The following is a 107,918-nucleotide window of genomic DNA, read 5'->3' as shown; positions in this document are numbered from 1 at the left end:
GGGGGGCGCGGCGGGCCCGGCCCCCGCGCCGGTCGTCGCGCGTGTGGGGGTTGTCGCCGCGGCGCCCGCGCGCCCTTCCGAGGCCGTCCACCGGGGGGGCCCCTCCTTTCACTTCAGGTGCGGTTGACGAGCTTGAGGAAGGCGGCGGGGTGGACGACGGGGATGCCGTACTTCCGGGCCTGCCGGGCCTTGCCGGAGAGGCTGTCCGGATCGGCGGCCACCAGCAGGGCGGTCTTCTTCGTCACCGACCGTCCGACCTGGTAACCGGCGCCGAACGCGCGTGCCTCCCAGACCTCACGGGCCTCGTCCATCTGACCGGTGAAGACCACGAGGTCACCGGCGGCGAGCGCGAAGCGTTGCGGTACGGGGGCCACCGCAGGTGCACCGGGTCCGGTGGAGAGCGCTTCGGCGATCGCCCCGTCGACCTCGTCGGAGGCCAGGTCGAGCAGGGATGCGACCTCGTGCAGGTCGCCCAGTTCCTCCGTGGTGACGATGCCGTCGTCGGCCGCCTCCGCCGCCAACGCGCGTAGGTACTGCCGGTGTAGGAGAACGACCTCACGGCGGGTGAGTTTCAGCGCGTTCGCGGTTTCGACCAGGGCGTCGGTCTCGGCCGCGGAGAGGTAGCGGTCGAGCAGCGCTTGGTCGAGCAGGGCAAGGTACGCGTCCGCCTGCGGCGGTTCGGGTACGCGCGGCAGCCGGTCGACGAGCCGGGCCAGGAAGTGGACCTGTCGGGCGGCGGCGGCACCGCGGGTGATCGCCGTCGCGGCAGTGGTGGGGGCAAACTCGGGCCACGCCTGTTTGCCCGCCAGCCGGATCGCGTCCTCCCAGGGTGGGGGCTGTCCCGCCGCGACGAGGTAGTACGCGAGTAGGCGGGCTGCCGCCAGCGCGTCGTCCAGGGCAGAGTGGGCTTGTTGCTGGGGGATCGCGGCGGCGAGACAGCAGTCGGCGAGGCTGCGGCTGGCCAGCGGGAGGAAGCGTGGCGCCAGCCGCATGGTGCAGAGCCCGTCCGTGTGGTGGATCGGCACCGTGGCGCCGAGGCGGGCGTACTCGGCGGTGACGAACCGGGCGTCGAAGGCGAGGTTGTGTGCGACCACGAGACGGTGCCGGAGGCGTTGCGCGATCTCCCCGGCGAGCTGCCGGAAGGTGGGTGCGTGTCGTACGTCGGCGGCCCGGATGGCGTGTATCCGCTGTGGACCAAGATCCCGCTCGGGGTTGACCAGGCTCGACCACTGGTCGGTGACTCGACCTCGTTCGTCCACATGCACCACGGCGATCTCACAGACCCGGTCGTGCATGGCCGGGTTGAGACCGGTGGTCTCCACGTCGATGACGGCGTACACCTGGCGCCACCTTCTCTGCTGTCGGGGCACAGGCAAGCCACACTATTGACGACAATCGGCGATCAGTACGGCCGAAGGTACCGCCCTGCCCGCTACGTGCAGTCGGCCGGTCGGGGCTGGAGCGGACCTACCGTCGGGGGCGGGATCTACAGTCGGCTGGCGAGCCAGGAGCTCCACTCCTGCATGACCCGCTGGGACTCGACGCCGAACCGGAGTACGGCGTAGGCGCCGAACTTGGGATGGGTGGTGTTGTCGTAGCCCTCGGCCCGCATCCAGTCGAGTTCCTCCTCGAAGGCGGCGAGCGTGGCGGCGGCCTGTTCGGCGAGGCCCTGGTAGAGGGCCGCCATCTGTTGTGGATCGGCGCTGTTCACCGCGTACGCCTTGAGCGCGACCTCGCTGCGGGGCGCGATGGTCGGTGGCTGGCGCCGTCCCGGCCGATGTCGCTGCTCACCTTTCAGGGGGGCGACCGGCTCAGCCGAGCCTGGAGCGGTACCAACGCCTCCTGGGACCGGGCGCTCGGCTGCGCCGACGAGCGGGTCAGGACCATCACCATGGAGGGCGGACCCACCCACGTTTACACCACCACCTGCCCCGGCGGCACCGAGCACGTCGTCTACGCGGTGGCCCGGATGGCGCACAGTTGGCCCGCTGACGCGAGCCAACTGATGTGGGAGTTCTTCAGCCGACACCCACTGCCGTGACGCCCGTTCAGTCCTTCATCTTCACGGTGACCGTGGCGGTGTCGGCAGGGACGGGTGCTACGACCTGTCCCGACGGGGCCGATAATGTGCCGGGAACCGTCGGTCGGAGAGTGGGGCGACGCATGGTCACGGGCTTGACGCTGCCGCCGTCGGTCGAGGCGGGGCGGGTGGTCGACGCGGTCCTCGCGGACCTGCGCGACGGGGCGCACCGAGGCGTGGTGGTCGACTCGCCGCCGGGTGCCGGCAAGTCGACCCTGGTGGTGCGGGCCGCCGTGGAACTCGCGTCGGCCGGCGCGCCGCTGATCGTCATTGCCCAGACCAACGAGCAGGTCGACGACCTGATCGACCGGCTGGCGGTGGCCGCGCCCGTGCTGCGGATCGGCCGGCTCTCGGCCACCGACTACGTGCCTTCGGAGCGGGTCTCGCGGCACGACAGCGTCCGGGTCGCGGCCAAGGTCGCGGAGCTGGGTGGTCCGGCCGTGATCATCGGTACGGCGGCCAAGTGGGCCATGGTCTCCGAAGGTTCCTGGCCCTGGGCGATCGTGGACGAGGCGTACCAGATGCGCTCCGACGCCCTGCTCCGGGTGGCTGCCCGGTTCGAGCGGGCGCTCTTTGTCGGCGACCCCGGTCAGCTCGACCCGTTCTCGACCGTGGACACGGTCCGCTGGACGGGTCTGACCTGGGATCCGATGCAGAGCGCCGTCGCGGTGCTGCTTCGGCACAATCCGGAGCTGCCGGTACACCGGCTGCCGGTCTCCTGGCGGTTGCCGGCCTCCGCGGCACCGGTGGTGGCGCAGGCGTTCTACCCGTTCACCGGTTTCCGGGCCGGTACGTCGGCCGGGGACCGGACGCTCGCGCTGACCGTGCCCGGACCGGGTGACCCGGTCGACGCGGCGTTGGAGTTGGCCGCCGCCAGCGGTTGGGCGCTGTACGAGCTACCCGCCCGGCACACCCCGCGCACGGACACCGAGGCTGCGGCGGCCTGTGCCGCGTTGGCCCGGCGGGTGCTCGAACGCGGGGCGGTGGCGGTTTCGGAGCGTTCCCCTGAGGGGGCGCCGGTCGACGCGTCCCGGATCGCGATCGGCGCCGCCCACCGGGACCAGGTCGCGGTGATCCGGTCGTTGCTCGGCCCGGCGGGGGAAGGGGTCACGGTGGACACCGCGAACCGGCTCCAGGGCCGCGAGTACGACCTGACCGTGGTGTTGCACCCGCTCTCCGGGCGGCGTGACGCGACCGCGTTCCACCTGGAGTCGGGGCGGCTCTGTGTGCTGACCTCCCGGCACCGGCACGCCTGCGTGGTGGTGGCCCGCGCCGGCATCGCCGACCTGCTCGACGCCCACCCCTCGACCGAGCCGGTGCACCTGAACGTGCCGGTGAAGTTTCCCGACGGCTGGGAGGCGAACCAGTCGATGATGTCGGTGCTGGAGGGTTCCCGCGCGTTGCGTCAGTAGCCGTTGACGACCTGGTTGAGCAGCGGTTCGCCGGCGACGTGCCGGCGCAGTTGGTCCCCGGCCAGCCGGTAGACGCGGGCCATCAGGCCGTGCACCATCGCGCCGACGTGTGGCGTGATCAGTACGTTCGGCAGCCCCCAGAGCGGGTCGTCGGCGGGGAGCGGTTCCGGTTCGGTGACGTCGAGTGCCGCCTGGATCCGGCCGGTGGCGAGTTCGGCGTAGAGCGCCTCCGGGTCGGCGACCGGGCCACGGGAGGCGTTGACGAGCAGGGCGCCGTCCGGCATCGCTGCCAGGAAACGGGCGTCGATCAGGCCCCGGGTCTGCTCGGTGAGCGGCACCAGCAGGATCACGATGTCCGCCTCGGGCAGCAGTCGCGGCAGTTCGGTGACCGCGTGGACGTTCTCCTCGGGGCGGGCGGTGCGGGCGGCCAGGGTCAGGGTCACGCCGAACGGGGCGAGCCGGGCGGCGACGGCGGTGCCGATCGAGCCGGCGCCGACGATCAGTACGCGCTTGCCGTACAGCTCGTCGGTCGGTGCGACCTCCCGGTGCGCCCACTCGTGCCGCTGCTGGGCGCGGACGAGGGCGGGGAACCGGCGAAGCTGGGCCAGGATCGCGCCGACCACCCATTCCGCCGTCGACGAGTCGTGCACGCTGCGTGCGTCGCAGAGGGTGACGGTCGGAGGCAGCACCCTGATCCACGCGTCCGCTCCCGCACTGGGTAGCTGGATCACCCGCAGGTCGTGCAGGCGGGGAAGGAGTGCGGCGTTGGATGGTTGGCCGATGAACGTCGGCAGCCAGAACTCGACCCCGCTCGGGTCGGACGGAAGTTGGGCCGCGTCGTCCGCGACCTCGACGGTGACGCTGGGCGGCAACTCGCCGAGCAGCGGTATGCCGGACTTATGAGGAATCCACGCCTTCACGTATTAAAACGATAGCTTTTCATGATTCCTCGATGGCTGTCGGACCCGGAAATCCGCAGGTCGGAAGCGTTTCGTCGATGGGGGGCCGGAGGGCGGCGATCATCGTCGTGACTGTTGTGCGGTGAATCATAAGCAACTTCTATAAGCCGATGATATATAACTGGGTCGTGGCGAACGGATCTTCGGACAGCGACCCCGACCTGCTCCGTACGGTGACCAGCTTCGACCGGGTGTTACGACTGCTGCGGCGGCTCACCACGCCGGACGGGCTCAGCCTCACCGCCGCCTCCACCCTCTACCGGCTGGACGAGTTCGGTGCGCACCGCCTCTCCGACCTGGCCGTGGCGGAAGGTGTCACCCAGCCCGGCATGACCCAACTCGTCTCCCGACTGCAACGCGACGGGCTCGCCGTACGCGGAGGAGACCCCGCCGACGGCCGGGTGGTCGTCGTCGAGATCACCGAGGCCGGCCGGGAACTGGTACGCGACCGACGCGCCGCCCGCGCCCGGATGCTCGCCGCACTCCTCGCCGACCTGTCGGCACCGGAGCGGGAAGCCGTGGTGACCTCGCTGCGGGTGCTCGACCGGCTCGCCGAACGAACAGCCGCACACTGAACGACGATCTCGACAAGGACATGTGATCCGATGGTTCTGAACGGGCGCGACAGCACCAGCCCCGGCATCGACCGGCGCGGTCCGGCCGGCGGCGCCGACAGCCCCCGCTACAAGTGGATCGCGCTGTCGAACACCACCCTCGGCATGCTGCTCGCCACGATCAACTCGTCGATCGTGCTGATCTCGCTACCGGCGATCTTCAACGGCGTGCACCTCAACCCGCTGGAGCCGGGGAACGTCAGCTACCTGCTCTGGATGCTGATGGGCTACATGCTGGTCACCGCCGTCCTGGTGGTGACCCTCGGCCGGCTCGGCGACATGTACGGGCGGGTCCGCATCTACAACGCCGGCTTCGCCATCTTCACCGTCACCTCGATCGTGCTCTCCCTCGACCCGCTCGACGGCGGGGGAGGAGCACTCTGGCTGATCGGCTGGCGGGTGCTCCAGGCCGTCGGCGGCTCGATGCTGATGGCGAACGCCGCCGCGATCGTCACCGACGTCTTCCCCGCGCGGCAACGCGGCACCGCGCTCGGCATCAACATCGTCGCCGGCATCGCCGGCTCGTTCATCGGACTGGTCCTCGGTGGACTGCTCTCCGAGTGGAACTGGCGCTCGGTGTTCTGGGTCAACGTACCGATCGGCCTGCTCGGCACCATCTGGGCGTACCGCTCGCTGCACGACACCGGCGTACGGGTCAGGGCAAGGATCGACTGGTGGGGCAACCTCACCTTCGCCGTCGGGCTGACCGCGCTGCTCGCCGGCATCACGTACGGCATCCAGCCCTACGGCGGACACACCATGGGCTGGACCAACCCGTGGGTGCTGACCGGACTGATCGGCGGCGCCGCCGTACTCGTGCTCTTCTGTGTGATCGAGTCCCGGGTGGCCGAGCCGATGTTCCCGCTGAAGCTGTTCCGGATCGCCGCCTTCGCCAGCGGCAACGCCGCCAGCCTGCTCGGTTCGATCGCCCGTGGCGGACTCCAGTTCATGCTGATCATCTGGTTGCAGGGCATCTGGCTACCGCTGCACGGCTACAACTACGAGCAGACCCCGCTCTGGGCCGGCATCTACCTGCTCCCACTCACCATCGGGTTCCTCGCCGCCGGGCCGCTCGCCGGCGCCCTCTCCGACCGGTACGGCGCCCGGCTCTTCGCCGCCGGCGGACTGGTCGTGATGGCCGCCTCCTTCGCCGGGTTGCTGCTCATCCCGAGCGACTTCAACTACTGGGTCTTCGCCGCGCTGGTCTTCCTCAACGGGCTCGGCGGTGGTCTCTTCGCCGCCCCGAACACCGCGCTGGTCATGTCGAGCGTGCCGGCCCGGCTGCGGGGTGCCGCCTCCGGTATGCGGGCGACCTTCCAGAACGCCGGCATGGTGCTCTCCATCGGTGTCTTCTTCTCGCTGATGGTGGCCGGGCTCGCCGGGTCGCTGCCGGGGACGCTCGACGCCGGGTTGACCGCGCAGGGCGTACCGGCCGCCGCCGCGCACACCGTCGCCGAACTGCCGCCGGTCGGTACGCTCTTCGCCGCGTTCCTGGGCTACAACCCGATCGAGCAACTGCTCGGCCCGCAGGTGCTCGGTGCCCTGCCGGCGGTGAACGCCGAGACGCTGACCGGTCGGGAGTTCTTCCCGCATCTGATCGCGGGACCGTTCCACCATGGACTCGGCGTCGTCTTCTGGCTCGCGATCGTGATGGCGCTGGTCGGTGCGGCGGCGTCGCTGTTCGCGCCGAAGACCCGCCCGTCCGGGCCGGGGGAGGACCTGGTCACCCGGGAGCCGGGCGGAGCCCCGACCGGCGGCCGATCCACGTGACACCGGTCATGATCGGCTCGCGCCGGACGTGGGGGCGGTAAGCTCGCTCCCGTGGCCGCCGTGACACTTACCCGCCCCCTGTGGTGGGTGGCGCGCCGGTCACTGCGGCTGCTCACCGGCCTGATCCTGATGGCCCTCCTGCTCGGCCTGAGCGCCGGCACCGGTGAGGTGGCACCCGCAACGCCATCGCTCGCCGCCGCGTCGGCCGCCGCCGCGACCACGCCGTCCACGGGTGACGCGACAACGACGGACCCGCGCGGGGTGGTCGCCGAACCACCGACAGGCACGAGGCCCGAGGCCGGTGCCGCCGAGACCGAAGTCGGCGAAGGCACCCAGGTCGTCGCGCCGGTGGAGGTCGACGGTGCCGTCGAACCCGCCCCGGTGGCGGCCGAACGGGCGACCCTCACCTCCGTCGAGCCGGACCCACGGTCGATCCGGCGAGTGCCCGCCGCCGCCCACGCGTCGAGCGGCTCCGGGCACGGCCTCCCCACCGGCCAGCGGGCCCCGCCGCTGCGCTGACACCCCGCCGGCGTCACGCCGGTGCGCGGGTGTTCCGTGGCGCACGCACGTTCCGCACCGCACCGCAGCCCCGGCCCGGGGTTCCGGACCGGGACGTCGGACATGCGTCCGCCTCCCCGGTCGGATCCCTGAACGTCATCGTTTATCGCCGAGGTGTGCTGGTTATGGAAAACCTCATGTACTTCTTCCTGCTCGACATCCCACGGGCCGCGATGATCTGGTCCGCCCTGATCGTGGTGGCACTCGCCGCGATGGCGGCCCTGATCGCCCGTCGACCCAGACCTGAAGCCGTCGACGCCGGCGACGTCCTGCGTGGCGCGCAGGGCGGTCGACTCCGGGCGGCGGTTGCCGGCCGGGCGCGGCTCACCGCCGAGGCGGAGGAGTTGGCCCGCTACGCCGAAGAGGTGGGGGTCGCGGCAACGCGGGCAGCCGAGACGGCGCGCCGACGCCGCGAGGAATGGCTCGCCTCGCAGGACGAGGTCGAGGAGGCGTGGAAGGCGTACGAGGCCGCTGACGCCGACGCGAGGCGGGTCGCCGCGACCACGTACCTGCCGGTGCCGCGTACGCCCCGTACCCCGGCCGAGTACGCCGACCGGGAGCGTTACCTGCACCGGGCGGCGTTGAGCGCCTGTGGCCGGCAGGAACTGTCGGTGTGGGAGCTGAGCAACGCGCTCGCGCACCGCAACGGGTGGGACCCGCGCCGGCACCCGGTGGAGCAGGAGGTTGTGCTGCGCCGGGCCGTACGCGATGGCCGACTCGCCGCCCAGCGTCGGGCGGCGGAACGGGAGCGGGCTGCCTGGCACACCGCCGAGGCGGCGGCCGTTGCCGCGCAGAGCCTGCGGGACGAGGCGTTCGCCGCCACCGAGCGGGCCCGTCAGGCGGCGCACCTGCTGCCCCCGGGCGGCGGTACGGGCAACGGACCGACCCGGGACGTGTCCCGCCGACCGCAGCAGGCCGCCCGGTGGCGCGCGGCACGCGCCGGCTGACCCCGGCCGGCTGGTGTGACCGGCCGACCGAACCCGGGACGGTGTCGTACCGCCCCGGGCGCTGATCGGCGTAGCCGGAGGTGGACGGGGTCAGTGCAGACCGAAGCAGGTGCCGCAGCCTCCGCCGGGCTCGCCGAGGTGGGGGTCGTCGGTCAGGATCACCGGCTTGGTCACCAGTGGGTCGTCGACCGGGATCGGCTCGGCGGTCATCTCCAGATCGTCGGTGAAGGTGAGGCGCAGGCAGGCGACCGGCGCGGCGATGTTCCGCATGAGACAGACCCCGAGCTGGCCGGGGATGGCCCGACCGATCGTCGTCGCGGTCACCGGCGTCGGACCGTCCGACCGGTACGGCCGCAGTTGACTGTCGAAGGCGTACGCCTGGTCCTGGTCGGTCCGGAACGAGACGATGGTGAAGCGGAACAGTGCTGAGTCGGGCCCACAGTTGGTGATCTCCGCAGGGACCGTGACCCGGCCGTAGGTGTCCAGCGCGGGCGCGCCGAAGTGCCCGGTGGCGCAGGTCGTGGCGAACCAGACCCGGGGGATGGGCGACCCTGTCGCGGTGGTGACCGGTCCTCCCGTCGTGCGCACCCCGACCGGCGGTTCGGTGGTGGTGGGTCCGGCGACCGCGGTGGTGGTAGCCACGACGACCAGGAGTGCCGTCGTGGCGAGGACTGCCAGCAGTGGGGAGAGGCGGACCGGCGATCGGTTCATGGGTCTCCTTGGACGGGCGCGGTCAGGGCGCCACGGGCGGAGGCGGGATCACGATCGCACCCCGATCCCGGGGATCGACGAAACAGGTGGCGCAGGCGCCGATCGGAGTGCCGAGCAGATGGACGCCGCCTGCCGTGCCGGCGAGCGTCCCCGTCACCTGTGCCTGCTGGGTCGGTGACGGGGAGGCGGTCCCGTCCGCCACCGCCGCCCCGGCGACGGCGGTGGCGGCGAGCAGCCCGGCCACGGCGGTGGCGAGCATGATCGGTGCAGGGCGGGCGGAGCGGTGTCTCATGCGTCTTCCTTCGCGGCTGGGCTGGCCTGGTCGGGTGGGTTCTTCGCAGTGGGAGCGGCGGTGCGGGTGGTCGGGATGGGGGCGGCGCCAGCGGCACCGAGGAGGAGAGCGAGTTGGAACCTGTTCTCCACGCCGAGCCGATCCATCAGCTCCCGCATGGTGTACGCCACCGTCCGTACGCTCAGTTTCAGCTCGTTGGCGGCGGACACGTCGGTGTGTCCGGCGGACAGGAGCGCGACGAGCGCCTGCTCTCGGGGCGTGAGTGTGATGGGCGGAACCCCCTGTCGGTGCGGATCGCGTCCCTGCGCCCACAACCGGTCGAAGAGTCCGCAGAGTGCCTGTACCGCCGGTGCGTCGTCGACCTCGACGACCCCGGCTTCGAAGTTCAGCGGGTCGGCCGGAAAAAGCGCGACGCGTCGGTCGAAGACCATGAGTTTGAGTGGAAGGTCCGGTAACTCCCGGTAGATGCCACTGGCGTTGCCCAACTGGGCCAGGTGGGCGGTCGACCGGTCGCCGTCGCCCGGCGGGCGGCCGACGATCCGCATCTGCACACCCCGTTCGACCAGGGCACGGTCAGTCGGCAACGCGGCAGCGGTCACCTCGGCGGTGAGCACCTCCTCGTTGTTGATGGCGAGATGTTCGTGTCGTTCGGCAGCGGCCAGGTGGACGATCCGGCGACGGGCCAGTGGGCGGCTGCCCCAGATCCGGGTCCGGGACGGCTCCAGCGTCGGCATCCGCAGGCCGTCGATCGCCGCGAAGTGCCGCCGCCAGCGGTCCCGGTCGGTGCTGGGTAGGGCCGGTCGACGTAACCGGCCCAGCACCTGCGGCAGCGGGCAGGGATCCCAGCGCCGGGAGGCCCTGGCCCTGCCTCGTACGGCCGGCGAACCGACCGGTTGGGCTGCCCGGAGCGCGGCCAGCTCGTCCAGGGCGGCGACCACCCGGGCCCGAGCGAGGCCGAGTTCCCGGCTCAGCTCGGTGTCCCTCCGACCGCCGAGCATGGTCAGCGCCCGGTAGACGAGGTCCGCGTCGGGCGACACCCCCCAGCGGGTAAGGCGCGGAATCGTCGCGGTGGCGTCGGACACCAGATCCTCCCGTTGACCTTTCACGAGCGGTGCCCCCCGCTCCCGCCCGTACACAGAACACCATCCGGTCAACCAGAGCGGAAGGGCCAGCAGGGCAGTTGCAGGATCATGCAACGGCCTGATCGGGAATGCTTGCCCAGTCGGCCCGGATTCCCGCATTGTCAGTGTGCCGATACACGGCCGAGAGCTACGGAAAACGGGGGGTAGCTCTCCCGTGACGGCAAGGAGCGGGTTCCCGGAGGACGGGTTGGGGCACACGGGGACGGGGCCCGGTCACGGTCACCGTCGGGTCATCAGCGCCGGGTCAGGCGACTGGTGACCCTACGGTGACCACCAGTCCGCTGCCGACGTACCCACCCCTGGCGCGGCGGCGACACCAGCGTCCTAGGCTGGGGTAATGCCCAGGAGCATCGCCACCAACACCCAGGTCGACCGTGACCGTCTGACCGAGTTCCTCGCCCCACGCCACCGTGCGATCCTGCTCACCAGCCGCGCCGACGGCCGCCCGCAGTCGTCCCCGGTGACCTGTGGTGTCGATCCGGCCGGCCGGATCGTCATCTCGACCTATCCCGAGCGCGCGAAGGTGGCCAACCTCCGCCGCGACCCACGCGTCTCGGTCTGCGTCCTCTCCGACGACTGGAACGGGCCCTGGGTCCAGGTCGACGGTACGGCCGAGGTGCTCGACCTGCCCGAGGCGTTGGAACCACTGGTGGAGTACTTCCGTTGCATCTCGGGGGAGCACCCGAACTGGGACGAGTACCGGCAGGCGATGGTGTCCCAGGGCAAGTCGCTGATCCGGGTGACCATCGAGAGCTGGGGGCCGCTCGCCACCGGTGGTTTTCCGGCCCGGCTCGCCGACGCCTGATCCCACCCCGGGCGGTTTGCCCGTTCCAGCCCGGCCCCGGCCGGGCTGGGGCAGCATACGGAAATGACCCGTATCGAGACCCCGTTCGGCTTCTCCTCCACCGCCGCCGAGGTGGCGGAGGGGATCGACCTGGCCGGTCGCCGGGTGGTCGTCACCGGCGGAGCGTCGGGGATCGGGGTGGAGACCGCCCGGGCGTTGGCGGGGATCGGCGCCGAGGTGACGCTCGCCGTACGCAACACCGACGCCGGGGCGCGTACCGCCATGGACATCACCGGCACCACCGGCAACAAGGAGGTCCACGTCGCCCCGCTGGACCTGGCCGACCGTTCGTCGATCGCCGCCTTCGTCGACAACTGGGCCGGTCCGCTGCACGTGCTGGTCAACAACGCCGGCATCATGGCCTCGCCCGAGCAGCGTACGACCGACGGGTGGGAGATGCAGTTCGCTACCAACCATCTCGGTCACTTCGCGCTCGCCTTGGGCCTCTACGACGCACTGGCGGAGGCCGGGGGCGCCCGGATCGTCGCGCTCAGTTCCAGTGCGCACATGCTCTCGCCGGTGATCTTCGACGACCTCCAGTTCTCCTTCCGTGCCTACGACCCCTGGCTGGCGTACGGGCAGTCCAAGTCCGCGAACATCCTGTTCGCGGTCGGCGTCTTCGCGCGCTGGGGTGACGCGGGCATCACGGCGAACGCGTTGAACCCGGGCGCGATCGAGACCAACCTCCAGCGTCACGTCGGTGGCACGTTGAGTACGCCTCCCGAACTGGTCAAGACGCCCGAGCAGGGGGCCGCGACCTCGGTCCTGCTGGCCACGTCACCGCTGCTCGACGGGATCGGTGGTCGCTACTTCGAGAACTGCCAGGAGGCGTCGGTGATCGAGCGGCGGGGCGACGATTTCAGCGGGGTCGCGCCGTTCGTTCTCGACCGGGCCAACGCCGACCGGCTCTGGGAGATCTCGCTGCGGCTGCTCGGCTGAGCGGGGCGTTCACTCTGGTGGGCCGGCGACGACCTGGAGTTGCAGGGGACGGTAGTCGGTGTGCGGGTCGGCGACGGTGAAGCCGGCCGAGTCGAGGATGGACCAGGCCGCCTGTCGCATGGCCTCGGCGATGGCACCGAAGTGGTGCAGCACCGGGTCGTCGGTTCGCTGTTCGGTGACGCTCTCCGCGACCGCGTTGCCAAGTCGTCGGTGTGGTCGCCAGAGGACGAAGACGCCGCCGGCCTCGTCGTCGCCGGGGTCGACGTCCACCGTCACACCGGCGAAGTAGTCGGGTTCGTTCTCGACCGCGACCGGCAGGCCGGCCTCGGCGAGCGTGTCCCGGACCCGAGCCGCGAGCCGCTTCCAGTCGTCGAGCACCTCGGACGACACGAGCGTGAACACGCCTTGCTCCTCCGGTGTCCGTTGGCGGCCGTACCACCGGCCCGTCCCTGATCAACTGCAACGACCCTAGCAACGCCGGGTGTCCGCGCAACCGTGCCGCCGTCGTGAGCTGCCAGGCTGTACTCATCGGCGGTCAGGACGGCGGTACGGCCGGAGCTTCGTAGCCGCACCGTCTCGCTCTGCCACTCGTCTTCGGGACACCGGCACGAATCCCCCGCACAAGTTGACGATCCTGTTCGGCTGCTCAGTTCCAGCCGCGTCTGATCATCCGCAGGAGTCGCTGCCGGATCGACAGGATCAGGCCCCTTCTGATCGGCCTGTCGTGTTCGCCCCGCGCGATGCGGGCGACAATGGCGTGTTTCCTTGCAACCCTTGCTTGGATAGCCGGATCATGGTGCGACGAAAATGAGTCGGACCGACCTCCGTCGGGTTCATTCCATTCGCGGAGGTCGTCGATCGCCTTGAGGATCTCCTTTCGGGCTTCGATCGAATTGGCCCTGCCGGCTGCACCGTGCAGCGCGGACGCCGCCTCGTCGACCCTTCCGCGAAAGGTGCTGATCACTTCGAGCGCGCCGAGACGCGAATCGTCACTGGACAGGTAGCCCACGTAGAGATCAAGTTCGCTCTCCACGAGATCCTGGCACAGGGTCGTGAGGTCGACCTCTTGTCCGCGCCACTGGATCTTCTCCGGACTTGCCCTCGCCCCGTTGCCAAATATCCCGAGCAACGCAAGCGCGCCCTGCGGGTGTGCGATTTCGTGGCGCGCGAGGCGTTTGACTATCGCGCGAATCGCATAGGGGGTCGCCTCGAATACATTTTCGTTCCAGGCCAGGTCATATGCCAACAACTCGTACGCATCAGAGCTGGCCTCCTCGTCCCCTGACCCGAGATCGTCAAGCAAGGACGGAATGTGGGCGGATCGGCCGATGAAACAGTTCAAATCCGACCAGACGACCTCGTGCATCCTGTACATCCTGCTCGTGGGAGAGGGGTGGAAGACCCTGCCGGCGGGAGAGTTTATGGGGTGTGGGCGGGACGGCTGTGCCGCCGCTGGGTGCGGTGGAGTGGTGGGACGAGCCAGACCGTCCCGGTGGCCCTCGTGTGCTCCAGGGCGACGGGATGATGGACGCGACCATGACCAGCGCCTCGCCCCTGCTCGGCATCATGCCGGCGGTGCGCTTCCTCCTCGTCTTCCAGCGCACCCTGACCCGCGGCGTGAGGGCCGGTGCGGTCAGGTGAAGTCTCGACCGATAGGACCGAGAATGAAGTTCAGTAACGGTTACTGGCGGATGCGCGACGGCGTACACCCGCTCTATCCGATGCAGGTACGCGACGTCGCGGTGGAGCCCACCGCGCTGACCGTGTACGCCCCCACGAAAAAGATCCTCGGCCGGGGCGACACCCTCAACCAGCCACTGATCACCGTACGGTGCAGTTCGCCGGCACCGCACGTGATCGCGGTCAAGGTGGCGCACCTGCTCGGCGAGCGTCCCCGCCGCCCCGAGTTCCGGCTCACCACCGACCCGGCGACCGAGGTGCGGATCGGCGACGACGCCGACCACGCCACCCTCACCTCCGGTGCGCTCACCGCCCGGTTCCACCGGGGCGACGACTGGCGCCTCGAATTCGTCGCCGGTGACCAGGTCCTGACCAGCAGCGGATACAGGAGCATGGCGGCGCTCGACACCGACGACGGCCCGTACGTCCGCGAGCAACTCCTGCTCGGCGTCGGCGAGACGGTGTACGGGCTCGGCGAGCGCTTCGGCCCGGTGGTGAAGAACGGGCAGACCGTCGACATCTGGCAGGAGGACGGCGGCACCAGCAGCGAGCACGCGTACAAGAACGTGCCGTTCTACCTGACCACCGCCGGGTACGGCGTCTTCGTCAACCACCCCGGCAACGTGTCGTTCGAGGTCGGCGCCGAGGCGGTGTCGAAGGTTTCGTTCAGCGTCGCCGGGCAGTCGATGGAGTACCTGGTCATCTACGGTCCCACTCCCCGGGAGATCCTGCGCAGGTACACCGCGCTCACCGGCCGTCCCGCGCTTCCGCCGGCCTGGTCGTTCGGCCTCTGGCTGAGCACCTCCTTCACCACCTCGTACGACGAGGAGACGGTGCACAGGTTCGTCGGCGCGATGGCCGACCGGGATCTGCCGCTGTCGGTCTTCCACTTCGACTGCTTCTGGATGCGCGAGTTCCACTGGTCCGACTTCGAGTGGGACCCGCAGGTCTTTCCGGACCCGGTCGGCATGCTCGGGCGGCTGCGCGAGCGCAACCTGCGGATCTGCGTCTGGATCAACCCGTACATCGCCCAGCGGTCGGCGCTCTTTGCCGAGGGCATGGCGCACGGCTACCTGGTCAGGACGGCGAACGGCGACGTCTGGCAGTGGGACCAGTGGCAGGCCGGGATGGCGCTGGTCGACTTCACCAACCCCGAAGCCCGGACCTGGTACGCCGAGAAGCTGCGCGGTCTGCTGGAGATGGGGGTGGACGCGTTCAAGACCGACTTCGGTGAGCGGATTCCGATCGACGTGGTCTGGCACGACGGCTCGGACCCGGAGCGGATGCACAACTACTACACCCAGATCTACAACCAGCTCGTCTTCGACCTGCTGCGGGAGCACCGGGGCGAGGGGGAGGCGGTGCTCTTCGCCCGTTCGGCGACCGCGGGTGGCCAGCAGTTTCCGGTGCACTGGGGTGGCGACAGCGAGTCCACCTTCGAGTCGATGGCCGAGACGCTGCGCGGCGGGCTCTCGCTGGCCATGTCCGGCTTCGGCTACTGGAGCCATGACATCGGCGGTTTCGAGGGGAAGCCCGATCCCGCCCTGTTCAAGCGTTGGGTGCCGTTCGGACTGCTCTCCACGCACAGCCGACTGCACGGCAGCCAGAGCTACCGGGTGCCGTGGGACTTCGACGAGGAGGCGGTTGACGTACTGCGGACCTTCACCCGGCTCAAGGCGCGGCTGATGCCGTACCTGTTCGGGCAGGCGCTGGTCGCGCACCGGGAGGGAATGCCGGTGCTCCGGCCGCTGGTGGCCGAGTTCCCGGACGACCCGGCGGTGCCGTACCTGGATCGGCAGTATCTGCTCGGCGACAGCCTGCTGGTGGCGCCGGTGTTCAACGCGGAGGGCACGGTGAGCTACTACGTGCCGGAGGGAACCTGGACGGACCTGATCACCGGTACGGAGTTCGCCGGTCCGCGCTGGGTGCGGGAGTCGGTCGGCTTCGATCGGGTGCCGGTGCTGGTCCGCCCCGGTACGGTGCTGCCGCTCGGTGCCGTGCGCGACCGCCCCGACTACCCGTATGCCGACGGGGTGACCCTGGCGGTCTACCAGCTTCGTGACGGCGTCGAGGTGACGGTGAGCGTGCCCGCCACCGACGGCACCGAGGCGGCGCGTTTCTCGGTCGTCCGTTCCGGGTCGACGCTCACCGCCACCCGGCTCTCCGGCGCGCCCGCCGTCTGGGCGGTCCGCCCGACCCCCACGGCCGAGATCCACTCCGTCCCCGCCGGCCAGAGCGCCTGGACCGGGCCCTGCTGACCCTCTCCTGTCGACCATGAAGTTGGCGCGGACGTCGGCTCGCGCAGTCCACGCCAACTTCATGATCAACCCTCGCGGTCAGTCCGGGGGCGGGAGCGCGTCGGAACGTGGCCGGGGGCCGGGCACCCGGCGCCAGTACTGGTGCTTCTTCCGCTCGTCGCGGATCACGTAACCGAGCTGACCCAGCTCCGTACGGATCCGCGACGCGTACCCGGCCTTGTCGTCCTTCAACGCCTTCTGGCGGGCGGCGAGCAGGACGTTCACCGCGTCCGGCAGGTCGCCGACCGGAGCCACCCAGAGCCGGTACTCGGCCCGGTGCGGATCCTCGGCGACCCACCGGAACCCGTGCGCCTCGAACGCCTCCCGCAGCGCCTCGGCGTCCAGATCCGACTTCTCCCGGGCCAGCTCCATGCCGGCCGGATCCAACAGCACCAACTGCTTGCCGTCGAGGAAGACCAGCGCGACGTCGGCCCCGTCGACGCTCCGTACGGTCCCGTCCCCCCGGGACAGGATGACCCGCTCGGGAGCGACGGTCACCGCCAACTGCTCGTGCACCGCCGTGACGGCGACGATCAGCCCGGCGACCAGGCCGATGGCGACCGCCCCGAGTGTCGCGGCCGGCTCGGGCAGGTCGTCCACGAACTTCGCCGGATACTTCACCGGCCCCCACGGCAGCTTCACCAACCAACCGGTGATCGCGTTCAGCCCACCGATGACGCCCGCGCCGAGCAACGGAAAGAGACCCCAGATCAGTGCCCGTACCCAGCCCGGCTCGGCCACCTTCCGTGCCTCCGCCGGCCCGGCCGGTCCGGGACCGGAGGCGGTCACTACGACACCTCGCGCCGAACGATCCGTACCATTCCGGCGGCGAGCGGTAGCAGCACCCAGACCAGCACCGAGACGGCGATCCGGCCCCACTGGCCGGCGGTCACCTCGGACGTGGTCAGCGGCATCATGGTGACGCTGAGGTCGAGCCACTCCGCGACCCGGCGCAGGCCACTGATCATTCCGCCCAGGAGCGACCAGACGATCGGCAGCAGCAGGTAGAGCACGATCGCCAGTGGGGTGTTCAGGAACAGCATGCCGAACGCCACCCCCATCACCACGTTGATGATCTGGAACAGCGCCGCGTACGCGATGATGACCGGCTCGAACGACCACGTGCCGGCCCCACCCGTCGCCGACGCGAGCGCGGTGCCGATCGCGGCGACCGCCAGGCTGGCCAGCACCGACGCGAGCGATGCGATCGTCGCCGCGGCGATCTTCGCGACCAGCACCCGGGACCGCTGCGGCACCAGGGCGAACGTCGTCATCGCGGTGCGTTGCGACCACTCGCCGGTGACCAGCAGGATGCCGAGCACCGGCAGCAGGATGCCGACCGGGAGCAGCGACGGGACGAAGAAGTTGACGAAGGTCTGGTCCTGGTCGGGCATGGCGAAGAGCTGCACGGTGACGATCGCCGCCGCAGCCAGGGCGATCACGATCAGCAGCCAGTAGCCGGCCCGGGTGTCGGTGAGCTTGCGCAGCTCGACCCCGGTGAGCCGGGCCAGCCCGGCACGCCGCAGCGCCGGATGCGACGCCGGCCCGGCCGGCGAGGTGGTCGAGTTGATGGTCGCGGTGGTCATTTGACGGCCTCCAGTACCGAGTCACCGGCGGTCAGAGTGAGGAAGATCTGTTCCAGGCCGTTGCTCTCGGCGGAACGCAGCTCGATCAGGACCGCCCCGGCGTCAGCCGCGACCCGACCGACCGCCACCGGCTCCGCCTGCACCAGCAGACTGCCGTCGGTGCTGGTGGTGGCGGTCAGCCCGGCCCGCTGCAACGCCGTACGCAGCGTCTGCGGGTCGAGCGCCCGGACCACCGTGCCGGTCCCGGCCAGCAACTCGTCCTTGCTGCCCTGGGCGACGACCCGGCCACCCCCGATCACGACCAGCCGGTCCGCCACCGCCTCCACCTCCCGCAGCAGGTGGGAGGAGAGCAGAACGGTGCCGCCCCGGTCCGCGAACTCGCGCAGCAGACCGCGCATCCAGAAGATCCCCTCCGGGTCCAGGCCGTTCGCCGGCTCGTCCAGGATCAACACCCGGGGCTCACCCAGCAGCGCCTGCGCCAGGCCGAGCCGCTGCCGCATGCCGAGGGAGTACTTCCCCACCCGCCGCTTCGCCGCGACCGCGTTCAGGCCGACTCGCTCCAGGGCCTCGCCGACCCGCCGCCGGTCGACCCCCATGGTCAGCGCGGCCAGGGTCAACGCCTCCTGGCCGGTACGCCCGGCGTGCTGGGCGGAGGCGTCCAGCAGGATGCCGATCTCCCGCCCCGGGTTCGGCAGGTCCTGGTACCGAACCCCATTGATCGTCGCGGTGCCGGCGGAGGGCGGGGTCAGCCCGCAGATCATCCGCATGGTGGTGGACTTACCGGCGCCGTTCGGCCCGAGGAATCCGGTCACCGTGCCCGGTTCGCACTGGAACGTGACATCGTTGACGGCCGGATGGGCGCCGTACCGTTTGCTCAGATGGTTGACCGCAATCATGCAACCAGCTTGACCGTCGGCTGCCACCCGCCGCTGCGGCCGTCGGTCGGCTCCCCGCGACCTTGGTCTACGGTCCGGCTTCGACTTTGGTCGCTGTCCGAGGCCGGTGACAGTTCGTAACATAGGGCCGTGACCGGTATCGCGGCTTCGGAGAACGCCTGGCTGCTGCCGTCCGCCCTGACCGCCGAGCGGGACCGGGCCGGACGCCAGCCGCGCCGGACCACCCGCGACTGGATCGTCGACTCGCTGATCTTCCTGATCGCCCTCGGGTTCGCGGTCATGGTCTCCTGGGATCTGCACCAGCGCGATCAACCGACCCCGTGGGGCGGCACCATCCCGGAGTGGCTGCTCACCCTCGACGGCTGGTTCAGCGCGCTGCTCTGCGCCGTGCTCTGGGTACGCCGCCGCTGGCCGGTCCAACTCGCCGTCGCCGCACTGCCGTTGAGCCTGATCTCCGCCCCGTCCGCGATGGTCGTCCTGATCCTGCTCTTCACCGTGGTGGTGCACCGGCCGCTCCGGGTGGCCGGACCGGTGGTCGTCCTGCACCTCCTGGCCGCGCTCGTCTTCTGCTGGATGCGTCCCGACCCGACCGTCAGCCTCCGTGCCACCGTCGCGCTGGCCGTGACCATCACCGCCTCGGTGGTGCTCTGGGGCATGGTGGTCCGGGCCCGGCGCCAACTGGTCGTCTCGTTGCGGGACCGGGCGTACCGGGCCGAAGCCGAGCAGCAGTTGCGCGTCGCCCAGGCCCGGCACCTGGAACGAACCCGGATCGCCCGGGAGATGCACGACGTGCTCGCCCACCGGATCTCACTGCTCAGCCTGCATGCCGGGGCGCTGGAGTTCCGCCCGGACGCGCCGCCGGACGAGGTGGCCCGTGCCGCCGGGGTGATCCGGGACAACGCCCACCAGGCGCTCCAGGACCTGCGCGAGGTGATCGGTGTGCTCCGGGAGGAGGGCGCCGGCGAGGGACCGGAGCGTCCCCAGCCGACCCTGGCCGACCTCGCCATGCTCGCCGAGGAGTCCCGGGTAGCCGGGATGCGGGTCAGCGTACGGGAGCAGGTCGACCACGCGGAGGCGGTGCCGGCCGGAATCGGGCGCAGCGCGTACCGGATCGTGCAGGAAGGGCTGACCAACGCCCGCAAGCACGCGGTCGGCGCCGCGGTCACGGTGACCGTGGCCGGTGGTCCCGGCACCGGGCTGAGCGTCGAGGTCTGCAACCGCTGGCCGGTCGGGCAGCCGCCCGCGCAGCGGATCCCCGGCACCGGCACCGGACTGGTCGGGCTCGCCGAGCGGACCAGCCTGGCCGGCGGGCGGCTGGAGCACGGCCGTACCGAGTCCGGCGACTTTCGGCTGGCAGCCTGGCTGCCGTGGTCGGCGTGAGCGACGGCTCGGCCGCGAGCCCACCCATCCGGGTGCTGCTGGTCGACGACGACGCGCTGGTCCGGGCCGGCCTGTCGATGATCCTCGGCGGCGTGCCGGACCTGCGGGTGGTGGGGGAGGTGGCCGACGGTGCGGAGGTCGCCGCCGCGGTCGCCGCGTACATCCCGGACGTGGTGTTGATGGACATCCGGATGCCCCGGGTCGACGGGCTGGCCGCGACCGAGGCGCTGCGGGCGGCACCCGACCCGCCGGAGGTGCTGGTGCTGACCACCTTCGACGCGGACGAGCACGTGCTTCGGGCGCTGCGGGCGGGTGCGAGCGGCTTCCTGCTCAAGGACACCCCGCCGGCCGAGATCGTGCGCGCGGTCCGTCGGGTCGCGGCCGGGGAGGCCACCCTGTCGCCCGCGGTCACCCGTCGGCTGATCGCGTACGCGACCGGGCCCACCACGGGACCTCGGGTCGGCGCGCTGCCGGCGACAGGTGGGTCCGGTGGTGTCGCCCCACGGCGGGACCGCGCGCTCCGGCAGCTCGCCGGGCTCAGCGAGCGGGAGCGGGAGGTAGCCCTGGCGCTCGGTCGCGGCTGCTCGAACGCGGAGATCTCGGCCGAGCTCTTCATGAGCGTGGCGACGGTCAAGGCGTACGTCTCCCGGTTGCTGGCCAAGCTGGAGCTGAACAATCGGGTACAGGTGGCGCTGCTGGTCCACGACGCCGAACTGGTCTGACCCGCGTTCGTCGGTCAACTCCGGGGCGCGGGGACGGTGACCGGGTCACCCGGGCGGAGCCGGGGCGGCTCCAGCGTTGCCGCCACCTCACCCGCGAGCTGGTCCACGGTCAGCCACACCGTCGGGTCGGACCAGTAACCGGAGTGCCGGCCCGGCACGGGCTCCGGCTGACCGTAGATGTGCCAACTCGTCCTTGGATCCGGCAACTCCACGTCGACCGGCTGCGCCGCCGCCCCTGGACCGGGTGCGAGGACCGCACCACCGATGTAGTCGGTCAGGTAGTAGAAATTGCGCCACTCGTACACTCCCGCCGTACGGTCTGTTCCCGCCGTACCCGCTGACGGCGCTAGCTGGCGCAGCACCCGGTCGTCGAAGTACGCCGGGAAGGCCCAGCCGTAGAGGGTGCGCAGCGGCGACCCGAAGGTCACCAGCGCCACCGTGTCGTCGGCGGGGCGGCTCTGCGCCTGGAGCAGGGCGGCGGCGGCGATGACCGTGCCCTGGCTGTGTGCGGCGAGCACCACCCGGCCGCCCCGGTCGTGGATCCGCCACAGCCGCCGCTGGACCTCCGGCACGGCCCGCTCCGCGTACGACGGTGGGGCGAGCGGGTGGTACGCGCGCGGCCAGAACGTCATCACGTCCCAGACGACGCCGATCCGTCGACGGCTCTCCAGGTTGCGCCACCCCCGACGCAGCAGCGCGATAACCGCGAGCGGGATGCCGGCAGCCAGGTAACTGCCAAGGGTGAACGCCCACTGGGTGCCCCAGGGCAGCTTGCCGTAGACCCAGTAACGCATCTGGATCGCGACCAGCACCACCAGGCCGAGCGCGGCCATCGTGGTGAGCAGCTTGTCCAGGTCGTGCGCCATCCGGGCGACCCGACGGGCCCGTGCCACCCGCGCACCCCAACGCCGGCCCGCCGCCGACGCATCTCGTGTGTCGGGAGTGGACGGCCCGGCCGCGTTGTACTGCCAGCGCTGTTCCTCGGTCGGCTCGTCCAGGTTGCTCAGGTACCAGGCGCGGATCCGGTCGACGGTGGCCCGATCGTTCCCCGACCGCCAGTAGGCGACCAGTTCGTAGAGGACGAAGAGCAGCACCAGGGCCAGTGGCACCAGGGTCAGGTAGTGCAGCAGCTTGCCGACGATCGGGTAGAGGTACACCTCGGACCCGGTCACCGCCGCGTCGGGCAGCCTGCTCCGGGCCGACACCTCGGCCACCAGGTCGGCGAAGCGGGACATCGCGCCGAGCAGCACCACGTTGAGCGCGAACACGCCGAGCACCAGCGCGACGAAGGGGCCGAAGATGACGAACGTACCGCGCCGCCAGCCCCCGCACAGGCACGCCACCAGCACCAGGAGCAGGCTCACGAAGACGCCGCCGAGGGTCAGGTCGGCGACCACCGGGATGCCCGGCAGGTAGCCGAACGGTTGGGCGTACCCGGGTTGGATCGCGGCGAACCAGCCGGCGCCGACCAGGGTGAGCGCGCCCAGCGCGAGCACCGCCGCCGCGCTACCCGGCGGACAGGCGTCGAGGGCGGTGAGTACGAGTACGGCGAGCATCGTTCCCGCGCAGACCAGCAGCACGACCCAGTGCAGCCACCCGGCGGTGACCACCGTCGCGGCCTGTGACGAAGTGGCGTGCACGGTGTGGGCGAGGGTGAGCGCGACGAACCCGAGCCCGGCGCCAAGGTGCAGGTAGCCAAGGTCGAGGGTGCTGCGCCGGCCGGCCCAGAAGGTCGCGTCGGTCAGACCGGTCGCCGGCTGGGCGGCGCTGCGCGCGGACTCCCGTGGCGGCAGCCGCGACGGTGGGCTGACCGCCTCGTAGCGGCCGATCGAACGCAGGGTGAGGATTGCGAGCAGGGCGACCAGCGCGAGCGGGACGAGCGCGCCGAGCAGCAGTCGGCGGGCCGGAAAGTCGGCCAGCAGCGGGTCCCGCAGCGGGCGCAGCAGCCAGCTCTCCCGGGCGCAGCCGGCCCGGCCACCGCACTGGTACGCCAGCAGTTCCAGGGCGGTGATCGCGGTGATGAGCAGCAGGTTGAGGGTGAGGAAGAGGGCGGCCCAGCGGGCTGCCGTGCGGTGCAGTCGGAATCGCCAGGGCGATGCGTGGGTGCGGGGCATGCACATCCAGCCGGCCACGTTCGCCAGCGCGAACGGGAAGAGCAGCAGCCAGAGCACCCGAGAGCCGGCGCGTGAGGTCAGCCCACCCCACGAGTACGCCTCGACGTGCCGTCCGGCGACGTCGGCGCTGCGGTAGAAGCCGGCGATCCGGTCGCCGGCGACCTGTAGTGGCGCGTCGTCGCCGAGCAGGTCCTGCGGGCTGGTCCCGCCCACCCCGTGCAGCCGTAGTTCGGTGACCCCGGTCAGGTCCGGTACGGGTGGGACCAGACCGGAGGGGCGGGGGACCGGGTCGGTGTCGAATCGGACCAGCGGCATGGGCAACATCTCCGAAGATCGGCTCCGCCACCTCGTTTGCGCAGCTCAGCGCTGGTGTAAGGGGTGGTCGGTGCTCTCTCACGGTGCGCCCGTGACGGCGCGGCGCGCAGTCGGATATCAGACATAAGTCGGCAGATAGTGCGATCTGGCCCTGAACCGGTGCGTCGCCGCCGCTGCCCTGTCGGCGACCCGACGCAACCGCCGTACGGCCCCGGGTGTGTAACGGGTGCGGCCGGGAACCGGCCCTGAGAGAGGAGGAACGATGCCTGGCACACGCAACGGCGGCCGGTGGGGTGTGACGGTGCTGGCGGCAACCCTGGGCGCCACGGTCACCCTGCTCGGAACCGGATGCTCGGAGACGCGCGGCAACGCGGCGGACGCGCCCACCGGCAACCCCACGGCCGGCGCCACCGCGTCGGTCAGCCCCACTCCGGCGGCCACCCCCGACGACCCGGCGGCCAGCACACCGCGCGCCACCCCGAGTCGTACCGCGAGTCGACCGTCGGTGACCGCCGCGCCGTCGAACGCGCCCGCCGAGTACGACCCGGCCCGGAACCCGACCGACCTCGCCGCCCTCACCGACGGACTCGTCCTCGGACGGCCGGTCAACGGCGTCCGCCACGGCGAACTGGTGGTGACTATCCGGAACAACGGCTCGTTCCCGGTCGAGCGGTTGATCTTCACGGTCGAGTTGCCGGAGAGTTTCTCCGCCGACGGCGGCGACTGGACCGGGTGCGACAAACTCCGGTCCCGCCAGGGCGGTTACCCGGCCGGGTCAAAATGCGACAAGGGGCGGTTGGGTGCCGGTGACACCAGGGTCTACCGCCTCGGCGTACAGACACCGGCGGCCGAGGACGGCAACGACAGCCTGATCTCCCGCTGGCTGGTCGACGTCTGGTCCGCCGGCGCGCACGACGAGATGCACCGCGACTCCGTACCCGAGAACAACCGGCGCATCTTCCGGGTCACCCGTTCCTGACCCGCCGTTCCCTTCCACGGTCCAGAGCCGGTCGCCGCGCTCACCACACCGACGACGGCCTGGACCGGGAACGGGAAGACGGTTGAGCGGGTGATTAGCGGTCGAGGACGCGGGCGGCAAGGTCGCCTCGGTCGAACGAGACGAAGACGTCGCCGAGTCGGGCCATCAGATACCGCCGCTCGTCCTCATCGAGCCCACTGAGGAAGTCGTGCACCACCCCGGCGATCGCCGGTATCTCTGGCGAGCCCGACGAGGTGAGTCGCGCCGCCACCCGCTCGAACTGGTCACCCAACAACGGATCCAGCGAACCCGGGTGGTGTTTGAACCAGTAGGTACGCGCCGTCGCCGGGTCGGAAAGCACCTGCTCCCGCAGATAGCGCAGGTGCGCCTGTTCCAGTTGCTGTTCCAACTGCTGGACCACCAGATTCCGGCGCAACTGTTCCGCCAGCGTCGCCACCTGCCGCACCTCCGGCTGCACGGTTACCGATACCGCGCAACCGGCCAGTCTGATCTTGGACTGGGTCAGGTTCATCAGCGGCAGCCGGTAGCTCAGCTCCGCCTCGACCAGCGTCAGCGCGGTCACCTCGGCGGATGCCGTCATGCCGCGTGCGGCGTGGAGGAGGCAGTAGCGCAGCGCGGCCTCGCCCTGTGCCGCTGTTCCACCGAGCAGGTACCAGTCAGCGGTGATCGCGACGTCAAAGGCGACCCCCGCCATGCGGCTCGGCAGCTGATCGGTGAACTCGCTTCGTCGGAGTATCGGTGGCGGTGCTGGTGGCAGGGGCGCCGGCGGTGGGCCGAGCAGATTGTGGAGGAACTCAAATAGCCCCATCGGTACTCCATTTCTGCGGCTGAGGGTGACGGGCCAGGGAGACATCGACCCGGTACAACTCCTTGAGCAGGTGTTCCCGAAGCGCGGCGTGCTCCGGACGCTCGTGGTCCGTGGCTGGTGGTTGCCAGCCGTGCAACAGGCCACGGATCCGGGCAACCCGGCGCCCCGCCGCCGGGCCGCCCGCCACCCCGTGCGCCAACAGCCGTGTGACGAGTTCGGTCCGGGAAGCGTCGCCGGCCGCCGCGTCGCACCAACGACGAAGCAACACCGCGATCCCGCTAGGGATGTCGGCGCCGACCACGGCCGCGCGGCCAATCGCCGTACCAAGCGCCTCTAGGAGTTCCGGCGACTCGTGATCGACCGTGGCGAGTACCCGGTCCACCCGGTCGTCGGGAATCCGGCCGATCGGGTCGGGCACTGGGGCCACGAGTTGGTCGGGGACGCCCACGACCGGCGGCTGGCCGAGGAGTTCGAGGGCACGACCCGCCAGGGCAACCCGAGGGCCGGGCGGGTCAGCCAACCAGCGGGCCAGGCGGAGCAGGACGGCGGTACGCAACACCGGCCGGCCCCAGATCGACGACAACGCGGTCAACACCGCCTCGTCCACCTCGGACTGCCCCCACCGGGCCAGCTGACCGAGTCGGACTAGCGCCTGTTCGACGTAAAAGTCCGCGAATCCTCCGCCACAAACTCGTGCCACCGTGGCCAGCACCGACGGATGGTTCTGGGCCACCGACCAGCGGTACAGCCGTCGCCGAATCGCCGACCCGATCTCCGGGCTGAGTGCGGCCAGTTCGAGGATTTCCACCAGGGGGAGCCGCAGTTCCGGTCGCCGGGCCCAGACCGGCGTTACCATGGCCAGGATCTCCGGGGAGCGACGTCGCAGGGCGGTCTGGAGCACCAGCTCGGCAATGCCGATGGCGACCGTACGGTCGACGCGGCTGCCGTCGAGCGGCAGCCGAGCCACCCAGCGCCAGAGTTCCCGTTCGAGCTGCTCGGTGCGGTCGGTGATAACGAAGTCCAGCACCGCGTCGCCGTACCGGGGACGCCGGAACCGGACCCGACCTGCCGGGTCGAGTTCGGCGCCGACCTCGTCCAGGAGGGTCCGGACACCGGCCTCGGCCAGGCCGAGCGGCTGATTATCGCCGAGCCGGTTCCCCAACTGCTCGGCCGCCTGCAGCACCCGCCCTGGGGTCGACCCGGTCAGGACCGCCGCCGCGATCAGAAAGAGCCTCGGCCGTGGTGCCGGATGCTGGCCGAACCAGGCGTGCAGTTCCGCCTCCCAGTTATGGAAGGCCGAGACCAGGGCCTCCAGGAGATCCTTCGCCGCCGGTTGATCCGGACCGTGCAACTCATCCAGGCACGGGCGGACGAACGTGCCGACGATGTCGCTTGCCAGTCGGGCCAGCCGTACCGCCTCGGCTGGGGTGGCCGTCGCCAACAGACCCGCCACCGTGGGGGTTCCGGGCAGCCACGCGAGGTTGAGATGGGGGAGAAGCCGGCGCAGCTGGGAGTCGAGCACGTTCGGCGCAGGCGGTATACCGACCTGGAGCACCAGCCCGTCCGAGGCAGGGGTGAGCTGACTCCAGACCTCCTCGATCGCGATCACAACGACGTAGGAGCCCCGTGTGGCCAGTGCCTGAACGTAGGCCGCGAGGTCGCGGGCGAAACCGGTGTGGACCTGCTCGGCCCGTTCCGGCAACTCCAACAGGTACGCGACCTCCGGGTGCATCGGGAGCGCGGTGATGCCCAACTGTTCGTCGCGGGCTGGGTCGAACGCCCTGATCTCGCGGAGCGTACGTCCGGTGCCATTCAGCAGACGCAGCGCGGCTGTACGCCGTCCGGTACCAGCTTCCCCGACGAGCACCACTCCGCTGTCGCGCAGTAACAGCCTGGTCGCGTCCGCGCTGATCAACCGCTCACCGTCGGCCTGCCGGTAGCCAGGTTCGACGAAGGTGCCGAGCAGGTCGTGTACGTGCTGCTCGGTGAGTTCGTGGTAGTCACGTACCCGGTCGAAATGTTGGTGCAGGCCGCCGTAAACCACCCCGGCTACCTGACCGGAGCTGTAGCCGACGGCGAATGTGACCGGCGCTGCGTCCGTCCCCTCCGCCTCGGCGGACTCGCCCTCCAACAGCTCGTATTCGTCGGGATGGTCTTTGTCGGGACCGGTGTCGGGGGATCGGGGGCCAGGTACGGACGGCACCGTTCGGCTGGCGGTCGAGACCGGCATCGGTGAGGCGTCGGTGGGCGGCGCGGGTGGTGCCGAAAGGAGGTCGACTGGCTCCCCGGTCGATGCCGCCGAGAACTCGTCGACCGTCCAGGTCATGCGTCGCCTCCTTGGTGCGACTGGTGCATGCCGCCGCTGACCGTGCCAGCGACCTGTCCCGTGTTGTGCCCGACGTAGGGACCGCCGGTGCCCCCCTGAGACTGCCGCCGGTCGACGCCGGAGTGGTCACCGGAGTCCGGGAGATCGTCGTTCCACCCTTTCCGCGCTCTGGCGGTGTTGCCCGACCAGTTCTGCGTCGACGGTGGAGACAATCGGGGGAGCACCAACAGGCTCCCGGAGGGCTCCGGTACGTAGATCCACGCACGTTGGCTGAACTGCTTTCCGGGCACAGTGGCAGCAACCTCGACGAACTGGTCGGGATGCCGCCCGGTGAAACCTGCCGCCACCACGTCCTGGAACACTCTGTCGGAGAGGACCGCGGCCATGTACGTCACCTCCGCGCTGCCGGCGGCAAGCATGAGGCGTACCGGCTCGGAGTCCAGGAGCCGGTGAGCTTCATTGCGTGCGGTCCCGTTGCCGCCCAGGTGTCGCCGGTCCTCGTCGAGTGCGACCGGGCCGACGTGCAGGGCCACCCGGAGTCGGATGAGCGGGGTACCCCGTCGAGACCCGTTGTTGTACTCGGCCAGCACCTCCTGCAGCGTGGCGAGGAAGGGATGGACGAGCGCGGGCAGCAAGCGGGTTGGTACGCCGATTGCGAAGCCGTCACCGGTCCCGGCGAAGAACGGCGGCAGGGTCCATGCCTCGCCGAACCCCGACCGCTGGGCTGCCTCCTCGGCCAGTCGCGGTATGAGGTCACTGACCTGCTGGTGGGTGCTACCGGGCTCGCCGGTGAAACCCTTTGCGTCCACCGCGAGGATTCCCATGTAGGGCGGCAGTTCCCGGGTGGTGGTGAATGGCGTGGGGATATCGGTCACGGTGGCTCCTGCCGTCGTCGAAGGTGACGACAGAGCATCCTGCCGACCGGCGGTGCCCGGATCTGCCCAGCAGTGGGCAGTCGGCGAATTCGGTCAGGAAAACTTGTACGCGATTTCGGCCAGGCGCGCGAGATCGGTCAGGTACATCCGACGGTGTTCCGTGCGGAGCATTCCCGCTTTACGGAGCAACGTCAGCTCGGCCACCACCGCATTTCGGGACGCACCGATGAGCTGTCCCAGGGCGTCCTGTGGCAGGCCCAGGTCGAGCACCGCCCGGTTTCCGCCGTCGGCCTCCCGGTGCGCCAGCCGCAGCAGCGTCCGGGCCAGCCGTTGCCGGACCGGCAGCAGTGCGATCTCGACCCGCTGTTCATCCGACTCGCGCACCCGCGCGCTGTGGTACTTGTGCAGCGCGCGGTCGAGTCCGCGAACGGTGATCAGAGCGTTGAACTGTTCGGCGCTCAGCAGCCGCGCCTCGACCCTACGCAACACCGCCACACCCGCGGATCGGGGAGTCCCGTTCAATGCGGCCATCTCCCCGATCAGGTCGCCGCCGAGCCGGATGCCGATCAGGCTCTGGTGACCGTTCATTTCGGTCCGGAAGACCTTGACCGACCCGGAGAGGAGGACGAGAACCTCGCGTTCGGTCGCCTCCTGGAGGAAGAGCACCCGGCCGGCGGGGAGCCGTCTGAGCTGGCCGGCAGTGGCGAGCGCTGCCCAGTCCGCAGGCGTGACGAAATCGACGAAGCTCGGCTGGGCAGGAGAGGTGACCGGCATCTGCCCACCGTACTGATGTATCGATGTCTTTGGGGTGCCCGTGACGCGCCAGTTGGCGCGTGCCCGGTCCGGCACCTGCGGATACTGACAGGAACGCCGGTATGACATTGATGTCGGAGTGATGTTCCGGGTCAGTGCACAAACCGCGTACGAGCTGCCGGGAGCGGTTGGCGCCCCGGTCAGGGCATGCGCTCGTAGGCCGGCAGGGTGAGGAAGTCGACGAACTCGTCCGCCACCGCCACCTCCAGGAAGAGCGAGCGGGCGGCGTCGTACCGCGCCGGGTCGCCGTCGAGCTTCGCCGTCTCCTCGTACGCGATCCGTTCGACCAGTTCCCGGGTGACCAGGACGCCACTGCCACTGCCACCGTCGAGGGTGACGTCGTTGTGCAGCCACTGCCACACCTGCGACCGGGAGATCTCCGCGGTGGCGGCGTCCTCCATCAGGTTGTTGATCGCCACCGCCCCGGTGCCGGCCAACCAACTGGCCAGGTACTGGATTCCGACGCTGATGTTCGCGCGCAGTCCCGCCTCGGTACGGGTGCCAGGCGTGCTCCGTACGTCCAGCAGTTGCGCGGCGGTGACGGTGACCTCCGCGCGGACCTGGTCCAGTTGGTGCGGCCGTTCGCCGAGTTGGGCGTCGAAGACCTCACGGCAGATCGGGACGAGGTCCGGGTGGGCCACCCAGGAACCGTCGAATCCGTCGCCCGCCTCGCGCGTCTTGTCCTCCCGCACCTTCGCCAACGCGGTCTCGTTCACCCGGGGGTCGCGGCGGCTGGGGATGAACGCGGCCATCCCGCCGATCGCGTGGGCCCCGCGCTTGTGACAGGTGCGGACCAGCAGCTCGGTGTAGGCCCGGATGAACGGGGCGGTCATCGTGACCGCGTTCCGGTCCGGCAGCAGGAAGTCCGTACCCCGGGTCCGGAACTTCTTCACCACGCTGAACATGTAGTCCCACCGGCCGGCGTTCAGCCCGGCGGAGTGCTCACGCAGCTCGTGGAGGATCTCCTCCATCTCGAACGCGGCCGGAAAGGTCTCGATCAGCACGGTCGCCCGGATGGTGCCGCGCGGGATGCCGAGTCGCTCCTGCGCGAAGAGGAAGACGTCGTTCCAGAGCCGCGCCTCCAGGTGGCTCTCCAGTTTTGGCAGGTAGAAGTAGGGGCCCGAGCCGTGGTCGAGTTGGCGGCGGGCACAGTGGAAGAAATAGAGTCCGAAGTCGACCAGCGCACCGGCCAGCCGCTCCCCGTCGACCAGGAGGTGCTTCTCGGTCAGGTGCCAGCCCCTTGGCCGTACCACGATGGTGGCGAGGTCACCGTCGTCGAGCGTGTAGCGCTTGCCGGCCGGCGAGGTGAAGACGAGGGTACGGTCGATCGCGTCCCGCAGGTTGAGTTGGCCTTCGACGACGTTTTCCCAGGCCGGGGTGTTCGCGTCCTCAAGGTCGGCGAGCCAGACCCGGGCACCGGAGTTGAGCGCGTTGATCGTCATCTTCGCGTCTGTCGGCCCGGTGATCTCGACCCGCCGGTCGACCAGTCCGGGTGCGGGTTCGGCGACCCGCCACTCGCCGTCGCGGACCGGTGCCGTCTCGGGCAGGAAGTCGAAGAGTTCACCCCGGGCCAGGGCGGCCTCGCGCTCGACCCGCCGGGCCAGTAGCTCCCGCCGTCGCGACTCGAAGGCGTGGTGCAGTTCGGCGAGGAAGCCGAGTGCCTCCGGGGTGAGGATCTCCTCGTACCGGTCGTGCCGTGCCCCGGTGACCTCGACTCCGGCGAGCGGGCTCATCGGCGCTCCTCTCCACACCCCGGGCCACTGCCCGAGTCGATCAACAACCGCGTTTCCCGACTCTAGTGGCTCGCGGGACGACGGCTGCCGGCTCACTCCGGTGCAGCCGCCGGCTCAGTCCAGTGGGATCGCGACGACCGGGCCGCTCTCCTTCACGTCACCCACGGCGATGGTGGCGACCGCCCTGTCCCCGAGCAGGCGCCCGTCGACCAGCACCAGTCGTACGCAGGCCGGGTCGCCGGTACGTTCCGGGAGCTTTCCGGTCAGCTCGCGGGCGCGTTCGGTGCTCGCCTCGTCGAGGGTGAAACCAGCCGCGTCCCAGGTGCCCTCGGCGGTGAAGAACGGCTTGCTGTCGTTGTCGAGGTCACCGTTGAGCACCACGCTCCGGTCGTCGCCGGTCAGTGCGCTTGATGCCTCGTTCAGACCCCACACCTGGTAGGAGCCGGAGCCGGAGTCCGGTGCGCCGGCCACCCCGACCCCGGTGCAACCGGTCAGTGCGAGCAGTGCGCACAGCAACAGGAGGGAAACTGTCCGCCGTGGGTGTCCGTACGTCATCCCGACCGCCCTGTCGTGGACCGCGACGGCGACCGGGGCGCCATCGACCGGGCGCCAGTGTATCGATCGCGGTCTCCGCGTTCCAGCGGGACGGGAACAGGTCGGGGTGCCGGCATCGGCGCTGCCCTCGGCTGGGCCGCCGGTGTGGTCAGCGGCGGTTCCGGCGTCTCAGGCGACGCTGGGCGGTTCCCCCGGGGCGCCCGGGGCAGGGCTGGGGCCGGGGGCCGGGGTGCGCCAGTCGGGACCGAGGACGAACGGCAGGGCCAGGGCGGCGAGGATGCCGCCGATCAGCGGCGCCACGATGAAGACCCAGAGCTGGGACAGGGCGGCGCCGCCCTCGAACAGGGCCGGTCCGAACGACCGCGCCGGGTTCACGGAGGTGCCGTCCAGTGCCACGCCGACCAGGTGGCAGGCGGCGATGGCGAGGCCGACGGCGACGCCGGCGATCGCCCGCTGCTCGAATCTGCTGGTCACCGTGAGGACGACCAGGACCAGCAGGAAGGTGAGCACGATTTCCAGCAGGAAGGTGCCGCCGAGGTTGATGTTCGCGCCGTACCCGTTGGTGCCGAGGGCACCGCTCTGGTCGACCACGTCACCACCCTCGACCAGGATCCAGAGCAGGAGCGCGCCGATCACCGAGCCGACCAGTTGGGAGATCCAGTAGCCGATCGCCCCGGCCAGCGAGATCCGGCCGGTGAGCAGGGCGCCGAGCGTCACGGCCGGGTTGACGTGACAGCCCGAGATAGCGACCAGCATGTAGGTCAGGACGAGCAGGGTGAAGCCGAAGGCGAGCGCCACCACGACCACGCCGCCCTCGACCCGGGCGGCGATGACGCTACCGACGCCGAAGAAGACCAACAGCATGGTGCCGAGGAACTCCGCGCCGTAGCGTTTGGTGTTGTCCATGCCGTCAGGATAAGAACCTTTTGGCTATTCTGGGGGATTTCCTCTGATCTTCGGGGCATGTCGGAGGGTGTGAGCGGATCGACGCGGGGATCCGGTACGAAACCCGGTACGGCAGCGGTTGCACCCGTCGTGAACGGCCATGACGTCGATGTGGTGGTGATCGGTGCCGGTCAGGCCGGCCTCTCCGCCGGCTACTTCCTGCACCGGGACGGGTTCGCGCCGGAGTCCGGTTACGTGATCCTGGACGGCGACGACGGCCCGGGCGGCGCTTGGCGGCACCGTTGGCGGACGCTGCGGTTGGACGGTGTGCACGGCATTCACGACCTGCCCGGGATGGCGCTGGGGTCGGCCGACCCGGCACGGCCGGCGGCCGAGGTGGTGGCCGACTACTTCCAGGCGTACGAGCAGGAGTTCGGGTTGCCGGTCCACCGCCCCGTACGGGTCGACGCGGTCCGGGACCGGTCGGACGGGCGGCTCGACGTGGTCAGCGCGGCGGGAACCTGGACCACTCGGGCGCTGGTCAACGCGACCGGCACCTGGACCCGTCCGTTCTGGCCCTACTACCCGGGGCAGGAGTCGTTCCGGGGCCGGCAGGTGCACACCGCCGACTATCGCGGTCCGGAGGAGTTCGCCGGCGCGCACGTGGTCGTGGTCGGGGGCGGCACCTCGGCGGTGCAACTGCTCGGCGAGATCTCCGAGGTCGCCGAGACCACCTGGGTCACCCGCCGGCCGCCGGACTTCCGGGTCGGCGAGTTCACCCCGCAGGAGCACGGCCGCGCCGCGGTGGCGAAGGTCGACGAGCGGGTACGGGCCGGACTCCCGCCGGCGAGCGTGGTCGGCGTGACCGGGCTGGTGGACACGCCTCGTACCCGTGAGCTGCGGGAACGTGGCGTGTTGCGACGGCTGCCGATGTTCGACCGGATCACGCCGGACGGCGTGGGCTGGGCGGACGGGCGGTTCGTCCGTGCCGACGTGATCCTCTGGTGCACCGGGTTCCGGGCGGCGCTGGACCACCTTGCCCCGCTGCGACTTCGGGCCCCGGGTGGCGGGATCACCATGGACGGCACGCGGGTGGTCGCCGACGAGCGGATCCAACTGGTCGGTTACGGCCCGTCGGCAAGCACCATCGGCGCGAACCGGGCCGGGCGTGCGGCCGTACGCGAGGTCAGGCGGTTTCTGCGCCCGACCTCTGCCCGCTGACGATCTCGGGCACTGCGGCGTTGTCCCCTCTGGCCAGCGGAGATGTCAGTAGATGCTCCACAGTGGAGTTACGCGAATCGGGGCACATTCCGAAGAATGTTCGGGTACGTCACCTTCTGTCGTTGATTGTACAGGTGTACGACCTGGTCACTCGCGGTAGTCGCACTTAGCCTTAAGGGGGTAAATGGCATTGATCAGGGGGAATTGAGATAGATATCCCTGATCATTACATTCGTGCCGTTTGCTCCCATCTCTGCGGGCACCGTCCACCCGCCATCACAAGGAGCGCCGCCATGTCTGAGTCCGCCGCCAGCAAGAGCAAGTCAACCGCCCAGCCGCCGGCCATCGCGACAGAATCCGTCGGCACCGAGTCCGTACCCGCGACCAGCGCCGGCCTGGCACCCACCGCCCAGGTCCTCTTCGCCGTGGTCAACAGCAACGGCTCCATCGTCCGGGGCTTCGGGGTCAGCTCCGCCGCCCGTCTGGCCACCGGGATGTACCAGGTCGTCTTCAACCACGACCTCACCGGCTCCGCTTTCGTCGGCACCATCGGGCTGCCCGGCAGCGACGGCACCTCCCCCTCCGGCGAGATCGCCGTGGTCGGACGGACCGGTGTCGCCAACGGCGTCTTCGTCCAGACCTTCAACTCCGCCGGTGCGTACGCGGACCGCGGGTTCCACCTCGGAGTGCTCTCCTGACACCCCCCACTGGTGGTCTCCGGGTTGAGCCTCAGCCCGGGGGCCACCGGTGTCAGGAAGGGCGGAAGCGGCAGCCGTGGCGCACCGGGATCGAGACACGAGCGCGCGGCGCCGCCCGACCCGAGTCGAGCGTCGCCGCGCTCTGGCCGTCTCCCACCATCGCAGCCCTTCGGCGGTACGCCAGCGGGGACCTGGCTCGACCGACGGTGGAAACCTTGCGCGTCGGTCAGTTAGTGAGGTTCCCGCCCTCGCGGGTGGCAAACCTCACTACCGGCATCGAAAGTCGATGTGTCGCGACCGGTGCCGCCACCGGTACAAGAGTGATGTGACGGATGGCGTCATCCGGCGCCGTTCGGGTAGAAAACCGGTCATGGAGCATTTCACTATCGCGACCGTCGCGCAGCGGAGCCCGGACTTCCGTCGGGTGCTGTGGACCGGCGAGCACACCCAACTCGTCATCATGACCATCCCCGCCGGAGGTGAGATCGGCGAGGAGGTCCACGAGGACACCGACCAGATCCTCACCTTCGTGAGCGGGACCGGCGAGGCCCGGGTGGCGGGCGAGACCAAGGCGGTGGCCCAGGGAGACCTGGTGGTGGTCCCGGCCGGAACGAGGCACAACTTCGTGAACACCGGGCCGAACCCGCTTGTGCTCTACACCGTCTACGGACCGCCCGAGCACGCCGACCAGGCGGTGCACCGGACCAAGGAGGAGGCGGACGCGGCCGAGGAGGCCGGCCAGGACCAGCCGCCGGCCTGACAGCGGGGCGTCCCGGTGCCGGCTCTAGGCCGCGACCACGTCCAGCGGCCGGTCGAAGTGCCGGTGCCGGGCGACCGCCTCGACGAACGCGCTGACGAACCCGTCGACCGCCGGACCGGCCGGGGACTGGACCACCACCCCGGCCGCGTCGCCCACCCCGTCGCGATTCGGCACCGGGGCGGTCAGGCCGGCCTGGCTGAACACGGCCAGCCCATCCCCGAGTACGCCGATCGGCTTGCCGTGCTTGTACGCCTCGGCGACGAAGTGCACCGCGTACCCGTCGCCGGTCAGCGCCACTGCGGCCTCCTCGCCGGCCGGCAGCACCACCGCGTCGTAGAGCACCGAGGCAACGGTGGTCAGCGCCCGGGTGACCGGCAGACCGCCCCCGTCGGCGGTGCTGACCTCCCCGTCGACCGGGGCGAGCAACTCCACGATCGCGCCACCGGCGGTGAGGGCGTCCTGGAGCACGCCCACGCTCTCCCGGTCCACGCCGTCGGTGACCAGGAACGCGATCTTCCGGCCGAGGATCGTCGCCTGGCCGGTGGTGGCCTGGCTGAGCGCGGCGGAACGACGGCCGTGGTTCTCCACCCCGCCCTCCGGGGCCGGTACGCCGATCCCGGCCGCGACCATGGTGGCCAGGTCGTGGTCGATCCGGTTGAGGTGCCCGACCACCCGCGTGCGAATCCTGGGCTCGGTCACCTTGCCCAACTCGAACCGGTACGCCGCGACAATGTGCTGCCGCTCCCAGTCGGACATGCTGTTCCAGAAGAGGGTGGCCTGGCTGTAGTGGTCGGCGAAGGTGGTGCTGCGCCGCCGCTCCTTCGGTCCGTCGACCACCTCCGGATAGCTGACGAAGGGTCGCGCGTCCGGGCCGGCCGGCAACGGGCCGTCGCCGCCGATCGAGTGCGGGTGGTAGTTCGCCGGTCCGCGTCGGATCGTCTGCTGGTGGAAACCGTCCTGCTGGTGGTTGGCGACCGGCGCCACCGGTTGGTTGATCGGGAGCTGGGCGAAGTTGGGGCCGCCCAGCCGGGTGAGCTGGGTGTCGAGGTAGGAGAAGAGCCGCGCCTGCAACAGCGGATCGTTGGTGAAGTCGATGCCCGGCACCACGTTGCCGACGCAGAAGGCCACCTGTTCGGTCTCGGCGAAGAAGTTCTCCGGGTTGCGGTCCAGGACCATCCGCCCGACCGGGGTCACCGGCACCACCTCCTCCGGGATGATCTTTGTCGGGTCGAGCAGGTCGATGTCGTCGAAGTCGTACTCCCGCTCCTCCGGGACGAACTGCATGCCGAGTTCGTACTCGGGGAAGTGGCCGGCCTCGATCGCCTCCCACAGGTCGCGGCGGTTGAAGTCCGGGTCCTTGCCGGCGATCTTCTGGGCCTCGTCCCAGACCAGGGAGTGGGTGCCGAGCACCGGCGTCCAGTGGAACTTCACGAAGGTGGACCTGCCGGCCGCGTCGACCAGGCGGAAGGTGTGTACGCCGAACCCCTGCATGGTGCGGAAACTGCGGGGCAGCGCCCGATCGGACATGAGCCAGATGACGTGGTGCATCGTCTCCGGTTGCAGCGAGACGAAGTCCCAGAAGGTGTCGTGCGCCGAGGCGGCCTGCGGCATCTCGTGCTGCGGCTCGGGCTTGAGCGCGTGCACCAGGTCCGGGAACTTGATCCCGTCCTGGATGAAGAAGACCGGCATGTTGTTGCCGACCAGGTCGAAGTTCCCCTGCTCGGTGTAGAACTTCGTGGCGAAGCCGCGTACGTCGCGCGGGGTGTCGGCCGAGCCGCGCGAACCCTGCACGGTCGAGAACCGGACGAAGACCGGCGTACGCACCGACGGGTCGTGCAGGAACGTCGCGGCGGTCCGGTCGGCCAGCGACTCGTACACCTGGAAATAGCCGTGCGCTCCGGAACCCCGCGCGTGGACGACCCGTTCGGGGATTCGTTCGTGGTCGAACCGCATGATCTTTTCGCGCAGGTGGAAGTCTTCCAGCAGGCTTGGCCCACGGGCGCCGGCGCGCAGTGAGTTGTCCGTGTCCGGGACCCGGATGCCCTGGTCGGTGGTGAGGTGCCGGCCGTCCAACGGGTCGACCTGGTACGTCGCCAGTTGCCGCTGCTTCGCGGTCGGCTCCGACTGCGGTCCGGTCATCGCGGATCCTCCCGGGCGAGCGGTTACTTGATCCGCCCCAATCGGGACGGATCAAGCGCTTACCGCAATTCTGCGCCGATCAGGCGCTCCTGGGGTGGATTCGGGTAGTTAAGACCGGTGTGGCGGTTACGGGCGCGGCAGGATGGGGAGGTTGTCGGCCTCGACCGTCTCCGGGTACTTCAACCCGGCGCCGGTGTTGAGCACCACCACCCGCTCGTCGCTCCGGATCCAGCCACCCGCCCGGAGCTGCTTCGCCGCGGTGAGGCAGGCCGCGCCCTCGGGGCAGAGGAGCAACCCCTCACGGGCACCGAATTCCCGCAGATCGGCGAGGATGTCTTCGTCCCGGACCGCGATCGCGGTGCCGCCGGTGTCCCGCAGCGCGTCCAGGATCAGTTCGTCACCGAGCGGCGCCGGCACGGTGATGCCGAAGGCCACCGTCTGGGCGTCCACCCAGGGCTCGGCCCGGCGGGCACCGGAGGCGAAGGCGCGCACGATCGGCGCGCAGCCGGTCGACTGGACCGCCACCAGGCGGGGGAAGCGGTCCCCGATCCAGCCGAGCTGCCGCATCTCGTGCAGCGCCTTGTGGATGCCGATCAGCCCGACCCCGCCCCCGGTCGGGTAGAGGATCACGTCCGGCACCTGCCAGCCGAGCTGCTCGACGATCTCGTACCCCATGGTCTTCTTGCCCTCAAGCCGGTAGGGCTCCTTGAGCGTGCTGGCGTCGAAGATCGAACCCTCGGGGTCGTCCGCCGATGCGGCGATCAGCCCGGCGATGAACCGTCCGGCATCGTTGATCAGGCCGTCGATCAGGTGCAGCTCGGCCCCGGCCGCCAGACACTCCCGGCGGGTGATGGTGGGGGCGTCGACCGGCATGGCGATGGTCGCGCTCATCCCGGCGCGGGCCGCGTACGTCGCCCAGGCGGCGCCCGCGTTGCCGTTGGTCGGCATCGCCACCCGGCGGATGCCCAGCTCACGCGCCCGGGAGATGCCAACGGCGGCACCCCGTGCCTTGAACGAACCGGTCGGGATCAGTCCCTCGTCCTTCACCAGGAGGCCGGGCAGGCCGATCCCGGTGCCGTAACGGGGCGCCGGCAGCAACGGCGTCCAGCCCTCGCCGAGGGTGGTCACGTTGGCCTGGTCGGCCACCGGCAGCAGCTCCCGGTAGCGCCACAGGTCGGCCGGGCGTGTGGCGATCTCGGCCGGCGTGACCGTGGCGGCGACCGCGTCGAGGTCGTATCGGGCGAGCAGCGGTGAGCCGCAGGGGCAGAGGTTCCGTGGCTGGTCGGCCGCGAAGGTGTCGCCGCAGCGCGGGCATTCCAGGTGGGTCAGGTACACCGTTCTCCTCGGCGGTCCGTGCGACGGGACGCTCCGAGTCAGCGTCCGTGCCGGACGCCACCCCGAAGATCAGAAACTGTACGCCGGTCGACCGTGCTGCGGCACCCGGACGCCGGTAGCTGTCCGGAAGGACATCTTCGCGGGTATGGTTCCGCCCCCAGGAGCGGGCCCGCTCGGGTTACCGTCTGCGGGTTCCGATCCGGCGGTGCCGATGGTGGGACCCCGGGGAACCGCATGGTTCCGGCTGCTTCGGGTAGGAGATCGCCATGACCTCATCTGTCGACCAACCGACGGTCACCCTGCCGGGCGAGGTGGCGATGCCACTGGTCGGGTTCGGCACCTGGCAGGCCACCGGTCGGTCCGGTTACGAGTCGGTCCGGACCGCGCTGGAGATCGGCTATCGGCACATCGACACCGCGACCGCGTACGGCAACGAGGACGAGGTGGGTCGGGCGCTGCGGGACAGTGGGATACCCCGCGAGGAGGTCTTCGTCACCACCAAACTGCCGCCCGAGCACGCCGGCCACGAGCGGCGTACGTTGGCCGCCAGTCTGGCCGCCCTCGGGACCGACTACGTCGACCTCTGGTTGATCCACTGGCCGCCGCAGCGGGGTGGTGGACTCGACACGTGGCGGGAGTTCCTCGCCGTACGCGACGAGGGGTTGGCTCGCGCGATCGGTGTGAGCAACTACAGCACCAGCCAGCTCGACGTGTTGATCCAGGCGACCAGTGAGCCTCCGGCGGTGAACCAGATCCGGTGGAGTCCCTCGCTCTACGACCCGCAGGTGATGGTCGAGCACCGTGAGCGGGGGATCGCGGTCGAGGGTTACAGCCCGTTCAAGACCACTCGGCTCGACGACCCGGTGCTGGTCGAGATCGCCCGCGCGCACGGGGTCGAGAGCAGCCAGGTGGTGCTCCGCTGGCACGTCGACCACGGCGTGGTGGTGATCCCGAAGTCGGTGACGCCGGACCGGATCAGGGCCAACTTCGACGTCTTCGACTTCTCCCTCAACGAGGACGAGTTACGTCGGATCGACGGGCTCGCCGGCTAGTCGGAGGTGGGCCCGGCGGGGGACGTCCACAGCCCGCACACCCCGCGACCGTCGTTCGTGTACGGACCTCGGCCAAACGGGCAATTTGCCGAAACTTGGCGCTTATCGTATTATGGCGCTGTTTTCGTCGTAACTGACGTCTTGTTGGCTTCGTTACAAAGATCGGGTTCGAGTGCTTCTCGGTCCTCGGGATTCCTTGACGTGATCTGAGACGAGGCAACGACGGTGCGTCCTATCTGGCGAAACACATCAGCAGCAGCCCTGACCCTCGTGGTCGCCGGGGCGGCGACTCTGGGGCTGGCATCGCCGGCCCTGGCGGCCCCCGGCGACGCGAGTGCCACCGGAGTGGTGGCGCAACTTTCCGCCGAGGTGCTCGGCGTTCCGGTGATCAGCGCGAACGCCACGATCGGGTCGGTCACGGCACCGCCCGGCGGTGGCACGGACTCGGACACCGGGGTGGTGGTGAGCCTGCCCGGCGCGACCGGCGCTGCGGCCACCGGGACGCTGAGCCTCTCCGCATCCCGTAACCCGGGCATCTCCACCGCGTCGTCCACTGTCGAGGACTTCACGTTGAGCATCCTCGGCGCCAGCGTCGTCACCGCCGACGAGATCTCCGCGTCGGTGAGCTGCCCGGCGGTCGGTACGCAGGTCGCCGACACCGTACTGAACGGGCTGACCCTCTTCGGTGCCCCGGTCGACCTGCTGCCCAACACCCCGGGGGTAGACGGCAGCGTCGCGATCGTGGTCCCCGGCCTGCTCGGAGGGGCACTCAACGTCACGCTGACCAGCGTCGAGACGGTCGTCGCTACCGGGGCGACCGCCACCGCCGTGATCGCCGCCGTCACCATCACCGGCACGGTGCTCGGCCTGCCGGTCAACATCGACGTCGGCGACGTGACCGTCGCCTCGGCGACCTGTGAGCGGGCACTCGCCCCGGCGGCGCCGATCGCGTCCTCGATCAACCCGAACGCCGGCCCGGAGTCCGGCGGGCAGGTGGTCACGATCACCGGGTCCAACTTCGTACCGGGCGACACCACCGTCGTCTTCGACGGCGTACCGGGCACCAACGTGACGGTCGCCCCCGGTGGCACCTCGCTGACGGTGGTCACCCCGCCCGGCGAGGTCGGACCCGCCTCGGTGGTCGTCAGTACATCGAGCGGAGACTCCGACTCGCTGGGGTACACGTACCTCGCGGATGGCAGTGACGCGGTCGTCACCGACCTGACGCCGACCTCCGGCCCCACCTCCGGCGGCACGCTGGTCACCATCACCGGTACCGGCTTCACCGGTGCCACCGGCGTCACCTTCGACGGCGTACCCGGCACCTCGTTCACGGTGAACCCGGCGGGCACCACGATCACCGTGGTGACACCGGCCAACGCCGCCGGACCGGCCACGGTCAACCTGGTCTTCCCGGCCGGCACCGCGACCGCGCCAGTCTTCACCTTCGTCGCGCCGACCATCACCGACGTCACCCCGGAGCAGGGCCCGACCTCGGGTGGCACCAGCGTGACGATCACCGGTACCGGCTTCACCGGCGCCACCGGGGTGACCTTCGGTGGCAACCTCGGCACCAACCTCGTGGTGAACCAGGCGGGTACCTCGCTGACCGTCACCACCCCGCCGGGACCGGTCGGACCGGTCGACGTGGTCGTGCTCCTGCCCGGACCGGACGCCACCGAGCCGGACGGCTTCACGTACGTGCTCGCCGCGCCGACCATCAGCGACCTCGACCCGGACCGGGGCCCGACCCGGGGCGGCACGACCGTCACGGTCGACGGCAGTGGCTTCGTCCCGGGCGAGACCATCGTCAACATCTGCGGGCGGTCGATTCCGGTCACCTCGGTCACGGTCAGCCCCGACGGCCTGTCGCTGACCTTCGTCACCCCGCCGTGCGCGGCCGGGAACACCACGGTCACCGTCACCACCACGGAGGGCAGTTCCAACGGTCTGCCGTTCCGGTACGTGGGCGGTGGCCTGCCGGTCACCGGTGCCCCCGCGAGCACCTTGTTCGTGCTGGCGCTGGTGCTGATCGGAGCCGGTGCTGTCGCGCTGGTGCTGATCCGCCGCCGGGCACGCCTCTCCTTCACCATCTGATCGACTGGTAGCCGATCCGGGCTCCGGGGCAGTCGCCCCGGGGCCCGGATCTGTTCGTCCGACCGCACGTGGTGCGGCCCGGGACGGGATACGGCTCTAGGGTGGTCCGGTGGCGACGTATCGGATTGGCGAGGCGGCTGAGCTGCTCGGGGTCAGCGTGGACACGGTACGACGCTGGGTGGACGCCGGCCGGCTGGCCGCGACCCGGGACGAAAACGGCCACCGGAGCATCGCCGGTACGGACCTCGCCGGCTTCGCCCGTTCCCTGGCGGAGACGCCGGACGGCGGCACCGGGCGCTCCTCGGCCCGCAACCGACTGCGCGGCATCGTGACGGCGGTGAGCCGGGACTCGGTGATGGCACAGGTCGACATCCAGGCCGGGCCGTTCCGGGTGGTCTCCCTGATGAGCCGGGAGGCGGTCGACGAACTCGGCCTCGACGTCGGCTCGACCGCCGTTGCGGTGATCAAGTCCACCACCGTGGTGGTCGAACGGGGCTGACCTGCGGTCGGCCCGTACCGGCTACGGGCCGGTGGGAATCGGATGTGAAGATGGGCCAATTTTTTCTTTGCGGAAAATGAGAAAACCGGCCCACTTTCCGGTGTCCCGCCCGCACGGAAGCGGTCTCGTCCAATTCGGATCGTGAGGAGAGTGCGGCGCTGCGTGACCTGGTCGATTGTCGTAACCGGTTCCGTGGCGCGGCCGGCGTCGAATGGTTCGGCCCCCGCGCTCGCCACACCTCCTGGTTACGCACAGTGTTGTTGGCAGGGTCATTGAGCAATGTTGTCTCCCGGCCCTGAGCTGGTGTATTACCAATCTGGACGCCCGCGCTGTCAATTCCGTGACTAACAGCCAGTTAGTGTGGTGCTGGCACGCGTTGCCCGTGGATTTTCTCGCAGATCTAGGGCAAAGTGGCGTCACCCACAGACCGAACCACTCGGCCTCGCCCTGGATTCTGAGGGAAAGAAGGGTCGGGCGCAGCGGGTGGGTGGAGATGGGTACCTGGGGTGAAGCCATGGGGAGGCGCACGATGAACAATGAGGTGAACCGCGGTGGTGCAGTACCGCCGATCTGGGGTCACTACAGCGAGTCGGAACCCGATTTCGCTACCTGTCTGCTCTATCTGGACTGCGGCGACGACCCGTCCCGCAGCCTGGCTCTGCTGGAGCACTGGTACGACGAGGCGTGCCGGTTGCTGCTGCCCTTCGTGCAACCGGCCGGTGCGCCCGAACCGTGGCTGTCGCTCAGCGCGTACGAGCAGCACCCGGACGGGCGGGCCCGACGCCGCCGGCCACAGCGCTGGGCGGACGGACTGACCGAGGGGCTCTACCAGCTCTCGGCGCACTGGGCCGACGTCGACCCGGCCGCCGTCGCGTCCGAACTTGAGCTCTACGTCTTCCGCTTCGCTCACCAGCGGCACCTCAAACTGCAGGTGTCGGTCGGATTCGAGGGCCGCCCGGGGCGGCTGGCGCAGGTGCTGCCGGCGCTGGTCGAGCTGACCCGACGGGTCGGTGACGTGGCGAACCCGTCGTACGGCGAGATCGTGATCAACGCCGGCACGGTCGCGCCCTCGACCATCCTGGACTCGGTGCTCTCCCGGCCGGTCGAGGAGTCGGCCCAGCTCAGCCGCGGCTACCTGCGGGGCTACGAGTGGGTGACGCTCTGCCCGGAGGAGTTGCTGGTCCGCCTCGGCGGCGTTTCGGCTCTGCGGGACACCGGCGTCTTCGCCGAGGTGGTGCCGCTGACGTACGGCGGCGCATTGCTGCGGGCGACCCAGTCACCGGCCGACTACCAGGGTGACCGGGTCCGTGCCGTGTTCCGCGCGCTGGCACCGGTGCTCCCGTCCGGCCAACCGCAGGACCTGCCGGCCGACCTGCCGGCGCAGGACCTGAGCCGGATCGTCTTCGCCGACGCGGCGTACCCGTACGGGGCGCTCGATCTCGGCCCGTCCCTGCCGGCCAAGGCCGGCGTCGGCTCGACCTCGGCGTCCGCGCCGGCGATGGCCCCGCAGAACTGGGGCGGTTTCGGTCCGGCCGGCTCCGCTGCCCCGGTACGCCGCGACTTCTGACCAGGTCGGCAGGGGGGGCGTCGGCTGTGTGGTGACCCGGGACGGGCGGAGTAGGCGAGGCGCTTCGATACCGGTCCCGGGCCACCGGAGGTCGACTTCCGGTGGAGCACGGCGCCGTGGTCGCGTGCATCGGCCACGGCGCCGCGCGACGTACCGTCAGGCCCGGGTGCAGGCGGTGCCGTTCAAGGTGAAAGCGGTGGGTGCGGTGTACCCGCCGCCGTGGGTGCCCTGGTAGCCGAAGGAGACCGTGCTGCCGGGGGCGATGGTGCCGTTCCAGCCGATGTTCCGGGCCGTCACCGCTGACCCGCTCTGCGTCACGTTGGCGTTCCAGGCGCTGGTGATCTGCTGTCCGGTGGGCAGGTTGTACGCGAGCGTCCAGCCGTTGACCGGGCTGGAGCCGGTGTTGGTGACGCTGACGTCGGCGGTGAACCCGTTCTGCCAGGAGTTCGACGTGTAGCCGACGCGGCAGCCACCGGTGCCGGGGTTCGGCGGCGTGGTGGGCGGACCGGCGGTCGGCGGCGTGGTGGGAGGTGTGGTCGGGGGTGTGCCGCTGTTGACGGCGGCGGAGAACGAGTTGACCCCGAGCCCGGCGCCGCCCTGCCACGGTTCGAACCCGGCCTGAATGCTGGTCAGGTACCAGGAGTTGGTGATCGCACCCCGGTTGCGTACGTCGTTGATGAAGTCGAGCACGCTGAAGTTCCAACTCGTGATCGCCGACGGCGCCAGGTACGAGACGACGTTGTTCCCGCCGTTGTTACCGGTCCAGACGTCCCAGCTACGACCGCCGACCGTGGCGGTGCCGGTACGCGAGCCGATCGGCTGGATCGAGCCCTGTCGGTTGAACCAGATCATGATCTCCATCTGGTTCACCCCGGTGGTCTTCGGTGTCGGGTCGAGCCAGATGTCGTACGAGGCGTTGTAGGTCGCCCCGCTGACGTACGTGTAGTTGATGCTGCTGGTGGCGCTGCTGATCCGGCTCACCTGCAGTGGCAGGTTGCTCCCGGGGGAGCAGTTGCCGTAGTGGCAACCGAGGTAGACCGAGGGGTACGACACCGGTGCCCCGTTGGTCGGTGCCGAACCCTGCTGGCTGGTCACGGAGAAGCCGGTGTCGGTGACGTTGATGCACTGCTGGGCGGTGGTGCCCCAGCGGTTGTTCTGGACCACGTAGCGGCCCTGGATCGTGGTGGACCCGTACTGTTCGCAGATCTGGGTGTCGGCCTGGGCCGGGCCGGCGGCGACGATGGCGACGAGCGAGCCCGCGATGAGCAGGCCGGCGGCCACGAGGGCGCGAGCGGTTCTCATGGATGCTCCTTGGACGGTGGGTGTCCGTACATGCCGTGCGTGCGGTGTGTGCTGCCCGGATGTGCGGTGACGGTCGGCGGTACGTGCGGTGGCGGCGGTACCCGGGAGCGCTCCCACGCCTGCCAACACATTGACATGCTTAAAATCCCACCGCAACTCCCTGCCCCCACCCGCCCCCTTCCCGGCCCTCACTCATCCCCGCTCGCGATCTGGGGCGCCTCTTCCTGGCGTGGCGATCTGCCCGGGATCAACGCGGGCGGCGCGAGGGGGTGAGCGCGCGGGGGGTGTGGGGGGTCAGAGGGTGGGGAGGAGGGGGCGGGCGGCGCGGACCTGGGCCACGGCGGCCTTGAGGGCGACGACGACCTGGTCCTCGCTCGTGGCGGCGAGCCGGCTGGCCGGGATGGAGAGGCTGATCGCATCGGTTGCCGGCGACTGGAGAGGGACGGCCATGGCGAAGCAGACGATGCCGTCCGTGTTCTCCTCCCGGTCGACCGCGTAACCCCGGGACCGGACGGTGGCCAACTCGGCGTGGAGTGTGTCCGGGTCGGTGATGGTTCGGCTGGTCAACGCGGCCAGCGGCCAGTGCAGCAGCCGGTCGACCGCCTCGTCGGCCCGCTCGGCGAGCAGCACCTTGCCCAGTGCGGTGGCGTGCGCCGGCAGGTGCCGACCGATCGCGCTGTAGAGCCGTAACGGGTGGACCGATTCGCGTTTGGCCAGGTAGACGACGTGTGGGCCGTCGAGTCGGCCGAGGTGGACGGTCTCGCCGAATTCGCCGGCGAGCTGGTCGAGTACGCCACTGAGCAGACCGGTAACGGTGTCTGTCTCCAGGTAGGCGGCGCCGACCTGGAGGGCGCGTACGCCCAGGCCGAACCGGGTGCCGGTGGCGTCCGCCTCGACCCAGCCGCGCTTCATCATCGTCCGCAGGATGCCGTGCAGGCTGCTCTTCGGGATGCCGAGCGCGCGGGTCAGCTCGACCAGCGAGCGGGGGCCGGTGCCGTCCGCCAGCGCCTCCAGTACGTCCAGGGTCCGCCCGGCGGACTTGACCGGCTGGAATGCCCCTTCCTGGAGAGCATCGGCGGTTGTCGTCATGGCTGCCACTCTAGTGCGCTTGACAGCATCGATGACCGCAGTAGGGTCACGTATGTGACTAGCGTTCATCATTCTGAACAATCATCGGGTTCGCCGGAGACCGCAGCGGTCCCGTCGGCCGCCGCAGCGGTCCCGTCCGCCATCGCGGCCGGCCGGATCCTGCCCGTGGTGGTCCTGGAAGAGGCCGCCGCCGCCGAACCGCTCGCCGTCGCCCTGACCGAGGGTGGCCTGCACACGGTCGAGGTGACCTTCCGGACCGATGCCGCGGCCGACGCGATCCGGGTCATGTCGCAGCGGCCGGACCTGCTGGTCGGCGCCGGGACCGTACTCACCCCGGCGCAGGTGGACCGCGCCGTCGAGGCGGGTGCCCGGTTCGTGGTCAGCCCTGGCTTCGGACCCGCCGTGGTCCGGCACTGCCAGGAGTTGGGCGTACCGGTCTTCCCCGGTGCGGCGACCGCCACCGAGATCCAGCTCGCCCTCGACGCGGGGCTGGACACGGTGAAGTTCTTCCCGGCCGAGCAACTCGGCGGGCTCGCCATGATCAAGGCGCTGGCCGCGCCGTTCCGCTCGGTGCGGTTCATCCCGACCGGCGGGGTCAACACCGGCAATCTCTCCGACTACCTCGCCAACCCCTCGGTGCTGGCCGTCGGCGGCACCTGGATGGTCGCCCCGGCCCTGCTCGCCGCCGGACGCTGGGACGAGGTCACCCGACTGACCGCCGCCGCCGTCTCCGCCGCCCACGCCGTCGGCGGAAGTCAGGAGTGATGACGATGTTCGAGCTTCGCCCGGCCGAGGAGTGCCGGTACGACCTGGTCTCCCTCGGCGAGATCATGTTGCGGCTCGACCCGGGCGAGGGCCGGGTGCGTACCGCCCGTGGCTTCCGTGCCTGGGAAGGGGGTGGGGAGTACAACGTCGCCCGTGGGTTGCGTCGCTGCTTCGGTCTGCGTACCGCCGTGGTCACCGCCTTCGCTGACAACGAGGTCGGACGACTGCTGGAGGACCTGGTCCTGACCGGTGGCGTGGACACCTCCCTGATCAAGTGGATGCCGTACGACGGCATCGGGCGCACCGTCCGTAACGGACTCAACTTCACCGAGCGGGGCTTCGGCGTCCGAGGCGCCGTCGGCACCTCGGACCGGGGACACACCGCCGCCAGTCAGCTCCGTGCCGAAGACGTCGACTGGGACCACCTCTTCGGCACGCTCGGGGTGCGCTGGCTGCACACCGGCGGCATCTACGCCGCTCTCTCCGAGACCACCCCGGAGACCATCGAGGCGGCGATGGCCGCCGCGCGCCGGCACGGCACGGTCATCTCGTACGACCTCAACTACCGACCCAGCCTCTGGAAGGCGGTCGGCGGTCAGGCGCGGGCACAGGAGGTCAACCAGCGGCTGGCCCGGTACGTCGACGTGATGATCGGCAACGAGGAGGACTTCACCGCGTCGCTCGGCTTCGAGGTGCCGGACACCGACGAGTCCCTCGCCGAGCTGGACGTGGCGAACTTCCGTCGCATGATCGAGGCGGTGACCAAGGAGTACGGCAACTTCCGGGTGGTCGCCACGACGCTGCGTACCGTCCGTAGTGCCACGGTCAACGACTGGGGTGCGGTCGCCTGGTCCGCCGCCTCGGGTTTTGTCGAGGCGACCCACCGGCCGAACCTGGAGATCCTCGACCGGGTCGGCGGCGGCGACAGTTTCGCCTCCGGTCTGGTGTACGGGTTGATGGTCCACGGTGACCTCGCGCTCGCGGTCGAGTACGGCGCGGCCCACGGCGCGCTCGCCATGACCACCCCCGGGGACACCTCGATGGCCAGTCGCAAGGAGGTCGAGGCCCTGATGCGGGGCAGCGGAGCGCGCGTCCAGCGCTGACAATCTCCCGGGGAGGCTCTGGCACCACCGGCGGTGGTGCTATCGGTCAGCGGTCGCACGGAGTAGCGTCTTGGCTTCAACGCGTGCCGAGTCCCCTCCCGGAGGCGTCACCACCATGCTCGGTTCCACCCTGCGCATCCTCGTCGTCGGCGGGGGCATCGCCGGCCTGGCCACCGCTCGTGCCCTCCGGCTCGCCGGTTTCCGGCCGGAAGTGACCGAATGGCAATCGGCGCCGATGGCGATCGCGGGCGGCATCTACCTGTTGGGTAATGCCGCCCGCGCGCTGCGTGAACTCGGGTTGGACGGCCCGGTCCGCCCGCTCGGCCAGGTGGTCGGGCGGCAGCGTTTCCTTGACGTACGCGGACGGCGGCTCTGTGAACTGGACAACGGCCTGGTCTGGGCCGGGGTGGGGGAGTGCCGGGCGCTGCCCCGGGCCGACCTGCACCAGGTGCTGCTCACCGCGGCCGGCGGGGAGGTGCGTTACGCCACCGGGATCGACGCGCTGAACCTGACCCCGGACGGCGTGGAGGTCACCTTCGACGACCGCCGACAGGGCGAGTACGACCTGGTCATCGGTGCCGACGGCCGGCATTCGACGGTTCGCACGCTGGCCGCGCTCGGCGGCCCGGCCCGGCCGGTCGGGCAGGTCACCTACCGCAGTGTGGTCACCGATGGGCCACGCGTCACCGACTGGACCGCCCTGCTCGGCCAGCATTCCGCGTTTGTCATCGTCCCGATGGGCGCCGGCCGGTTGCACTGCTACGCCGACGAGACCTGGGGCGAGATACCGGCGGACCCGGTGGCCCGGCTTCGGGAGCGCTTCGCCGAGTACGGCGGGCCGGTGCCGGCGGTGCTCGACGCGATCCGTTCGGTCCGGGTGGCGTCGAGTGACGAGGTCGAGTTGGGACGTTGGTCACGGGGACGGGTGGTGCTGGTCGGCGACGCCGCGCACGCCACCGCGCCGACGTTGGCGCAGGGGGCCGCGATGGCGTTCGAGGACGCGCTGGTCCTCGCCGGGGCGTTGGCCAGGTCGGAGACGGTGACCGAGGCGCTCGCCCGGTACGAGAGTCGTCGGCGCCCGCGTACCAAATGGGTGTTGGACCGGACCCGGGACCGGGACCGGACCCGCGACGTCCCGCCGCCGTTGCGCGATCCGTTGCTGCGTGGTCGGGGTGCGCGCATCTTCGCCGAGCACTACCGCCTGCTGCTCGACCCGGCGTAACCACCCACTTACCGTCTGACCCGGCGTCACTCCTCGCCGTGTCACGGGCTGGGGCGCACGAGGCGGGGCACCGCCCCTGGCGGCGCGTCCGACCACCCGGCGCCGGAGCCACCGCTGCTGGGGACTATTCTCGCCTCCGAGATGCGGCCAACAAAGAATCAACAGCGCGTGCGGATCAGATCTGTGGGCGCAGTGGGACTAACGAGAACCGGAGGCCACTCGTGACCACCGTCGCACCGAAGCCGATCGTGACCCGGCCCTGGCCGGTTCGCCAGCCGATCAGGGGTTCGGCCATCGCGCGCCTGCTGCGTACGACGGACGCGAAGCAGATCGGGATCATGTACATGATCACGGCGTTCGCGTTCTTCATGATCGGCGGCCTGATGGCGCTGCTCATGCGGGCCGAGCTGGCCCGGCCGGGACTGCAGTTCCTGTCGCCCGAGCAGTACAACCAGCTTTTCACCATGCACGGCACGATCATGCTGCTCTTCTTTGCGACGCCGATCGTGTTCGCTTTCGCGAACTACGTGGTGCCGTTGCAGATCGGCGCACCGGACGTCTCGTTCCCGCGGTTGAACAGCTTCGCCTACTGGCTCTACCTGTTCGGCGGAACCATGGCGCTGGCCGGTTTCGCCAGCCCCGGTGGCGCCGCCGACTTCGGCTGGTTCGCGTACGCGCCGTTGAGCAGTGTGGAGAACTCGCCGGGTGTCGGCGCCAACCTGTGGATCGTCGGCCTGGCCGTCTCCGGTCTGGGAACCATCCTCGGTGGCGTGAACATGATCACCACGATCCTCACGCTCCGTGCGCCCGGCATGACGATGTTCCGGATGTCGATCTTCACCTGGTCCATCCTGGTCACCAGCCTGCTGGTCATCATGGTCTTCCCGCTGCTCGCGGCGGCACTGTTCGCGCTCGCCGCAGACCGGATCCTGGGGGCACACGTCTTCGACGCGGCCACCGGCGGACCAATGCTCTGGCAGCACCTCTTCTGGTTCTTCGGTCACCCCGAGGTCTACATCGTCGCGCTGCCGTTCTTCGGCATCATCAGCGAGGTCATCCCGGTCTTCTCCCGTAAGCCGATGTTCGGCTACAAGGGCATGGTCGGCGCGATGATCGGTATCGCCGCGCTCTCGATGAGCGTCTGGGCGCACCACATGTTCGCCACCGGTCAGGTGCTGCTGCCGTTCTTCTCGTTCCTCAGCTTCCTGATCGCCGTACCGACCGGCATGAAGTTCTTCAACTGGATCGGCACGATGTGGCGTGGCCAGATCAGCTTCGAAGCGCCCATGCTCTGGGCGGTCGGCTTCCTGGTGACGTTCCTCTTCGGCGGTCTCTCCGGGGTGCTGCTGGCCAGCCCGCCGGTCGACTTCCACGTCTCCGACAGCTACTTCGTGGTGGCGCACTTCCACTACGTGCTCTTCGGCACCATCGTGTTCGCCGTCTTCGCCGGGATCTACTTCTGGTTCCCGAAGATGTTCGGCCGGATGCTGGACGAGCGCCTCGCGAAGGTGCACTTCTGGCTCACCATGGTCGGCTTCCACACCACCTTCCTCGTGCAGCACTGGCTCGGCGCCGAGGGCATGCCCCGGCGGTACGCCGACTACCTGCCCGACGACGGCTTCACCGGGCTGAATACGATCTCCACGATCGGCGCGTTCATCACGGGCATCTCGACCCTGCCGTTCCTCTACAACGTGTGGAAGTCGTACAAGACCGGCCCGGTGGTGGAGGTCGACGACCCGTGGGGCCACGGCAACTCGCTCGAATGGGCGACCAGCTCGCCGCCGCCGCTGCGGAACTTCGACCGGATGCCCCGGATCCGCTCCGAGCGGCCGGCGTTCGACCTCAAGTTCCCGCAGCTCGCCGCCGGTCACTCCCTGGCCGGTCCGCCGGAGGGTGGCGCCAAGCCGCTGACCAGCGAGTCCGACGGTGGGGCCAGCTACCAGGAGGACGTCGCCTCCGACATCGACCGGCACTGAACCACCGGCCGCCGGCCGACCAGAGCGCCACGAGGGCGCCGACCCCACCCGGGGCCGGCGCCCTCGCCGTCTGTCCGGCAGGCCGAAAACCGGCCGGGCCGCTCAGCGTGGGGCGGAGAAACCCGGTCAGCGTGGGGCGGAGGAACCCGCTCCGCTGGCCGCCAACGTCGCCTCCCCGGTCGTCTCGGCGGCCGGTGCCGGCACGGTGGCAGCCCACTGCCGGCGCCGCAGCTCGATCGGCAGCACGACCAGCGCGATCACCGTGCCGAGCAGGCCGGTCGCGGCGAAGCCCCAGGCCGGGGACGAGGCGTCGATGACCGCGCCGGCCAGCGGCGCCCCGATGGCGATGCCCACGGTGATCGCGGAGCCGTGCAGGCCCATCGCCTCACCCCGTACGCTCGCCGGTGCCAGCCGGCTGACCGCGTCGGAGCTTGCCGCAAGGGTCGGGGCGCAGAGCGCGCCAGCGGGCAGCAGGGCGAGGCTGAGCAGCCACCACTGGCCGCCACCGAGCCCCACCGGGATGGTGGCCAGGCCGAGCAGGATCGTCAGCAGCAGCGGCGAGACCGGTCGGGAGAGCGCGCCGTACGCAAACCCGCCGACGAGCGAGTAGGCGGCCCACATCGTGAGCACCGCACCGGTCCAGCCGACCTGCCCGGCGTCGCGCAGCACCGCCACCACGGCGACATCGGTGCCGCCGAGCACCATCGTGGCGGCGGCGCTCAGTGCGAGCAGGCCGATCAGACGCGGGGTGAGCCAGTCCCGGCGGGCCGGTGCAGCCGCCGAGGTGGTCGACTCCGCCTCGGTACGGGTCGGCGGATCGAGGACGAACAGGAGCACTCCGGAGAGGACCATGCCGGCGCCGATGGCGTACATGGCCACCTCCGGCGACACGGCGGTGGCGAGGAGTACGGCGAGAGCGGGCCCGGTCATGAAGGAGAGTTCGACCGACATCGAGTCCAACGCGTAGGCCGGCCGCCGTTGGTCCGGTGGCACCAGCGCGGCGATCGACTGCCGTACCACCGAAAAGACCGGCAGCGTCAACAGGCCGCCGACCAGGACCGAGCCGAGCAGGAACGGGTACGTCAGGCTCGGCGCGGCGATCCAGAAGACCGCCGACGCGACGGTGGTGAGGATCAGCAGCGGTCGCAGCCCACGCCGGTCAACCAGCCGGCCGAGCAGGGGCGCACCGAGCGCCGAGCCGACCGTCATGAACGCGCCGACGAGCCCGGCCGGGCCGTAGCCGTAACCGAGGCCGACCACGTGCAGGGTCATCACGACGGCGCTTGCCGCCATCGGCACCCTGGCCAGAATCGACACCAGCAGCAATGGCCGCAGTCCGGGGAGCGCGAGCACTTCCCGGTAAGGCTTCACATTCAACACGGTCCGTACCTCCTGGACCATCTTGGCCCAGTGGTCCGGTCCGCGGGCCACCGGATTTTCCCCGTTTCTCCGGCGGTGATGGCGGTCCGCCCGGTTCAGGACGCTTTGACTACCGGTTCGCCGTGGAGTGTGACGCCCGCCTCACCCAGCTCCTCCACCGCCATCTCGGTGGTGTGGCCGGACACCCCGGCGGTCAGGTCGAGCAGCACGGTGGTGTCGAACCCCTCCCGGAGGGCGTCCAGCGCCGTGGCCCGGATGCAGTGGTCGGTGGCGATCCCAACCAGTTCGACCGTGTCGACATCGTGTTCGCGTAGCCAGTCGGCCAGCTCCGCGCCGTCGTCGGCGTACCCCTCGAACCCGGAGTACGCCGCGGCCCGCTCACCCTTGCGGAACACCACCTCGATCCGGTCCGTACGCAGGTTCGGGTGGAAGTCGGCGCCGGGTGAGCCCGCCACACAGTGGGCCGGCCACGAGTGCGTGTAGTCCGGCACCTCGTCGAAGTGGGAGCCGGGATCGATGTGGTAGTCCTTGGTCGCCACGATGTGCCGCCACCGGTCCGGCTCGGCCGTGATCAGTTCGGAGATCGCCGCCGCGACCTCGGCGCCGCCGCCGACCGGAAGCGAACCTCCCTCGCAGAAGTCGTTCTGCACGTCGACGATGATCAGTGCTCGACTCATCTGGTCGCCTTTCACGGATGTCTTGGTCAGCTCGTGGGCACCACGGTGACGGGGATCGTCGGATCCCCGGCGGAGAGCTTGAGCCCCTCCCAGGGGATCGAGATGAGGCACTGGCGCAGATGTTCGCGGGACTCGGCCAGTCCGGGCAGCTCCACCGGCTCGCCGCCGACCAGGTAGCTGCGCTGGAGCAACCGATCGTTCGGCCGGTGGTCGGGCACCCCCTGCGAGACCACGATCTCCTCGGTCGCGGTCCCGGTCGGCTTGTGCCGGCGGATCGCCACCTTGCGCCCGCCGACGGTCGCCTTGTTCTCCGAGCGTTTGACCACCGGGCGCCCGTCGACCTCGACCAGCTTGTAGACCAGCCCGGCGGTGGGGGCGCCGGAGCCGGTCACCACGGCGGTCCCGGCGCCGTACATGTCGACCGGCTCGGCGGCGAGCGCGGCGATCGCGTACTCGTCCAGGTCGCCCGAGACGATGATCTTCGTTTCGGTCGCGCCGAGCGAGTCGAGCAGGTCACGCGAGTGGTGCGCCAGCACCGACAGGTCACCCGAGTCGATCCGGATCGCCCGCAGGTCCGGGCCGGCGACCGCGATCGCGTTCCGGATGCCCTGGGCGATGTCGTACGTGTCGACCAGCAGCGTGGTCCCCTTGCCCTGCGCCGCCACCTGCGAGGCGAACGCGGCCGACTCGTCGTCGTGCAGCAGCGTGAACGCGTGCGCGGCGGTGCCGGCGGTCGGAATGCCGTACCGCTGGCCGGCGGCCAGGTTCGAGGTGAACCCGAAACCGGCCAGGTACGCCGACCGCGCGGCGGCGACCGCAGCCTCCTCGTGGGCGCGGCGGGAACCCATTTCGATCACCGTACGGCCCCGGGCGGCGGTGACCATCCGGGCCGCCGCGGCGGCGATCGCGCAGTCGTGGTTGAGCACTGACAACGCCAGCGTCTCCAGCAGTACGCACTCGGCGAAGGTGCCGGAGACGGTCAGGATCGGCGAGCCGGGGAAGAAGAGCTCCCCCTCGGCGTACCCCTCGATGTCGCCGGTGAAGCGGAACCGGGACAACCAGGCGGCCGTCTGTTCGTCGACCACCCCGGCCTCCCGCAGCCAGGCCACCTCGGCGTCGTCGAAGCGGAAATCGCGGACCAGGTCGACCAGCCGGGCGGTGCCGGCGACCACACCGTAGCGCCGGCCGGTGGGCAGCCGGCGGGTGAACACCTCGAAGACACACTGGCGGTCCGCCGTGCCGTCACGTAGCGCGGCACTGACCATCGTCAGCTCGTAGTGGTCGGTCAGCAACGAGGAATGAGGATTGCTCACCCGCCTAGCCTAAGCGCGCGTCAGCGCGACCGGGACAGCATGACCGCAGCGTTCACGGTCTGGCCTTGCCGTCGTGGTCCGGCAGTGCGCGCAGCGCCGGCCACAGCTCGCCACGGCCGGTCACGCCGAGCTTGGTGTAGACCCGCTGGAGGTGGTTCTCCACCGTCCTGGTGGAGATGTAGAGCTGCTCGGCGATGTTGCGGCTCGGCACCCCGCCAGCGGCCAGCCGGGCGATCTGGCGTTCCCGTTCGGTCAGCGCCGGCTGCTCGGCGGTGAGCGCCGGTGTGCGTACGGTGTCGCAGCGTTCCAGCAGCGCGCTCAGCCGTATGTTCGCCTCGTGCGCCCGGGGCGACTTTGCCTCGCGGAGCCGGGCCACCGCCATCGCGGTCGCCTCGGCGGCGTACAGGGTCAGCTCCAGTTCGTCGAAGCTGCTCGCCACGGCGAGAAGTTCGTCACCGGAGCGGGCGGCGACCGCCCGGGCGTGTCGGGCCAGCAGTGGGGGCAGGACGCCCTCGACGGTCTCGGTCAGTTCGGTCAGCCGGTGTGCCACGTTCTGCCGTCGACCGTCCCGGGTTTCCCGACCGACCTCCAGTTGGGCGCGGTCCAGCCGGACCAGGTCGTGCAGCGCCAGCACCTCGTGCCCGGTGAGACCGTCCCGGCGCAGGTCCTCGACCAGCGTGGTCAGGTGGTCGACGGCCCCTTCCAGGTTGCCGCCGGACGCGAGTACGGCGGCCCGGGCCTGCTCCCGCCACGGATACAGGATCGCCATCCCGGGCGAGTGCATCTCGTCGGAGACGGCCATCGCGTTGGTGGCCTGGGTGGTGTCGCCCTGTAGCGCCGCCGCGTGGGCCCGTTCGGCGTGGGCCAGGCCGGCGAAGACTCGACTCGTCGCCAGCACCGCGCACGCGTCGGTGCTGGTCCGTAGCGCCTCGGCGGTCCGGCCACGCAGCCGGGCGGCCTGGGCGCGCAGGATCGACAGGTAACCGGAGCCGAGCCGGAAGTCGCCCGCCACCGCCAGGTCGGCGAACTCGGCGGCGACGATCTCGTCGATGCCCTTCAGATCGCCGGCGAGCGCGAGCCGGGTGCCCCGGGCCAGTTCCAGGGCGAGTTGCAGGTACGGCATGTCGCCCCGCCACAGCGCCTCGTCGGCCTCCACCCCGGTCACCGCGCGCCCACTGTGTTGCAGCTCGCCCTGGGCGGCCTGGAGGTGCGCGATCGTGCACCGGGCCAGTCCCCGGGCGGAGAGTGTCGCCGCCGGCCGGTCCAGGACCGCCCGGCTCAGCCGGAGTGCCTCGGCGAAGTCGAGCTGGTGCAGGCGCATGATCGCCTCGAACGCGCGGACCCGGGCCCGCGCCGGCGGGTCGACGAGCTGTTCCGCCGCCGCAGAGATCTCCTTGACCGTCGACTGCTGGCTCAGGCCCCAGTAGGTCACCATGCCGCGTACGGTCAGCCACCGGCCGCGTCGTTCGTCGGTGGTGACCTGGTCGGCGACCCCGTCGAGGACGTCGATCGCCTCCTTTGGCTGGTCGGTGAACATCAGGATGGTGGCGAGCAGTTCGGCGGCGTCGAAACCACCGTCGTTCTTGAGCGCCGCCCGCGCCAGCCGCGCGGCGAGCGGTACGTCGAACCGACCGAACGCCTGACCGGCCGCGCGGAGCAGCAGCTTGGAGTCCTGCACGGTGTCGGAGTCGAGCCGCCACACCGCCACCCGGAGCAGGTCGTTCCTCCGGTTCTTGCCCACCCGCTCCAGCAGGTCGGCGAGTTCGGCCTTCAGACGGCGGGCCCGGCTCGCTGGGCACTGCTTGCGAACCAGCTCACCGTAGAGCGGGTGGGCCAGGAACAGGTTCACCCGGCGGTCGTCGCGTTCCTCCCGGATCAGCACACGATTCAGTACCGCGTCCACATCGGTCGGATCGGTGATCTCCTGCAACAGCCGGGTGCCGATCGGTTCGCCCATCGCGACCAGTTCGAGCACCCGCCGTTCGCCTTGGCTGAGTTGCCCGATCCGGGTGTCGATCAGCTCCTCCAGGCTCGGGGCCAGTTCCACCGGGCCGGTACGGGCCCAGATCCAGGTGCCGATCTCGTTCTGGACCAGTTCGTTGTTGGCGACCCCGGCGAGCACCAGTTCGCGCAGCATCAGCGCGTTGCCCTGGGCGTGCCGGTAGAGCTTGTCGGCGGAGATGCCGTCCAGGTGTCCGCCGAGCAGTTCGTCCAGGAGTTCGTGCGCCTCGGGCAGGTCCATCGCCGGCAGTACGGCGTACTCGACCAGGTCGTCCCTCCACAGTGCCCGAATCGAGAACGGAATCTCCTCGCCGCTGCGTACGGTGCAGAGCACCTTGGTGTTCGCGGATTGTGCGATCAGGTAGACCAGTGCGGCGGAGGACTGGTCGAGTAGGTGGGCGTCGTCGATGGCGAGCACGATGTTGCGCCCGGCGGCCTGCTGGTGCAGGGCGTCGAGAGCCCAGCGCAGCACCCCGGCAGCGGAGAGTCCAGCCGGCTGGTCAGCCGGCAGGACCTGGGCCAGGCCGCCGAACGGCAGCCCACTGGTGGCGATGTTGCCGGATGCCTGCCACACGGCGACCTTCTCCTGTGGAAGCTGTTTGACGGCTTCCCGGAGAAGTCTGCTCTTGCCGATTCCGGCTTCACCACTGAAAATGAGGCCGCGCCCACTCGAACTGGTGGCGGCGGCGGTGAAACGGGCGAGTTCAGCCGCTCGGCCGACGAAGTTCCACAGAACCATCCACGCAGCATATCGATCTGACTCGTTCCGAGTGTGACCCCCGACGCGCCGGAGTTGAGTATCACTGCGGTTGTCGATGAGTAGCGGTGGTGCTCGCAGCGTGCGGGCATCGACACGTAGCGTTCTCTTCGTCCGGGGCTGAATGCCGGACCCGCACCCGTCCGACTCGATCCGTCGGGCGGCGCCATCTGGTCAGGGAGGCCGCCGCATGGAGTCCGGACCTCGGTTCACCAACACCGGTTCCGGGCCGGTTCGCACGTTCGCCGACGCCGGGACAGGTCCGGACCGGCAGGAGGACGTGCCCACGTCGTACGCGGCGAGGCCGGACCATTCCACCACCGTCCCAACCGAACCCGTACGCATCGACCAGCCGCTGATCGACCCCGTCCCCGACGAGCCGCTCGCGGTGGTCGCCGTCGGCCCCGCCGGTGGTGGTCGCGACGCCGTGGTCGCCGCCCTGCTCGGGGTCGGCGAATCGGCCCTGCGGGTTCCCGAGGGGACGTTTCTGGTGATCCGGCACGGCCGGAGGATCACCGGATCCGCCTACGTGCCCGGCTACCGGGAGCCCCACCCGTACGGCAACGAGGCGACCGGCGCCGGTCCGGCACTCGCCCGGCCGCCCCGTCGGGTGGAACTGACCCTTCCTGAGCCGTTGCTGCGCCGCTTCGACGTGGTCGACACCCCGCACACCGGCGAACTCGGACCGGCCGGCACCCGGATCCTGCTCGACGTGGTCGACCGGGCCGGCGCGCTGCTCTTCGTGATCTCCGCCGAGCAGGCGTTGACCGCTCCCGATCTCGACCTGCTGACCGAGGTCTCGCATGGCGAGGCGAAGGTCTTCTTCGTGGTGACGCCGGGCGAGGGCGGCTGGCCGGACCCGGGCGAGGCCGACCTGGTCACCGACGTCGACTGGACGGCCGACCTCGACCCGGAGATCGGGTACGTGCTCACCGACGGCGCTACCGACCCGATCCAGGTGATCCTCGACGCTCACCGGGCCGCCCTGCTGGCCGCGGTCCCGTCGCTGGCGGACGCGAAGTGGCTGGCCCTGGATCCCGGGCACGAGGATGCCATCCACGTGCGTCGGGCACTGACCGACTGGGCCGAGCCGGAAGCGATGCACCGGGTCGCCGCGCACCCCCCGGTCGCCCCGGACGCCACCCGTACCGTCCCGGTCGCGCCGACCGCGCACGACTCGGACTGGGCCGACTGGCTCGACCGTGAGGTGCACACCCGGGCGCACCGGTTGCGGCAGCACCTCGCGCTCGAACTCGCCAACATCCACCTCCGCTGCGTGCAGGAACTCGTCTTCGGCGGAGGCTGCCGGGCCCTGCCCGGGGCGCTCGACCGGGAACTGCACGCGCTCTCCCTGCGGGCGGTCGCCGAATCCGACCGGGGCGTGGAGCGGATCCTCACCGAGACCCTCACCCGGGTCTTCGGCACACCCCCGGACGAGGCGATACGGCGGCGGGTGGCGGTCGCCGTACGGTGGGGCTTCGACGAGGAGCGCAGCGGACGCGAACTGGCCCGGGTACTGCTGGTCACCAGCACCGGGGGAGTGGCCACGGTCACCGGGATGGCGGCGGTGGCGGCGTTGGCGGTCTACCCCGGCGAACTCGGTGGTGTGGTGCTGCCGCCGATCGGCGCTGGTCTCTCCGGCGGCTGCTACCAGCACTGGCGCAGCCCCTCGAACGCCGACGTCGCCAAGGCCCGGTCGTGGCTCCAGCGCGCCCTGCGGGAGGTCGAGCTGGAACTCGCCCGGGAACTGACCCGGCGGTTCGAGGCGGTCCAGAAATCCCTCGGCACGGTGCTCCACGACGCCGTCGACCACGGCATCCTGCTCGCCTGAGATGCGCCGCTCCGTCGGTGGCGGCGAAGTTCCGGACATCGGCGGCGTTCCGGTTCAACAGTTCCCGCGACGCAGTGGCACGATGGAGGGCATGGCGGCTCCCCAGATCGCACCAGTCGAGACGCCGGACACCGAGGAGGTGCCGGTCTCCGACCGGGCCTGGGTCACCATCGTGTGGGACGACCCGGTGAATCTGATGTCGTACGTCACGTGGGTGTTCCAGAAGCTCTTCGGCTACAGCCGTGAGAAGGCCGAGGAGTTGATGCTCGACGTGCACCACAAGGGTCGCGCCGTGGTGACCAGCGGGGCGCGGGAGCGGATGGAACACGATGCCTCCCAGTTGCACGCCTACGGGCTGTGGGCGACGGTCGACCGGTCGTGAAGACTGGGCAACGGGTCGACCGGGCCGGTCGAGCGGGCGAGGGTGACGGGGAAGCGGAGTGAGCATGTTCCGGCGGTACGGCGAACACTGCGTGGCCACGTTCGCGACGGACGAGATCCGGGTTCTGCGTAAGGTCGCCGGTGAGGTGGTGGGTCTGCTCACCGATGGCTTCGACCACGACGATCCGGTGGTCGGTCGGCTCTTCCCGGACATCTACCCCGACGATCCGGGCAACTCGGCCGAGTTCCGCCGTTACACCGAGGGCGACCTGAAGACCGGCAAGATCGATCAGGCCGGGGCGATCCTCGCCGCGCTCCCCCCGGAGACCGGGGGTGAGGTACGTCTCGACCCCGAGGCAGCCGAGGCGTGGCTCCGAGCGCTCAACGACGCCCGACTGGCGATGGGCGTACGGCTGGAGATCAAGGACGGCACCGACCTGAGTGACGAACTCGACCAGGCTCTGGTGGCGGACCCGACGTCGAGCCGGGTCTTCCAACTCTCCGTCTACGCCTACCTGGGCTACCTCCAGGAGTCCCTGCTCAACGCCCTCGTCGACTAGCTCTCGACGCAAGGAGGGGCCCCGGGGGTTGGGCGCGCGGGCGCCAACGGGCCCCCCACGGAGGGGCCCCCCCGGGCCCGCGCCCCCCCCCCGGAGGGGGGCCCGGGCGCCCCCCGCCCCGGGGCGCCACCCGGAGGCCCTCCACACCCCCCCCGCCCCCCCGCTCGCCCCGCACGGCGGGCCCCCTTTTTCGCGCCCGGCTAAAACACGGGGCCCCTCCTTGCATGCTCCCGAGCGGGCCGGCTCAGCCGAAGGTGAGAGCGGCCAGTTCGTCGTCGTCCAGGGTCAGCGCGGCGGCTGCCACCGAATCGAGGATCGATTCCGGACGGCTCGCCCCGGGGATCGGGATGACCACCGGCGACTGGGCCAGGTGCCAGGCCAGGCAGATCTGCTGCGGGCTGACCCCACGGGAGGCAGCCACGTCGGCGAAGGGCTGGAACCGGCTGCCCAACTGCGCGGCCTGGGCGATGCCGCCCAGCGGCGCCCAGGGCAGGAACGCGACGCCCAGTTCGTCGCAGAGCATCAGTTCCGGCTCGGAGCTGCGGAACGCGGGGGAGAACTGGTTCTGCACCGAGGCCAGCCGGCCGCCGAGGACCTCCTGGGCCTCCCGGATCTCCGCCGGGTTGGCGTTCGAGATGCCGGCCATCTGGATCTTGCCTTCGTCGAGCAGGTCCCGCAGGACGCCGATCGAGTCCGCGTACGGGACCGACGGGTCCGGCCGGTGGTGCTGGTAGAGGCCGATCGACTCGACGCCGAGCCGCTTGAGTGATGCCTCACAGGCGGCCCGGAGGGCCTCCGGGCGACCGTCGAGGCCCCAACTGCCGTCGCCGGGCCGGACCATCCCACCCTTGGTGGCGACCAGCACATCCGAGGTGTCGCCCCCGTAGCTGGCCAGCGCCCGCGCGATCAACGACTCGTTGTGGCCGACCTCGTCGGCGTGGATGTGGTAAGCGTTCGCCGTGTCGATCAAGGTGACACCGGCGTCGAGCGCGGTGTGGATGGTACGGATCGACCGGCTCTCGTCGTCCGGGCGGCCCTCGATCGACATCGGCATGCCGCCGAGCCCGATCGCGCTCACCTCGACCGCACCGATGCGGCGATTCTTCATGGCGGAGCCCTCCTCGCTTAAGTTTTCGCTAACAGCTTCCCTCTCGGTGACCGGGCTGAGCAGCTTGGGGTCCCGTCCGGCCAGCTTGGGGTCCCATCCGGTGAGGTGGGCGGAGTTGGTGTGGCGAAACAGGCGGTAGGCTGGTGCCGTGCTGAGCATCGACCGGGCGATCCGCGACGCGATCGTCGCGCACGCTCGTCGGGACCACCCCGACGAGGCCTGCGGCGTGGTCGCCGGCCCGGCCGGCAGTGACACGCCGACCCGACACATCCCGATGGAGAACGTCGCCCGCTCGATGACCTTCTACGAGTTCGACTCGATGGAGCAGTTGCGGGTGTGGCGGGAGATGGACGACCGGGACGAGGAGCCAGTGGTGATCTACCACTCGCACACCGCGACCGAGGCGTACCCGTCCCGCACCGACATCTCATTCGCTGGCGAGCCGGGTGCTCACTACCTGCTGGTCTCCACCCGCGATCCGGATTCCGAGGAGATTCGCTCGTTCCGGATCGTCGACGGGGTGGTGACCGAGGAGCCGGTCCAGATCGTCGAGGCCGCGGTGGACCCGCACGCCGTGCAGTCCTACATGTTCGGGCAGAGCCCGACGACGGTCGACTACGAGTGTTCCGGCCGCTGACCCCGTGATCGTGGGTAGCGCCCTGTCCGTAGTCCCTTCCCCTGCAACCGTCGCACTCTAGGAGTAACGCCATGGCCATCGAGGTCCGCATTCCCACCATCCTGCGCAGCTACACCGGCGGCGCGAAGGTCGTCGAGGGCGCCGGAGACACCCTCGCCGAGCTGCTGTCCAATCTCGACAGCACGCACTCCGGCCTGCGGGGCCGGCTCGTCACCGACGAGGGTTCGCTGCACCGGTTCGTCAACATCTACGTCAACGACGAGGATGTCCGTTTTCTCGGTGCCCTCGACGCGAAGGTCGCCGACGGCGACACCGTGACGATTCTGCCGGCCGTTGCCGGCGGCGCGTTCGGCTTCGCGGCGGCGGCCGCGATCCTGTCGCACACCGCCCGCTGAGGGAGTTCGCCGTGGCGCGGTACGACAGCCTGCTCGACGCCTGCGGCGGCACGCCGCTGGTGGGTCTGCCCCGCCTGTCGCCGACGGTGCCCGAAGGGGCACCGTCGGTGCGGCTCTGGGCGAAACTCGAAGACCGCAATCCGACCGGCAGCATCAAGGACCGGCCGGCGTTGTACATGGTCCGGGCCGCCGAGGCGGCCGGCCGGCTCCGGCCGGGCGACACGATCCTCGAACCCACCAGTGGCAACACCGGCATCTCGCTGGCGATGGTGGCGAAGCTGCACGGCTACCGCCTGGTCTGTGTGATGCCGGAGAACGTCTCGGCCGAGCGGGTGCAACTGCTCCGGATGTACGGCGCGGAGATCATTTTCTCGCCGGCCGCCGGCGGTTCCAACCAGGCGGTCGCGACGGCGAAGCAGATCGCCTCCGAACACCCCGACTGGGTGATGCTCTACCAGTACGGCAACGAGGCGAACGCACGCGCACACTACGAGACCACCGGGCCGGAGCTGCTCCGTGACCTGCCGACGATCACCCATTTCGTGGCCGGCCTGGGCACCACCGGCACCCTGATGGGGACCGGGCGGTTCCTGCGCGAGAAGGTCGACGACATCGAGATCGTCGCGGCCGAGCCCCGCTACGGCGAGCTGGTCTACGGGCTGCGCAACATCGACGAGGGCTATGTGCCGGAGTTGTACGACGCGACCGTACTCAACCGGCGGTTCTCCGTCGGCACTCGCGACGCGGTGCTGCGTACCCGGCAACTGGTCGAGGTGGAGGGGATCTTCGCGGGCTTCTCCACCGGTGCCATCCTGCACGCCGCTCTCGCCGTGGCACACGAGGCGGTACGCGCCGGCCGTCGCGCCGACGTCGCCTTCGTGGTGGCCGACGGTGGCTGGAAGTACCTCTCGACCGGTGCGTACGGCGGCACCCTCGGCGACGCCGAGGAGGCCCTGGAGGGCCAACTCTGGGCGTGAGTCGAACCGGTCGCTCTGGACGGTGCTACGGCCGCTCAGAGCGACCGCCGGCTACAACGCGGCGAGGGTCAGCGCCAGGTTGGCGGCGAGCGGCAGGGTCGCCAGGCTCAGCATGATCCAGGGCAGGCGGGGGTGCCGGACGAACAGGAACGCGACCATGGTCAGCGCGATCCCACCGAGACCCATGGCGGCGATGGTTGGTTCGTACCAGTTCGGGGCCAGACCCGCGACCACGGCGACCAGTCCGCGCAGCCCGGCCGCGAGCCCGACCAGGCCCAGGACGGTGGCCCAGCCGCACACCCCGAGGATCTGCCGGCTGGTGCCGCGCGGCCCGGCCCGCCGGGTGCAGATCGGGTGGTCGGCGGTGGGCGCGGCCCAGGGTACGAGCGGTGACCGCACGACCGGCGGCCCACCCTGCACCGACGTCGTCGCGCCGACCGGTGGTGCGGTCTGTGCCGCAAGTGTCGCGCCGACCGACGGTGCGGTCTGCGCCGCAAGCGTCGCGCCGACCGGCGGGGTGCCCGCCGCAGCCGCCACCGTTGCCGTGGCTCCGACCGGCGGTCGCGTCAGCGTGGATGCGGCGGATGCCGTCGCGGCGGGCGCGTTCGGGTGCTCGGACCCGCCCGGCAGGATGGCGACCGCATGATCGGCTGGCGTCGCCGGTCGGATCGATCCGGTCGCCACCAGCGGTACGGTGCCGACAGCGATCGTCGGCGTGGCGGCCCGCTGGGAGCCGGTTGCCGTGGTGTCAGCTTCGGAGGGCACGGTGCACCGTCCTGGTCCAGGTCATTGCCCGCCGGGACCGGCGGACCTCGTCACCTGATGCAACGGTCAGGCGTGACAGGGCGTAACGGCGGGGTCGGTGAAGTCGTTCGGCCCAGGTGGAGGGCGGAGGTTGGACCGGTGTCACCTTGGCGACAACAAGCACCAGTTTTTTCTTGCCTCCCGGTGTCGAAGCGTAGGCTGCGCACCGTGACAGAGGCGCCAACGAAGATCGTCTACACATTGGTTGGCGGCCTGTCCGTGACCATCGGTGACTTCAGGACGACCGGATGCGACTGACAGTTCTGGGCTGTGCCGGGAGCTTCCCCGGTCCCGAGGCGGCGTGTTCGGCCTACCTGGTGGAGGCGGACGGATTTCGCCTGCTGGTCGACTTCGGTTCCGGCTCACTCACCGCTTTGCAGCGCTACGCCGGGCTGCACGCGGTCGACGCGATCGTCCTCACCCACCTGCACTGCGACCACATCCTCGACGCGGTCACCTACGTCGTGGTGCGCCGGTACGCCCCGGACGGCCCCTATCCGCCGTTGCCGGTCTACGCCCCGGCCGGCGCGCCGGACCGGCTCGCCGCCGCGTACAGCCAGGAAGAGACGACCGTCGACGACGTCTACACCTTCTACGGCCTGCAACCCGGCACTTTCCCGATCGGGCCGTTCTCGGTCACCGTCGACCGGGTCAACCACCCGGTCGAGACCTACGGCGTACGACTGGAGCACAACGGCCGCTCGCTGGTCTACTCCTCCGACACCGCCCCCTGCGAGGCGCTGCTGCGGCTGGCCCACGGCGCGGACCTCTTCCTCTGCGAGGCGAGCTACCTCGACGGCGTGGACAACCCGCCGGACCTGCACCTGACCGGGCGCGAGGCGGGCGAAATCGCCACCAAGTCGGAGGTCGGACGCCTGGTGCTGACCCACCTGGTCAGCGCCTGGGGCAGTGAGGCACTGACCCACGAAGCCGCGGCCTCGGCGTTCGCCGGACCGGTGGAAATCGCCCGACCCGGTGCCCGGTACGACATCTAGCCATCGACGGCGACATCTTGTGCGGCACTGTTTGCCGGACGGTCAGCTAACCGTCGCCCGTCGCACCCGAACGGGTTCCACGGTGAGCGCATGCGCATCGCGATCGTCACGGAGTCCTTTCCACCGGATGTCAACGGTGTGGCGCACTCCGTTGTCCGCGCCGCCGAGCACCTGGTCCGCCGGGGTCACACCCCGATCGTGATCGCCCCGGCGCCGGCGTCGGCCACCCGCGACATCGGCGGCGACCACCCCTATCCGGTGGTTCGGGTGCCGAGCGTGGCGGTGCCCCGCTACCGCGGTTTCCGGCTCGGTCTGCCCTCCGCCCGGCTCGCGGACACGCTCCACGAGCACGCCCCGGACGTGGTTCACCTGGCCAGCCCGTTCGTCCTCGGGGCCCGGGGCATGGCGGTGGCGAGTCAGCTCGACCTGCCCACCCTGGCGGTCTACCAGACCGACCTGGCGGCGTACGCCCGCCACTACCGGCTCGGATGGGGCGAGGCGGCTGCCTGGCGCTGGCTGCGTAACATCCACAACTCCGCTGACCGGACCCTCGCCCCCTCCACCCGCTCCGCCGCCGACCTGGTCGCGCACGGCGTACAGCGGGTGTGGTTGTGGCGCCGGGGCGTGGACAGCGTCCGCTTCGATCCGGCGCTGCGCAGCACGTCCATCCGTAGCTCGCTCGCCCCGGGCGGCGAACTGCTGGTCGGCTACGTCGGCCGGCTCGCCGTGGAGAAGCGCGTCGAACTGCTCGCCGAGACCTCCCGGCTGCCCGGCGTACGACTGGTCGTCATCGGTGACGGTCCGGCACGCCGGGACCTGGAGAAGGCCCTGCCCGGCGCGCTCTTCCTCGGTGCCCAACACGGCGAACAGCTCGCCCAGCTCTACGCCAGCCTGGACATCTTCGTGCACAGCGGCCCGTACGAGACCTTCGGGCAGACCGTCCAGGAGGCCCTGGCCAGCGGCCTGCCGGTGGTCGCACCCGCGGCCGGTGGCCCGCTCGACCTGGTCGAACCCGGGGTCACCGGAACCCTGGTGCCGCCGGAGGACGGCCCGGCGTTGGCCGAGGCGGTCGCCGAACTCGCCGCCGACCCGCAACGCCGTCGGGCGTTCGGGATCGCGGCCCGGGCGGGCGTCTCCGGCCGGAGCTGGGCGGCGGTCGGCGACGAACTGGTCGGCCACTACCAGGCGGTGCTCGCCTCCTCGGGGACCGCGACGTCTCGGCGGATCGCCGCGTGACGGCGCTGCGCATCGTCCGGTTGGCGAACTTCGTCACCCCCCGCTCCGGCGGCCTGCGCACCGCGCTGCGGTGTCTCGGCGCCGGTTACCGGGCGGCCGGGCACGAACCGGTGCTGGTGATCCCGGGGGAGCGGGCCAGCGACGAGATGATCGGCCCCGACCGGGTCATCACCCTGCCCGCGCCGGTGGTGCCCGGCACCGGTGGCTACCGGGTCCTGGTCGGCCGTGCCCCGCTGCGCCAGCTCCTCGAAACGCTGCGCCCGGACCGGCTGGAGGTCTCCGACCGGTCGACCCTGCGCTGGACCGGAGCCTGGGCCCGCGCGCACGGCGTGCCGTCGCTGATGGTGTCGCACGAGAGCCTCACCGGACTGCTCGGTGTCTGGGGCACCCCTGAGCCGCTCGGCCAACGGCTCGCCGACCGGCTCAACGCGCGTAGCGCGGCAACGTACGACCAGATCGTCTGCACCACCGACTGGGCGGCGGCGGAGTTCCGACGCATCGGCACGTCGAACCTGACCCAGGTGCCGCTCGGCGTCGACCTGGAGGCGTTCCACCCGGACCGGCACAGCCCCGAGGTACGCGCCGAGTACGTCGGCGACGGCGGTGTGCTGCTGGTCCATTGCAGCCGCCTCTCCCCGGAGAAGCGGCCGGAACTGGCGGTCGACGCGCTGGTGGCGCTCCGGGCGGCCGGCGTGCCGGCGACCCTGGTGGTGGTCGGCGACGGGCCGCGTCGGGGCGCGCTCGCCCAGCGCGCGGTCGGGCTGCCGGTCCACTTCACCGGCTTCCTGCCCGACCGCGACCGGGTCGCGGCGCTGCTCGCCAGCGCCGACGTGGTGGTGGCACCGGGACCGGTGGAGACCTTCGGGCTCGCCGGGCTGGAGGCTCTCGCCTGCGGTACTCCGGTGGTGGTGAACGCCGCCAGCGCGCTGCCGGAGGTGGTCGGCGACGCGGGGCTGGGCGCCGACGGCACGGGTGCCGCGTTCGCCGAGGCGATCGGTGCCCTGCTGGCCCGGAGCGAGCCGGTACGACGGGCGGCGGCGCGGGCGCGGGCGGAGCGCTTCGGGTGGTCCGCCTCGGTCGAGGGCTTCCTTCGGGCGCACGACGCCCCGGTCCGTTCGGACGCCCGGTTCGGGTGACCCGGGCGGTTCGGGTGATCCGGTCCGCTCGGACGTCTCGGTCGGCGTTCACAGGCGCTCGGGGGTGCCCCAGGGCGGAGAGCTGAGACCAAACGCATAGGCTGCCCCCATGGCACGACCTGATGGGCGGCAGCCCGATGAACTCCGGCCAGTGACGTTGACCCGGCAGTGGAGCGTGCACCCGGAAGGGTCCGTACTCGTCGAGTTCGGCCAGACCCGGGTGCTCTGCACGGCGAGCGTGACCGAAGGAGTGCCCCGCTGGCGCAAGGGGTCGGGGCTCGGCTGGGTCACCGCCGAGTACTCGATGCTGCCCCGGGCGACCACCACCCGGTCGGACCGGGAGAGCGTCAAGGGTCGGGTCGGTGGCCGGACCCAGGAGATCTCCCGGCTGATCGGTCGTAGCCTGCGGGCCTGCATCGACCTGAAGGCCCTCGGTGAGAACTCGATCGTTCTCGACTGTGACGTGCTGCAGGCCGACGGCGGCACCCGTACCGCCTCGATCACCGGCGCGTACGTGGCGCTGCACGACGCGGTCGGCTGGTTGGCCGCCCGCAAGGCACTGGCCGGCAAGCCGGCGTCGGTGATGCACCGCTCGGTCGCCGCGGTCAGCGTCGGCATCGTCGACGGTGAGGCCCGGCTCGACCTGAACTACCTTGAGGACGTCGCCGCCGAGGTGGACATGAACATCGTCTGCACCGGCACCGGGGACTTCGTCGAGGTGCAGGGGACCGGTGAGGCCAACGTCTTCGCCCGGGACCAGCTCGACGCCCTGCTCGACCTCGGGGTGCTCGGTTGCGCGGAGCTGGCCGACGCCCAGCGCAAGGCCCTGGCGGAGTAGGACAGGCGTGCCCCGGCGGCCGTTCGCCGGTGGGGAAGGCAAGACCCGGTCCCGCACGTGCGGGACCGGGGGTGGGAGACACCAACCCGGCCGTACGGCCGGACAACCGTGGAGCGAGGAGAGCGCATGACCCGGGTGCTGCTGGCGACCCGCAACGCCAAGAAGCTGGTCGAACTGCAGCGCATCCTGGATGGCGCGCTCGGTCCACAGCGGATCGAACTGGTCGGGTTGAATGACCTGCCGGCGTACCCGGAGGTGCCGGAGACCGGTCTGACCTTTGGTGAGAATGCCCTGCTGAAGGCGCGTGAGGGGGTCCGGCACACCGGGCTGCCGACGGTCGCCGACGATTCCGGCCTCGCGGTCGACGCGCTCAATGGCATGCCGGGCGTGTTCAGCGCCCGGTGGTCGGGCAAGCACGGCGACGACCAGGCCAACCTGGAGTTGGTGCTGGGCCAGGTCGGCGACGTACCGGACGAGCACCGGGGTGCCGCGTTCGTCTGCGCGGTGGCGCTGGTCCTGCCCGGTGGCAAGGAGCACCTGGTCGACGGTCGGCAGACCGGTCGCCTGCTGCGCGGGCCCCGGGGCGAGGGCGGCTTCGGCTACGACCCGATCTTCCTCGGCGAGGGTCAGGAGAAGACCAACGCGGAACTCACCCCGGCCGAGAAGGACGCGGTGAGCCACCGGGGCAAGGCCCTACGCGCCCTGGCGAAGGTGATCGCGAAGGTCCTCCTGCCGAGCTGACCCCGCACCGCTACTGCGTAAGGAGGGGCCCCTTGTTAACGCTATGCGTTAACAAGGGGCCCCTCCTTTCACGCCAGGGGGCCGAGGTGGGACTCGATGGTGGTGCGCAGGTCGCGGGCGATGACGGTGGCGCGGGCGGATTCGAGCGCGGGCGCCAGGAAGATGTCCGGGCCGGGTACGCCCGCGAACCGGGCCACCACGTCGACCGCGGCCTGACCGGCGGGTGACGGGGACAGCGGTGCCCGCAACTGGAGGCCGCGTACGGCGGCGAGCAGTTCCACCGCGAGCAGGCTGGTCAGGTTCTCCAGCACCGTACGGAGTTTGCGGCCGGCGGCCCAGCCCATCGAGACGTGGTCCTCCTGCATGCCGCTGGTCGGCAGCGAGTCGACCGACGCGGGGGCGGCGAGCCGGCGGTTCTCCGCCACGATGCCGGCTGCCGTGTACTGGGCGATCATCAGGCCGGAGTTGACCCCGGCGTCGGGGGAGAGGAACGCCGGCAACTCCCGGGAACGGGTGATGTCGAGCAGCCGGTCCACCCGACGTTCGGAGATCGCACCGACCTCGGCGGCGGCGATGGCGAGGAAGTCGGCGGCGAAGCCGAGTGGCGCGCCGTGGAAGTTTCCGGTCGACTCGACCCGGCCGTCCGGCAGCACCACGGGGTTGTCGACCACAGAGACGAGTTCCCGGGCGGCGACCGAGGTGACGAAGTCGAGGGTGTCCCGGGCCGCACCGGCAACCTGCGGGGCGCAGCGCATCGAGTAGGCGTCCTGGACCGCGTGCACCAGGTCGTCCCGGTGCGAGTCCATGATGCCGGAGCCCTGGAGCAGCCGGTGGATGTTCGCCGCCGAGACCGCCTGCCCCGGATGCGGGCGGATGCGGTGCAGTTCAGGCTGGAACGGCCGGTCGGTGCCGAGCATCGCCTCGATCGCGAGCGCGGCGGTCACGTCCGCCATGGTGAACAGGTGGGCGGCGTCGTCGATCGCCAGCAGCAGCATGCCGAGCATGCCGTCGGTGCCGTTGATCAGCGCCAGCCCTTCCTTGGCGGCCAGCTCGATCGGGGTCAGCCCGGCCCGGTGCAGCGCGAGCGAGGCGTCCTCGCGGGCACCGCCCTTGCCCAGGGTCCAACCCTCGCCGAGCAGCGCCAGCGCGCAGTGGGCCAGCGGCGCCAGGTCACCCGAGGCGCCGAGCGACCCGTGTTCGGGCACCCACGGGGTGATGTCGTGGTTGAGCAGGTCGACCAGGGACTGCGCGACGAGTGGGCGTACGCCGGAGTGGCCGAGCGCGAGCGAACGTACCCGCAGCAGCATCATCGCCCGTACCACCTCGCGGGGCATCGGCGCGCCGATCCCGGCGGCGTGCGACCGGATCAGCGCGTGTTGCAACTCCGCCCGGCGTTCCGGTGCGACGAAGGTGTTCGCGAGCGCACCGAAGCCGGTGGAGACGCCGTAGACCGGGCGCCCGTCCTGCTCGATTCGGTCCACGATCGCCCGGCTGGTCTCCATCGCCTCGATGGTGGCCGGGTCCAGGACGACGGTCGCGGTGCCTCGGGCGACTGCGAGGACGTCGGAGGGGGAGACGCCGCTCGGCGTCACGGTGACTACTGACATTGCGGTACTCCGTTGTGCAGGACCTGGCGGATCAGCGGTACCCCCGGCCGGTAGGCCAGGTGCAGATGGGAGGGGGCGTCGAGCAGGGTCAGGTCGGCGTGCGCGCCCCGCCGGAGCACACCGATGTCGTCGCGACGCAGCGCCCGCGCCCCACCGGCGGTCGCGGCCCAGACCGCCTCCGCCGGGGTCATCCCCATGTCGCGTACGGCGAGCGCGATGCAGAACGGCATCGAGGACGTGTACGACGAGCCGGGGTTGCAGTCGGTGGCGAGCGCGACCGTGGCGCCGGCGTCGAGCAGGCGTCGGGCATCCGGGTAGGGCGACCGGGTGGAGAACTCCGCCCCGGGCAGCAGGGTCGCGACCGTCACCGGCTCCGCACCGGAAACCCCGTCCACCTTCGTCGAGGCGAGCGCGTCGATGTCGGCGTCGGTCAGGTGGGTGCAGTGGTCGGCGCTGGCCGCGCCGAGTTCGACCGCGAGCCGTACCCCCGGACCGGGTCCGAGCTGGTTGGCGTGCAGCCGTACGCCGAGGCCGGCGGCCTGGCCGACGGTGAGGATCGCGCGGGCGTGGTCGGCGTCGAACGCACCCCGTTCACAGAAGACGTCGATCCAGCGGGCGTAGGGGAGCGCGGCGCGCAGCATCGGCCCGCAGACCAGCCCGACGTAGTCGTCCGGGCGGTCGGCGTACTCGGCCGGGACGACGTGCGCGCCGAGGAAGGTGGTCTCGGTGGTGAACTCGCCGGCGATCCGCAGCGAGCGGGCCTCGTCGGTGACGCTGAGCCCGTACCCGCTCTTGATCTCGATCGTGGTGGTGCCCTGCCGCATCGCCTCCATCCGCAGCCGGGACACGTTGGCGCGCAGGGTGTCGTCGCTGGCGGCGCGGGTGGCGCCGACCGTCGTCCGGATCCCGCCGCCGGTGTACGGCTGCCCGGCCATCCGGGCCGCGAACTCGGTCGCCCGGTCACCGGCGAAGACCAGGTGGGAGTGGCTGTCGACGAAGCCGGGCAGAACCGCCCCGCCGTCGGCGTCGATCCGCCCGTCGGCGGCCGGGGCATACTTCGCCGGCCCGATCCAGGCGATTCGGCCACCTTCGATCAGCAGCGCCGCCCCGCGTCGGATGCCGAGCGGGCCACCCTCGCCGTAGGGCTCGTTGGTGACCAGTTCGCCGATGTTGTCGACCAGCAGGCTGGGTCCGGACTGCGCGTTCACCGCCACACCTCGCGGATCGACCGGCCCAGTTCGGCGGCGACGTCGACCGAGACGTGCCGGCCGTCGCGGACCACCACCCGCCCGTCGACCAGGACGTCGGTGACGTCGGCGGCGGTCGCGGCGAAGAACGCGCCACCGGGCGGGACGGCCGCCGTCCGTACGGTGTCCAGGCGGACGGTGACCAGGTCGGCGCGGGCGCCGACGGCGATGGTGCCGGCGTCGGACCAGCCCAGCGCGGTGTGCCCGGCGGCGGTGGCGGCGTGCGTCAACTCGTCCGGGGTGAAGTGGCCGCGCCGTTCGCTGCGCAGCCGCTCGTCGAGTTCGACCGCACGCGCCTCCTCGAACAGGTCGATCACAGCGTGGCTGTCCGAGCCGAGACTCAGCGGGCTGCCCGAGTCGGCCAGGGAGCGGGCCGGTCCGATGCCGTCGGCGAGATCCCGTTCGGTGGTCGGGCAGAGACACGCGCCGGTCCGGGTGGAGCCGAGCAGTTCGAGATCGGCGCCGCTCAGGTGGGTGGCGTGCACCGCGGTCGCGGTGGGACCGAGGACGCCCATGTCGGCGAGGAGTTGGGTCGGCGTACAGCCGTGGGCGGCGAGGCATGCCTCGTTCTCGGCCCGCTGCTCGGAGAGGTGGAAGTGGAGCGGACCGCCCTGGTTGCGGTACGCGAAGCTGGCCAGCGAGCTGAGCGGGACGGCGCGGACGGAGTGCAGCGCCGACCCGATCCGGGCGTGCGGGGCGGGACGCAGCAGGTCGTGTCGCGCCGACCAGGCGTCGAGGTCACGGTCGCCGAACCGGCGCTGGATGCCGCGCAGTGGCTGACCGTCCACCGTGGAGGTGAGGTAGAGCGTGTCGAGCAGGGTGATCCGGATGCCGGCCTGGGCGGCGGCTTCGACCAGCGCGGCGCCCATCACGTTCGGCTCCGCGTACGGGGTGCCGTCCGGTTGGTGGTGCAGGTAGTGGAACTCGCCGACGCAGGTGATCCCGGCGAGCGCCATCTCGGCGTACGTGGCCCGAGCCAGGGCCAGGTACCGATCCGGGTCGAGCGTGCCGGCGGCCTCGTACATCCGGTCCCGCCAGCTCCAGAACGTGCCGCGTTCGGTGTGGGTGCGCCCGCGCAGCGCCCGGTGGAACGCGTGCGAGTGGGCGTTCGCCAGGCCGGGCAGGGTGACCCCGGGCAGCCGGGTCACGCCTGGCGGCGGCGCCACCCCGGCGCTGACCGTACGGAACCTGCCCTGGTCGACCTCGATCAGTACGTCCGCGCTGGGTTCCTCGTGACCGGGGAGCCAGGCGTACTCGGCGTGGAACCGCCCGTCCGACGGTCCGGCTGGTTTGCCCGACGGTGGCCCGGCTGGTTCGGTGATGGCGGTCATGGCGCGTCCCCTGGCTCGATGTCGGGGGTGGTTTGCGGTCCGGCGGCGAGGGTGGTGAGTACGTCGGCGAGGCGGGCGACCCCGGCGGCACAGTCGATGTCCTCGGCCGTCTCGGCGGGCGAGTGCGACACCCCGGTCGGGTTGCGGACGAAGAGCATCGCGGTGGGCAGGTGCGCGGCGAGCACTCCGGCGTCGTGCCCGGCGGCGGTGGGCAGCACCGGTACGCCACCGCGCAGGACGCGCTGGAACAGGTCGATCAGTCCGCCGTCGAACTCGACCAGCGGGGTGACCGACTCGCGGGTCAGTCGCAGCGCGGTGCGGTCGCGTACCGCCCGCTCGGTCGCCTTCTGCCCGATCGCCTCGATCAGGGTGTCGAGCGTGGCGACCTCGGCGGCGCGGGCGTCCAGCCAGCCGCGGACCAGAGACGGGACCGCGTTGGTGGCGTTCGGTTCGACCTCGACCCGGCCGACCGTGGCCTGGGCACCGAAGCGGCGTGCCTCCTTGTTCGCGGCGAGCACGGTGAAGGCGTACGTCAGCATCGGGTCGCGCCGGTCGGTCATCAGGGTGGTTCCGGCGTGGTTCGCCTCGCCGGTGAAGTCCATCCGCCAGCGGCCGTGCGGCCAGATTCCGCTGGCCACCCCGACCGGTGCGGCCAGGTCGACCAGGGCCCGCCCCTGTTCGACGTGGAGTTCGACGAAGGCGCCGATCCGGGCCAGCAGGTCGGGGCGGGCACCGGCCGGCTCGTCGCCGAGCGCCTTGGCCAGGGTGATTCCGTCCCGGTCGGTCAGTGCCGCCGCCCGGTCGGCGTCCAGTTCACCGGTGAGCAGCCGGGAGCCGAGGCATGGTACGCCGAACCGGGCCCCTTCCTCTTCGGCGAAGGCGACCACGCCGATCGGTCGCCGCAGTGCCGTCCCTCGTTCGCGTAGCCGGTCGAGGGCGAGCCAGGCGCTGACGATGCCGAGCGGCCCGTCGTAGGCGCCGCCGTGCGGGACCGAGTCGAAGTGGCTACCGACCAGGACGGCGTCACCGGCCCCGGGGTCGCCGTACCAGGCGACGAGGTTGCCGTTGCCGTCGGATTCGACCGGCATGCCCCGGTCGGCGGCCTGTTGCCGGAACCAGTCCCGGAGCCGTAGTTCCGGTTCGGTGAAGGCGAACCGGAGGTAGCCGCCGCTGACCGGGTCCCGCCCCACGGGCGCGATCTGGTCCCAGAGCTTCCGGAACGCGGCAACGTCGTCGCCGTGAGGAAGGGGCCCTTCTACAACGGAATCCGATAACAAGGGGCCCCTCCTTACACCTGGGTCATGGGGATGGTGAGGCCGGTACGGGTGGCGACGTCGTCGGCGGCGGGGTAGCCGGCGTCGACGTGGCGGATCACGCCCATCGCCGGGTCGTTGGTGAGTACGCGTTCGATCTTCTGCCCGGCGAGTGCGGTGCCGTCGGCGACGCAGACCTGCCCCGCGTGGATCGACCGGCCGATGCCGACGCCGCCGCCGTGGTGGATGGAGACCCAGGAGGCGCCGCTGGCGGTGTTCACGAGTGCGTTGAGCAGCGGCCAGTCGGCGATGGCGTCGGAGCCGTCGGCCATCGCCTCGGTTTCCCGGTAGGGCGAGGCGACCGACCCGGCGTCCAGGTGGTCCCGCCCGATCACGACCGGGGCGGAGAGTTCGCCGGAGGCGACCATCTCGTTGAACCGGACCCCGGCCCGGTCCCGTTCGCCGTAGCCGAGCCAGCAGATCCGGGCCGGCAGGCCCTGGAAGGCGACCCGTTCGCCGGCCATCCGGATCCACCGGGCCAGTGATTCGTTCTCCGGGAACAGGTCCAGTACCGCCCGGTCGGTGGCGGCGATGTCGGCCGGGTCACCGGAGAGTGCGGCCCAACGGAACGGCCCGCGTCCCTCACAGAAGAGCGGCCGGATGTACGCCGGCACGAAGCCGGGGAAGTCGAAGGCCCGTTCGTATCCGGCGAGCTGTGCCTCTCCCCGGATCGAGTTGCCGTAGTCGAAGACCTCGGCCCCGGCGTCGAGGAAGCCGACCATCGCCTCCACGTGCCGGGCCATTGAGGAGCGGGCCCGGTCGGTGAACTCGGCCGGCTTCGCGGCGGCGTACTCGGCCGCGTCGGCGAGTTCCACCCCGACGGGCAGGTACGACAGCGGGTCGTGCGCGCTGGTCTGGTCGGTGACGATGTCGATCTCGACGCCGCGTACCAGCAGTTCGGGGAAGACCACGGCGGCGTTGCCGACGACGCCGACGGAGAGGGGGCGGCGCTCCCGTTTCGCGGTCAGCACCGCCTCGATCGCCTCGTCCAGCGAGCCGGCGACCTGGTCCAGGTAGCGGTCCCGGACCCGTCGGGCGAGTCGTTCGGGGTCGACGTCGACGATCAGGCAGGCGCCACCGTTCATGGTCACCGCGAGCGGTTGGGCACCGCCCATACCGCCACAGCCGGCGGTGAGGGTGAGGGTGCCGGCGAGGGTGTCGTTGAACCGTTTGGCGGCGACGGCCGCGAACGTCTCGTAGGTGCCCTGGAGGATGCCCTGGGTGCCGATGTAGATCCACGATCCGGCGGTCATCTGGCCGTACATGGTCAGGCCGAGCTGTTCGAGGCGGCGGAATTCGGGCCAGTTTGCCCAGTCACCGACGAGGTTGGAGTTGGCCAGCAGGACCCGGGGCGCCCATTCGTGTGTACGCAGCACCCCGACCGGCCGACCGGACTGGACCAGCATGGTCTCGTCGTCCCGCAGTTCGGTGAGGGTCCGGATCAGCGCGTGGTACGAGGGCCAGTCCCGGGCGGCCCGGCCGGTGCCGCCGTAGACGACCAGGTCCTCGGGGCGCTCCGCGACCTCCGGGTCGAGGTTGTTCATCAGCATCCGCATGGCCGCTTCCTGGGCCCACCCCACGGCGGTACGGGTGCTGCCGCGCGCGGCGCGAACGGGTTGGTACATCGGGGTCTCCTCCGCAGCGGTGGGGAGTGGTCGGGGTTCGGGTGCGGTCGGTGCGTCGGTGCTGTCGAGGAACAGTCGGTTCAGTTGAGGAACACCTGGCGGCGGGCGGCGGACTGTTCGAACTCCTCCAACCGGCGCTGGGTGTGGCTGGGGGCGGCGTCGCAGATCGCCTGGAGCAGCACCATCGCCAGGGTCATCGGGGCGGTGTGCAGGTCGAAGACGAGTTGGGCGCCGACTGCGGCGGGAAGCACGATGTCGGCGTACTCGGCGGCCGGGCTGACCGCCGAGTCGGTGATCACGACGACGGAGAGTCCGGCGAGCTGGGCTTCGCGGAGCGCGTCGAGCGACTCACGCGGGTAGCGCGGCAGGACGATCGCCAGCAGGGCGGTGGCCCCGGCTGTCCGGGCCTGGTCGAGCCGGTCGGCGAGCAGGCTGCCGCCGGTGTCGAGCACCCGTACGTCCGGGTGCACCTTCGCCGCGAAGTAGGCGAAGTACGCGGCGAGCGGGGCGGCGGCGCGTAGTCCGAGTACCGGCAGGGGGCGGCTGTTGGCCAGCAGCGCACCGGCGGCGGTCACCCGGTCCGGGTCGGCGAGCTGTTCGGCGAGTCGGTGCAGGTTCTCCACCTCGTCGCGGACCGCACGCTGGAGTTCGTTGCCGGCCGGTACGTCGGCGGTCGGTCGGCCGTGTCCGGCGGTGATCTCGCGGAGCCGGCGGCGTAGGGCCGGGTAGCCGTCGTAGCCGAGCGCGATCGCGAACCGGGTCACCGAGGGCTGGCTCACCTGGGCGAGTTCGGCGATCTCGGCGGCGGACAGGTAGGCCGCCGAGGCGGCGTGCTGGACCAGGCTGTGCGCGATCCGGCGCTGGGTCGGGGTCAGCCGGACACCGTGGAACAGGTCGAGCACCTGGTCCGTGGGGGCTGCCGCACCCGAGACGAAGACCGCATCCCGGACAAGTGAATCCTCATTCACATGCGCACTCTATGCATGAAAACATTCAGATGGCAATGAGGCGCCGCCGAACGTGGCGGGACCGTGACCCGTGCGGGAACGTGATAAAACCAACTCCGTGGATGGGACCCGGTTCCGACGCACCATCGCCCGTACCCCCCTCGCACCCGTGGCGGCGTTCCCCAAACGGCTGCTCCGGGTCGCCCGACACGATGCTCGGGTGCTCGGCGTCTCCGCCCGCTGGCTGCTCACCTCGCGCGAACACCACAACTACACGTACGACCTGACCCGGCTGAGCCGCGAACACCTCGCCTGGTTCGTCAGCGTCCTCACCGACACCCCGGTCAAGCAGGTTCGCGACTACCTCGCCGAGATCGAGTCCGACCAGGTGCTGCGGCAGCACATCGAGCGGACCACGGCGACCTCGGCGCGGCGCGGCCTGGCCGACCGTCAGGTGCGTTACGCGCGACGCATCGGCTGGTACGCGATCGTCCGCGCGATCCGCCCGGCGCACGTGGTCGAGACCGGCGTGGACAAGGGGCTCGGCACCTGCGTGCTCGCCTCCGCGCTGCTCCGCAACGCCGCCGAGGGTCACCCCGGTCGGGTCACCTCGCTGGACATCAACCCCGAGGCCGGCTACCTGGCCCGGGTCGAGCCGTGGGCCGGGGTGGTGGACCTGGTCATCGGTGACTCGATCGCCTCGATCCGGGCGCTGGATCGCCCGGTCGACCTGTTCCTGCACGACAGCGACCACAGCGCCGGCCACGAACGCAACGAGTTCGAGGCGGTCGAGCCGAAGCTGGCGCCCGACGCGATGCTGCTCACCGACAACGTCACAGTCACCAACGTTCTTGCCGAGCACGCCGAGCAGACCGGCCGCCGCTTCCTCGCCTACCGCGAGACCCCAGCCCGGCACTGGTTCCCCGGCGACGGCATCGGAGTCGCCTGGTAGACCCGGCGACGCGTCGGCGTCGGTCGGAGAGGACGGATAGGGTCTCGGGCCATGAGCGATCTGGCCTTCCTCGATCGGACCCGTGCCTCGTACGACTCCGTGGCCGCCAGCTATTCGGCTCTCTTCGCCGACGAACTGCAAGAAGAGCCGGTGTGGCGGAGCCTGTTGACGCTCTTCGCCGAGCTGGCATCCGGGCGGACCGCTGACGTGGGGTGCGGACCGGGGCACGTGACGGCGTTTCTGCACGGGCGGGGGCTTGACGTGTTCGGGATCGACCTGTCGCCCGGCATGGTCGAACAGGCCCGGGCCAACTATCCGGAGCTGCGGTTCGAGGTCGGCTCGATGACCGGCCTCGCCCATCCCGACCGGAGCCTGTCGGGCCTCAACGCCTGGTACTCGACCATCCACATTCCCGACCAGGAGTTGCCGGGCGTGCTGGCCGAGTTCCACCGGGTGCTGATCCCGGGGGCGCCGCTGATGCTGGCCTTCCAGGTCGGCGACGCCCCGAAGCATTTCGCCGAGGCGTGGGGCCAGGAGGTCGACCTGATCCTCCACTACCGCCGCCCGGAAACCGTCACGGCCATGCTGGCCGAGGCCGGATTCCAGATCCTGGTGACGACGGTCCACGAGCCGGTCGTCATGCAGCCGAGGAAGCAGGGGGCCTATCTGATCGCCCGCAAGCTCGGCTGAACCAGGCTTGGGCACGACCTGGCTCTGAAACGGCCCACCCCTCCGCCTGGCCGGAGGAAGTCGTCCCGGGCAGGCGGAGGGGGGTTCCGGGTACGGCGCGGTCAGGCCGCGCCGAAGTCGGTGCAGTGTGCGATCGTCGCGTCGTCCGGCGCCACCGCGTGACGCGCCTCCGCCTGCCGGACACGACGGATGACCTCGGCGGGTCCGCTCGACGCCAGGACGGCCATGACCTCCGGCCAGTCGGCGAGCCCGAACCGGTCCACGACGCGGCTGGCCCCATTGCTGAGCAGGACGGCACCTGCCCCGCCCCCTGCCCCCCTCTCCCGCGATCTAGGGCGAAGCCGCGCGGATCGGTCTCTGACGGCACCGACTTGCCCTAGATCGCGGGAGGGGGAGGGGGGTTAGCGGGGTGGGAGTAGGCCGGGGGCGGGGGTGAGTGGCGAGAGCTGTGGCGTGAAGGTACGCGCGGCGTGGGCGGTTGCCGTACCGCAGAGTGCGGTGTCGATGAGCTGGAACGTCGCCGCGCTGATCGGATCCCCGGCGTACTGGTAGTGGCTGACGTTCAGCGCCACGCTCACCTGCCGTTTCCCGTCCGGGGAGTGCAACGACAACGTGTGGTAGCCGAACACCTGACCGTCGTGCCCGTACGCGTCACCGCAGCGCAGCGGCAGCGACAGCAGGCCGAGTCCGTAGCGCAGGCCGGTCGGGTCGGCCGGGTTGGTGGGCAGGAACCGTTGCAGTTGTGCCTGTTCGGCGGGGCGCAGCAGCCGGCCGTTGAGTAGCGCCCGGTAGAAGCGGTCCAGGTCGGCCGTGGTCGAGACCAGTTCGCCGGCCATCTGGCCCCAGGACATGTTGTAGACGCTGAAGTCGCGCAGCTCCCCGTCGTACCAGGGGAGGTAGCCCAGGCTGTGCGGGCCGGTGATGCGCGGCTCGGTGCCGGGGAAGTAGGTGTCGCGTAGCGCCAGTGGGCGCAGGATCCGGCGGCGGATCTCTTCGGCGGCCGGTCGGCCGGTGACCCGCTCCACGATCAGCCCGGCCAGGATGTAGTTGGTGTTCGAGTACGCGAAGGCGGCGCCGGGCGGGTTCGTGCGCGGCATGCCGAGCCCGGTCCGAATCAGTTCGCGCGCGGTGAACGTGGTGGTCCGGTGCTGCTCGACCTGCTCGGCGGTGGCGAAGACGACCCGGTCGTAGCTGCCGATCCCGCTGCGGTGGTTCAGCAGCATCCGTACGGTCACGGCATCGTCCGGCATCAGGCCCGGCAGGTAGCGCCGGACCGGTGCGTCGAGCGAGATCCTGCCCTCGCCGACGAGCTGGAGCAGGGTGGTGGAGACGAAGGTCTTGGTGATGCTGCCGACGCGGTGCCGGTAGTCGGGGCGTACGGGTCGCCCGGTGGTGATGTCGGCGACTCCGCTGGCGCCGCGCCAGGTGGCCCGGCCGTCGCGTACCTCGGCGAACACCCCGACCATGCCGGTGTCGGTGATCTCCCGCAGCGCCGCGTCGAGCGCCGGGACCGGCAGCCGGCCGTCGACGTGACCGGTCGCTGCCGGTTCCGCAGCCGCCGGGGCGGCCAGACCTCCGACGAGTACGACTGTGGCCAGCGCTCCGGCCAGGGACGAGGACAGCTTGCGTGGTGGTTTCCGCATGTTTCCTCCCGGATGGACGATCCGGGAACGACCGTAGTAGCACTTTGCAACTCTTATGGGGCGTCTCGTGTTGGCTGTCCTGTTCGTCGGTCCTCAGGCTGGGGATCCGTTCATTACGCCACTCGCCCCGAGGCGGGACGTGAGAATGGGACGGTGATCACGCGCGTCAACCTGGTGCGCAGCCCCGGTACTCCGATGCAGCCGGCGTTCCTGGAACTCTTCTACGACCTGGTGTACGTCTTCGCCCTCACCCAGATCACCGAACTGCTGGTGGACGATCTGAGCTGGCGGGGCGCGCTGAGGGCGTTCGTCCTGCTCCTAGCCCTGTGGTGGATCTGGGTGCTGACGGCGTGGTTGACCGACCAGTTCGACCCGCAACACCCGTTACTCCAGCTGTACGTCATGATCGTCATGCTCGGCGTCCTGCTGATGGCCATCGTGCTGCCCCAGGCGTTCACCAGGTACGGGCTGCTCTTCGCCCTCACCTACGTGACGATTCACCTCACCCGTCTCGTGTTCCTCCTGCTGGTCGGGTGGGGCACCCAACTCGCGCAGAGGTCGTTGCGGGCGGCCTTCTGGTTCAGCGGCTCCGCCCTGCTCTGGATCCCGGGTGCGTTCCTGGAGGGGTGGGTGCGCGCGGTGCTCTGGTTGGCGGCGCTGACCATCGACTACGTCTCGGCCGCCCTGCGGTGGCCGGCTCCGGGGCTGGGTGGAGCGCCCGGGTGGGAGCTGACGATCCAGGAGAGTCACCTCGCCGAACGCTACCGGCAGGTGCTCGTCATCGCGTTGGGCGAGATCATCCTGATCCTGGGGTTGACGTTCGCCGACGGGCAGAAGGGCCTGACACTGCACCGGACGCTGGTGCTGGTGCTCGCGTTCGCCACCACCGCACTGATGTGGCGGCTCTACATCTACCGTGCCGGCGAACAGCTCGGTCCCGCCATCGCGTCTTCCTCGCGTCCGCACCGGTTGAGTCAGTGGTCTTCGTACGCGCACATGGTGATGGTGGCCGGCATTCTCCTGACCGCCGTCGGTTTCACGATCATTCTCGAACACCCGAACGGCAGCCCCGACGAGGGCTGGACCGCCAGCATCGCGGGAGGCCCGGCCCTCTTCCTGGTCGGGCGCACCGGCTTCGAATACGTGATCTTCGGTCGCGTTTCCTACCCACGGTGGGTCGCGATTGTCCTGCTGGCCGCAGTTGCCGGCGGCGCCTTCTGGCTTCCGGCGGTGGCGACCGCCGCCGCCGTGACGTTCGTGCTGGCGGCGGTTGTCGCCTTCGACACCCGCCGGGCCCAAGGGCGGCCGCTGGACCCGCCCACACCGCCGACCTGACCGTCGTGCCGCGTGCGACCCGGCGATCGGACCTCGTGTTCCCGCTGGTCAGACCAGTGGCAGCCACATCAGGATCTCGTCGCGGTCGTCGCCCGGCGACAGGCGCAGCGCGGCCGGCAACCGGCCCACCTCGCGGTAGCCGCACCGCTGATAGAAACGTTCCAGGTTCAGTCCGCCCCGGACGGTCACCTGGAGCGCCTCGAGCCCCAGTTTGCGGCCGACCCGTTCGGCCTCGGCCATCAGCGCCGCGCCGTTGCCGGTGCCCTGGAGGCCCGGGTGGACCATCACCCGCTTGAGCACGCGCCAGTGTTCCTTCAGCGCGAACCGGTTCGAGGTGAAGATCAGGAAGGCGGCGGGCTGGTTGTCGTCGGTGTAGCCGACCAGCAGGCGGTCGGGACCGTCGGCGATGCCGGCGAAGGCCGCGTCCGCGACGGTACGGACCTCGTCCTCGCTCACCGGGGCAACAAAACCGACCGCGCCACCGGCGTTGGTCACCACCGTCCAGAGGGTGACGAGTTGCTGCCGTAGCTCTGCGGTCAGCTCGGGGTCGAGCGCGAAGCGGAGGGTCACCGGGTCATCTTCGTCGGGTTCGTACCGCACGTTGAGCGGACGGCCGGGCAGGGTGACGGCGGTAACAGCCATGGTGTGCCCGGCGTCGCCGACGCACTGGAGGCCGTCTGTGACCTGGTGCTCGACGGCCTACGCGTACGAAACTGACTGATCGGTGCGGGAGAGGGGAGTCGAACCCCCACGCCCGAAGGCACAGGAACCTAAATCCTGCGTGGCTGCCATTACACCACTCCCGCTGGCGGTACGAGTCTAGAGCCTGTGCGGCGACCGTGTGCACGTACATCGGGCGGGCGGGTTCGGCCCACCGGACCGTCGCGCCCCGGCGACGGTCCGCGACGAGTGGAGCGGGTCAGTCCAGGCCGAGATCGCGGCGAAGCTTCGCCACGTGTCCGGTCGCCTTGACGTTGTAGAGCGCCCGTTCGATCCGCCCGTCGGCGTCGATGACGAAGGTGGAGCGGATCACGCCGGTGACCGTCTTGCCGTAGAGCTGCTTCTCGCCGTACGCGCCGTACGCGGTCAGCACCGCCTTGTCCACGTCGGCGACGAGCGGGAACGTGATCGCGTCCCGTTCCCGGAACTTCGCCAGCTTGGCCGGCTGGTCGGGGGAGATGCCGACCACCTCGTACCCGGCGGCCTGTAGTGAGGCCAGCGAGTCCCGGAAGTCGCACGCCTGCTTGGTACAGCCGGGCGTCATCGCGGCCGGGTACGCGTAGAGCACGACCTTCCGCCCGCGTAGCTCCTTGAGGTCGAGTGTCTTGCCGTCGTCCGTCGGCAACGTGAATTCTGGCGCCAAATCGCCCGGTGTGAGGCGGGAGCTCGTCATGCGACGTGACATTACCCGCTCCCACCAGGCACGATCTTGAACAGTCTTCTTCGTTGTTGCAAGATGCTGGCAACAAAGGTGGCTAGGCAAATACGCTGAGTTCCCGTTGGCGCGGACCCCCCGCCACGGGTGGGGAGGGTTTTGTGCAGAACATCGCTATGCACATCTCGAACGGGATCATCAACGGTCCCGTTGCCGCGATCTACGCGGCGTTAGCGCTGGTGGTGCTCACGTTCTGCGTGATCCGCGGCCGGCGTGACCTGGACGACCGGCTGGCACCGATGGCCGGACTGGTGGCGGCGTTCATCTTCGCCGTACAGATGCTCAACTTCCCGATCTTCACCGGTGCGGTCAGCGGACACCTGCTCGGTGGTGCGCTCGCCGCGATGCTGGTCGGCCCCTGGGTCGGCGCGCTCTGCGTGTCGGTCGTGCTGATCGTCCAGGCCCTCGTCTTCGGTGACGGCGGTGTGGCCATGCTCGGACTGAACATCACCAACATGGCGATCGTCGGCACCGCCGCCGGTTACCTGCTCATCGCGCTCCTGGTTCGGGTTCTGCCGAGGACCACGGCAGGTCTGGCGGTCACCGGGTTCGTCTCCGCGGTGGTCAGTGTCACGGTCGCGTCGCAGGGCTTCATCCTGCAGTACTGGCTCGGCGGCACCACTGACCTCGGCGGCTCGCTCGGCGGCCTGGCCGGCACCATGGCCGGTGCGCACGTGCTCATCGGCATCGGCGAGGGACTGATCACGGCCACCACCGTGGTCACCGTCGCCAAGGTACGACCCGATCTTGTCTACGCCCTGCGTGGTCTGCGGACCGTGCCGGTGCTCTCGAACCCGGTTACCGGAGGTGCGCGGTGAAGCAACGACACTGGGGATTCATCGTCGGCGGACTGATCGTCGCGTTCCTGCTCGCCGGGGTGGTGAGCAACTTCGCCTCGTCCCATCCGGACGGGCTCGACTCCTCGCTCCGTACGGGCTGCACCTTCGACGCCGACGACAACATCACCGGCGGAAGCTGCCCGGCGCAGCAGACCAAGGACCACGAACTCGCCGACAGCCCGCTCGCCGACTACGGCGTGAAGGGGGTGGAGAACGCGTACCTCTCCACCGGTCTCTCCGGGATCGCCGGCGTGTTGATCACCTTCGCCCTCGGCGGTGGTCTCTTCTGGCTGACCCGTCGCCGGGGCACCCGTGCCGACGGTACGGAGCCGGCCGGCTCCGACATCCCGATGGCCGGCGCCACCGCCGGCACCGAAGCGGTGAAGTAGGTGGGCGCCGGGCACGCGCACGTGCTCTACCGGGCCGGAACCTCGCCCGTGCACCGGCTCCCTGCGGAGGTGAAGATCACGGCGATGGTGGCGTTCAGCATCGCCGTGGTCGCCACCCCGCGCGAGGCGTTCTGGGCGTACGGCGGCTACGCCCTCCTGATCGCGGCGGTGGCCACGTTCGCCCGGATCGGTCCGGGCTGGCTGCTCAAGCGTTCCCTGATCGAGCTGCCGTTCGTCTTCTTCGCCTTCGTGCTGCCCTTCCTCGGCACCGGGGAGCGGGTCGAGTGGCTCGGCCTGCACCTCTCCGTCGACGGCCTGTACGGCGGCTGGAACATCCTGGCCAAGGGGACGCTCGGCGTGCTGGCGTCGCTGCTGCTCGCCGGGACCACGACCATGCGTGACCTGATCCTCGGCCTGGACCGGCTGCACTGCCCGCAGATCCTCACCCAGATCGCCACGTTCATGCTGCGTTATCTCGACGTGCTCGGCGGCGAGGCCCGGCGGATGCGGGTGGCCCGGATCTCCCGGGGCGACGACCCGCGATTCCTCTGGCAGTTGCGCGGCTTCGCGGCCGGAGTCGGCGCGCTCTTCCTGCGCGCCTTCGAACGCGGCGAGCGGGTCTACCTGGCCATGCTCTCCCGGGGGTACGACGGCCGGATGCCGGCCATCTGGCAGTCCGCCGGGGCCGCCACCACCGGGCACTGGGTGGTGGGTGCGACCGTGCCGCTGACCGCGGCCGGCATCGCCGTCACCGCACTGGTGCTGTCATGATCGGTGCCGTGGAGACTCCCGCCTCGCTGGACGTACGTGACCTGCGATTCGCCTACCCCGACGGCCATGTCGCCCTGCACGGGGTCGACCTGAGCGTGCCGAAGGGGGAGCGGGTCGCCCTGCTCGGTCCGAACGGCGCCGGCAAGACCACACTGGTCCTGCACCTGAACGGGATCCTCACCCCGACCCAGGGCAGCGTCGCCGTCGGCGGCCTCACCGTCGACCGTGACCGGGGCACCCTGGCGGAGATCCGACGCCGGGTCGGCATCGTCTTCCAGGACCCCGACGACCAGCTCTTCCTCCCCACCGTCGCGGAGGACGTGGCGTTCGGTCCGGCCAACCTCGGGCTGCGCGGTGCGGAACTGGAGGCCCGGGTCGACGAGGCCCTGGCGGCGGTCGGGATGCGCGAACACCGGGACCGGGCACCGCACCACCTGTCGTTCGGGCAGCGCCGCCGGGTGGCGGTCGCCACCGTACTCGCCATGCACCCGGAGATCCTGGTCCTGGACGAGCCGTCGTCGAATCTCGACCCGGCGGCCCGACGGGAGCTGGCCGAGATCCTGCGCGGGCTGCCGGTGACCCTGCTGATGGTCACCCACGACCTGCCGTACGCGCTGGAACTCTGCGACCGGTCGGTGATCCTGGACGGTGGCCGGATCGTCGCCGACGGGGCCACCGCCGAGGTGCTCGCCGACGCCGACCTGCTGGGCCGGCACCGGTTGGAACTGCCCTACGGATTCGACCCGGTCGCGGCGGCCAGCCGGGGCTGATCGTCGGTCTCCGCCGGAGCCCCGGCCCGGTCCCGGGGCGTGGCCCGCAGCCGCAGCACTCCGACCAGGGTGCCGCCGACACCGATCACGATCACCGCGGCGACCAGGAGCCGGGTCGACCCGGCAGGCCAACTGACCGGTGCCACCGACCGGCCGAACACCGCCGCGTTCGCCACCCCGGCGAAGAGCGCCAGGCAGGCCCCGGCCAGGGCCAGGGCGAAGTCGGCGGCCGGGCGTCCGGCCAGCGCGTACGCCGCCGCCGCGATCGCGCCGAGTCCGGTGAGGACGGGCCAGATCTGCCCGGCGAGCAGCCCTTCGAGTACCCCGCCGACGCCGGCCGCCCCGGCGTCGAGTTCCCGGCCCACGGCGAGTGCGACCGCACCGGCACCGGCCAGGGCGAAGCCCACGGCCAGGGCGGTGGTCACCGTACGGCCGGCCCGACCGGCTGCGGGAAGCTGCCCGAGTGCGCCGAGCAGGAGTGCGCCGACCGCGCACGCCAGCCACCACGTGCCCGGGTTCGGCGGCGGCACCCAGTCCAGGGTGCCGCGCAGTTCGATCGGGGTCACCCCGTCGCGCAGCGGCACCGTCCAGTCCCGGATCCGGTGGGTGTGCCCCGGATCGGCGCTGACCTGGGCAGGTCGGCTCTCCTCCACCCAGTGGGTACGCCGGTCGTGCCAGCGGGCCACCGGGTCGGTGCCGATCCGTTGCCAGGCCGGGGGGAGGGTCGGGTCGGCGCTCGCCGGTGGTGCGGTGTCGGCGTCGAGGGTCTGGTTGACGTACGTGGTGGGGGAGTTGCGGTTCTCGTACGCCCCGTCGGGTCGGATCTCCAGGTAGGGCTCGCCGGAGTAGCCGAGCACCTCGATGGTGCGGCCGGTCCGGTTGGTCAGCTCCAGCCGGGCACCGGCCTCGATGCTGCGCACGGTGAGTCCGGGCAGACCCGGGGCGAGTGTGGTGACGGTGGTCCGGAAGTCGGTTCCGTCCGGTGCGTCGGCGCCGTGGGCGAGGGCGGGCGTGCCCACCGCGAGCGCGCCGAGCAGGCCGGCGGCGCACGCGGTGAGCAGGCGTCGGATCACTTGGTGGCCGCTGCCACGGCCGCTTTGACGTCGTCCGGGTTCGGGTTGACGCCCTTGCCGTTGACCAGCACCGTCGGGGTGCTGTTGATGTTCGCCCGGCTCGCCGCCTCGGTTACATGCGCGGTCCACGCCTTGAACGTACCGTCACGTACGCAGGAGCCGAAGGTGCCCCCGTCCAGGCCGACCCCGGTGCCGATGCTGATCAGCTCGTCGTCGCTGAGCCCGGCGCTTCCCTCGGCCGGTTGACGGTTGAACAGCGCCTCGACGTACTCCCGGAATTTGCCCTCGTTCGCCGCGCAGCCGGAGGCGGCCGACGACCGGGTCGAGTACTCGGTGGAGGAGGCCCGGTCCAGGTACGCGACCGGGTGGTACAGGATCCGTACCTTGTTCTCGCTGACGAGCTGGTCGAGTGTGCTTCCGGTCGACTTCTCGAACTGTCCGCAGAACGGGCAGATGAAGTCCTCGTAGATGTCGACGGTGACCGGGCCGGTGCCGACCGCGATCGCGTTGCCGTCGGCGGTCGCCCCGGCGGGTGCGGTGAAGTCGCTCGGCGACCGCTGGCTGGCGAAGACGCTCCAGCCGATCAGGCCGGCGACGACGAGCACCGCCACCGCGATCAGGGAGGTCCAGAGTGTGCGGCGGCGGCGCCGCTCCCGGGCTAACTGCTCCCGGACCACCCGGGCCGAACTCTTCTTCTGGGCTTTTGGCGGCTGCTGCGGTCCGCGCTGTGCCTTCTGCGGCGGTTGTGGTCCCTTCTGGGCCTTTTCTGGTTTCCGTCCCGGGCCGCCCTGGCGACCCGCTCCCCGTGGACTACTCATTCTCGTCCTCCAGACGCTGCCCGCCGGCCATCCACCGGTCGATCGAAAACGGGCTGCGTGGCCAGCGCAGCAGGAAGGCCGCCATGATCAGGAAGCCGATGTCCCGAAGGATCTCCGGTAGGTAGCTCGGGGTCTGGCCGACGGCGAGCGGACCTCCCTCGCTGAAACAGCCGCAGTCGATGGCGAGGCCCCGGATCCAGGCCGAGCTGATGCCGGCGATGAAGAGCAGCATCAGGAGCGCGGAGATGCCGGCGGCCAGTCGGGTGGCCAGACCGAGGAGCAGGAGTACGCCGAGCGCGATCTCGACGAACGGCTGTGCCGCCCCGATCGCCCTGGCCACGTCGAAGGGAAAGATCTGGTACGCGTTCACGGCGCGCCCGGCAGCCGCCAGGTCACCGATCTTCGTGCTGCCGGCCCAGAACCAGACCGCCGCGAGTCCGAGCCGAACAGCCAGCCCGAGCCACGGTTGGACCAGATCCCAACGTGCGCGTGCTGAGGTCACCATGGTCATGGTCCCTTAGTCGCCGGGTGGGATCAGGAGGTTCCGTTTCCCAGCCAAGTACCAGCTAGTCCCAGGAACCTCCCAGCCGGCCGTGTTCCATCCGGCCCCGCCGGCCGTGTGTCGTCCCGCCCAGCCGCCTCTGTGCCGTTCAGCTCGCCAGCGCATCGCCGACCGCCTCGACGAGTTCCGCCCGCGCACGGGCCACCCGGGAGCGGATGGTGCCGACCGGGACCCCCTCCACCGCCGCCGCCTCCGCGTACGACAGGCCGAGCACCTGGGTCAGGACGAACGCCTCCCGCCGATCGGCCGGCAGTCGCCGGAGCAGGTCGGTGGCGCCGAGTTGCCCGGCCGGGTCGGGGTACGGGTGGTCGGTGTGCGCGGCGACGGCCAGCCGCTCGTCCAGTCGCCGCCGCCGGACCACCGTACGGAGATGGTCGGCACAGGTGCGCCGGGCGATGCCGAGCAACCACGTCCGGGCACTGGACCGGCCCTCGAACGCGGGCAGTGCCCGGAACGCCCGCAGGTACGTCTCCTGCACCAGATCGTCGGCGCTGTCCCGGTCGACCAGCGCGGCGGTGAACCGCCACACCTCCGCCTGAGTGGCCCGGACGAACGCCGCCTGGGCCACCGGATCTCCGCCCTGGGCACGTAGGGCCCAGTGGGTGGCGTCGTCCAGGGCGAGCGTCCGGTCCACCACCGCGGCATCGACAGCGGCGCTGACCAGGGCGGATTCGCGCGGAACGGGGATCACGCCATCCGAGGTTACGCGTGCGACCGGAGCGTGGGGGCGGCCTTGCCGGGCGTCGGTGCGGTTGCACACCTCCGGGAACTTTTCTGCCACGTACGCCGACTATCTCCCCATGACCTGCGACGAGGTACGGGTCGCGCTGTCGGCGCGGCTGGACGGGGAAGACCCGCGTGCGCCCATGGAGGCGCTCGACGCGCACACCGTGACCTGCCCGGGGTGCCAGCTCTGGCTGGTCCGTGCGGAGGAACTCGACCAGGTCATGCACCGGGCGCAGGCGGTCGAGGTGCCCGACCTCACCGCCACCGTACTCGCCGCCGTGGCCGCCGCCCCGGTCACCGCGGCTGCCGCCCGCCGATCCGCCTCGGCCGCGTACGGCCGCCGTCAGATCCTCCGGGTCGCGGTGGCGGTCGCCGCCGTCGCCCAGTTCGCCATCGCGCTGCCGATCCTGCTCGCCGGCTTCGGTGTCCAGGTCGACCTGCACACCAGCCGGGAGATGGCATCGTTCGACGTGGCGCTGGCGGTCGGGTTCGCGCTCGCCGCCTACCGGCCGGAGCGGGCGCAGGCGTTCGTGCCGGTCGCCTTCGTGCTCGCCGTCTGCCTCGCCGGCACCAGCGCGGTCGACATTGTGAACTCGGCCACGGCGGTGGTGCACGAGATCGGTCACCTGGCCACGGTGGTCCAGGCCGGGCTGCTCTGGGCGCTCGGCCGGGTCAACCGGCGGACCAACCCGCCGCTCGCGGCGGTGCCGGTGGCGGGGCGCGGGTGACACCAGGTCGCGCCACGGCGGGTCTCTGGGCGAGCATGTCCGGCATGACTGCCGCACAACGACGATGGGTGTCGCGCGCCGGCGCGATGCTCGGCCTTCTGCTGGCGACGTTCGCCCTGCTGTTCGGGCCGGCCAGCCCGGCGAGTGCCCACGCGGTGCTGGTGAGCAGCAGCCCGCTCGCGGACGCGGTGCTACCCAGCGCGCCCAGCGAGGTGGTGCTCACCTTCAGTGAGGGTGTCCGCAGCGTTCCCGACAAGATCCGGGTGCTCGGCCCGGACGGCGCCCGGGTGGACCGGGGCGAGCCTGCCTTCGACGGCGCCGTGGTGACCATCCCGGTCGACCCCGGCGGACCCCGGGGCACCTACCTGGTCAGCTACCGGGTGATCTCCGCCGACAGCCACCCGGTCGCCGGCGCCTACACGTACTCCGTCGGGGCCCCGTCGAGCCCGCCGGAGGACACCGCGAACGACACCGTCGACCCGGGCATCACCGCCGCCGTCGCGGTCGGCAAGTACCTCGGCTACGCCGGACTGGTTCTGCTGGTCGGTCCGGTGCTGGTGCTCGGCCTGCTCTGGCCGAGGCGGCTGGATCGCAGTGGGCCGGCCCGACTGGTCTGGACCGGGTTCGGCCTGGTCACCGCCGCGACCCTGATCGGGATCTGGTTGCAGGTGCCGTACACCACCGGCGGCGGGCTCTTCTCGATCAGCGGCAGCGCACTCAGCGACGTGCTGGCCAGCACGTTCGGTGCGGTGTTGCTGGTCCGGCTCGGCATCCTGGTGGCCGCCGCCATCCTGCTGCGGCCACTGCTGCGGGGCAGCGCCGGTCGCGCCGACCACATCCTGCTGGCCGTACTCGGGGTCGCCGGGATCTTCACCTGGCCGCTCGCCGGGCACGCGTCGGCGTCACCCGTACCGGCGGTCTCGGTGCTGGTCGACGCGGTGCACGTGGGCAGCATGGCGGTCTGGCTCGGTGGGCTGGTGATGCTGGTCGGCTTCCTGCTGCGCCGGGCCGACGAGCGGGAACTCGCAGCGATCATGCCGATCTGGTCCCGCTGGGCCGCGGTGGCGGTCTCCGCTCTGCTGCTCGCCGGGATCGTGCAGGCGCTGATCGAGGTGGCCACCCCGAGCGCGCTGATCGACACCACCTACGGCCAACTGATCATCGCGAAGGTGGTGCTCTTCGCCCTGGTGATCGGAGTGGCGGCGTATTCGCGACGGCTGGTCCAGCGCCGCCTCGTCACCGAACGGCCGGGACGGATGCGTCGGGCGGTCTGGACCGAGCTGGGCGTCACCGCGGTGATCCTCGCCATCTCCGCCGTCCTGGTGCAGACCCCGCCGGGTCGTACCGCCGAGTCGAACGACGCGGCTGCCGGCGGCGGGGGCATCTTCACCACCACGCTGACCAGTTCCGTGCTCTCCCTCCAGGTGGAGGTGGACCCGGCCGAGACCGGCAGCAACTCGATCCACCTGTACGCGTACACGCTGGAGAACAAGCCGCAGCCGGTGGTCGAGTGGACCGGGACCGCGGCGTTGCAGGCGAAGGGGATCGAGCCGATCGAGATCCCGCTGCTGCCGTTGACCGACAACCACGCCACCGGCGAGATCAGTCTGCCCACCCCGGGCGACTGGCAACTGCGCTTCACCGTACGCATCTCCGACATCGACCAGGCCACGGTGACCGCCACCGTGCCGATCACGTAGGAAGGCAATTCCATGATCCGTCCCCGGCGTACCGCGACCGCGGCAGCCCTCGCCCTCGGTGCCACCCTCGTCGGTGTGCTCGGCCTTGCTCTGCCGGCCTCCGCGCACGTCACGGTCAACCCGAAGGAGGCGAGCCAGGGTGGCTACGGTCGCGTGGCCTTCCGGGTGCCGAACGAGAGCGACACCGCGTCGACCACCAAGATCGAGGTGAACCTCCCGGAGAACGCACCGATCGCGTCGGTGTCGACCATTCCGGTGCCGGGCTGGACGGTGTCGTTGGAGAAGCGCAAGGTCGACCCGCCGTTGGAGGTGCACGGCAGCAAGGTCACCGAGGCGGTGGCGAAGATCATCTGGACCGCGACGGCCGACGCGGCGGTCAAGCCGGAGCAGTTCCAGGAGTTCGGCGTCTCGATGGGTCCGCTGCCCGAGGTCGACCAGTTGATCTTCAAGGTGTTGCAGACCTACTCGGACGGCGAGATCGCGCGCTGGATCGACGAGCCGGCGGCGCCCGGCGCCGAGGCTCCGGAGCACCCGGCGCCGGTGTTGAAGCTCACCCCGGCGGCGGCTGCGGCGTCGGCCGGTGCCACTCCGGGAGCCTCGGTGGCGGCGGTCGCCCGTACCGAGGGCGACGGCGACGAGGACGAGGGGAACTCGGCGGCGCTCGGACTCGGCATCGCCGGCCTGGTCGCCGGTCTGGCCGGCTTGGCGCTCGGCGGTCTGGCGTTCGCCCGGACGCGTCGTCCGGCCGCTCCGCCGGCGGTCTGACCTGCCCCGGTCCCACCCTGTTCGCTGGCCCGTCGGTGATCCGGCGGGCCAGCGCCGTTTTGGGTAATAAGACGCGTTAGACCCTTTTTGGTCGGTATCGTCTGAAGATACATTGATCAGGGGGGAATAGCGCATGCGCGTCGTACGCACCTTCGCCGGGGTGCTGCTGCTCACCGTCGGGCTGGCGGTCCTGCTCGTCGGCAGTGCACTGTGGATGGTCGCGGAGCAGCGTGGCACCGGCGACGCCTTCGGCGCGTCGCTGGAACGGGTGGAGACGCCCGGCCGCGCCATCGTCGTACCGGACCTGGACGCACTGCTGCGCCGGGACGCCCCGTTCACCCGTACCGCCGGAACCCGGCTGCGGATCAGCGCCGGAACCGACGAGCGGCCCGCCTTCCTCGGCCTCGCCCCCACCGTCGAGACCGGCCGTTACCTGGCCTCGATGCCGTACGCCCAGATAGAGCGGGTCCGGGTGACCCGGGGGCGGCTGCCGGTCCAGGTCACCTCGGTGCCACGAACCGGTGCGCTCGCCGCCGCCGTCGCGACCCCCGGTGAACAGGCATTCTGGGTACGTCAGGGCGCCGGCACGCTCGACCTCTCCCCGGCCGACCTACGCGGGCAGCGGCTCAGCCTGGTGGTCATGTACCCCGACGCCCGGACCGGAGTCGCTCTCGACCTCCGCACCGAACTGCGGGTCGGTTGGATCGAGCCGACCACCTGGGGCGTGCTCGCCGGCGGCACCCTGTTCGCCCTGCTCGGTGTCGCCATCCTCGTCTGGCCGACCCGGCCACGGGAGGTGGTTTTCGTGGTCGAGCCCAGCCAGTTGCCGTTGCTCAGCGCCCGGCTCGGCGTACGCGCCCTGGACGATCTCGGACAGCCCACCCCCGGGACGCGCAAGCCGCTCCGGTCCAGGACCTCGGCAGGTGCCGTTCCAGCCGTTCCCGCCACCGAGGCCGTGCCACCCGGCTGGCCGCTCCACGCGAACCTGCCGACGTCGAGCCCGCCGAGGTCGACGCGGCCGGCGACGCTCGCCGACCTTCTCGCCCAGCCACAACCGAATTCGTCCCAGACGGGCAAGCCGACCGGAGACGCGGTGACGCTTCGCGCGACGGCCGCCGTCGTGCCCGCCCCGGTGGAGCGTCCCCGGGCCGACCCCGACGGTGTTCCGGCCGATACCGCTTACCCGACAGCCTCGGCCCACGACGCCGCAGTCGGTCATGCCGTCCCGGCCGAGGCTGCTCGACCGGCGGCTGCCGAGACTCATGCTGAACCGGTAGACGACGATGGCGGCCAGGCCGGCCGTGCGCCGGCTGAGGAGCCCGCCCGCTCCGGTGTGGCCAGGGCAAGCTCCGGTGTGGCCAGGGCGGAGAACAACCTCGCGCGTGCCTGGCCGGCGAGTAAGCCGCCGCCGGCCAAGCTCGCGTTGAACTGGCCGCCGCGTGCGGCGGACAAGGCGGCACCGGTGTCGCGGCAGTCCGTCAACCGTGCCCCGGTCCACCCCGGGACGGCAGCCCAGGGCCGACCCGGGCCCACCGACCCGGCCACGATCGAGCCGACCCGGACGGAACAGGGCGATGCCGTACCAACGCCCACCGAACCGTCGCCGGTGCTCGATCCGGCCCCGGCGCTGGACCCGGTGCACCCGACACAGCCCATTGCCGCGACCAACGTGGCGGGCCGAGCGGCGACGACCGGCCGCCCCAGGAAGTGCAAGCCCGGCTCGCCAGAGGCGGACGGAGCGGAGGCGGACGGAGCGGAGGCGTCGGCGGGCACCGGTCGGGTTCCCGGCTGACGCCGCGGCTCCCGGGGCCGCACCCCCGTACGCGGACAGGCGAGTGGCCCTCCGCGCTGCCGACACGAAGGGCCACTCTCACCGGGGGATCGGTGTACTGAAGAAACGTTCCTGGCGTTGGTCCTAGATTAGCCTCAAGGGGACAAGTAAGGGAGATCTGTCCAATTGGTGCAAGTTTTGCTGTTACCGGACAGTCAGTGGGTGACCGGGACACCGCTGCGCGACGAGCTGCTCGCTGGCGCCGTCCGGACCAGGTGCCGGGTTGGCAGCACCAGCAGCAGCACCACGGCCAGCAGCACGTACATGTTGCGCAGGACGAACTCGACCGGCGAGTCGGTCGGCTGCGGGGCGCTGCCCCAGTCGTGGAACGAGACCACGCCGTAGACGACGCTGCCGTACACCACAACGGCCAGCACGAGCAGGGTCCGGCGATGACGTCGGCTGGTCCCGGCCGGCTCCCAGCCGGACGGCGACGCCACGCTCGCGTCGGCCAGCACCAGCACCGCCGGGATGAACCAGTAGACGTGGTGGGTCCAACTGATCGGACTGACGAGCGAGCCGACCAGTCCGGTCAGGGCCAGTCCGGCGAGCCCGTCGCCGCCGCGCGCGGCCCGGCTCGCCCGCCAGAGGCCGTAGCCGCCGATCACGGCCACGAGCGACAACCAGAGCAACTGGTCGGGTTTCTCGGGCACGGTGAAGCGGCTCAGGAGGCCGTACAGGGACTGGTTGCCGGTGTAGTCGGTGCGGCCCACCCGGTCGGTCGACCAGAGTTCGTGGGTCCAGAACCGCCACGAGTCGCCGGGCGCGACAGCGGCGGCGAGCAGGGTCGCCACGGCGGCGGTCGCGCTCGCCACCACCGCTTCCCGCCACCGTCGGGCAGCCAGCAGGTAGATGATGAAGATGCCCGGAAAGAGCTTGAGCGCCGTCGCCAGCCCGATGCCGACGCCGGCCCAGCGCGAGTTACGGGGTACGGCAAAGAGCAGGTCGGCCAGGATCAGTACTACCAGCAGCATGTTGATCTGGCCGAACGTGATCGTCTCCCGGGTGCTCTCCGCGGCGAAGACCAGCGGAATGGCGACCCCGGCGGCGAACCAGCGGGGGATGCCGCGACGGTCCGCGATCGGCTTCACCAGCCACCAGGTGGTCACCACCACCGCGAGCGAGGTGAGGATCGTGAAGATGGCGACCGTCACGCCGAGGCGCAGGTCGGCAAAGGGACGCAGCAGCAGGGCGCTGAACGGCGGGTAGGTGAAGTAGAGCTCCCCCTGCACGCGGTCGGGCTGGGCGTAGTCGTAGAGAGGGTGGCCATCCGCCCAGAAGCGCATCGCCTTCATGTAGATCTTCAGGTCGAAGAAGTTGTGCGGCGTGCCGAGCAGGTAGACCACCGGGACGACGGCGGCGAGCACCACCGTCACGACGAGCCGGCGGGCGGTGCGACCGCCTGGGTCGTCCGCGGCTGTCGTAGGTGGGGCGGGGTGATCGGCTGACACGGGAAAACCCTAGCGGTCGGTTATGGCTGCCGCGTTGAGGCGCGGGTTGCTGGGCTGCGCGTAGTCTGTGGCGGTGGCTGATCTTCTTGTCTGGATCGACTGTGAGATGACCGGGCTCGATCTCGGCAAGGATGCGCTGATCGAGGTCGCTGCTCTGGTTACCGATCCGGATCTCAACGTTCTCGGTGAAGGTGTCGACGTGGTGATCCATGCCGACGAGGAAGCGCTGGCAGGGATGCCGGAGATAGTACGGGCTATGCATGAACGCTCGGGCCTGACCGAGGAGGTACGTCGTTCCGCCGTGAGTCTCGCCGAGGCCGAGGACCGGGTCATGGAGTACGTGACCAGCCTGGTCAAGGACCCGCGCAGCGCCCCGCTCTGCGGCAACTCGATCGCGACCGACCGGGGCTTCATCGCCCGGGACATGCCCCGGCTCGACGGGTACCTGCACTACCGCATGATCGACGTCTCGTCGATCAAGGAGCTGTCCCGGCGCTGGTACCCCCGGGTCTACTACGGGCAGCCGGCGAAGGGGTTGGCCCACCGGGCACTGGCCGACATCCGGGAGAGCATCCGGGAACTTGAGTACTACCGCCGTACCCTCTTCGTGCCGCTGCCGGGCCCGGACGTGGAGACCGCGAAGGCGATCGCGGCCCAGCTCTGAGCCGTGCCGACAGGGCGGTGCCAACCCGCTCGACGCGGTGCGGGTGGGTGTGGCTATGATTGGTCGTCGCACCGCCCGGGGTTCGGATTTCCGGGCGTGGACGGCATGGTGGCTGTAGCTCAGTAGGCAGAGCACCGGGTTGTGGTCCCGGGTGTCGTGGGTTCAATTCCCATCAGTCACCCCACGTCAAGCCCCCTCTTCGGAGGGGGCTTGTTTCGTTGACAGGTGCCTGTTCCGGTCGAGGTGCGGGTGGCGCGGCAGGACAGCCAGAACGGCGCGGGGCCGGTCCAGGACGCTCCCTGGACCGGCCCCGCGCCGTTTCGCTCAGTTGGTGGGCGTGCTGCTCGGGTCCGCCCCGGCTGGCTCGTTCGCCGACGGCGGCTCGTACGGGATCGCACTGCCCTTGATGTAGTCGTCCCAGCTCATGTTCCAGTCGGTCCAGCCGTTGCCGTTCCTGAGCTGGACCTCGGTGCCCCTCACGGTGATCGGGTCACCGATGGTGGTCACACCGAAGAGCCAGGCCGCGTTCTCCTGGGACATGTTCACGCAGCCGTGCGACACGTTGGTGTGCCCCTGCTGCGCCACCGACCAGGGCGCGGCGTGGATGAACTCGCCACCCCAGGTGAGCCGCTGGGCGTACTCGATGTCGGTCTTGTAGCGGTTGTCCGGGTTCGGGTCGTCCATCGTGTCGAAGACGGTCTTGCGCAGCTTCTCCATCACGATCATGGTGCCGCTGGAGGAAGGAGTGCTCGGCTTGCCGAGGCTGATCGGGAAGGTCTTGAGGACCTTGCCGTCCTTGGTGACGGTCATCTTCTTGGTCTTGTTGTCGACCGTCATCACCACCGCCGGGCCGATCTTGGCGTCGATGGTGAGGTCGGCGCGTCCGTACCAGCCGTCGCCGAGCGGCAGCCCGCCGGCCTGGATCTTGTAGTCCAGCTCGGTGTTGGCCTTCCAGAAGGTCTTCGGCCGGTAGTGCACCTCGGTCGGGCTGATCCACCGCCACGCACCCTCCTGGGGAGGGGTGGTGGTCACCGTCATCCGGCGCTGGAGGTCGTCCCGGTACTCCTCCGGAATGGCCCGGGAGAACTGGACGATCGCCGGCATGCCCACCCCGACGACCGAACCGTCGCCGAGGAAGCTGGTGACCCGGATCTGGTTGGCCGGCTTGGCCATGGTCGTGAAGTTGCTGTTGACCGTCGCCGGCTTGCCGTCGTCGCCGGTCGCCGTCACGGTCGCGGTGTACGTCGTGCCGTAGTCGAGCGCACCGTTCGGCAGGAAGCTCGTACCCTCGGCGTTGACCTTGCCCTCGACGACCTTGCCCGCGCCGTCCTTGAGTTCGAATTTCGTCTCGGTGGCGTCCTTGCTGGCAAAGGCGATCTCGGTCGAGGCGGGCACGTCCTTGGCGTCGGCGGCCGGACTGCTGACCACGGCGCTGGCCTTCGGGAGATCCGGCGCCTTGCCGCCCTGCCACGCTGGTGAATCGCCGCCGCCGCCGCTGCTGCAACCGGCCGCGAGTGCGAGCACCCCGGTCAGCACGACCGTCACGAGCGTGCGCGCGGTTGCCCGGCGCCGTCTCGCGGTCTGCCCCATCAACTGGTCTCGACTCGCGCGCATTGTCCCCTCACAGTTCTCATCCCCACGGCCCATCCTCTCCCAAAGACGCCACGCGGCAAATTTTGGTTTCACGACGTGGCGAGAAACCCACATTTTGGAGTTGAGATGTCGGTATAGTGAATGATTTGTCCTTACCGATCTTGCCTGCTGGGGCCGTGGATCCAGCAGCTCGACGACGGGCATGACGTACCTCGCCACCTTCGGTGGAAAGGTACGAAAAGTGCTGCTCGCCGGAATGGTTCCGGAATGGTTACCGAAATCAGGAACCAGGTGTCGTGCCGGCGGACGGGCTGGTGGGAGTGCCCTCCGTGCCAGCCGGAGCCGCCGAGACCGGCAGCGCGCTGCCCTTGACGAACTCGTCCCAACTCATGTCCCAGGCGGTCCAGCCGTTGCCGTTCTCAAGCTTGCGCTCGGTGCCTTTGACCGTCACCGGGTCACCGATCTTCGTCCGCTCGAAGAGCCAGCGCGCGTTCGGGGTGGAGAGGTTGACGCAGCCGTGCGAGACGTTCGTACGGCCCTGCTGCTCCACCGACCACGGTGCGGCGTGGATGAACTCGCCACCCCAGGTGAGGCGCTGCGCGAAGTCGATGTCGGTGACGTACCGGTTGGCCGGGTTCGGGTCGTCCCTGGTGTCGAAGACCGTGGTCTCCTTCTTCTCCATCACCACCATCGTGCCGCTCGACGACGGGGTGGCGCGTTTGCCGAGGCTGACCGGCATGGTCCGGACCAACTTGCCGTTCTCGAAGACCGTCATCTGCTTGGTCGCGTTGTCGACCTTCATCTCGAAGCTGTCGCCGATCCGGGTGCTGGCCTTCCGGTCCACGTTGCCGTACTTGCCATTGCTGAGCGGAATGCCTTCCAGGCCGATCCGTACGGTCAGCCTCGTCTCCGGCTGCCAGAACTTCGGAGCGCGGTAGAACGCCTGTGTGCCGTTCGCCACCCAGTGCCAGGCACCCGGCTGCGGCGGGTCGGTCTGCACGAACATCCGCCGCTGCACCGCCGCCCGGTCCTTCTTCGGGATGCCGGGGGAGAACTCGACCACGACTGGCATCGCCACGCCGTAGACCTTGTCGTCGAAGAGGTAGAGCCCCGATCCGATCTGGGAACGCGGCTTCGCCATCGTGGTGAAGGAGGTGGTCTTCGTCTCGACCTGGCCGGACGAACCGGTGGCGGTGACCGTGGCCTCGTACTGCTTCGCGTACTTCAGCGGCCCGTCCGGCACCCAGGAGCTGCCGTCCTCACGGAGGCTGCCGGGAACCTTCGCGCCCTCCGTGGTCAGCGTCACATCAGTGATCTTGCCGCCGGTGACGGTGGTGCCGATCTCCGTGCTCACCGGCTGCTTGTCAGCCCCGGTGGCCGGGGTGATCGCCAACACCACCGGTTCGGCCGGTGCGGTGGGACTCGTCGTGGGCTGGCCGGAGGCGTTGACGAAGCGCGCCTTCTCGCCCTCCCCGCACCCCGCCAGGGCCATCGGTGCGACCACCGCCAGGGCAGCGATCAGCGCCCAGGCCCGCCTGACGTCAGCCATCCCCACCCCGTTCATCCGCATCCTGGGCCACATCGTGCACCATCCGCACCAAAGTCCGGGGCCCCGAAACGACCCTCGGCGGGGTTTCGCCCGCTTTGCCGGCACCACCGCCCGTACGGACGGGGCGGGGGTATCTGATTGGAGTCCACTCCCAGGTGCGTGCTACGGTTTCTCCGTTGTCAGAGAGCGCCGCTAGCTCAACTGGCAGAGCAGCGGACTCTTAATCCGCGGGTTCGGGGTTCGAGTCCCTGGCGGCGCACCAAAAGAAAGGCTCTGACCTGGGGTTTCACCTGGGTCGGAGCCTTTCTTATTTCGGTATCGATAGGCCGGTGCTCGGTGGGTGCTCGGGAGCCGTTGGACCGTTCGGGCTCAGGGCGGACGGGTGGCGTGTCAATGGAGAGATGGATCAACTGCCTGGCGCGTCGCGTCGGCGGGTGCGGCTTGGATCAGGTACCTCGTTGTGTCTCCAAAGATGCGGCGGGTACCTTCACGCTACTGTTAGTGATTCCCGGGCGCGGATAGGGGCGAGTCGTGCGTCAGATCGTACGTAGGTCGGTGCGGGCCGTTCTTTTGGATGAGGACGACCGACTCGTGCTGATCAAGCGGATCAAGCCCGGCCAGGCGCCGTACTGGACAACTCCGGGCGGCGGCCTGGAGTCGACGGATGTCTCCCTGGAGGCGGCGCTTCGCCGCGAGTTGCACGAAGAACTCGGTGCCGAGGCGGACCGGTTCGCCCAGGTGTTCTTGTTCACCGCCTCCGCTGGTGAGGGCGTTTCCGTCCAGCACTTCTTCGCCTGTCGGCTACGGCAGCTGAACGAGGACGCCCGGACCGGGGAGGAGTTCGCTGATCCGTCGCGTGGTCGCTACCGGCTCGACCGGGTGACGATCGACAAGCTGCCTGCGGTGGATCTCAAGCCGGATGCGCTGAAAGAGTTCATCATCTCCAACGAGGAGGCCCTGCTCTCGGTGTAGGGCAGGCTGGCCAGACCATCGCCGGTCCGAGTCTGAAGTCCCGAGCTGCCTGGAAAGTGTCTTGCGGGCTGCGGACACCGTTCAGGTTTGCGGCTAGGGCGCCGATGAAGACGCGGTGCGACACGATGAGGGCTACGCCCTGCTGGGCGGCCTCGTTGGCGCGCGATACGGCTTCCAGCGCGCGTTGTCGCAGCGCGGTCAGGCTCTCCCCACCATGGAGAGCCGAATCCGGATCACGAAGGCGTTCGCTGCGCCACGCTTGGTACTCGCGTGGGTACTCGTCGGGGCTCAGGCCGAGTACGCAGTCGGGTGCGCGCCACTCCGCGTAGAGCGGATTTGGCGGCGCGATCGGCACATTAAGGATCTCGGCCAGAATGCCGGCACTCATCGTCGCCCGCAGAAGAGTGCTGGTGAGGATCACGTTTGGCCTGGCGTTCCGGTCGAGCAGCCAGCGGGCTGTGCTGATGACCTCGGCGACCCCGCGCGTCGTCAGTGGCGTGTCGGGACGGGCGTGGGCGTGGGGGCGGCAGAGGCCGTCGAGGCAGGTGCCGTGGCGCATCCAGAGAACGCGGTCGCTCACGACAGGTGCCAGCCGCCGTCGACGTTGAGCGCCTGTCCGGTGATGAATCCTGCCGCGGGGGAGAGCAGGAAGGCGACGGCGGCGGCCACATCCGCAGGCTGGCCGCGACGCTTGATGCACTGCCGGTCGAGTTGGCGTCGCACCATGGCGGCGTGGTCGTCGACGACGGCGTGCTCGGCGAGGACCTCGATCGAACCCGGGCGCACTATGTTGACGGTGATGTTGTTCGGGCCGAGTTCACGGGCCAGGGCCCGGATGAGGCCTTCGAGCCCGTTCTTGGCCGCGATGTAGCCGGCCAGGTCGACGCGGCCGAGTTGGGTCAGGATCGAGGAGACGGCCACGATGCGGCCGCGGCCGTTCGCGATCAGAGTGGGCGTGACGGCGCGGATGCACGCGGCGTGGGTGACCAGGTTGAGTTCGAGTTGACTGCGGAACGCGTCCAGGTCCAGTTCGTGCCAGGGGATTCGGGGGTATGCGCCAGCGTTGCTGACCACGGCAACCAGCTGCTCGGCATGGGCATCGACCGTGGATTGGAACAGCGACTGTGTGGTGGACCGTGTCAGGTCGCCGATGACGGTGCTGGTGCGCGCGCCGCGCTGATTGGCCGCCTCGACGACTGCCCCGATGTTCTCATCGTCGTAGCGGTGGGCCAGGACCAGGTCGAAGTCGGCGGCGAGACGGGCGGCGATCGCGGCTCCGATGCCCCCGCCAGCTCCGGTCACGATTGCGACATCACGATTCACGGACCGTTCTCCCATGTGTCGTGGTGAGTCCGAGTAGCTGGGCCAGGTCGGCTTCGGACGCGTACAGGTCCGCGAGCAAGCCGATCGACAACGCGGCGTCCGACGGCTCCATCTGGTGCAGCGGGTAGACGGCCAGCAGGCGCATGGCTAGGTACGGCCGTAGCCACGTGAGCAGGTCGGTGCCGATGCTGGTGGCGAGTGGTCGGGCGAGCTGGCCGAGGTAGCGGGCGAGGGTGTGCTGACGCGCCGCCGACGGCCGGTGCTGGTAGTCGATCGCGATCGTCCGGGCCGCCAGCCTCGCCAGTCGGACCTGTGGTCTGACGGCATCGGTGAGTGCCCGCCGGTGGTCGGTGAAGGCTCCGGGGTTGTAGCGCGGCACGAGCCATGCGGCGTGTAGCCGTTGATACCAGAGGAAACAGGCGATCTCCCCCGCGAGTGAGTTGAGGCCGGCGGTGTCGTAGTCAAACCAGACGGGTCGGTTCTCGTCGTCCAGGCCGATGTTGACGTCGGTGGGATCGCCCTGGGTTGTCGCTGCCCATATCTGCTGGCCCGGTTGCAAGGCGGTGCGGAGATCGGTGACCAGTGTGTCGAAGTCGAATCGTCGAGGCTGTCCGTTGATGACGAGGGTCGTCTCGTGTAGGTCGCTGCAGCGGATGCCGGACCTGTCGGGCATCGTCAGCAGATTTGGGTTGTGGCCGTAGTAGAGATCGAGCCGGCCGCCGGGTTGGGCACGGTCACGATAGAGCTTGCCGATGGTTTGGGAGGCGGGCAGGTGACGCGTCGTCGTGCCGATGACGTGCCGGTAATGGCTGAGGATGGCGTCGAGCCCGTGGTCGAGGTTGGCAAGGGCGCCAACGTCGCCGGCCGTGATGGCGTCCAGGAGCAGGCCGGTATCGGGCTGGTCGGGCCGGTGCCGGTCGTACACGGTCAGCGCCCAGCGGCCGACGCGGCGGTGCGCGTGCAGGGCGGGGAGCCGATAGTGGTTGCGGATCCGCCAGTACCCGGCGATCTCGGCGGCAGCCTCGGCAGGATTCGGGTTGATCTTGACGAACAGTCGGCGTGCGCCGACATTGAGATGGAAGGTGTGGTTCGCGGTGAACCGCCGGTGGCGGGCGACGCGGATCACGAGTCCCACCAACCAACGCACCGGCCGGCGAAACGCGCGATCAGGTCAGCCGGTACGGCTCGCAGATCGCTGGCAGTGGACCAGACGGTGTCGTCGTAGCCGTCCCGGACCGGGCACGCGTCGGCGATGGACATGAGCTGCGAGAACGGCGTCGCCACCGCGTGGTGACGGGCTGAGCCGGTAATCCACTTGGTGTGCGCGTGCCGCCCGTACAGGCCGACGACGGTGGGCCCGGTGCCGTCCGGTCTATCGGTGAGGGCGGCGAGGTGGGTCAGGCCGGTGTCGTTGCCGAGGACCAGTTCGGCGGCAGCGAACAGATCGACGCAGTCCACGGCCGTCGGACCGTGGAAGACCTCGATCTGCGCGGCGGGCGGCGGTGCCGCTCGGTCCGGCGTGGCGATCAGGGTGAACCGCCAGGGCGCGTCAGGCCGGTGAGCAGTGAGGCAGCGCGCGATCGCCGCGAAGTTCTCGATGCCGTAGTCCTTGCGCTCTGGCCGGCTGGTGGTAGACACGAAGAGCACGTGGTAGGGCGTCGGTGTGGGCTCCGTGGCGCGGAACCGCGGGCACGGGTCGCTGTCAGCAGGCAGCCGTACCCCGAGGCTCTGCTCGATGTCGAGGTAGTAGCGCATCGGCAGCGCGGCGTGCACCTGGAGGACGTTGGCGTCGACGATGTCGAGCCTCGTCGGCGGGACCTCGGGAACGGCGTCGAAGGTGCGCGGTGTCGGGCTTTCGGTGCCGATCGAGTGGTGGCCGTTCGCGGAGGTGACGGTGAGCGGCAGGGTGCATCGGGCGAGGAGATCCGCGCGGGGGCCGACGTATGCTGGCTGCGGGTACCGGTCGCGGGTGGCCTCGTGAAGAGCCTGCGCCAGGGCGAGACCCAGCAGTACGTCGCCGAGCCCTCGTGCGCCGAGGTCGAGGTGCCAGCCGTTTTTGTGCACCGCGTCGAGGGCGGCCTTCGGTGGTGGCAGCTCTCCCGCGGCCCGCCGGTACGGCAGGAGTCGGCCAAGCGGGGCCCGATCGCGCCGGACGAACGTCGGCCCGCCTCGCCGACAGATCGGGCTGTCGGTGTCGGTGTCGGTCAGAGTGTGGTCAGTACGCACAGCGGGACCTCGTGTTGTTCGAGCAGCTCCCGCCCGCCTCCGGTCGTGTCCTCGACCAGGCAGAGCACGCCTGTGACGTCGGCTCCGGCACCGCGGAGCGCGGTGACGAGGTTGGTGAGGGTGAGCCCGGTCGTGATCTCGTCGTCCACGATGAGGACGCGCTGACCCTTGAAGCGGCCGTAGGCGAACACTTCGAGTCGGCGAGCGTGAGGTTCGTGGAAGACGAGCTTCTCCGGCAGGTCGAGGTTGACCTTCCAGGCGATGCGGTAGTGGCTGCCGCTCGCCCAGGCGACCGCGAGCGTTGGGATGATTCCACCAGCGTCCAAACCGAGCAGCACGTCGTGCGGCCGGTAGGCGGGATGCTCGCACCAACGCCGCCAGAGGTGGTCACCGGCGGCCATCACCCGATCCGGCGCGGTGTCATTGCGGACACCGTCGAGTTCGTGAACGATCCTGACCGGGCGGGTGGTGTCGCCGACTCCGAGGCGGGCTACTCGGTCGGCGGTGATCGCCTTACGTGTGGTGGCCGTCATTGGCTTCCTTGTCCTTTCCATGGCCGAGGGTCTCGTCGTAGGCCAGCAGGTCGCTGGCGGCGCGGCGGATTCGTTCCGTGAGTTCGTCGTCCGAGCGCCAGTCCGCGCGACCGGCGTCGGTGACCGAGGGCAGGTCGACGCGGGCTGCTGGATGCCGGCTGGCGAAGGCCCGGCGGACATCGTCGCTGGCGTCGAGGTCGATGCCGTCCGCTCGGAGCATGATCTTCATGGCGAGGACGACGTGCTTGTAGAGCGCTCTGACATCGGTGTCGGGTCGGGCGGCCAGCCGCCGCAGCGTCATGACGACCAGCGGTAGGTCACTGCGGGCGGCGCGCTCGTCGGCGGCCCGGTCGAGGACCTGGAGTACGAGACCAGGTCGGCGATACAGCACTCCCCGGCCGTCGTGCGCGATCTGCCGTAGTGCGTAGAGCAGGCGTGGTGGCAGCCTGCCGGTGCGCGCCTCGTTGGTGCTGAATGCCGACAGCGCGATCTTCGCTCCGTCCGGGCCGGTGGGTGGGAGCGATCGGTTGGCGAGCCAACGCACCGGAAGGGTGTCCCGGACGAGGAGGACATCCACGTCGCTCCAGCCTGGCTGCCAGTTCCCGTAGGTCAGGCTTCCGGTCACCGCGACCAGTGCCGTCTCGTTGTCGACCAACTCGGCGGCGTAGGCGGCGAGGAAAGGTTGCAGGGCCGCTGGTACCGGAGTCTCACGTTGTGGCGGGTGTCGGTCGCCGGAAGCGTGGTGAACCAGCTCGGCGACCGCTCGTTTCAGAGCGAGGAGGCTGCCCGTGTTGTCGACGACGGAGTCGGCAATCGCCGCGATGCGCTCGGCGCCCCGACTCTGCTTCGTCGCGTCCCGAGACGCTAGCGAATCGGGTGATTCTTCGCCACGGGCCAGACGCACTGCCGGCGGCACATCGAGGTAGATGATCTCGCAGTGGTCTCCCCAGATCTGCCGTACATGCCTGGTTGCTTCGAAGCGATGGGCACTTTCGACGCTGATCCGGTGGGAGCCGGGATTGAGCGCGGCGAAGCGGAGGATCTCCTCGGACAGCATCCGTGCCTCGGTCAGCTCATCCCACGCCTGGTACGGGTCGGTCACGCCGACCCGGTCGGCCGCAAGGCGGAGCAGATATCCGATCTTCAGCCGCGTGACGGCGTGCTCGGTACGGAGCAACTCCCCGACGGTGCTCTTTCCGCTCTCCGACATGCCGGCGAGGACCCAGAGCCGGTCGACGCGGTCCGGGGCCAGCAGGGTGACGGGTACGCCGAACTGGGCGACGGCCTCGCGAACCTCACGCTGCACATCGAGCAGTGGCCGATCACCACGCACGATCAACCTGTGGTAGTCCCCTCGCTGGACCTGGAGCTCGATGGCTTCGGCCAGTTGGTGCTGGTAGGCGGCGTACTGATCGGAGGCGGGCGTCCGGTCCCGAGCCAGCGCCTGCTGCGCCTCGACCGAAGGCCCAAGTTCGTGACGTAGCAGGATGTGAAGTTCTCGCCTGTCGACGGGGAAGTAGCGGCGCGCTCGGTCTTCTATTTTGGCAAGTGCCTCACCGATCGGCGTTCCGTCCTTCACCGCGGCCGTTGCCGCACAGGTGGCGACGAGCATCGGGCGGCCGCGGTCCTCCAGCGCCAACCGGCCACCTCCCTGGCACCGGGCGGCGTAGGAACGGAACACGAGATCGAGATGCTCGTCGGTGGTGCTGTCGACGAACCACCATCGGCTGAAGTCGTCCCGCGACACCTCTGCCCATCGCGGGTCCCACCGGTCGATGGTCCCGGTCAGCGTGGCAGCCGGCATGGCCGAGGCCAGCCACTGCGCATTCGTGGACTTGCCGACGTTGTCCACGCCGTTGAGAGTCACCGCGAGGTTCATCGGCGCGCGCCGTAGTTCTTGAGAGCGCGCCAACGAGGGATCCGTCGACGACCCTCATGCACGTCCCGAACGAGATCGTCGTACGCACGCGCCAGCTCCCGTAACTGCCACAAAGCCGTACCGGCCTGGCTGTCGCCCCGTCCTTGCCTCTCACGGCCGGTGAGGCGTTGGCAACGCACCCAGGCAATGGCCAACCGATCGATGACCGAGCCGATCGTCTCGGTGTGCAACGGCCCGGTGCCGCGATCACCGAGAACACGGTCGACCCACGTGTCGATCTCCGTGACCAGGTCCACCCGGACGCGGTTCAAAAGGTCGATGGACCGCTTTGCGGCGGCCACAACATGATCATCAGCGCTCGGATCCCGAGAGATCATCTCGGCTGACCACTGGTCGCCGTGGTGCATGGCAAGTCGCCCGGAAACTCGCAACGGAACCCGCCACGCAGACGCCAAGAACGCGGAGTTGTCCCGGAACGAGTCGATGACCAGACCGGAGGCCGGAAGGACATTTTGCCTGCCGAGCTGGCTTGGAGCGTTGGTCGAGTCAGGAAGGGGCACGATGAAGCCTCCAAACGCTTCGTTCGACATGTCCTGAGGCGCATGGGCAATTCGGCGTTGTCGTCACGCCGACCACCACGAACCCGGCACGCCGTGCCAGCGAGCACCGCACAGCTCCGGACGGGATGCGGCGGGCGTACGTCGGGGCAGCCGCAACGACCGGAAGAAGGCGCTCGTGGCGCGCTCGTGCGCGGGACATGGACCCGGTACGTCGCAGGTCAGGCATCTGCCGTCGGCGCAGGACACGACGTGCCTCGCCAGAAGGGCCTGCGCCTCCTCGATCTGCTCGCCACCGAGATACGTAGCCATGCGTCCCCCAGTTCTCTTGTCTGATGGGCGCGGCGGCGGCAAGCGGGGTCGCGCGAGCTTGCTTAGCCGACACCGACCACCGCCGCCGTCGCCCGGGACCCAACGGCCTGGCCGTTGCGGCACCGACCGTCACATCCCTCGATGGATAGGTTGGCTGCGGCGCCGGCCCAGTTGAAGTGGTGCGCTGTCAGCCGGTGTCAGCCAACGCCGCTGGTTCCGGGAAGTACGACGACTGCCGGCTCGGCGATAGGGTGCGGGCATGACTACCGATGCTCGGCGGGCCAGCGAGTGGACCATCCACGGCGAGCGGGTCGTCGACGACACCCGGCGGGCGGTGCTCAGCATCGCCGACGTCGAGTTACCGGATGGCGTTCGGTTCGAGCAGTACGTGCTGCGAGTGCCGTCGGCGGCGATGGTGATTGTTCTCGATGATGCCGACCGGGTGCTGATGATGTGGCGGCATCGGTTCATCATCGACCGCTGGGTGTGGGAGCTGCCCGGCGGCTATCTCGACCACGACGAGGATCCGGCCGTGTGCGCTGCTCGGGAGGTCGAGGAGGAGACCGGGTGGCGGCCGAGGACGATGGAGCCGTTGCTGGGGTTCCAGCCGATGGTCGGCACCATCGACCAGCAGAATTTGGTCTATCTGTCCAGGGGAGCGGATCCGACGGGCGCCGCGCCGGATGTGAACGAGGCGGAGAGGGTCGGCTGGATCCCGCTGGGCGAGGTGGAGCAGATGATCACCGTTGGGCAGATCGTGGGCGCCGGGTCGGTCGCCGGTCTGCTCGCGGTCCTGCTGGCCAGAGCGACCGGGCGGATCTAGTGTCCTGAGTCGTTAATTCGTCGGCAGTAGGCGGCGAGGGACTCAAGGATTTCGTCGGCGGTGCGGGTCCAGACGTACGGGCGTGGGTTGG

The 107,918-nt window shown here is 70.4% G+C and carries 103 protein-coding genes and 3 tRNA genes; 51 read left to right on the top strand and 55 right to left on the bottom strand.

The annotated features are described in order from the left end of the window. Positions 1-113: 113 nt before the first annotated feature. Positions 114-1,340 (bottom strand): exonuclease domain-containing protein, encoded by a 1,227-nt coding sequence (locus tag ACIBF5_RS07385; protein WP_396809052.1) that lies wholly within the window; start codon positions 1,338-1,340, stop codon positions 114-116. A gap of 146 nt (positions 1,341-1,486) precedes the next feature. Next, on the bottom strand, positions 1,487-1,750 hold the full coding sequence (locus ACIBF5_RS07380) for a hypothetical protein (protein ID WP_396809412.1): 264 nt from the start codon (positions 1,748-1,750) through the stop codon (positions 1,487-1,489). A 27-nt stretch (positions 1,751-1,777) separates the two neighbouring features. Here ACIBF5_RS07380 and ACIBF5_RS07375 point away from each other — a divergent pair, with 27 nt between their 5' ends. Beyond that, positions 1,778-2,041: a hypothetical protein gene (locus tag ACIBF5_RS07375; protein WP_396809427.1), complete on the top strand. Its 264-nt coding sequence runs from the start codon at positions 1,778-1,780 to the stop codon at positions 2,039-2,041. Positions 2,042-2,163: 122 nt separating this feature from the next. Beyond that, entirely contained in the window at positions 2,164-3,492 is a 1,329-nt protein-coding gene (locus tag ACIBF5_RS07370; RefSeq protein WP_396809050.1) for an AAA family ATPase, read from the top strand. Here ACIBF5_RS07370 and ACIBF5_RS07365 read toward each other — a convergent pair. After that, the gene (locus ACIBF5_RS07365; RefSeq protein WP_396809048.1) at positions 3,486-4,412 is read right to left on the bottom strand and encodes a 2-hydroxyacid dehydrogenase; all 927 of its coding nucleotides are present in this window, start codon (positions 4,410-4,412) and stop codon (positions 3,486-3,488) included. The two genes, ACIBF5_RS07370 and ACIBF5_RS07365, sit on opposite strands and share 7 nt — an antisense overlap. 167 nt (positions 4,413-4,579) lie before the next feature. On the opposite strand from ACIBF5_RS07365, the gene ACIBF5_RS07360 reads away from it, so the two are divergent. From ACIBF5_RS07360 to ACIBF5_RS07345, 4 genes are all read left to right on the top strand, one after another. Further along, a complete protein-coding gene (locus ACIBF5_RS07360) occupies positions 4,580-5,026 on the top strand; it encodes a MarR family winged helix-turn-helix transcriptional regulator (RefSeq protein ID WP_396809047.1) in 447 nt (148 codons plus the stop codon). A gap of 30 nt (positions 5,027-5,056) precedes the next feature. After that, positions 5,057-6,835: an MFS transporter gene (locus ACIBF5_RS07355; RefSeq protein WP_396809045.1), complete on the top strand. Its 1,779-nt coding sequence runs from the start codon at positions 5,057-5,059 to the stop codon at positions 6,833-6,835. Positions 6,836-6,886: 51 nt separating this feature from the next. Then, positions 6,887-7,354, top strand: coding sequence for a hypothetical protein (locus ACIBF5_RS07350; RefSeq protein WP_396809043.1), 468 nt, complete (start codon positions 6,887-6,889; stop codon positions 7,352-7,354). A 164-nt stretch (positions 7,355-7,518) separates the two neighbouring features. Continuing rightward, entirely contained in the window at positions 7,519-8,340 is an 822-nt protein-coding gene (locus tag ACIBF5_RS07345) for a hypothetical protein (RefSeq protein ID WP_396809041.1), read from the top strand. Positions 8,341-8,430: 90 nt separating this feature from the next. Here ACIBF5_RS07345 and ACIBF5_RS07340 read toward each other — a convergent pair whose 3' ends face one another. From ACIBF5_RS07340 to ACIBF5_RS07330, 3 genes are read right to left on the bottom strand one after another with little or no spacing between them, the layout of a single operon-like run. Next, positions 8,431-9,051, bottom strand: a complete 621-nt coding sequence (locus ACIBF5_RS07340; protein WP_396809039.1) for a hypothetical protein — start codon at positions 9,049-9,051, stop codon at positions 8,431-8,433. A 22-nt stretch (positions 9,052-9,073) separates the two neighbouring features. Next, the gene (locus ACIBF5_RS07335; protein ID WP_396809037.1) at positions 9,074-9,343 is read right to left on the bottom strand and encodes a hypothetical protein; all 270 of its coding nucleotides are present in this window, start codon (positions 9,341-9,343) and stop codon (positions 9,074-9,076) included. Next, positions 9,340-10,425: a LuxR C-terminal-related transcriptional regulator gene (locus ACIBF5_RS07330; protein ID WP_396809035.1), complete on the bottom strand. Its 1,086-nt coding sequence runs from the start codon at positions 10,423-10,425 to the stop codon at positions 9,340-9,342. Before ACIBF5_RS07330 ends, ACIBF5_RS07335 begins: the two co-directional genes overlap by 4 nt. A gap of 397 nt (positions 10,426-10,822) precedes the next feature. Between ACIBF5_RS07330 and ACIBF5_RS07325 the strand changes: the two genes are divergently transcribed. Then, on the top strand, positions 10,823-11,290 hold the full coding sequence (locus ACIBF5_RS07325) for a PPOX class F420-dependent oxidoreductase (protein WP_396809034.1): 468 nt from the start codon (positions 10,823-10,825) through the stop codon (positions 11,288-11,290). A 63-nt stretch (positions 11,291-11,353) separates the two neighbouring features. Continuing rightward, positions 11,354-12,268 carry an SDR family NAD(P)-dependent oxidoreductase gene (locus ACIBF5_RS07320; protein ID WP_396809033.1) on the top strand — a complete coding sequence of 305 codons (915 nt, stop codon included), beginning with the start codon at positions 11,354-11,356 and terminating at the stop codon, positions 12,266-12,268. Positions 12,269-12,277: 9 nt separating this feature from the next. On the opposite strand, the gene ACIBF5_RS07315 is transcribed toward ACIBF5_RS07320, so the two are convergent. Further along, positions 12,278-12,670 carry a hypothetical protein gene (locus tag ACIBF5_RS07315; RefSeq protein WP_396809031.1) on the bottom strand — a complete coding sequence of 131 codons (393 nt, stop codon included), beginning with the start codon at positions 12,668-12,670 and terminating at the stop codon, positions 12,278-12,280. Between the two features lie 244 nt (positions 12,671-12,914). After that, positions 12,915-13,634, bottom strand: a complete 720-nt coding sequence (locus ACIBF5_RS07310; RefSeq protein WP_396809030.1) for a hypothetical protein — start codon at positions 13,632-13,634, stop codon at positions 12,915-12,917. Between the two features lie 62 nt (positions 13,635-13,696). On the opposite strand from ACIBF5_RS07310, the gene ACIBF5_RS07305 reads away from it, so the two are divergent. Both ACIBF5_RS07305 and yicI read left to right on the top strand, forming a co-directional pair. Then, positions 13,697-13,909 (top strand): hypothetical protein, encoded by a 213-nt coding sequence (locus ACIBF5_RS07305; protein WP_396809028.1) that lies wholly within the window; start codon positions 13,697-13,699, stop codon positions 13,907-13,909. Positions 13,910-13,932: 23 nt separating this feature from the next. Further along, entirely contained in the window at positions 13,933-16,206 is a 2,274-nt protein-coding gene (gene yicI, locus ACIBF5_RS07300) for an alpha-xylosidase (protein ID WP_396809026.1), read from the top strand. Between the two features lie 78 nt (positions 16,207-16,284). On the opposite strand, the gene ACIBF5_RS07295 is transcribed toward yicI, so the two are convergent. Genes ACIBF5_RS07295 through ACIBF5_RS07285 form a run of 3 tightly spaced genes read right to left on the bottom strand, consistent with a single transcriptional unit; the run spans position 16,285 to position 18,727 of the window. After that, positions 16,285-17,034: a hypothetical protein gene (locus ACIBF5_RS07295; RefSeq protein ID WP_396809024.1), complete on the bottom strand. Its 750-nt coding sequence runs from the start codon at positions 17,032-17,034 to the stop codon at positions 16,285-16,287. Beyond that, on the bottom strand, positions 17,034-17,831 hold the full coding sequence (locus ACIBF5_RS07290) for an ABC transporter permease (RefSeq protein WP_396809023.1): 798 nt from the start codon (positions 17,829-17,831) through the stop codon (positions 17,034-17,036). The genes ACIBF5_RS07295 and ACIBF5_RS07290 overlap by 1 nt, the downstream gene beginning before the upstream one ends. Beyond that, positions 17,828-18,727, bottom strand: coding sequence for an ABC transporter ATP-binding protein (locus ACIBF5_RS07285; protein WP_396809021.1), 900 nt, complete (start codon positions 18,725-18,727; stop codon positions 17,828-17,830). The genes ACIBF5_RS07290 and ACIBF5_RS07285 overlap by 4 nt, the downstream gene beginning before the upstream one ends. 129 nt (positions 18,728-18,856) lie before the next feature. Between ACIBF5_RS07285 and ACIBF5_RS07280 the strand changes: the two genes are divergently transcribed. Continuing rightward, entirely contained in the window at positions 18,857-20,107 is a 1,251-nt protein-coding gene (locus ACIBF5_RS07280; protein WP_396809019.1) for a sensor histidine kinase, read from the top strand. Beyond that, on the top strand, positions 20,086-20,829 hold the full coding sequence (locus ACIBF5_RS07275; RefSeq protein ID WP_396809410.1) for a response regulator: 744 nt from the start codon (positions 20,086-20,088) through the stop codon (positions 20,827-20,829). Before ACIBF5_RS07280 ends, ACIBF5_RS07275 begins: the two co-directional genes overlap by 22 nt. A gap of 14 nt (positions 20,830-20,843) precedes the next feature. On the opposite strand, the gene ACIBF5_RS07270 is transcribed toward ACIBF5_RS07275, so the two are convergent. After that, complete coding sequence (locus ACIBF5_RS07270; RefSeq protein ID WP_396809017.1) at positions 20,844-23,258, bottom strand: hypothetical protein; 2,415 nt, start codon at positions 23,256-23,258, stop codon at positions 20,844-20,846. A gap of 262 nt (positions 23,259-23,520) precedes the next feature. Between ACIBF5_RS07270 and ACIBF5_RS07265 the strand changes: the two genes are divergently transcribed. Next, positions 23,521-24,237 carry a hypothetical protein gene (locus ACIBF5_RS07265; RefSeq protein ID WP_396809015.1) on the top strand — a complete coding sequence of 239 codons (717 nt, stop codon included), beginning with the start codon at positions 23,521-23,523 and terminating at the stop codon, positions 24,235-24,237. A 94-nt stretch (positions 24,238-24,331) separates the two neighbouring features. On the opposite strand, the gene ACIBF5_RS07260 is transcribed toward ACIBF5_RS07265, so the two are convergent. The 7 genes from ACIBF5_RS07260 to ACIBF5_RS07230 form a co-directional block, all read right to left on the bottom strand. Further along, positions 24,332-25,066, bottom strand: coding sequence for a hypothetical protein (locus ACIBF5_RS07260; protein WP_396809013.1), 735 nt, complete (start codon positions 25,064-25,066; stop codon positions 24,332-24,334). Further along, positions 25,053-27,392: a hypothetical protein gene (locus ACIBF5_RS07255; RefSeq protein WP_396809011.1), complete on the bottom strand. Its 2,340-nt coding sequence runs from the start codon at positions 27,390-27,392 to the stop codon at positions 25,053-25,055. Before ACIBF5_RS07255 ends, ACIBF5_RS07260 begins: the two co-directional genes overlap by 14 nt. Continuing rightward, on the bottom strand, positions 27,389-28,267 hold the full coding sequence (locus tag ACIBF5_RS07250; RefSeq protein WP_396809009.1) for a hypothetical protein: 879 nt from the start codon (positions 28,265-28,267) through the stop codon (positions 27,389-27,391). Before ACIBF5_RS07250 ends, ACIBF5_RS07255 begins: the two co-directional genes overlap by 4 nt. Positions 28,268-28,360: 93 nt before the next feature. Then, entirely contained in the window at positions 28,361-29,041 is a 681-nt protein-coding gene (locus ACIBF5_RS07245; RefSeq protein WP_396809007.1) for a Crp/Fnr family transcriptional regulator, read from the bottom strand. Between the two features lie 179 nt (positions 29,042-29,220). Further along, positions 29,221-30,813 (bottom strand): malate synthase A, encoded by a 1,593-nt coding sequence (gene aceB, locus ACIBF5_RS07240; RefSeq protein WP_396809005.1) that lies wholly within the window; start codon positions 30,811-30,813, stop codon positions 29,221-29,223. Positions 30,814-30,927: 114 nt separating this feature from the next. Beyond that, positions 30,928-31,368, bottom strand: a complete 441-nt coding sequence (locus ACIBF5_RS07235; protein ID WP_396809003.1) for a hypothetical protein — start codon at positions 31,366-31,368, stop codon at positions 30,928-30,930. A 168-nt stretch (positions 31,369-31,536) separates the two neighbouring features. Continuing rightward, on the bottom strand, positions 31,537-32,274 hold the full coding sequence (locus tag ACIBF5_RS07230) for an MIP/aquaporin family protein (RefSeq protein ID WP_396809002.1): 738 nt from the start codon (positions 32,272-32,274) through the stop codon (positions 31,537-31,539). A gap of 129 nt (positions 32,275-32,403) precedes the next feature. On the opposite strand from ACIBF5_RS07230, the gene ACIBF5_RS07225 reads away from it, so the two are divergent. The 3 genes from ACIBF5_RS07225 to ACIBF5_RS07215 all read left to right on the top strand — a co-directional run bounded on the left by ACIBF5_RS07225 (position 32,404) and on the right by ACIBF5_RS07215 (position 34,932). Then, positions 32,404-33,474 (top strand): NAD(P)-binding domain-containing protein, encoded by a 1,071-nt coding sequence (locus ACIBF5_RS07225; protein ID WP_396809000.1) that lies wholly within the window; start codon positions 32,404-32,406, stop codon positions 33,472-33,474. Between the two features lie 293 nt (positions 33,475-33,767). Next, positions 33,768-34,172, top strand: a complete 405-nt coding sequence (locus ACIBF5_RS07220; RefSeq protein WP_396808998.1) for a hypothetical protein — start codon at positions 33,768-33,770, stop codon at positions 34,170-34,172. 370 nt (positions 34,173-34,542) lie between these two features. After that, on the top strand, positions 34,543-34,932 hold the full coding sequence (locus ACIBF5_RS07215; protein ID WP_396808996.1) for a cupin domain-containing protein: 390 nt from the start codon (positions 34,543-34,545) through the stop codon (positions 34,930-34,932). A 24-nt stretch (positions 34,933-34,956) separates the two neighbouring features. Here the strand turns inward: ACIBF5_RS07215 and ACIBF5_RS07210 are convergent, their stop codons facing one another. Both ACIBF5_RS07210 and ACIBF5_RS07205 read right to left on the bottom strand, forming a co-directional pair. Then, on the bottom strand, positions 34,957-37,071 hold the full coding sequence (locus tag ACIBF5_RS07210) for a catalase (RefSeq protein ID WP_396808994.1): 2,115 nt from the start codon (positions 37,069-37,071) through the stop codon (positions 34,957-34,959). A 126-nt stretch (positions 37,072-37,197) separates the two neighbouring features. Further along, a complete protein-coding gene (locus ACIBF5_RS07205; RefSeq protein WP_396808992.1) occupies positions 37,198-38,406 on the bottom strand; it encodes a threonine synthase in 1,209 nt (402 codons plus the stop codon). A 266-nt stretch (positions 38,407-38,672) separates the two neighbouring features. On the opposite strand from ACIBF5_RS07205, the gene ACIBF5_RS07200 reads away from it, so the two are divergent. The 4 genes from ACIBF5_RS07200 to ACIBF5_RS07185 all read left to right on the top strand — a co-directional run bounded on the left by ACIBF5_RS07200 (position 38,673) and on the right by ACIBF5_RS07185 (position 43,621). After that, positions 38,673-39,458, top strand: coding sequence for an aldo/keto reductase (locus tag ACIBF5_RS07200; protein WP_396808990.1), 786 nt, complete (start codon positions 38,673-38,675; stop codon positions 39,456-39,458). A 225-nt stretch (positions 39,459-39,683) separates the two neighbouring features. Beyond that, the gene (locus ACIBF5_RS07195) at positions 39,684-41,555 is read left to right on the top strand and encodes an IPT/TIG domain-containing protein (RefSeq protein ID WP_396808988.1); all 1,872 of its coding nucleotides are present in this window, start codon (positions 39,684-39,686) and stop codon (positions 41,553-41,555) included. 109 nt (positions 41,556-41,664) lie between these two features. After that, the gene (locus tag ACIBF5_RS07190) at positions 41,665-42,054 is read left to right on the top strand and encodes a molybdopterin-binding protein (RefSeq protein WP_396808986.1); all 390 of its coding nucleotides are present in this window, start codon (positions 41,665-41,667) and stop codon (positions 42,052-42,054) included. Between the two features lie 529 nt (positions 42,055-42,583). Continuing rightward, on the top strand, positions 42,584-43,621 hold the full coding sequence (locus ACIBF5_RS07185) for a hypothetical protein (RefSeq protein WP_396808984.1): 1,038 nt from the start codon (positions 42,584-42,586) through the stop codon (positions 43,619-43,621). A gap of 156 nt (positions 43,622-43,777) precedes the next feature. Here the strand turns inward: ACIBF5_RS07185 and ACIBF5_RS07180 are convergent, their stop codons facing one another. Continuing rightward, positions 43,778-44,923, bottom strand: a complete 1,146-nt coding sequence (locus tag ACIBF5_RS07180; RefSeq protein ID WP_396808982.1) for a cellulose binding domain-containing protein — start codon at positions 44,921-44,923, stop codon at positions 43,778-43,780. Between the two features lie 294 nt (positions 44,924-45,217). Then, positions 45,218-46,012, bottom strand: coding sequence for an IclR family transcriptional regulator (locus ACIBF5_RS07175; RefSeq protein ID WP_396808980.1), 795 nt, complete (start codon positions 46,010-46,012; stop codon positions 45,218-45,220). 54 nt (positions 46,013-46,066) lie between these two features. On the opposite strand from ACIBF5_RS07175, the gene eda reads away from it, so the two are divergent. The 4 genes from eda to ctaD all read left to right on the top strand — a co-directional run bounded on the left by eda (position 46,067) and on the right by ctaD (position 51,081). Further along, positions 46,067-46,777 carry a bifunctional 4-hydroxy-2-oxoglutarate aldolase/2-dehydro-3-deoxy-phosphogluconate aldolase gene (gene eda / locus ACIBF5_RS07170; RefSeq protein WP_396808978.1) on the top strand — a complete coding sequence of 237 codons (711 nt, stop codon included), beginning with the start codon at positions 46,067-46,069 and terminating at the stop codon, positions 46,775-46,777. Positions 46,778-46,782: 5 nt separating this feature from the next. Continuing rightward, positions 46,783-47,880: a sugar kinase gene (locus ACIBF5_RS07165; RefSeq protein WP_396808976.1), complete on the top strand. Its 1,098-nt coding sequence runs from the start codon at positions 46,783-46,785 to the stop codon at positions 47,878-47,880. Between the two features lie 115 nt (positions 47,881-47,995). Beyond that, complete coding sequence (locus ACIBF5_RS07160) at positions 47,996-49,102, top strand: FAD-dependent monooxygenase (RefSeq protein ID WP_396809408.1); 1,107 nt, start codon at positions 47,996-47,998, stop codon at positions 49,100-49,102. Between the two features lie 221 nt (positions 49,103-49,323). Beyond that, a complete protein-coding gene (ctaD, locus tag ACIBF5_RS07155; RefSeq protein WP_396808974.1) occupies positions 49,324-51,081 on the top strand; it encodes a cytochrome c oxidase subunit I in 1,758 nt (585 codons plus the stop codon). A gap of 126 nt (positions 51,082-51,207) precedes the next feature. Here the strand turns inward: ctaD and ACIBF5_RS07150 are convergent, their stop codons facing one another. The 4 genes from ACIBF5_RS07150 to ACIBF5_RS07135 all read right to left on the bottom strand — a co-directional run bounded on the left by ACIBF5_RS07150 (position 51,208) and on the right by ACIBF5_RS07135 (position 57,191). Continuing rightward, positions 51,208-52,482 carry an MFS transporter gene (locus ACIBF5_RS07150; RefSeq protein ID WP_396809406.1) on the bottom strand — a complete coding sequence of 425 codons (1,275 nt, stop codon included), beginning with the start codon at positions 52,480-52,482 and terminating at the stop codon, positions 51,208-51,210. Between the two features lie 74 nt (positions 52,483-52,556). Beyond that, positions 52,557-53,138, bottom strand: a complete 582-nt coding sequence (locus ACIBF5_RS07145) for an isochorismatase family protein (protein ID WP_396808972.1) — start codon at positions 53,136-53,138, stop codon at positions 52,557-52,559. Between the two features lie 26 nt (positions 53,139-53,164). Further along, positions 53,165-54,451 carry a nicotinate phosphoribosyltransferase gene (locus ACIBF5_RS07140; protein WP_396808970.1) on the bottom strand — a complete coding sequence of 429 codons (1,287 nt, stop codon included), beginning with the start codon at positions 54,449-54,451 and terminating at the stop codon, positions 53,165-53,167. Between the two features lie 52 nt (positions 54,452-54,503). Continuing rightward, entirely contained in the window at positions 54,504-57,191 is a 2,688-nt protein-coding gene (locus tag ACIBF5_RS07135; RefSeq protein WP_396808968.1) for a LuxR C-terminal-related transcriptional regulator, read from the bottom strand. A 208-nt stretch (positions 57,192-57,399) separates the two neighbouring features. Between ACIBF5_RS07135 and ACIBF5_RS07130 the strand changes: the two genes are divergently transcribed. From ACIBF5_RS07130 to ACIBF5_RS07120, 3 genes are all read left to right on the top strand, one after another. Further along, positions 57,400-59,040, top strand: coding sequence for a hypothetical protein (locus ACIBF5_RS07130; protein WP_396808966.1), 1,641 nt, complete (start codon positions 57,400-57,402; stop codon positions 59,038-59,040). Between the two features lie 91 nt (positions 59,041-59,131). Then, the gene (gene clpS / locus ACIBF5_RS07125; protein ID WP_396808964.1) at positions 59,132-59,422 is read left to right on the top strand and encodes an ATP-dependent Clp protease adapter ClpS; all 291 of its coding nucleotides are present in this window, start codon (positions 59,132-59,134) and stop codon (positions 59,420-59,422) included. A gap of 64 nt (positions 59,423-59,486) precedes the next feature. Next, the gene (locus tag ACIBF5_RS07120) at positions 59,487-59,981 is read left to right on the top strand and encodes a DUF2017 domain-containing protein (protein ID WP_396809404.1); all 495 of its coding nucleotides are present in this window, start codon (positions 59,487-59,489) and stop codon (positions 59,979-59,981) included. 244 nt (positions 59,982-60,225) lie between these two features. On the opposite strand, the gene ACIBF5_RS07115 is transcribed toward ACIBF5_RS07120, so the two are convergent. After that, the gene (locus tag ACIBF5_RS07115; protein WP_396808963.1) at positions 60,226-61,089 is read right to left on the bottom strand and encodes an aldo/keto reductase; all 864 of its coding nucleotides are present in this window, start codon (positions 61,087-61,089) and stop codon (positions 60,226-60,228) included. Between the two features lie 148 nt (positions 61,090-61,237). Here ACIBF5_RS07115 and ACIBF5_RS07110 point away from each other — a divergent pair, with 148 nt between their 5' ends. The 3 genes from ACIBF5_RS07110 to ACIBF5_RS07100 all read left to right on the top strand — a co-directional run bounded on the left by ACIBF5_RS07110 (position 61,238) and on the right by ACIBF5_RS07100 (position 63,098). Then, positions 61,238-61,726: a Mov34/MPN/PAD-1 family protein gene (locus ACIBF5_RS07110; protein ID WP_396808961.1), complete on the top strand. Its 489-nt coding sequence runs from the start codon at positions 61,238-61,240 to the stop codon at positions 61,724-61,726. 71 nt (positions 61,727-61,797) lie between these two features. After that, complete coding sequence (locus ACIBF5_RS07105; protein WP_396808959.1) at positions 61,798-62,121, top strand: MoaD/ThiS family protein; 324 nt, start codon at positions 61,798-61,800, stop codon at positions 62,119-62,121. Positions 62,122-62,132: 11 nt separating this feature from the next. Beyond that, a complete protein-coding gene (locus tag ACIBF5_RS07100; protein WP_396808957.1) occupies positions 62,133-63,098 on the top strand; it encodes a PLP-dependent cysteine synthase family protein in 966 nt (321 codons plus the stop codon). A gap of 51 nt (positions 63,099-63,149) precedes the next feature. Here the strand turns inward: ACIBF5_RS07100 and ACIBF5_RS07095 are convergent, their stop codons facing one another. Continuing rightward, positions 63,150-63,863, bottom strand: a complete 714-nt coding sequence (locus ACIBF5_RS07095) for a hypothetical protein (protein ID WP_396808955.1) — start codon at positions 63,861-63,863, stop codon at positions 63,150-63,152. A gap of 287 nt (positions 63,864-64,150) precedes the next feature. Here ACIBF5_RS07095 and ACIBF5_RS07090 point away from each other — a divergent pair, with 287 nt between their 5' ends. From ACIBF5_RS07090 to rdgB, 5 genes are all read left to right on the top strand, one after another. Then, a complete protein-coding gene (locus ACIBF5_RS07090; RefSeq protein WP_121158768.1) occupies positions 64,151-64,897 on the top strand; it encodes an MBL fold metallo-hydrolase in 747 nt (248 codons plus the stop codon). Positions 64,898-64,987: 90 nt separating this feature from the next. Further along, positions 64,988-66,133 (top strand): glycosyltransferase family 4 protein, encoded by a 1,146-nt coding sequence (locus tag ACIBF5_RS07085; protein WP_396808953.1) that lies wholly within the window; start codon positions 64,988-64,990, stop codon positions 66,131-66,133. Positions 66,134-66,138: 5 nt separating this feature from the next. After that, positions 66,139-67,269: a glycosyltransferase gene (locus tag ACIBF5_RS07080; RefSeq protein ID WP_396809402.1), complete on the top strand. Its 1,131-nt coding sequence runs from the start codon at positions 66,139-66,141 to the stop codon at positions 67,267-67,269. A gap of 109 nt (positions 67,270-67,378) precedes the next feature. Continuing rightward, the gene (gene rph, locus ACIBF5_RS07075; protein ID WP_396808951.1) at positions 67,379-68,107 is read left to right on the top strand and encodes a ribonuclease PH; all 729 of its coding nucleotides are present in this window, start codon (positions 67,379-67,381) and stop codon (positions 68,105-68,107) included. A gap of 126 nt (positions 68,108-68,233) precedes the next feature. Then, entirely contained in the window at positions 68,234-68,848 is a 615-nt protein-coding gene (rdgB, locus tag ACIBF5_RS07070) for an RdgB/HAM1 family non-canonical purine NTP pyrophosphatase (protein ID WP_396808949.1), read from the top strand. A 68-nt stretch (positions 68,849-68,916) separates the two neighbouring features. Here rdgB and hutH read toward each other — a convergent pair whose 3' ends face one another. The 6 genes from hutH to ACIBF5_RS07040 all read right to left on the bottom strand — a co-directional run bounded on the left by hutH (position 68,917) and on the right by ACIBF5_RS07040 (position 76,939). Continuing rightward, positions 68,917-70,455, bottom strand: a complete 1,539-nt coding sequence (hutH, locus tag ACIBF5_RS07065) for a histidine ammonia-lyase (RefSeq protein ID WP_396808948.1) — start codon at positions 70,453-70,455, stop codon at positions 68,917-68,919. After that, positions 70,446-71,663, bottom strand: a complete 1,218-nt coding sequence (gene hutI / locus ACIBF5_RS07060) for an imidazolonepropionase (RefSeq protein ID WP_396808946.1) — start codon at positions 71,661-71,663, stop codon at positions 70,446-70,448. The genes hutH and hutI overlap by 10 nt, the downstream gene beginning before the upstream one ends. Further along, the gene (locus tag ACIBF5_RS07055; protein WP_396808944.1) at positions 71,660-73,033 is read right to left on the bottom strand and encodes a formimidoylglutamate deiminase; all 1,374 of its coding nucleotides are present in this window, start codon (positions 73,031-73,033) and stop codon (positions 71,660-71,662) included. Before ACIBF5_RS07055 ends, hutI begins: the two co-directional genes overlap by 4 nt. Further along, a complete protein-coding gene (locus ACIBF5_RS07050; protein WP_396808942.1) occupies positions 73,030-74,310 on the bottom strand; it encodes an allantoate amidohydrolase in 1,281 nt (426 codons plus the stop codon). Before ACIBF5_RS07050 ends, ACIBF5_RS07055 begins: the two co-directional genes overlap by 4 nt. An 11-nt stretch (positions 74,311-74,321) precedes the next feature. Beyond that, the gene (gene hutU, locus ACIBF5_RS07045; RefSeq protein WP_396808940.1) at positions 74,322-75,971 is read right to left on the bottom strand and encodes a urocanate hydratase; all 1,650 of its coding nucleotides are present in this window, start codon (positions 75,969-75,971) and stop codon (positions 74,322-74,324) included. 80 nt (positions 75,972-76,051) lie between these two features. Next, positions 76,052-76,939, bottom strand: a complete 888-nt coding sequence (locus ACIBF5_RS07040; RefSeq protein WP_396808938.1) for a MurR/RpiR family transcriptional regulator — start codon at positions 76,937-76,939, stop codon at positions 76,052-76,054. A gap of 97 nt (positions 76,940-77,036) precedes the next feature. Here ACIBF5_RS07040 and ACIBF5_RS07035 point away from each other — a divergent pair, with 97 nt between their 5' ends. Beyond that, positions 77,037-77,870 (top strand): class I SAM-dependent methyltransferase, encoded by an 834-nt coding sequence (locus ACIBF5_RS07035; protein WP_396808936.1) that lies wholly within the window; start codon positions 77,037-77,039, stop codon positions 77,868-77,870. 51 nt (positions 77,871-77,921) lie between these two features. Continuing rightward, a complete protein-coding gene (locus ACIBF5_RS07030) occupies positions 77,922-78,560 on the top strand; it encodes a class I SAM-dependent DNA methyltransferase (protein ID WP_396808934.1) in 639 nt (212 codons plus the stop codon). Positions 78,561-78,661: 101 nt separating this feature from the next. Here ACIBF5_RS07030 and ACIBF5_RS07025 read toward each other — a convergent pair whose 3' ends face one another. Continuing rightward, positions 78,662-78,823, bottom strand: coding sequence for a hypothetical protein (locus ACIBF5_RS07025; protein ID WP_396808932.1), 162 nt, complete (start codon positions 78,821-78,823; stop codon positions 78,662-78,664). Positions 78,824-78,961: 138 nt separating this feature from the next. Further along, positions 78,962-80,203, bottom strand: a complete 1,242-nt coding sequence (locus ACIBF5_RS07020; RefSeq protein ID WP_396808930.1) for a serine hydrolase domain-containing protein — start codon at positions 80,201-80,203, stop codon at positions 78,962-78,964. 153 nt (positions 80,204-80,356) lie between these two features. On the opposite strand from ACIBF5_RS07020, the gene ACIBF5_RS07015 reads away from it, so the two are divergent. After that, on the top strand, positions 80,357-81,538 hold the full coding sequence (locus tag ACIBF5_RS07015; RefSeq protein ID WP_396808928.1) for a low temperature requirement protein A: 1,182 nt from the start codon (positions 80,357-80,359) through the stop codon (positions 81,536-81,538). Between the two features lie 48 nt (positions 81,539-81,586). Here the strand turns inward: ACIBF5_RS07015 and ACIBF5_RS07010 are convergent, their stop codons facing one another. The 3 genes from ACIBF5_RS07010 to bcp form a co-directional block, all read right to left on the bottom strand. Further along, positions 81,587-82,108 carry a GNAT family N-acetyltransferase gene (locus ACIBF5_RS07010; protein WP_396809400.1) on the bottom strand — a complete coding sequence of 174 codons (522 nt, stop codon included), beginning with the start codon at positions 82,106-82,108 and terminating at the stop codon, positions 81,587-81,589. 155 nt (positions 82,109-82,263) lie between these two features. Further along, positions 82,264-82,344: transfer RNA gene (locus tag ACIBF5_RS07005), tRNA-Leu, on the bottom strand. Between the two features lie 113 nt (positions 82,345-82,457). Next, positions 82,458-82,931 (bottom strand): thioredoxin-dependent thiol peroxidase, encoded by a 474-nt coding sequence (bcp, locus tag ACIBF5_RS07000; protein ID WP_396808926.1) that lies wholly within the window; start codon positions 82,929-82,931, stop codon positions 82,458-82,460. Positions 82,932-83,074: 143 nt separating this feature from the next. On the opposite strand from bcp, the gene ACIBF5_RS06995 reads away from it, so the two are divergent. From ACIBF5_RS06995 to ACIBF5_RS06980, 4 genes are read left to right on the top strand one after another with little or no spacing between them, the layout of a single operon-like run. Next, positions 83,075-83,791, top strand: coding sequence for an energy-coupling factor ABC transporter permease (locus ACIBF5_RS06995; RefSeq protein WP_396808925.1), 717 nt, complete (start codon positions 83,075-83,077; stop codon positions 83,789-83,791). Next, positions 83,788-84,201 (top strand): PDGLE domain-containing protein, encoded by a 414-nt coding sequence (locus ACIBF5_RS06990; protein ID WP_396808923.1) that lies wholly within the window; start codon positions 83,788-83,790, stop codon positions 84,199-84,201. Before ACIBF5_RS06995 ends, ACIBF5_RS06990 begins: the two co-directional genes overlap by 4 nt. Next, the gene (gene cbiQ, locus ACIBF5_RS06985; protein WP_396808921.1) at positions 84,202-84,972 is read left to right on the top strand and encodes a cobalt ECF transporter T component CbiQ; all 771 of its coding nucleotides are present in this window, start codon (positions 84,202-84,204) and stop codon (positions 84,970-84,972) included. Then, positions 84,969-85,742: an energy-coupling factor ABC transporter ATP-binding protein gene (locus tag ACIBF5_RS06980; RefSeq protein WP_396808919.1), complete on the top strand. Its 774-nt coding sequence runs from the start codon at positions 84,969-84,971 to the stop codon at positions 85,740-85,742. Before cbiQ ends, ACIBF5_RS06980 begins: the two co-directional genes overlap by 4 nt. On the opposite strand, the gene ACIBF5_RS06975 is transcribed toward ACIBF5_RS06980, so the two are convergent. The 4 genes from ACIBF5_RS06975 to ACIBF5_RS06960 form a co-directional block, all read right to left on the bottom strand. Further along, positions 85,703-86,815, bottom strand: coding sequence for a hypothetical protein (locus tag ACIBF5_RS06975; RefSeq protein WP_396808917.1), 1,113 nt, complete (start codon positions 86,813-86,815; stop codon positions 85,703-85,705). The genes ACIBF5_RS06980 and ACIBF5_RS06975 overlap by 40 nt on opposite strands. Further along, positions 86,812-87,633 (bottom strand): DsbA family protein, encoded by an 822-nt coding sequence (locus ACIBF5_RS06970; RefSeq protein ID WP_396808916.1) that lies wholly within the window; start codon positions 87,631-87,633, stop codon positions 86,812-86,814. The genes ACIBF5_RS06975 and ACIBF5_RS06970 overlap by 4 nt, the downstream gene beginning before the upstream one ends. Next, on the bottom strand, positions 87,626-88,144 hold the full coding sequence (locus ACIBF5_RS06965; protein ID WP_396808914.1) for a MauE/DoxX family redox-associated membrane protein: 519 nt from the start codon (positions 88,142-88,144) through the stop codon (positions 87,626-87,628). The genes ACIBF5_RS06970 and ACIBF5_RS06965 overlap by 8 nt, the downstream gene beginning before the upstream one ends. Positions 88,145-88,283: 139 nt before the next feature. Next, complete coding sequence (locus tag ACIBF5_RS06960) at positions 88,284-88,886, bottom strand: sigma-70 family RNA polymerase sigma factor (protein WP_396808912.1); 603 nt, start codon at positions 88,884-88,886, stop codon at positions 88,284-88,286. A gap of 109 nt (positions 88,887-88,995) precedes the next feature. On the opposite strand from ACIBF5_RS06960, the gene ACIBF5_RS06955 reads away from it, so the two are divergent. From ACIBF5_RS06955 to ACIBF5_RS06940, 4 genes are all read left to right on the top strand, one after another. Beyond that, positions 88,996-89,649, top strand: a complete 654-nt coding sequence (locus tag ACIBF5_RS06955) for a zf-HC2 domain-containing protein (protein WP_396808910.1) — start codon at positions 88,996-88,998, stop codon at positions 89,647-89,649. A gap of 35 nt (positions 89,650-89,684) precedes the next feature. Beyond that, entirely contained in the window at positions 89,685-91,349 is a 1,665-nt protein-coding gene (locus ACIBF5_RS06950) for a copper resistance CopC/CopD family protein (protein ID WP_396809398.1), read from the top strand. Positions 91,350-91,361: 12 nt separating this feature from the next. Continuing rightward, on the top strand, positions 91,362-92,114 hold the full coding sequence (locus tag ACIBF5_RS06945; RefSeq protein WP_396808908.1) for a YcnI family protein: 753 nt from the start codon (positions 91,362-91,364) through the stop codon (positions 92,112-92,114). Between the two features lie 133 nt (positions 92,115-92,247). Beyond that, entirely contained in the window at positions 92,248-93,906 is a 1,659-nt protein-coding gene (locus ACIBF5_RS06940) for a hypothetical protein (RefSeq protein ID WP_396808906.1), read from the top strand. A gap of 194 nt (positions 93,907-94,100) precedes the next feature. On the opposite strand, the gene ACIBF5_RS06935 is transcribed toward ACIBF5_RS06940, so the two are convergent. Continuing rightward, positions 94,101-95,396, bottom strand: a complete 1,296-nt coding sequence (locus tag ACIBF5_RS06935; RefSeq protein ID WP_396808904.1) for a glycosyltransferase family 87 protein — start codon at positions 95,394-95,396, stop codon at positions 94,101-94,103. Positions 95,397-95,463: 67 nt separating this feature from the next. Between ACIBF5_RS06935 and orn the strand changes: the two genes are divergently transcribed. Together orn and ACIBF5_RS06925 are read left to right on the top strand one after the other, a co-directional pair. Further along, the gene (gene orn / locus ACIBF5_RS06930) at positions 95,464-96,060 is read left to right on the top strand and encodes an oligoribonuclease (protein WP_396808902.1); all 597 of its coding nucleotides are present in this window, start codon (positions 95,464-95,466) and stop codon (positions 96,058-96,060) included. 108 nt (positions 96,061-96,168) lie between these two features. Then, a tRNA-His gene (locus ACIBF5_RS06925) sits at positions 96,169-96,244 on the top strand. Between the two features lie 140 nt (positions 96,245-96,384). Here ACIBF5_RS06925 and ACIBF5_RS06920 read toward each other — a convergent pair. After that, positions 96,385-97,674, bottom strand: a complete 1,290-nt coding sequence (locus ACIBF5_RS06920; RefSeq protein ID WP_396808900.1) for an Ig-like domain-containing protein — start codon at positions 97,672-97,674, stop codon at positions 96,385-96,387. A gap of 259 nt (positions 97,675-97,933) precedes the next feature. Beyond that, a complete protein-coding gene (locus ACIBF5_RS06915) occupies positions 97,934-99,202 on the bottom strand; it encodes an Ig-like domain-containing protein (RefSeq protein ID WP_396808898.1) in 1,269 nt (422 codons plus the stop codon). A 186-nt stretch (positions 99,203-99,388) separates the two neighbouring features. On the opposite strand from ACIBF5_RS06915, the gene ACIBF5_RS06910 reads away from it, so the two are divergent. Both ACIBF5_RS06910 and ACIBF5_RS06905 read left to right on the top strand, forming a co-directional pair. Beyond that, positions 99,389-99,464 (top strand) — tRNA-Lys (locus ACIBF5_RS06910). 269 nt (positions 99,465-99,733) lie between these two features. After that, positions 99,734-100,174: an NUDIX domain-containing protein gene (locus tag ACIBF5_RS06905; protein WP_396808896.1), complete on the top strand. Its 441-nt coding sequence runs from the start codon at positions 99,734-99,736 to the stop codon at positions 100,172-100,174. Here the strand turns inward: ACIBF5_RS06905 and ACIBF5_RS06900 are convergent. Genes ACIBF5_RS06900 through ACIBF5_RS06865 form a run of 8 tightly spaced genes read right to left on the bottom strand, consistent with a single transcriptional unit; the run spans position 100,140 to position 107,004 of the window. Beyond that, positions 100,140-100,754, bottom strand: coding sequence for a histidine phosphatase family protein (locus ACIBF5_RS06900; protein ID WP_396808894.1), 615 nt, complete (start codon positions 100,752-100,754; stop codon positions 100,140-100,142). The genes ACIBF5_RS06905 and ACIBF5_RS06900 overlap by 35 nt on opposite strands. After that, positions 100,751-101,497, bottom strand: a complete 747-nt coding sequence (locus ACIBF5_RS06895; protein ID WP_396808892.1) for an SDR family NAD(P)-dependent oxidoreductase — start codon at positions 101,495-101,497, stop codon at positions 100,751-100,753. The genes ACIBF5_RS06900 and ACIBF5_RS06895 overlap by 4 nt, the downstream gene beginning before the upstream one ends. Beyond that, complete coding sequence (locus ACIBF5_RS06890; RefSeq protein WP_396808891.1) at positions 101,487-102,623, bottom strand: hypothetical protein; 1,137 nt, start codon at positions 102,621-102,623, stop codon at positions 101,487-101,489. Before ACIBF5_RS06890 ends, ACIBF5_RS06895 begins: the two co-directional genes overlap by 11 nt. Further along, positions 102,620-103,723, bottom strand: a complete 1,104-nt coding sequence (locus ACIBF5_RS06885; RefSeq protein ID WP_396808889.1) for a glycosyltransferase family 9 protein — start codon at positions 103,721-103,723, stop codon at positions 102,620-102,622. The genes ACIBF5_RS06890 and ACIBF5_RS06885 overlap by 4 nt, the downstream gene beginning before the upstream one ends. Next, positions 103,702-104,256 carry a phosphoribosyltransferase gene (locus ACIBF5_RS06880; protein ID WP_396808888.1) on the bottom strand — a complete coding sequence of 185 codons (555 nt, stop codon included), beginning with the start codon at positions 104,254-104,256 and terminating at the stop codon, positions 103,702-103,704. Before ACIBF5_RS06880 ends, ACIBF5_RS06885 begins: the two co-directional genes overlap by 22 nt. After that, positions 104,237-106,135, bottom strand: a complete 1,899-nt coding sequence (locus ACIBF5_RS06875; RefSeq protein WP_396808886.1) for a hypothetical protein — start codon at positions 106,133-106,135, stop codon at positions 104,237-104,239. The genes ACIBF5_RS06880 and ACIBF5_RS06875 overlap by 20 nt, the downstream gene beginning before the upstream one ends. Further along, a complete protein-coding gene (locus ACIBF5_RS06870; RefSeq protein ID WP_396808884.1) occupies positions 106,132-106,725 on the bottom strand; it encodes a DUF4254 domain-containing protein in 594 nt (197 codons plus the stop codon). The genes ACIBF5_RS06875 and ACIBF5_RS06870 overlap by 4 nt, the downstream gene beginning before the upstream one ends. Positions 106,726-106,758: 33 nt before the next feature. Next, positions 106,759-107,004 carry a hypothetical protein gene (locus ACIBF5_RS06865; protein ID WP_396808882.1) on the bottom strand — a complete coding sequence of 82 codons (246 nt, stop codon included), beginning with the start codon at positions 107,002-107,004 and terminating at the stop codon, positions 106,759-106,761. A gap of 259 nt (positions 107,005-107,263) precedes the next feature. Between ACIBF5_RS06865 and ACIBF5_RS06860 the strand changes: the two genes are divergently transcribed. Continuing rightward, positions 107,264-107,827, top strand: a complete 564-nt coding sequence (locus tag ACIBF5_RS06860) for an NUDIX hydrolase (RefSeq protein WP_396808880.1) — start codon at positions 107,264-107,266, stop codon at positions 107,825-107,827. The last annotated feature ends 91 nt before the right edge of the window (positions 107,828-107,918 follow it).

Origin of the sequence: Micromonospora sp. NPDC050417, assembly GCF_044458865.1 — a bacterium.
In the GTDB taxonomy this organism is placed as follows: domain Bacteria; phylum Actinomycetota; class Actinomycetes; order Mycobacteriales; family Micromonosporaceae; genus Micromonospora_G.
Note: the sequence above shows the minus strand (reverse complement) of the source record. Positions and strands in the feature narration are given on the sequence as shown.

What these genes read in the sequence shown, in the direction of transcription:
- ACIBF5_RS07375 (WP_396809427.1), top strand. Translation starts at nt 1,778, where the DNA reads ATGTCGCTGCTCACCTTTCAGGGGGGCGACCGGCTCAGCCGAGCCTGG.
- ACIBF5_RS07370 (WP_396809050.1), top strand. Translation starts at nt 2,164, where the DNA reads ATGGTCACGGGCTTGACGCTGCCGCCGTCGGTCGAGGCGGGGCGGGTG.
- ACIBF5_RS07355 (WP_396809045.1), top strand. Translation starts at nt 5,057, where the DNA reads ATGGTTCTGAACGGGCGCGACAGCACCAGCCCCGGCATCGACCGGCGC.
- ACIBF5_RS07345 (WP_396809041.1), top strand. Translation starts at nt 7,519, where the DNA reads ATGGAAAACCTCATGTACTTCTTCCTGCTCGACATCCCACGGGCCGCG.
- ACIBF5_RS07340 (WP_396809039.1), bottom strand. Translation starts at nt 9,051, where the DNA reads ATGAACCGATCGCCGGTCCGCCTCTCCCCACTGCTGGCAGTCCTCGCC.
- ACIBF5_RS07335 (WP_396809037.1), bottom strand. Translation starts at nt 9,343, where the DNA reads ATGAGACACCGCTCCGCCCGCCCTGCACCGATCATGCTCGCCACCGCC.
- ACIBF5_RS07325 (WP_396809034.1), top strand. Translation starts at nt 10,823, where the DNA reads ATGCCCAGGAGCATCGCCACCAACACCCAGGTCGACCGTGACCGTCTG.
- ACIBF5_RS07320 (WP_396809033.1), top strand. Translation starts at nt 11,354, where the DNA reads ATGACCCGTATCGAGACCCCGTTCGGCTTCTCCTCCACCGCCGCCGAG.
- ACIBF5_RS07310 (WP_396809030.1), bottom strand. Translation starts at nt 13,634, where the DNA reads ATGCACGAGGTCGTCTGGTCGGATTTGAACTGTTTCATCGGCCGATCC.
- yicI (WP_396809026.1), top strand. Translation starts at nt 13,933, where the DNA reads ATGAAGTTCAGTAACGGTTACTGGCGGATGCGCGACGGCGTACACCCG.
- ACIBF5_RS07290 (WP_396809023.1), bottom strand. Translation starts at nt 17,831, where the DNA reads ATGACCACCGCGACCATCAACTCGACCACCTCGCCGGCCGGGCCGGCG.
- ACIBF5_RS07285 (WP_396809021.1), bottom strand. Translation starts at nt 18,727, where the DNA reads ATGATTGCGGTCAACCATCTGAGCAAACGGTACGGCGCCCATCCGGCC.
- ACIBF5_RS07270 (WP_396809017.1), bottom strand. Translation starts at nt 23,258, where the DNA reads ATGCCGCTGGTCCGATTCGACACCGACCCGGTCCCCCGCCCCTCCGGT.
- ACIBF5_RS07265 (WP_396809015.1), top strand. Translation starts at nt 23,521, where the DNA reads ATGCCTGGCACACGCAACGGCGGCCGGTGGGGTGTGACGGTGCTGGCG.
- ACIBF5_RS07260 (WP_396809013.1), bottom strand. Translation starts at nt 25,066, where the DNA reads ATGGGGCTATTTGAGTTCCTCCACAATCTGCTCGGCCCACCGCCGGCG.
- ACIBF5_RS07255 (WP_396809011.1), bottom strand. Translation starts at nt 27,392, where the DNA reads ATGACCTGGACGGTCGACGAGTTCTCGGCGGCATCGACCGGGGAGCCA.
- ACIBF5_RS07245 (WP_396809007.1), bottom strand. Translation starts at nt 29,041, where the DNA reads ATGCCGGTCACCTCTCCTGCCCAGCCGAGCTTCGTCGATTTCGTCACG.
- aceB (WP_396809005.1), bottom strand. Translation starts at nt 30,813, where the DNA reads ATGAGCCCGCTCGCCGGAGTCGAGGTCACCGGGGCACGGCACGACCGG.
- ACIBF5_RS07235 (WP_396809003.1), bottom strand. Translation starts at nt 31,368, where the DNA reads ATGACGTACGGACACCCACGGCGGACAGTTTCCCTCCTGTTGCTGTGC.
- ACIBF5_RS07230 (WP_396809002.1), bottom strand. Translation starts at nt 32,274, where the DNA reads ATGGACAACACCAAACGCTACGGCGCGGAGTTCCTCGGCACCATGCTG.
- ACIBF5_RS07220 (WP_396808998.1), top strand. Translation starts at nt 33,768, where the DNA reads ATGTCTGAGTCCGCCGCCAGCAAGAGCAAGTCAACCGCCCAGCCGCCG.
- ACIBF5_RS07215 (WP_396808996.1), top strand. Translation starts at nt 34,543, where the DNA reads ATGGAGCATTTCACTATCGCGACCGTCGCGCAGCGGAGCCCGGACTTC.
- ACIBF5_RS07210 (WP_396808994.1), bottom strand. Translation starts at nt 37,071, where the DNA reads ATGACCGGACCGCAGTCGGAGCCGACCGCGAAGCAGCGGCAACTGGCG.
- ACIBF5_RS07200 (WP_396808990.1), top strand. Translation starts at nt 38,673, where the DNA reads ATGACCTCATCTGTCGACCAACCGACGGTCACCCTGCCGGGCGAGGTG.
- ACIBF5_RS07185 (WP_396808984.1), top strand. Translation starts at nt 42,584, where the DNA reads ATGAACAATGAGGTGAACCGCGGTGGTGCAGTACCGCCGATCTGGGGT.
- ACIBF5_RS07180 (WP_396808982.1), bottom strand. Translation starts at nt 44,923, where the DNA reads ATGAGAACCGCTCGCGCCCTCGTGGCCGCCGGCCTGCTCATCGCGGGC.
- ACIBF5_RS07175 (WP_396808980.1), bottom strand. Translation starts at nt 46,012, where the DNA reads ATGACGACAACCGCCGATGCTCTCCAGGAAGGGGCATTCCAGCCGGTC.
- ACIBF5_RS07165 (WP_396808976.1), top strand. Translation starts at nt 46,783, where the DNA reads ATGTTCGAGCTTCGCCCGGCCGAGGAGTGCCGGTACGACCTGGTCTCC.
- ACIBF5_RS07160 (WP_396809408.1), top strand. Translation starts at nt 47,996, where the DNA reads ATGCTCGGTTCCACCCTGCGCATCCTCGTCGTCGGCGGGGGCATCGCC.
- ACIBF5_RS07150 (WP_396809406.1), bottom strand. Translation starts at nt 52,482, where the DNA reads ATGGTCCAGGAGGTACGGACCGTGTTGAATGTGAAGCCTTACCGGGAA.
- ACIBF5_RS07145 (WP_396808972.1), bottom strand. Translation starts at nt 53,138, where the DNA reads ATGAGTCGAGCACTGATCATCGTCGACGTGCAGAACGACTTCTGCGAG.
- ACIBF5_RS07135 (WP_396808968.1), bottom strand. Translation starts at nt 57,191, where the DNA reads ATGGTTCTGTGGAACTTCGTCGGCCGAGCGGCTGAACTCGCCCGTTTC.
- ACIBF5_RS07130 (WP_396808966.1), top strand. Translation starts at nt 57,400, where the DNA reads ATGGAGTCCGGACCTCGGTTCACCAACACCGGTTCCGGGCCGGTTCGC.
- clpS (WP_396808964.1), top strand. Translation starts at nt 59,132, where the DNA reads ATGGCGGCTCCCCAGATCGCACCAGTCGAGACGCCGGACACCGAGGAG.
- ACIBF5_RS07120 (WP_396809404.1), top strand. Translation starts at nt 59,487, where the DNA reads ATGTTCCGGCGGTACGGCGAACACTGCGTGGCCACGTTCGCGACGGAC.
- ACIBF5_RS07115 (WP_396808963.1), bottom strand. Translation starts at nt 61,089, where the DNA reads ATGAAGAATCGCCGCATCGGTGCGGTCGAGGTGAGCGCGATCGGGCTC.
- ACIBF5_RS07105 (WP_396808959.1), top strand. Translation starts at nt 61,798, where the DNA reads ATGGCCATCGAGGTCCGCATTCCCACCATCCTGCGCAGCTACACCGGC.
- ACIBF5_RS07090 (WP_121158768.1), top strand. Translation starts at nt 64,151, where the DNA reads ATGCGACTGACAGTTCTGGGCTGTGCCGGGAGCTTCCCCGGTCCCGAG.
- ACIBF5_RS07085 (WP_396808953.1), top strand. Translation starts at nt 64,988, where the DNA reads ATGCGCATCGCGATCGTCACGGAGTCCTTTCCACCGGATGTCAACGGT.
- rph (WP_396808951.1), top strand. Translation starts at nt 67,379, where the DNA reads ATGGCACGACCTGATGGGCGGCAGCCCGATGAACTCCGGCCAGTGACG.
- rdgB (WP_396808949.1), top strand. Translation starts at nt 68,234, where the DNA reads ATGACCCGGGTGCTGCTGGCGACCCGCAACGCCAAGAAGCTGGTCGAA.
- hutH (WP_396808948.1), bottom strand. Translation starts at nt 70,455, where the DNA reads ATGTCAGTAGTCACCGTGACGCCGAGCGGCGTCTCCCCCTCCGACGTC.
- ACIBF5_RS07055 (WP_396808944.1), bottom strand. Translation starts at nt 73,033, where the DNA reads ATGACCGCCATCACCGAACCAGCCGGGCCACCGTCGGGCAAACCAGCC.
- hutU (WP_396808940.1), bottom strand. Translation starts at nt 75,971, where the DNA reads ATGTACCAACCCGTTCGCGCCGCGCGCGGCAGCACCCGTACCGCCGTG.
- ACIBF5_RS07030 (WP_396808934.1), top strand. Translation starts at nt 77,922, where the DNA reads ATGAGCGATCTGGCCTTCCTCGATCGGACCCGTGCCTCGTACGACTCC.
- ACIBF5_RS07020 (WP_396808930.1), bottom strand. Translation starts at nt 80,203, where the DNA reads ATGCGGAAACCACCACGCAAGCTGTCCTCGTCCCTGGCCGGAGCGCTG.
- bcp (WP_396808926.1), bottom strand. Translation starts at nt 82,931, where the DNA reads ATGACGAGCTCCCGCCTCACACCGGGCGATTTGGCGCCAGAATTCACG.
- ACIBF5_RS06980 (WP_396808919.1), top strand. Translation starts at nt 84,969, where the DNA reads ATGATCGGTGCCGTGGAGACTCCCGCCTCGCTGGACGTACGTGACCTG.
- ACIBF5_RS06970 (WP_396808916.1), bottom strand. Translation starts at nt 87,633, where the DNA reads ATGAGTAGTCCACGGGGAGCGGGTCGCCAGGGCGGCCCGGGACGGAAA.
- ACIBF5_RS06965 (WP_396808914.1), bottom strand. Translation starts at nt 88,144, where the DNA reads ATGACCATGGTGACCTCAGCACGCGCACGTTGGGATCTGGTCCAACCG.
- ACIBF5_RS06955 (WP_396808910.1), top strand. Translation starts at nt 88,996, where the DNA reads ATGACCTGCGACGAGGTACGGGTCGCGCTGTCGGCGCGGCTGGACGGG.
- ACIBF5_RS06950 (WP_396809398.1), top strand. Translation starts at nt 89,685, where the DNA reads ATGTCCGGCATGACTGCCGCACAACGACGATGGGTGTCGCGCGCCGGC.
- ACIBF5_RS06945 (WP_396808908.1), top strand. Translation starts at nt 91,362, where the DNA reads ATGATCCGTCCCCGGCGTACCGCGACCGCGGCAGCCCTCGCCCTCGGT.
- ACIBF5_RS06940 (WP_396808906.1), top strand. Translation starts at nt 92,248, where the DNA reads ATGCGCGTCGTACGCACCTTCGCCGGGGTGCTGCTGCTCACCGTCGGG.
- ACIBF5_RS06920 (WP_396808900.1), bottom strand. Translation starts at nt 97,674, where the DNA reads ATGCGCGCGAGTCGAGACCAGTTGATGGGGCAGACCGCGAGACGGCGC.
- ACIBF5_RS06915 (WP_396808898.1), bottom strand. Translation starts at nt 99,202, where the DNA reads ATGGCTGACGTCAGGCGGGCCTGGGCGCTGATCGCTGCCCTGGCGGTG.
- ACIBF5_RS06880 (WP_396808888.1), bottom strand. Translation starts at nt 104,256, where the DNA reads ATGACGGCCACCACACGTAAGGCGATCACCGCCGACCGAGTAGCCCGC.
- ACIBF5_RS06875 (WP_396808886.1), bottom strand. Translation starts at nt 106,135, where the DNA reads ATGAACCTCGCGGTGACTCTCAACGGCGTGGACAACGTCGGCAAGTCC.
- ACIBF5_RS06870 (WP_396808884.1), bottom strand. Translation starts at nt 106,725, where the DNA reads ATGTCGAACGAAGCGTTTGGAGGCTTCATCGTGCCCCTTCCTGACTCG.
- ACIBF5_RS06865 (WP_396808882.1), bottom strand. Translation starts at nt 107,004, where the DNA reads ATGGCTACGTATCTCGGTGGCGAGCAGATCGAGGAGGCGCAGGCCCTT.
- ACIBF5_RS06860 (WP_396808880.1), top strand. Translation starts at nt 107,264, where the DNA reads ATGACTACCGATGCTCGGCGGGCCAGCGAGTGGACCATCCACGGCGAG.